Genomic DNA, 115,343 nt, shown 5'->3' with positions numbered 1-115,343 from the left:
GTGCTCCGGCAGCCCGAGCGCCGCCCGGACGCGCTCGGCGAGAGCCGTCCAGACCGGGTTGCCGGGGTGGTTGAGGGTACGCATCTGCGCGAACGACGGGGCCGCGAACACGTCGGAGACGACCACCGTGCCGTGCGCGGACTCCCGCATGCGTAACTGGTCGAGGGAGTGCTCGGCGATCGCCCGTACGGCCGGCACCGCCAGCGGCGAACGCAGGGGCACCTCGGCCGCCTCGGCCAGGACACGCAGGTCGTGGTACGCGACGACGGGCGGGACGAGACTCGGATCGGAGGGCGGGCGGACGATGGCGTGCGCCGGGTAAAGGCCGGCGAAGCGGATCACCGGCACCCGTACGGTCCGGGCGCCGGGGCCGAGCGGCTCGCGCAACTGGGCCGAGCCGAGCGGGAGGCCGCGGTAGTTGTCGCGGATCGGCTGCGTGATCAGCACCTGCGTACGGGCCAGCCACCGCGCCAGATGCGGCAGGTCGTCGGCGACGAGCTCGTGTACGGGCGGCAGCCGGACCGTACGCAGCCCTCCGCCGTCGAGCATGATGCGCAGCGACTCGGCCTGGCAGTTACCGACGACGAGCGCGACGGGTCCGTCGCCCACCGGCTCCTCGAGACCGTAGAAGACCCCGTAATGCCGGGTACGCGGGTCGGGTTGCGGTGCTGCCATGGCCTCCCCTGTACCCGCCGGGACCGCTCCCAAAGATGTTGAACACCTCTCAGTGATCTTGGGATTCATTGCCGCACGGCAAGGGAATAGGGGCTCCTGACCCGCTCGACACGACTCCCGAGTTTCGCGTTGGTCGCACCTGCCCGACCCGACGCTCGAGGAGCCCCGATGACGCTCACCGCCCCCGCCGTATCCGTTGTCACGGTGGCCTCGATCCCGGCCGGCCACCCGTACGTCCGGAACGTCCTGGCCGGCGCCGATGTCGACCTGTTGCCCGATCCGGTGCCGCCGGGCGCCACCGACGGCCGTTGGTGGCCGCCCGTCATGTGCGACGCCGCCTGGGTCGCCGCCCACGCGGACCGCTTCGACGTCATGCACCTGCATTTCGGCACCGAGTCGTACTCCACCCGGCACCTCGGCGAGCTCATCGGCGCGCTGCGGGCGAACCGCCGTCCGCTCGTCTACACGGTGCACGACCTGGAGAACCCCCAGCTGACCGACCAGACCGCGCATCGTGAACACCTCGACCTCCTGGTTCCGGCGGCCGACGAGTTGGTCACCCTGACCGCGGGCGCCGCCGCGGCGATCGAGCGCCGCTGGGGCCGTACGGCCGTGGTCATCCCGCATCCGCACGTGCTGCCCCTGGACGCGCCGATCCCCGCCGGCACCCCTTCCGATCCGTACGTCATCGGGGTGCACCTGCGCGACATCCGCCCCGGCACCGACGCCGTCCGGGCCGTCGCGACCCTGCTCGACGCCGTCGACCGCCTGACCGCGCAAGGCGTCGCGGCGATCGCCCGGGTGCACGTCAACGAGCGGGTCCGCGACGAGGCCGCCCGCGATGAGGTGGCCGCCCTGATGGTCACGCACCCCGGGGCGGAGCTCCGCCGGACCGGGCGGCTCGACGACGACGCCCTCGCGCGCTCCATCGCCGACCTCGACGTCGCGGTTCTGCCCTACCGCGCCGGCACCCACTCCGGCTGGGCCGAGCTGTGCTGGGACCTCGGCGTGCCCGTCGCCGGCCCGCCCGTCGGGTACGCGAGCGAACAGCATCCGGAGGACTTCGCCGTCTTCGAGACCGGCGACGGGGCCGCGCTGGCCCAAGCCGTACGGCAGTTGCTGGCCGGGGCGCCCCGTCCCGGTTCGGCCGCTCGTGTCCTGCGTACCGCCGACCGGCGCCGGCAGCGCGCCGCCGCGACCGAGGCCGTCGCCACCGCCCACGCCGCGCTTTACGAGCGGGTCCTGAGCCGTACGGAAACCGCCGCGTGACCGCCCGGCCACGCACCATCGCCGTCATCGCCCCGCTGCGCCACCCCATCCGCGAACCGCACGCCGGCGGTCTCGAGGCCATGGTGTGGGACCGCGTGCGGATGCTGCGCGCCCGTGGTCACCGCGTGCTGCTCTGCGCGGTGGAGGGCTCGCAGTTCCAGGAGGACGGGCCGGCCGAGTTCCGGCTGCCGGCCGTCGTGTGGCCCGACGAGCGCGACGCCACCGACTCCACCTTCCCGCCCGGGCATCTCGAGCGGGCCGTCCCGGCCCTGGAGGCGGCGCTGGACTACATCCGGCGCCACGCCGACGCGATCGACCTGGTCGACAACCACAGCCTGCACCCGCAGCCGCTCACCTGGGCCGAACGGCTCGGCGTGCCCATGGTGACCACGCTGCACACGCCGCCGCTGCCCCGGCTCGTCGCGGCGGCCCGCGCCGCCGAGCATCACGGGCGCCTGCTCGCCGTCAGCGCCCACACCGCCGCCGAGTGGCGCGAGCACGGCGTCGAGGCGCTCGTCATGCCCAACGCCGTGGACGCCGGCCGCTGGCGTCTCGGTCCCGGCGGCCCCGACCTCGTCTGGTTCGGGCGCATCGTCCCGGAGAAGGGCGTCCATGTCGCCGTGCAGGCGGCGCGGCTCACCGGCCGGACGCTGCGCATCGCGGGCCGCGTCGGCGACGTCCCCTATTTCGAGGAGCACATCCGCCCGTTCCTGGGCGACGGCGTCGACTACCTCGGTCCCCTCGGGCAACCGGCGCTCGCGGACCTGGTCGGCGGCAGCGCCTGCGCCCTGGTCACGCCGCTCTGGGCGGAGCCGTTCGGCCTCGTCGTGGCGGAGGCGCTCGCGACGGGCACCCCGGTCGCCGCTTTCGACACCGGTGGCATCAGCGAGGTCGCGGGATCCGCCCCGTCGGTCGGTCTCGTGCCGATGGGTGACGCCGCCGCCCTGGCCGAGGTGGCCGAATGTCTCGCAAGCTCACGCGGCCGCGACCAGAGCCGGCGACGGGAGGCGCGAACCGCCGCCCTCGCCCGGTTCTCCCTGGACCACCGGGCCCGCGAGCTCGAGACCGTTTTCGACCGGGCGGGAGCCGAGGCATGGGTCTGACCGGCTGGTACATCCATCACCACGGCGCGGGGCATCTGACCCGCTTCCGGGCCGTACGCCCGTATCTGCCCGGCGACGTGGTCGCGTTCAGCTCGATGCCGGAGCCGGACGACCTCCCGCCCGCGACGACGTGGGTCCCCCTCGACCGCGACGACGACCGGCCGCCGGGCGCCCCGGACCCGGCCACCGCCGACCCGACCGCGGGCGGCCTGCTGCACTGGGCGCCGCTCGGCCACGCCGGGCACGCACGCCGGTTCGCGGCCATCGCCGGCGCGCTGGCGGACCGGCGCTTCGACCGGTTCGTCGTCGACGTGTCGGCCGAGGTGGCGCTTCTCGTACGGCTCCTCGGCGTCCCCACCGTCGTGGTCACCCAGCCCGGCGACCGCAACGACACCCCGCACCGGCTCGCCTACGCCTCGGCCACGCGGGTGCTGGCCCCGTGGCCGGCGGGTCTGCACGGCTCCCCCGCCACCCCGGCGGTGGTCGAGGTGGGTGGCATCTCGCGCTTCGACGGCCGTACGCGGGAAGTGGAACCCGAGCCCGGCACCGTCCTGGTCCTGGGCGGCGGCGTGGCCGACCGCGACCTGGCCGAGGCCGCCTCGGCCACCCCGGGCACCCGCTGGCAGCACGCGGGCGGCTCGACGGCGACCTGGATCGCCGATCCGTGGGAGGCGCTGCAACGGGCCGAGGTCGTCGTCGCCGCCGCGGGCCAGAACAGCGTGGCCGACCTCGCCGCCGCCGGCGCGCGGGCGGTCGTCGTCCCCCAGCCGCGCCCGTTCGACGAGCAGGTGGCCACCGGCCGCATCCTCGCCGACCGCAAGCTCGCCGTCGTCGAGCCGGCCTGGCCCGGCCCCGACGCCTGGCCCTCGGTGCTCGACCGGGCCCGCTCACTGCAGCCTGATTGGGCACAGTGGAGGGTCAGCGGCGCCGCCCGCCGCGCGGCCGACGCGATCGCGCAGGTGCGCGCATGACCGCGGTCATCACGCTCTGCTCCGCCGCCCGCCTCGACCACGTGCGCCGCCAGCAGCGCCTGCTGGCCTCCGAGCCCGTACGCCGCGTCGTCGTCTGGCTCGACGCCGACCCACCGCCACCCTTCCCCGGCGCCGAGGTCGTGCACGTCCCGCCCGGCGAGCACGGCATGCGGCTCGCCGCCGGGCGCAACCGCGGCGCCCAGGCCGCCGCCGACGCCGGCCTGCTCGTCTTCCTCGACGCGGATTGCCTGCCCGGCCCGGGCCTGCTCGACCGCTATCGCGCCGCAGCCGCCGCCCACCCGGGCGCCCTGCTGTGCGGCCCCGTCACCTACCTGCCGGACGGGGTCAAGCCGGAGAACGCGGACGCGCTGCCCGCCCTGACCGCGCCGCACGCGGCCCGCCCCGCCCCACCCGACGGCGAGAACGTCGTCGCCGGCCCGGACGACCACCGGCTGTTCTGGTCCCTGTCGTTCGCGGTCACGGCGGCCACCTGGACCACGATCGGCGGCTTCGACGAGCAGTACGAGGGTTACGGCGGCGAGGACACCGACCTGGCCTACACCGCGCGGAAAGCCGGCGTCCCCCTGGTCTGGGTCGGCGGCGCCCACGCCTACCACCAGTACCACCCCACCTCGTCCCCGCCCTGGCAGCACCTGGACGACATCCTGCGCAACGGCCGGCTCTTCGCCGCCCGCTGGGGCTTCTGGCCCATGCAGGGCTGGCTGGACGCTTTCGCCGCAGCCGGCGCGATCGAGCACACCCCGACCGGCTGGCGCCGCTCTGCGACGGGCGGGAGTAACGCCGAATCGCTGTGACAGTCACCATGACGGCGATGGCGGCGGGCGCTGCGAACGTGAGGTGGTCCGGCCCGAGACCCCAGCGGTCCACGATCCGGCCGCCCACCGCGGACCCCGCCGCCGGCGACAGCCGCGTCGTGGAGACGAACAGCGCGAGACCGCCCTCGGCCGCCCGCCCGCCCATCATGTAGGTCTGCACGACCAGCGGGATTCCGCCCCAGCTCACGCCCCACAGCACCACGAGGATGGCCACGCCCAGGGGGATTTGAGCCGCCACGGTCAGCAGGATCAATGCCGAGCCCAGCACGACCGCCAGGACTCCCAGCGTGAGCGGCAGGGCGCGCCCGACTCCGGCCCCCGCGGCGAAGTTCCCGACCAGGCCGGCCGCGCCGAAACCCAGCAGGAGCGCGCTCACCGCCGACGGCGTGAAATGCGCCTCGGCGGCCAGATAGGGCGTTGCGCCACACACTTCCGGCGGGAAGGCTCACCACCGTCGCCGCCGAGATACCCGCGGTGATCAGCGCGGTCGCCGCCGTCACCCGTTCCGGCCGCACCAGCCGCGGTCCCACCGCCACGCCGATGGTCCAGAAGGCGCCGACCGCGACGCCCAGCAACCCACGGGCGAACAGCAGAACAGCGAAGGTGGGCGCCAGCCCGGCGAGAACGTTCGACACGGCCAGCAGGACGGTCAGGCCGCAGAGCAGCGTACGGCGATCCAGCCGGCCGGCGAACAGCACACTGCAACCGCGATGAATTCCGACAGGACGAGCGTGAATGAAGCGGCCGCGACCGGAGCCACTGCCGCCTCATTTTTCACGTGGACCGACATGCGCCGAACAATACGCGGTCAAATCAATTGCTTATCAGTCACGCGACTGAGAAATGACTTACGGGGCGTCGTCGAGCCACGGACTCGTCATGTCGGGCGCGAGCTCCGAGCCGTGCGTCTCGGCCGTGTAGAGACGAAGTCGGGTCCCGTCGGGATCGGGCACCACCAGCAACCACGCCTGCATCGCCGTCAGGATCGGAGAGTGCTCGATGCCCTCCCGGTCCAGGTGAGCCGCCCATTCCCGCAGCGCGGCCCGGTCCTCGACCAGGATCGTCATCGGATCGAACCCACTGTGCGCCCGGGCCCGATCCGGGTTCAACCGCAACTCCAGCAGCGTGCCCAGATTCTCGACCCGGACGATGTAGGCGAACAACGAACCGTCCGGCCGCACATGGTCCGCCTCGGGAATCCGCCGCGCCCCCAGCGCCCGCTCATAGAAATCCAGCGAGACATCCAGATTACTGACCGGCACCTTCACATGATGGATGCCTTCAATGCGTGGCGTCACAATTCCCCCCTAGCGATTTATTTCCCGATTACCCCCCAATGCCGGTCGTCACCGCAATGGTCGATGCGAAAGGGGCGACCCTCGCCACAGTCATCGAGGCTCCGGCGGGACGGCGCTCATGACACCGGCGCCAAGCGGATGGTGAGCGAGGCGATCTGGGCGCCGACGATCTGCGGGCCGTCGCCCCGGTGGAGGTCAGCAGGTCGCTGCGGGGTCCAGCGATCGGACGGAGGCGAGCGGGATCGTACGGATGGTGCCGTCCCGGCCGCTCACCGTGATGGTGGCCGCGCCGTCGCCCTTACCGAGTTTGCCGCAGTAGACCGCGTTGCCGGTGTCGACGCGGGCCATGGGGCCGCTCACGCTTGAGGCGGCGAGGAACGTGATGCCGGCCGTCGCTATCAGGAGCGTCATGCCGGTGAGGGCGCCGGTTCGGGCCCGGGCGAGAGCCTGGGCCGCGGTCTGGGCCTGCTGGGACTCCCAGGTGCGCAGACGTTCGCCGGTCATGGTGGTGGCGGCGTCCGGGTGGCCGAAGGCGGCCCGCATCGCTTGCCAGGTGCCGAAGAGCAGGGCGAGCAGACCGGCGAGGACGAGGAGGCCGATGGCGGTCCGCCAGGCGCCGGTCACCCGGTCGGCGAGCCCGGGGGCCGCGATGATCGAGGTGACCGACAGCAGCGCGGTCAGCGCGGCCATGCCGGTGCGCCATTGTTCGGCTGTCCGGCGGACCAGCTCGAGTTCCTGGTACTGCAGAGCGTTGGCGCGTTGTGCCCAGCGTTTGTCGTCGATCGCCAAACCACGCGGGCTCACAGGTCGCCCTCGTACGACCAGTACGCGCCGCAGCTGTTGTCCCCGTCCGGGTGATCCTTGTGCGGGTGTCCGCACTGGCAGTACATCGTGAACTCCTCCGCACCGCGCACGGTTCCGGAGCCCGGGATGACCTTGGGCACATCGAACACCGTGGGGTGCTGGCAGCGCGGACAGGTCCCGGTGAAGCGGACGGTCAGCCCGACGATGCTGCGCTCGAAGGTGGGCTTCCACTTGCTGTCAGTCACTTCGGCCCATGCGTTCTCGGTGTCCGCCACACCCACCAGGTATCAGACGCCTCCCGGTTCGTGCAACATGGGGTGATGCTGCGGCTTGCTCTCACCGATGTCGTGAGCGCGTCGGTCTGGACCTGGGTGCTGCACGACGAGACCGGTACGGAGCTGGCCCGGCAGGCGGTCACGATCGAGCCGGATGATCCGACGCTGGCGATCGTGGACGACCTGTACCGGAATCTGTGGCGGATCAGCTCCGGGCCGCAGCAGCCGTTCCTCGACCGGATGGGTGAGTTCGTTCGCGAGCGGCTCCTCGGTGAGGTGGGCCGCGCCCTGGCCGGACGAGCGCCGGTCACCGTCGGGGTGGAGCTGGGGCCGGCGACGTCGCTGCTCAGGCTTCCCTTCGAACTGGCCGGCCTGGACCGGGTGACCTTCTGCTACCACCCCGGCGGCCGCGTGACCCGGCCGCCGGAACGCCGAGGGCGGCCTCGGGTGCTGGGCGTCTTCGCGTTGCCGGGCGAGTCCTCGGCGCTGGCGTTGAGCCGGGAGCGCCGGGCCATGGAGGCCCGGTTCGCCGCCTACGGCGACGCCGTCGAGTTGCGGACGTTGCAGTACGGGGTCACCCGGCAGACCCTGCGGGAGGCGCTGGCCGATCCGGCCGGCTGGGACATCCTGCACGTCGCCGGTCATGGCCGGGCCGGCCGGCTGTTCCTCGAGAAGGACGACGACACCCGCGATCCGGTCACCGCGGCCGAGTTCACGGCCATGCTGACCGAGAGCCCGCGGCCGCCGGGGCTCGTGGTGTTGTCGACATGCGAGTCCGGAGCGGTCCGGGTCCTGCGCCGCCTGCGGCAGAAGGGAGTCCCGGCGGCGGATCTGGCCCGGCAGGCCGGCCGCGACACCGTCGACGGAACCGAGAATCTCGGCTACCAGGTCGCCGAACGACTGGGTTGCGCGGTCGTGGCGATGCGGTATCCGGTCGACGATGACTTCTCGGTCGCGTTCGATCAGCGCCTCTACGACGGCTTGCTGATGGACGCGCGGCCGATCGATCACGTCATGGGAACCGCGGTGACCGCCGCCGCCGACGGCAAGGCCGCGCTGTCGGCGGCGACTCCGATGTTGTTCGGTGATCCGTCGTTTCGGCTGCTGCCCCAGCGGCCGGTCACGCTCGCCGGCCATCAGCCGGCGCCAGGTGTGCAGCAACCGGAGCGGTTCGTGGGCCGCAGCGCCGTGATGACACGGCTGGTGAACGCTGAGGCGCGCGCAGTGCTGCTGACGGGCATGCCCGGGATCGGCAAGAGCGCGTGCCTGGCCGAGGCGGCCGCCTGGTATCGTCGCCGGGGCCGTGAAGTCATTCGATACCGGGTGAGCGCCGGCGAGACCGCCGGCAGTCTTCTGACCGGGCTGGGCGCCGGGGTGCGTGACCGGGACGTTGTCGTGGTGCTGGACGACCTCGACGCCGCGCCGCAGGTCGCGGAGGTCGTCGCCAGTCTGTGTGCGCCCGGCGGCCGGGCCACCATGCTCATGGCAGCCCGCCGCCCGATGGCCGGCCTGGCCGCGTTCTCGGTGGTCGTGCCGCTGCTGACCCGCAGCGAGTCGGAACTGCTGGCCCGCGAGGTGAACGAGCAGGCCCTGATCGACGGCGGCGGCACGGAGGCGTCGAACGCGTGGCCGTGGCTGGTCGGCCGCGGTCATCCCGCACTCATCGACGGCCGCGCCACCGGCCCGTACGAGGCCCGCTGCTGGGAGGTGTTCACGCCGGTCCCGGCCGGACGCCCCACGCTGCGTGCGGATCACCCCGGCCGGTTGATCGAACTCTGGGCGGCCGGTGCGGCGGACGCGCTGAGCCCGGCGGCCCGGCTGCTGTGGGGGTTCTTGTCGGCGCTGGAGGGCCCCGACCGGCACGAGAAGTTGGTGACGATGCTGTGGCGGCTGGTCGGCGCCGAACGGCAGGTCGCCGTCACGGACCTGGACTCGGCGTACGGCGAACTCGTCCGCCTGGGTATGGCCCAGCACTGGGACCACGGCCGCTATCTGCTGCACCCGGCGGTGGCCCGGGCCGGCCGTGACAGCGACCCCGGCACCGAACAGCTCACGGCCGGGATGCTGGCGGCGTTGTGGGAGAACCGGTACGAGACCTGGTCGCAGGCCGAGACGATCGACGAGGACAACCTGGGCCATGCCGCCGCTTCCAGCGTGCCCTACCTGATGAGGCTGGGCCGCTGGTTGCACGCCTCGACCCGGGCCGAGGAGGCCATCAATCATGACCGGTCGCCGTCCATGGCGGCCCGGCTCGTGCCCTTCCTCAACGAGATCGTCGACGCCCAGGCCGACCCTCGGCTGCGCCGGGCCAGCCGATTCGTGCGTGCCACCGTGCTCGCCGATCTGCATCCGCAGCGCGCCCGCGAGGAACTCGAGGCGGTGTTCACCGATGCCACGGACGCCGGTGACCGGCGCACACAGGTGGCGGCCGCGGTCGGGATCGCCACCATCCTCACCCAGCAGAACCCCGTCGAGGCAGCCGACTGGCTGCAACGCGCCGGTGACGTCCATGAGGGCGACCTGTCCACCGTGCCGCTGATCCGGGTGAAATACGCGAAGATCGCCTACGAGCTCGGCGATCACGCGGCAGCGCTGCAGCAGGCCGAGGCGGTCCTGGCCGACCTCGGCCCGGAAGCCGGCGAGGACGCTCCTCGCGTCAACGTCAACAGCGTACGGCTGGAAGTCCTCGAACTGGCCGCGGCGGCCGCCCACAACCTCGGCGACCGGGAAACCGAGATCCGGCTGCGGGACGAGGTCGACCACGAGCTGGACCGGCAAGGCGCCGGTACCCGAGCCCGGAGCATCTCCCAGTTCAACCGGCTCACCAGCACCGGCGAGGCCGGCCGCGGGCTGCTGGTGGCGGCCCGCTCGGAGTTCGGCCACCCGGCCGACCAGCGAGAGTCCGCGCTGGTCACCATGCGGCTGGCCGCCCTGGACCGCGATCGCCACAACGACCGCGAGGCGATCGACCTGGCCCACACCGCGCTGCACTCGGCGTACGCCGGTGGCGACCTGTGGACGGCCGCCGACATCCACGAGGACCTCGCCGAGCTGCACGCCCGGCGGCCGGAACCGGACCGCCCGGCGATCGCCGCCCATCTGCTCGCCTCCGCGGTCATCGGCCTCCGCGCCGCCGGCATGATGCTCGCCCTGTCCCGGCCGGAACAACTGGAGCGGGCGCTGATGATGCTGACCTTCCTCCTCGCCCGCCGCCCGGACGATCTCCCACGGTCGTTGCCCCGGCTGGCCGCGACAATCAGCGAGACCGCCGGCGTGGACCTGCGGAAGCTTCTCGCCGGCGTCGAGCGCGTCGCCGTCGGCGTGGACCCGGACGGCGGCGGCCCCGTACTGAGGTCGAAAGCCGAAGACGGCGACAGCGTCACGGACGCCTTGACCTTCGCCACGCACTGGCCGCCGCCGGCCGACCTGATCGATCCCCTCGCCCATCCCGAACACTGGCAGCCGATGAAGGCCGTGTTCATCGACCCCGCGGCTCCCCCGGATCAGGTGGCCACGACGCTCGACCGGCTCCGGGCCACCGGGTGGGTGTCGCTGGCGTCCGCGTTGGAGCAGTTACGGCAAGGCACGGAACCAGACGCCGACGCGCTGGACGCCATCGATCGAGCGGTGCTGAACCTGATCCGGGACCGCTGCTGAAAGCGCGCCGCGCTACTACGCTCAGCCGCGTGACCACCTTACTTCCTCGATCGCAGGTGCCGCTGGACCGGCTGAAGGCGGTCCTCGGGAAGGCGCTCGGCGAGCGGATGCTCGACGCCGAGCCCATCGAGGACCGGGGCAGATTCAACGACGCTGTCAGCCTGCTCGGCCAGAGCGGCCGGCGATGGGTGGCGAGAGTCGCTCCTGACCCTCGGCATCTGCCCTACCTGCGGCTGGAGCACGGCATGCTCCAGCGGGAGGCGGCCATCGCCGACCAGATCGCGGATCGGAGGCTCATCCCGCCGACCGTCTATTTTGATCCGGGCGATGAACTCAACGGACGGGCGGTCCTGGTCAGAGCTTTCTACGAGGGCATCAACGGACAGCGACTCGTGGCGAACGAGCCGACGGCCGTCGAGCCGCTGTGGCGCCGGTTGGCGGAGTTCGATGCTGGGCTGGCCGGCATGACGCAAATGACCGTCGGTTTCCCGGGGGTGGGCTCTGACAAGAGGTGGTCCGACTTCGTCTACAGAGTGGCCGAGTCTCTCATCGCTGATCTCACGGATTTCGGTGTGGACACCACCGAAGCAGCCCTGCTGTTGCCGGAGATCGAGCGGTTCGCCTCTGTGCTGGATGCGCGCCCGACGCGCCTGTGCCACGGCGACCTCTGGCCCAAGAATGTTCTCGTCCGAACTCCCCGGACTTCAATGAACCTCACCGTGCTCGACTGGGAGCGGGCCTTCGTCGGAGACCCTCGCTCGCAATGGTTGAGGTATGGACGCGACGGGCTGACCATGTTCTCGGTGGACCGGGACCCGGGCCGGCACGTGACAGCCAACGGCCGAGTGACAGCGGAGGAATCCTTAGTCGACTCGATTTATCTGAGCATCATCGCGCTGCAATCCCTGGCCGAGTCGATCCGGATCCCCCTGGACCAGCGAAAGGCCGCAGAGATGCTTCGCCACTCTTTGGACGCTATCAGATTGAAGTCAGCTGAATGAAAATCGTCAAGCGGGATGAAGCGGTCACGGTCGTGAAAGATGACGGCACACGCGTCGTCTACCACATGTTCGGCGAGTACGAGGTGCACTTCAACGAGCTTCCTCCGGGTAGCGTGCAGGAGTGGCACAGCCACGCCGTGCTCGAGGAGACCATATGTGTCACGGCCGGCGAACTGACCATCCTCTGGACCGATGAAGCCGACCAGCAGTCGACAGACATTCTGCATCCCGGTGACACCGCCCGGGTGGGCACGAGCTTTCACACCTTGCGGAACGACTCGGATTCAACCGTGATTTTCATCGCCCTGCGCCTCGTTCTCTCCGGCGAGGACCATACGCGCACCTTCAAGACGGACAAGTGCATTGACGAGTAACCGGGAGAGTGCAGTTTGAAGTTCATCAAGGCCCTGTTTCGCCTTCCGAACTGGGTAACCTTGCTCACCATCGCGCTGGGCGTGGTGGCTTCGGCCGGTCTGACCGAGAAGTACTACCCCAACGAAAAGGTTCTCCTGGCCCTGGTGACGCTCATCGCGGCTCAGCTTCTGGTCGATCGCCTCGGAGTTCTCTCCTCCATCAGCAATGCCGTCAACAGGAGGTCGGAAGACTACAGCGTCGAGTTGCTCCCCCGCACTTCGCCGCAGTTCGAACGCTTCTCGGACTTCGTCCGCGACAGTTCCGAGGTGCTTGTCGTCGGGGTCGACCTGGGATTCATGGCCACGGCCGACGCATGGTTCATCAAAGAGGCCGTCAACAACGGGCTCAACCTGAAGCTCCTGATCAGCGACCCGAACACGACGGGTGAACTGGCCGACCGGCTGAACATGCAGGACGAGCGGAATGTCCGGGGCGAACCCTTGGCGCACGACCATCCGGCCACCGCCGGCGCAACGCTGCGGACCCTGAAATCGCTGGTACCCGCGACGGCGCGTGGCCGCCTGGAAATCAGGGCGAGAGCCGACATTCCCAGCCCGAGCCTGACCATGGTCGACCCGACCAAGCGGGACGGCAAGATCCGGGTCGAGATCAAGCTCTACAAGAGGAATCAGGGCGAGGTCCCCTACTTCACGCTGACCCGGTCGAGCGTTTGGTACCAAATGTTCTTCGAACACTACTACTCCCTGCTGTGGGAGGACTCCGAGGTCCTCTACACGTCGAAGCCCTGAGGCGTCCCCACCTCGGTCGTGGCCGAGCTCCGGATCGTCTCGCCGGCGAACGGCGCGGCCACCTGCGGAAAACATGAGACGCCGACGCGATGAATGCGATGTGACTTAGGAAGTCGGATCATCGACATAGTGCTGGATACGGTGTGCACAGCCTGGATACCGTGTCGTCGGATGATTTGCCGATCTTCAGCAGCGGCCGGCCCCGTCGTCGGATCGCGATAATTCTCGCGCCATTCCTCGTACGTTTCTTTCTGCCCGGAGGTTTCCGTTGTCCGGTCCCAGCGTCATTTCGGAAGTCACCGCGGAGCTGCGCCGGCGGCTCTTCGAGGCTTTCCGGGCGCTGCCCGACGACGAGCTCGGCGTCAGCTCGCTGGAGGACATCGCGCTCGGGCCGCCGAAAGACCTGGGTCAGAGCGTGGTGGCCAGCCTTTACCTCTATCTCGTCGACATCGACGAGCACCTGCGCAACCAACCGCCCCGGCCCGACCGGGACGACCAGGGCCTGGTGCGCCGGCCGCCGCTACCGGTCCGGCTGCACTATCTCTTCACGCCGGTGAGCCGGGAGGAGGAGACCAACCACATCCTCCTCGGCCGGTTCCTGCAACACTTCCATGACTTCCCCACCTTCAGCACGCTCGACGGCACGCCGATCGGCGACAGCTTCGGCGGGGCGCCCTCCGCGCTGCGGGCGACACCCGAGCCGCTCACCATCGAGCAGCTGTCGCATCTGTGGACCGGCTTCACCGCCCCGCTGCGGGTCGCGGTGCCGCTACGGGTCGAGAGCGTGGCCGTCGACAGCGGTGAGCCGCCGCGGCGGTCGCCGCGGGCCGGGCAGGTCCTCACCGCGGTCGGCTGGAGCGGGTAGGCCGCGATGCTCCGGCTGGCCGACTCCGGACTGTCCCCCGCGCAGGCGTTGCTCTGCGGCCGGGTCTCCGACAGTGTGTCCGGAGCCGGTCTCGACCGCTTCGACGCCACCCTGACGTACGAGCACCCGGCCGGTGGCGGCATGCCGGCGGCCGCGCGTTCCCTTCCGGTCCGGCTGGGCCGGCGTGCGGGCGGCTGGTTCGTGCTGGCACTGCCCGACGTGCGGCGCATGCCGGCCGTACCGGCTCCGGTCGCGGTCAAGCTGACCGTACGGGTGACGGCCCCCGGCCGCGCGCCGGTCGAGCGGAGCCGGACCGTCGACGGGAACCGGCTCGCCGTCGTCACCACCACGATGACGATCGGCGGCCGGCCGGTGGCCGTTCCCGGCATCACCGAGGCGCCGTGGACCGTGGACGTGCCGGTCGATCCGCGGCCGGTGGCGCTCGACGGCATCGTCCTGCGCGGGCACGACCCGGCCGATCCGGTCGCCGGGGCCACGGTGACCGCGGGCCCGGCGGGCCCGGTGACGACCGACGCGGCCGGGCGGTTCCGCGTCCCGGCCCTACCGCTGCTGGCCATCGTGCCGCTGACCGTCCAGAAAGGCGCCGGGCCGGTCGTGAAGACCGGATTCGTCCCCGACTACGACCGTCCGGTCAACACCGTCGTCCTGTCCCTGCCCGTCTGAGCACGACTTCGGAGATGCACCATGCCCGAGTACCTGGCGCCAGGCGTCTACGTCGAGGAGATCCCGTCCGGCAACCGGCCGATCCAGGCGGCGAGCACGTCCACCGCGGGCATGGTCGGCATGACCGCGCGCGGCCCGGTGAACCGTCCCACCCTGGTCACCAGCCGCGGCTCGTACGCCCGGACCTTCGGCGGCCTGCTCGACCCGCGCGTGTTCACCGAGGACCGGGACGTTCTGCCGTACGCCGCCGAGGGTTTCTTCGCCAACGGCGGCGCGCGCCTCTACGTGGTCCGGGTGGTCGGCGGCGCCCACAAGCACTCGTCCACGTCTCTGGTCGTCGAGGACCCGAACGGCGGCGGCACCAAGCGCCTCGCCTTCGCGGCCAACACCGGTGACACCACCGTGCTGACCGAGCCCGGCGGCACCGATCCGCCGGAAGGCACCACGCTGCTGGTCGACACGGGCGTGACGGCCGAGCCGGTCAAGGTCGCGGCCGGCCCGCCCGCGACCCGGCCGATCGTCGGCGGCGGGCTGGCGCACGGCTTCGGCGCCGGCGCGCAGGTGACGGTCCAGACCCTCGGCCCCGCGCGCACGCCGGACGCCGCGCTGGGGCCGCAGACGCCGGCCGTGGTCCTCGACAGCATCACCGGCATCACGACCGGCGACGTGCTGCTCATCCAGGACCCGTCGGACGATCCGGGCGCCGACGAGCTCGTCGTGGTGACCGCGGTGACGCCGTCGACGAAGACGGTCACGTTCCAGGAGCCTCCGCGACGGGACCACCCGGCCAGCTCGAAGCTGGTCAAGCTGACCGACAGCGCGGAGACGACGACGCTGGGCGCCGCCGTCACGGCCGGCCCGGCCCCCGTCGTCCTGCGGGTCGCGGCGATCGGCACCATCAAGGCCGGATCGATAGTCCGGCTGACGGAGGGCGCGACCTCGGAACCGGCGATCGTCACGAGGCTGGCCACCGAGACCAAGCTGGCTTCTCCGCTGGTCGACCCGCACGCCGTCGGTGTCACGGTGGTTCCGGTCAGCACGCACATGACCGTGCGCGCCCAGTGGCCCGGGGTGTGGGGCGATGCCCTGCGGGTGACGGTGACGGCGGCCTCGATCGGCGCGACCACCCTCGACGGCCCGGCCGGCGCGACCGACACCGTGATCAAGCTGGCCTCGGCGGTGGGCTTCCATCCGGGTTCGGTGGTCGTTCTCGGGGCCGACACCCGGGCCGTGGCCGCGGCGGTGAATCCGGTGACCCGGGTGGTCACCCTCGCTGCTCCGCTGGGCGTCTCGGTCGGCTCGGGTGCGGCCGTACGGACTCAGGAGTTCACCCTGACCGTCGAGCGCGTCGAGAACGGGCGGGTGGCCGAGAGCGAGCGCTTCGACCGGCTGTCGGTCGGCGCGGCCCACCCCCGGTACGCGCCCCGCATCGTCGGCAGCTGGGCCGGCGGCCGCCCGTCCGAGTCCGGCGGCTCGCTGCTGGTCCGGCTCTCCGACGACGCCCCGGACGCGGCCAAGCTGCGGCCGTTCGTCGACCGGCTGACCCTTTACCTGAGCGGCGGGCAGGACGACGTGGCGGGCGTGGACGACGACGCGTACATCGGGCAGGAGTCGGAGGACCCGGACGACCGCACCGGCATCCAGGCGCTGCAGAACGAGCCCGCGATCAGCATCGTCGGCGTGCCCGGCCGTACCGCCCTGGAGGTGCAGCAGGCGCTGGTGACGCACTGCGAGATCATGCGGTACCGGTTCGCCGTGCTCGACGTGCCGCCCGGCAGCAAGCTGGGCGACGCCCGCAAGCACCGGCAGAACTTCGACACCACCCGGGCCGCGCTCTACTACCCGGACGTCATGGTGGCCGACCCGTTCGGCGCGCCGGGCGACCGCCGGGCCGTGGCGCCGTCGGGGCATGTCATGGGCGTCTACGCGCGCACCGACATGACGCGCGGGGTGCACAAGGCGCCGGCCAACGAGGTGGTCGGCGGTGTGCTCGCCCTGCGCACCGCGCTGACCAAGGGCGAGCAGGACATCCTGAACCCGCTGAACTTGAACTGCCTGCGCGACTTCCGCTCGGAGAACCGCGGGATCCGGGTGTACGGCGGCCGGGTGGCCACCTCAGACCAGGAATGGACGTACGTCAACGTCCGCCGGCTCCTGCTGTTCATCGAGCAGTCGCTCGACACAGGCCTGCAGTGGGCCGTCTTCGAGGTCAACGAGAAGCCGCTGTGGGACGCCGTCCGGCAGTCCATCACCGGGTTCCTCGACACCGTCTGGCGTTCGGGCGCGCTGCAGGGCACCAAGCAGGAGGAGGCGTTCTTCGTGAACGTCGGTTACGACGTGACCATGAGCCAGGCCGACATCGACGGCGGCCGGCTCATCGTCGAGGTGGGCGTGGCCCCGGTCAAACCGGCCGAGTTCGTCGTCGTCCGCATCTCCCAGAAGACCCGCGAAGCCGTCGCCTGAGCAGGTGAGGAGCAGCCGTGCGCAACGACCCGTACCTCAAGTTCAACTTCCTCGTCGAGATCGACGATCTCGCCGTCGGCGGCTTCAGCGAGATGACCGGCTTGAACGTGGAGGCGACCCCGATCGAGTACCGCGAGGGCGGCGACCCGGCCCGGATGCGCAAGCTGCCGGGCCTGGCCAAGTTCAACAACATCACGCTCAAGCGCGGCATCACCACGAACCCCGTCTTGTGGGAGTGGCACAAGACCACCCTGGACGGGGCGACGCAGCGGCACAACGGCGCCATCATCCTGCTCGACGAGGCCCGCGTGCCCGCCCTGCGGTGGGAGTTCTTCGAGGCGTGGGTGGCCAAGTACGAGGGCCCGCCGCTCAACGCGAGCACCAACGAGGCCGCGATCGAGTCCATCGACCTGGCGGTCGAGTCCGTCCGGCTGGCCGGCTGAGGCGCCCGATGACCCGCCCGCTCACCCCCGGCGTGTACCGCCGGCCGCTCGAGCCGATCCGCACGGGTGGGCGGCTGACCCGCGGCGACATCCCGGCCCTGCTCGGGTACGCCGCCCGGGGCCCGGTCGGTGAGCCCGTCCGCGTCTGGTCGGTACGCCAGTACGAGGAGGTCTTCGGGCCGGCCCGGGCCACCGGCTTCCTCTGGCACGCGGTCAAGGGCTTCTTCGAGACCGGCGGCCGCGCCGCGTACATCATCCGCGTCGCCACGACGGCCGCCCGCCCGGCCACGGTGGATCTGCGGCCCGGGGCGCCGTTCACCTGGCGGGCCGAGGCGTCGTTCCCCTGGCTGATGATCGACCCGCGCCGGCTCAGCGGCGCCGAGCTGGCCGAGGCCCAGGGCTGGGTCCAGGTCTTCGAGCGCGGCCTGCTCGCACACGGTCCGCGCAGCCTCGACCCGGGTGGCTGGGGCAACGGGCTGGCCGTCCGGATCGCCCGCGGCTCCCGGGTGCGCACCGAGGTGCGCGAGGTGCTCGGCGACGGCACCGCCGTACGGCTGGACTCGCTGGCCGGGCTGGCGAGCACCTCGGTGCTGGAGCTGACCCAGGACGGCGCCGGCGACCCGGAGTTCCGCCTGCCCACTGTGGTCGACCCGGTCCGCCGCGTCGTGCACTGGGACCGGCCGCCGGAGCGGCTGCGGCTCGACCGGCCGATCCGCGTGTCCAGCGTCGAGTTCGACGTCACGGTCGAGGCCGGCGGCCGTCCCGAGCAGACCTTCCTCGCGCGGGCCCCGCACCCGGACCACCCGTTCGCCCTGGTCGCCACGCTGGCGGCCGAGTGCCGGTCGCTGACCCTGCGGCCGGTCGCCCGTGACGAGGTCATCGACTGGGCGGATCCGGCGACGTGGCCGCCCGAGGGCTCGTTCGCGCTGACCGGCGGCGCCGACGGCCTCGAGGACATGGACCGGGCCACCTGGCTCGGCGTGCTCTCCGGGGTGGCCGGCCTCGACGACGCCGCCATGGTCGCCGCCCCGGACCTCGTGCTGCCGGACAGCATGCCCGCCCCGGCGCCCACCTCGCCGCCGGCCCCGGTCGACTGCTCTGACCTCACGCCTCGGCCGGTCGGCGTCCTGGCCGGGGTGGTCACCGGCGCCGCCGACCGGCCGCTGCCGGGTGTGGCGGTCGACGTGGCCGGGCCCGGCGGCGTCGCGACGACCGGCTCCGACGGGCGGTTCACCGTCACCGGCGTGGAGGTCGGCCTGGTGACTCTGCGGCTGCGCAAGGACGGCTACGAACCGGTCGAGCTGCTCGTCCAGACGTCCCTGCTCGCCTCGGCCGAGCCGGTCCGGCTGGCCATGGTCCGCATCGTCACGCCCCGGGCCCTGACCAGCGGCGAGGTCCTCGTGGTCCAGACGGCGATGGCCGATCCGTCCTTCGTCGGCCCGTACAAGGTGGCGTTCCTGGACCCGCCGGCCGCCGGCAGCCGGCTCGACGAGATCGCCACCTGGCGGTCCCGGCTCGGTGACACCGCCCGCATCGGTTTCTTCGCGCCGTGGCTGACGCTCCCGGCCGGCGAGGGACGCCTCGCCTGCCCGCCGAGCGGCCACGTGTGCGGCGCGTTCGCCGCCGGCGAGCTGGCCGCCGGGGTCCATCGCACCGGCGCCAACCTCCCGCTGCGGTACGTCGACGGGACCACGCTGGCCGTCGGCGACGAGGAGCAGGCCGGACTCAACGCGGCCGGGATCAACGCGATCCGGGCGTTCCCCGGGCGCGGCATCCGGGTCTTCGGCTCCCGCACGCTCTCCTCGGATCCACGGTGGCGATTCCTCACCTCGCGCCGAGTCGTCGACGCGCTCGAGCGCACGTTGGAGCGGGCGCTGCAGTGGATGGTCTTCGAGCCGAACAACCTGATCACCCGGCAGGCGGTGACCACGACCGCGACCACGCTGCTCGGCATGGTGCACCGCGACGGCGTCCTGGCCGGCGCCACCGCCGGCGAGGCGTTCGCGGTCCGCTGCGACGACGAGAACAACCCGGAGGCGGTCCAGGACGCCGGGCAGCTCGTCGTCGACATCGCGGTCGCGCCGGCCGACCCGTACGAGTTCGTCGTCTTCCGGCTCGGGCGCACGTACGACGCCCTCGACGTCACGGAGAGGGTGCCATGACCACGCCGCTGCCCGCCTTCAACTTCTACGTCGCCCTGACCGAGACCGGTGGGCAGTCGCCGGTCTCGGCCGTGGCCGAGCTGGCCGCCTTCGTGCTGGGCGGGTTCAGCGAGGTGCAGGGGCTGGAGAGCGAGATCCGGGTCGAGGAGCGCCGGGCCGGCGGCCAGAACGACCGGGTCTTCCGCTTCCCGTCGGTGGCGGCCTACCCCAATATCGTTCTCAGCCGCGGGGTCGGCTTCTCCGAGGACCTCTACCTGTGGCACGAGGGCTTCCTCAGGGGCGAGGGCCGGCGCCGTAACGGCCTGATCTTCCTGGCCGGCGAGAACCGGGTGCCGATCAAGGCATGGAGCTTCGAGAACGGCATCCCGGTCAAGTGGAGCGGCCCCGCGCTCAACGCGTCCACCGGCGCGCTCGCGATCGAGAAGCTCGAGATCGCCCACGAGCGGCTCACCCTGACCCTCAGCCCCGGCCGGGCCGCCGCGTCGGCCGCCGGCGCCGCCTCGCGTGCGCTGGGGATCTGAGATGGCCGTCGACCTGCACATCGGCGCCGTCGACACGACCCTGTCGGCGGTCGACCCGGCCGCGCTGCGGTCGCCCGAGCTCATCGCCGCGGTGGTGGCCGCGGTCAAGGCCGAGCTCGAACGCGACCGGCTGACGGAACAACGCCGTACGGCCGACCGCGATCCCCGCGTCGCCTGGGAGCTGTGATGGCCCAGCTCACGTTCCAGCGCATCGCCGTCGACGGCTCGAAGGTCGACGGGCCGATGGTGGTGGCCTACGCGCCGGCCGAGCTGGCCTTCACCAAGGCGTCCACCTACGCCGAGGTGGCCGTCCCGGGGCTCGAACAGCCGCTGCTCCAATTCGTCAAGGGCGAGGCCGAGACGCTGTCGGTGGAGCTGTTCTTCGACTCGACCGACCGGGGCACGGGCGCCGGCGCGGTGGCCGTCACCGACGAGGTGGAACGGTTCCACAAACTGGTCTCGGTCCGGTCCGCCTTCCATGCGCCCACCCTCGTCCGCGTCACCTGGGGCCCGGACTTCCCCGGCGTGGCCATGGGCGAGAGCGAGACCGGCGGCCGCTCGTTCACCGCCGTGGTGCTGTCGGTCGGGCGGCGTTTCACCCTCTTCAACCCGGACGGCAAGCCGTTGCGGGCCCTGGTGACGGTGGCCCTGAAGCATTACGTGACGCTGGCCGGCCAGCTGGCCGCGATCAACCTGCAGTCGGCCGATCACACCCGGACGCACGTGGTCGCCGACGGCGAGACCCTGCCGCTCATCGCGCACGACGCCTACGCCGACGCCGGGCTGTGGCGGGTCATCGCCGACCACAACAACCTGACCGAGGTCCGCGACCTGGTGCCGGGCACCCGCCTCGAGATCCCGCCCTTGGGTACGCCGTGACCGGGCCCGCGTTCGCCGAGGGGCGCAGCTTCCACGTCCCGTCCTTCCGGATCGAGCTGGAGGGCCGCGACCTCTCCCGCACGGTGGTGGCCGACGTCCTCGAGGTCACCTTCACCGACAGCCTCGACGCCATCCACAGCTTCGAGCTCAACCTGTACGACTGGGACCCGGTCGGGCTGCGTCCGCGCTACTCCAGCCCGTGGGACGCCGACGGCCGGCCGCTGCGGGTGCAGGGGGCCGCGGTGCCCGACTTCGAGCCGGGCGCGCGGGTGGCGCTCTGCTTCGGCTACCTCGACGACGGCGAGCTCCCGCTCGTGATGAAGGGCGAGGTGGTCTCGATCTCACCATCGTTCCCGGCCACCGGCTCGCCGACCTGCCGCGTCCGGGCGCTCGACGGCCTGCTCCGCCGCATGCAGCGAACCCGGGTCACCGACAACGGCGGCGGTACGGACAAGCAGATCGTCGACCGGCTCTGCCAGGGCCATGTGACCGTGCGCTGGGAAGGGCCGGAGAGCGAGGGCGACGCCCGCAAGAACGTCGAGATCGACGGCATGCTCTACGACGAGGTCTTCAAGCGGGCGCAGGGATACGGGCTGTCGATGACGACCGAGCCGGACGGCTCGGCCCTGACCCTGGGGCGCCCGGCCGCGGCGAGGACCGCCCCGGTGGCCACCCTCGAATGGGGGCGGACCCTGCTCTCGTTCACGCCCGCCCTCTCCACCGCCGGCCAGTATTCCGAGGTCGTGGTGCGCGCCGCCGACCCCGACGCGCAGGCCGGCCGGCGGCAGATCGAGGTCACCCGGACCTGGAAGGACGTGGGCCTGAAGCCGTCGGCCCTCGGGCCCGCCGGCGCGGCCGGCCTCGACGCCGCCGTCCGCGGCGTCCCGCTGGTCATCAAGCCCGCCGACGTGCGCACCCGGGCCGACGCCGAGAAGGCCGGCGACAAGAAGCTGCAGGAGCTGGCCGCCGATCTGATCAAGGGCTCGGGCAGCTCGCTCGGGCTGCCCGAGCTGCGGGCGGGCCGGATCGTGACGATGGCCGGCCTCGGCGCGCGGTTCGACGGCGAGTACCGGCTGACCCGCACCACCCACAGCTTCGGAGCGTCGGGCTACACGACGACCTTCGACGCTCGCAAGGAGGTGCTCGACTGATGACCGATTCCCTGGCGCCGTCCCTGGTCCTCGGCCACGTCGTCGAAGCGCAGTCGACAGTGGACGGCCTCAAGGTCCGGCTGCAGCGCCTCGACCGCCCGGCCGGGGTCGAGACCGACTGGCTGCGCATCGTCTCCCCGATGGCCGGGGACGCGGCCGGCTTCTGCTTCATGCCCGAGGAGGGCGACCTGGCCGTCGCCGCCTTCCACGGCCGCCAGGCGATGGTCCTCGGCTTCATCTACGGCGGCGGGGTGGCGACGCCGGCCGGCGACCCGCACGAGCGGACCATCCAGTCACGCGACGGCAACGCGATGGTGCTCGTCGACGGCGACCGGAGCGGGATCATCCTGCGCGACAAGCACGGCAACGAGATCCGGATGGACAAGGACGGCATCACCCTGAAGTCGGCCAAGGACATCACCGTCGAGGCCAAGGGCACGGCGACCGTCAAGGGCACGACCGTGGAGCTGAACCCATGATCGTCACCCTGCCCCCGGGCGCCACCCACCTGGCCGCCGTCCACCTCACCGGCGAGGTCGGGAACGTGCTGACTGACGTCGTGGTGCTCAAGGGCAGCTTCACCCTGCCGCCGCTGACGCCGGCGGGTGCGGCCGCCGGCATCGTCTTCGCCGACTCCGGGTCCCCCTCGGGCGGCGGCTACGACCTGACGTACGAGGCGGACATCGCGCTGACCAAGGCGCACGTCGACATCGTCGTCGAGGGGTGGCCGAGCACCACCGGCGGTTGTGTGCGCGTCGGCGGGGTCCCCTGGTCGTCCCGGCCGGCCGGGGCTCTCACGGTCGACCCGGACGCCGGCCGGAACCTGTTCGGCTGGCTTTCGCGCACCAGCGCGCCGCGCCGCGCCGACACCACCGGCGCGGCGTTCGGGAACTTCTCCCGCCGCGGCGACGGATTCACCGCGGCGGCCGGGCAGACCGCGCTACCGCCCGGCGCTCTGGTGCGCATCGAGCGGACGAGTTGTTCCGCGGGTGGGACCGGCCTCGAATTCCGGCTGCCCGGCACGTCCTACACGGCCCGGTTGCGGGCATACTGCGGTCACGGACCGGACAAGGCCCGGCGATGGCGCGTCGTCGGCGAGAAGCCGCTCGTGGCGGACACCCTCATCGTCCGGCCCGCTGACTCCACGGCCACCGTGCTGTGGCGTGGCTCCTGGCCGCACGATCTGACGCCCGACGCGTTCTGGCGCGCGGCCGAGATCCGGGGAGGCGGCTGACATGGCCCGGCCCATCGCGCGCAAGGACGGCATCTGCTTCGCCTTCCCCGATCTCCGCAAGACGCCGATACCACCCGGCGGCACGCCGCCGATGCCGTACCCGAACGTGGCCCAGCTGGCCGACGCCGTCGGCGCCTCGGCCGACGTCCGGGCCGGCGGCAAACCCGTGATCCTCGAGGACAGCTCGATCGGCTCCTCCTCCGGCGGCGAGCCGGGGTCGGCCGGCCCGGTCAGCCAGCCCAACTCCGAGGACTGCATTTTCACCACCGCGTCGGGCACGGTGCTGGTCAACGGCAAGGGCGTGGTCCGCCAGGGCGACCAGACCGAGCAGGACAAGGGCAACGCCAAGGGCTCGGTCATGGTGGGCTTCCCGAGCGTGCTGGTGGGTGACTGACGATGACCGACTTCCTGGGTCGCGGCTGGAAGTTCCCGGTACGGGTCAACGCCCGCGGCGGCATCGACTGGTCCGCGGGCGACGTGTCGATCACCGAGGCGGTCTGGGTCATCCTGGCCACGCCGCGCCGGTCCCGCATCATGCGCCCCGACTTCGGCTGCGGCATCCACGACTACGTCTTCGCACCCGACAACGCGGCCACCCGGGCCGTGCTGGAGACCGAGGTCCGCGACGCGCTGGTGCGCTGGGAGCCGCGCATCGACGTCCTGCGGGTGACCGTCACGGCGCATGCCGACGCGCCGAACACGCTCATGCTCGAGGTCGACTACCGGATCCGCTCCAACAACGCCGTGCTCAACCTCGTCTACCCGTTCTATCTCAACGAGGGCTCGACCCGGGGGAGCGTGTCATGAGCCTGCCGGCACCGGAGATCGACAACCGGACGTTCGAGGATCTCGTCGCCGAGGCGCGGGCGCGGATCCCCCGGTACACGCCGGAGTGGACCGACCTCAACGACAGCGACCCCGGCATGACCCTGGTGCAGCTGCACGCGTGGCTGACCGAGACGATCCTGCACCAGCTCAACCGGGTCCCCGACCTCAACTACGTCAAGTTCCTCGACCTGCTGGGCATCACGCCCATGCCCGCCCGGGCGGCGCGGACCGAGCTCACCTTCACGCTCGACAAGCTCGACCAGCCGGGCGACCCGCTCGTCGTCGACGTTCCCATCCGGACGAAGGTGGCAGTCGACGATCCCGAGCTCACGACCGAGGTGGTCTTCGAGACCGACCGGACGCTGCGGGGGCTCAACGCGCACGTCGGCGCGGTCGTCGCGCAGACGCTGGTCACCGGCTACGACGCCGGCCCGGTGTGGCTGCACAGCTTCCCGCCGTTCGACCCGGCCGCCGCGCTGCCCCCGCCGCTCTACCTGGGTCTGCTCCTACGGCCGTTCGCGAGCCGGGACCTGCCCCTCTACGCCGAGGACCGGCTGCCCGCCGGGCCGCTCGACCTGTACGTGGAGACCGCCCCGGAAAGCGTGCCGCTCGCCTGCGCCGACCTCGGGCCGGCCCCGCCGCGCCGGATCGCCTGGCAGGTCTACACCGGTGGCCTGGAAGGCGCCGGCGGCTTCGCGCAGACCGGGCCGGGCGACGGCTGGACCACGCTGGCCCTCTCGCACGACGACACGCTCGGCCTGACCCGCTCCGGTCACCTGGTGCTCGAGCTGCCCGCCTCGGCGACGCCGCTCGACCCGGCGCTGCTGCCCGAGGCGTGGTGGGAGGCGGCCGGGCATCCGCGCCCGCCGCGTACCCAAGAAGAGCTGGTCGCCACCCTGCAGGACCCGGACGCCCCCGAGGTGCTGCCCGGGCTGGCGGAGTTCTGGCCGAAGATGGGCGTCCCCGAGGACGACGCCGAGGCCTTCGCGGCCTGCGGCGAGTCGGTCGAGCAGACCATCGCGAAGATCAACTCGTTACCCGCGGACCGGCGGCTGCGCCCGGCGAATCTCACCTTCGCCGACTGGATCGAGGTCTCCGGGGAGTTCGCCGTCGCGCTGCCGCAGAAGGAGGGCGCCTTGCGCCCGCTCTACTGGCTGCGGGCCCGGGTGACGACGGCTTACCCGGCCGGGGAACCGCGGCCGGCCACGCTGCGCGGCTTCCACCTGAACACGGTGCCGGCCACCCAGGCGGCCACCCGGCTCGACGACGGGCTCGGCCGGTCCAGCGGCCGCCCGGCCCAGACCTTCACCCTGCCCCGGGTGCCCGTGCTGGTCGACCCGGCCACCGGCGAGCCCGACCTCGACCTGGCGATCGGCGACGAGACGTGGGCCCGGCGCGCGGACTTCTTCCGTTCCGGCCCCGACGACCCGCACTACCGGCTCGACCCGGCCACCGGCACGATCGCCCTGGGCGACGGCGAGCGCGGCCGGGTGCCGGTGGCCGGGCTGCCGGTCGCCGGTGTGCGCTACCGCACCGGCGGGGGCGCCGTCGGCAACGTGCCGGCCGGCACCATCAGCAAGATCAAAGGCCGCTTGCGGGACGTCAAGGCGGTGACCAACCTGCGGGCGGCCCACGACGGGTCGGACGCCGAACCGCTCGACCGGGTCAAGCTGCGCGCGCCGCACGACCTGCGGGTGCGCGACCGGGCCGTCACCGCCGAGGACTTCGCCGATCTCGCCCGGCAGACGCCCGGGGCCGCGCTGCACAAGGCGTACGCGGTCGCGCGCCGGGCCCCGCGGCCGCCGGACCGGGAGCTGGTCGAGCGGGACGGCGCGGTCACCGTCGTGGTGCTGCCCACCGGCGACGACCCGGCGCCCCAGCCGACCGAGGAGCAGTTGCGCGCCGTCTGCCGCTGGCTGGAGCCGCGGCGCCTGATCACCACCGAACTGCACGTGGTCGGACCCCGTTACCTCGACGTCGATCGGGTCGCGGCCCGAATCGCCGTCGACGGCCGGCACGACCTGGCCGCCGTGGCCGAGGCGGCCTACGCCGCGCTGCTCACCTGGTTCCATCCGATCCGCGGCGGCGCGGATGGCGCCGGCTGGCCGTTCGGAGAGGACATCGCCCACGGCGACGTCTACGAGGTGCTGCTCGGCGTCGACGGGGTGCGCCGGGTGACCGGGCTGGCCGTCACGGTCGCCGGGCCGACGAGCGACCCGGCCGACCTGACCCCGGTCCCGGACGGACATCTGCCGCGGCTCACCCGCGCGAGCATCGACCTGGTGACCGGCTATGAGTAGGCCGGCCGGTCCCCCGTTCCTGCGCCTCGGCCCGCGTACCGGATGGCACGCGGCCGGCGCCGGGCTGGGCGCCGGGATCGCCGCCGAGAGCGACGGCACGCTCGTGCTCGGCGTTCCCGGCCGGCCGGCGATCCCGGTGGCCGAGCCGTTCGGCACCTTCGGCGGCCGCACGATGCCCCGCGGCCTGGCCGTCGACGGTGACGACGGCCGGATGTTCCTGGCCGATCCGGACGGGCACGCGGTTCTCGTCTGGCCGATCGGCCCGCCGGGCGGGTTCACGCCGCTGTGGCCGGCGCGGCCGTCGCCCTCCGCCGATCCGTACGCCCTGGCCGAGCCGTCCGATGTGGCCCTCTCGCCGGCCGGCGACCTGGTGATCGCGGATCCCGGCGCGGGCCGCGTGCTCGTCCTCGCCTACCCGACCGCCCAGCTACGTCACGTCATCGAGCTCCCGCGCTGGAGGCCCACCGCCCTCGCCTTCGACCACGCGGACCGCGCCTACGTGGCCGACCCGGGCCTCGGCACCGTCCACCGGTTCTCCCGCGGCTGGCGTCGTGACCCCGCGTTCCCGCACCGCTCGGCCGTCTTCGCCGCGCCCGGCCACGTCGCCGCGGTCCGGCATCCGGCCGGGCGCGAGGCGCCGGTGGTCGTCGTCCTCGACGGCGCCGAGGTCACCGGGCTCAACCGACGTGGCCTGCGGGTCGCGGTGCCGGAGGTGCCGGAGCTCGAACCGGCACCGCTGCGCCGGGCCGAGGACGGCGCCCTGCTCTTCGACGACGACGCGCGGCCATGGGCCGACCCGCTCGTGATCGACGGGCTGGACCTGCTGCGCGACGGCCGCCACGCCGCGACCGGGCGACCCCTGCTGGCCGTGCCCCGCCGCGCGCCACGGCCGCAGGCGGGCGTCTTCACCACCGCCGAACTCGACGGCGAACGACCCGGCTTCGCCTGGGACCGCGTGGTGCTGCGGGCCGGCGTGCCGGCCGGTACGCGGCTGGTCGTCAGCACCCGCACCGACGACAGCCGGCTCGAACCCGAGCGGCTCGACGGTCCGGGCTGGTCCGTGCCGCTCACGATCGGCCCGGCGGAGACGCCGGAGGTGCTCGTGCAGAGCCCGCCCGGCCGCTATCTGTGGCTGCGGGTGGAGCTGTTCGGCGACGGCCGGGCCACGCCGCGCGTCGAGCGCATCGACGTCTCCGGCCCGCGCGCCGGCTCCGTACGGCACCTGCCCCTGCCGTATCACCAGGACCCGGACAGCCGGCACTTCCTCGACCGGTTCCTGGCCTACTTCGACACCGTCTTCGCCGAAATCACCACCGAGCACCGCGAGATCGCCGCGCTGCTCGACCCGTACGCGGCCCCGGCCGGACCGGCCCTGGACTGGCTCGGCGGCTGGTTCGGCCTCGACTTCCTGGCCGAATGGCCGCCCGCGCTGCGGCGCCGCATGATCACCGAGGCCATGGCGTACGCCCGTGAGCGCGGCACCGTACGGGGACTGCGCCGGGTCCTGCAGTGGCACACCGGCCTGGCCGACCCGCTGCCCCGCGTCATCGAGCACTTCCGGGTGCCGCCGGGTCCCGTTCTCCCGTACATCGGTGGCGAGCCGCTGGACGCCACGCCGAGGGCACACGGCTGCACCGTTGTCCTGCCCGACCGGGTCGCGCCGGACACGGCCGCCCGGGCCCGGCTCGAACGGCTCATCGCCGCCCACATGCCCGGCCATGTGCGCTGGCGGCTGCGCCTGGTGCCGGCCGGTGTGGTGGTCGGCCGGCAGTCGAGCGTCGGCGTCGACACGCTCGTCGGATCGCCCACCTCGGGCGCGCTGGGCGAGGCGGCGCTGGGCCGCGATCTGACCACCGGACGCGGGCCCCGGGCCGCCGTCGTCCCCGGACGTTCGCTCTCCACCGGACGGAGACTGCCATGACGAGCGAGACCATCGCCTCCTGCCTGCCGTGCGGGCTGCACGAGCCGCGGCGCACCAGGTACTTCGACGGCCGGATGCTGCTCGACCGCGACTTCGTGGCCGAGCAGGACTACCAGCGGGGTCAGCGGCACCTGCACAACGCGACGTTGCACGGGACCGGCACCGCCTGCGGGCTCAAGGTCGTGCAGCACCCGTCGCCGGACTGCCGCCGCGATTTCGTCGTGGTCGAGCCCGGCACGGCCGTCGACTGCTGCGGCCAGGAGATCGTCGTGCCGGAGCGCTCGCTGGTACGGGTCCGCGAGCTGATCGGGGCCGACCCGGACCTGCGGGCGGCCCTCGACGGCACCCGGCACCTGCTGATCGCGGTCCGGCGATGCGACCACGGCGTCGAACAGGTGCCGGCGATCCTGGCCGGCTGCGCCGGCGACGACGAGCCCGAGGAGTACGGGCGTATCGCCGAAAGCTTTGAATTCGTGCTGCTCGCCCGCGCACCGGCCGAGCTGGAACCGGTCGTGGCCCACATCCGGCCGCGGCTGACCTGGGAGCACACCATCACGCTGGGCGGGCAGGCGCCCCGGCGCGTCCACCTCAACGGCGACGAGGACCTCGTCCAGCTCGCGGCCGACGCCGACGCGGGCGGCTCACATCTGGACGTGCACCGGGACGCCAACTCCGATCTCGTGTCCCGGCTCGAGGGCCCGCAGCACCTGACCGACACCGCGTCGATGCGGGAGGCCCGCCTGCTGCTGGCCGCCGGCGAGGGCTTCGATCCGGCCGCGAACGGCATCGCCTTCTGGCGGCGCGAGGCCATCACGACCTCGGCCGAGTCGGCCGCCGTGCTGCCGATCGACGGCCGGACCATCCGGCTGGCCGTGTCCCCCGTCTCCGGCACGGTCTTCGCGCTCTTCGAGGCCCCCGACGGGACCGCGCGCCTCAGCTCGTACGCCGCCACGGCGATCGTCACCTGGCTCGGCGACACCGCCCAGCCCCCGCCGGCGCCGATCCAGACGCTGGAGCTCGCCCACGGCCTGGGCGGCGCCGGCGGGCCGGCGCAGCGCGGCGCGGCCATGCTGCGGATGTCGCACGACGGCCGCTTCCTGGCCCTCACCGGCGGCGGCCGGGTGTACATCGTGGAGGTGGCCGCCTTCCACGCCGGCGGCATGACCCCCGACCAGGCGGCCGCGCCGGGCATCCCGGCCGGCACGGACGCGGTCGCCGTGAGCTGGAGCCTCGACGACCAGATGCTCTACGTGCTCTCCCACGAGCACCCGGCGGCCGACCGGGCGGTCCTGCACCGCTACGCGATGCGCGGCGACCGCAACACCGTGGAGCGGCGCGGGCGCGGCGTGTTCCTCGACGGCACGCCCCGGGACCTGGCCGTCGCGCCGACCGAGCTCCGGGCGTACGTCCTGCTCCGCGACCCCGCGGGGATCAGCCGGCTGTCGACGGTGGACATGGCCCGGGTCCAGGCCGTGACGTCGGACGAGCCGGAGCACGTCGAGCTGTCGGCCGACGCGATCCGGATCGACGGCGACGCGCGCTCGCTCGCCTTGGCCGGCAACGGCGGCCGGCTCTACGTGGCCGCCGCCGACGCCGAGCCGCAGGGTCTACCCGACCGCGGCCTCGTGGCGGTCGTCGACATCCAGGAGGAGGACTGCTCGGTCCACCTCGACCGGCAGATCGAGGGCTGTCCCGGCTGTGGCGGCGAGACGGCCGGCTGCGGCTGCGGCCGTACGCCCGTGAGCGACACCGGGCATGCGGTCGTCCTGGCCCACCTGCCGCTCTACAAGGCCCCCACGGGCACTGCCGAGGGACCGCGGATGGTCGACGCCGCCGAGGCCGGCACGGACGACGTGGCGATCGACAACCTCGCCTACCGCCCGCTGCTGCCCTCGGTGTCCGCCCTGCGCGACGTCGTGCTGTGCATGCTGGCCCGCGGCATCGACGAGGGACCGCCAGGGCCGCGCGGCGACCCGGGCCGCAACGGCACGGACGGGCTCAGCATCACCGACGTCCGCGTCGTCCTGGGACTGCCGGGGTCGGCCGCGAGCGCGACGGTGGCGGCCAACCCCACCGGGCTCACCCTGACCCTCAACCTGCCCGGAGCGGCGAAGGGCGACCCCGGCCCGGGTATAGACGACGCGCGCATCACCTACGCGGACGTGCCCGCGCCCAAGGTCGCCGTCGTGGTGGAGAACGGGCGGCGGATCCTCGACATCGTGCTCCCCCAGCCCGCCGGTGCGACCGTGCCGGTCAACTCCATCGTCGGGCTCAGCTGGCCCCACGCCGGGAACTACCCGGCCGCCAAGTCCTTCGGGAAGGCGCTGCAGGACGAGGGCATCGCGGTGGCGTTCGCCCACCCGGTCACCTGGCCGCCGTTCACCGGATCGACCCGGTTCGGCCCGACGATGCTGGTCGAGCTGCAGCAGCGGCTCCCGATGCCGGTGTGGCGCAACGGCTGGGCGGATCCCAAGGAGTCGGCCACTTTCGTGTGGGCCACCATCGGCCCGCTGCACGTCTATCCGATCACCGACTACAAGCTGGACGACCATCTCCTGACCGACTGGACCCGGGCCGACCAGGCCGACGAGGCGCTCGGTTTCGTGCTCCGGGCGACCGGCGACGACCTGGTCAAACGGCTCGGGCTGAGCAAGGGCGAGACCCTCCGGCTCGTCTTCTACACCGACTTCACCGTCGGCGGGAAGAACGGCGGCGACGGATGGCCGCCGCTGTCCGGCGGGCACATCGGCGGCCGGCTGCCGACCGGCGCGGGCGGACCGGGTGACACGTTCCGCTCGTGGTTCACCATCGTCGAGGTGTGAGGGGGTTCCGATGACCGCCGAGATCGCCCGGGCCCACAACGGCATCGCCACGCCGCTCTACTTCGACCGGCAGGTCGTACGGGCCGACGACCTCACGCTGGACCGGTCCAGCCACGACGCCGAGCTGGCCCGCATCCGCGGCTTCCTGCACGGCTGGGGCGTCGTCTCCGGGCTGGTGCCGGCGGTGACCACGGCCGGCGTCCCGCGGCTCACGGTCAGCCCGGGCTACGGCGTGACGCCGCCCGGCGAGGAGGTCTATCTGGCCGAGCCGGTGGTCGTCGACGGCGACATCGCCGCGCTCGTCCGGAAGCACTGCGGGCCCGGCGCGCCCGGCTGCGAGCTGACCCCCGCCGGGGCCGGCCGCGAGATCGAGGACGCCGACGTCATCGCCTGGCTCGTCGCCCGTCCGGTGCGGACCCCGTCCGCGCCGCGGGCCGGGGTGCCCGCCGGTTGCGCCCACCCGGCGTCGGCCCTGTCGCCGACCCGTGCCTGCCACGGGGTCTCCCTGGAACTGCACTGCACGGCGCCGCTCCCCCAGGACGACTGCCTGGTCCTCGCCCGCCTGGTGGCCGGCCCGGCCGCCGTCACGGTGGACCTGGCCGCCCGCCACCCGCTGTGGCCGGTGTCGGTGCTGCAGGACTGGGTCGTGGCCCACGCGCCCCGTTTCATCCCCGACGTGGTGCCCTCGGCCAGCTGGGCCGGGCAGTTCACCGGCGGCCCGAACCGGGAGCTGCTCGCCTGGACCGCGGCCGACCAGGACTACCTGCTCGGGCAGATCGCAGGCGAACGGCTCTCGTTCGCCTACGCGGGCAACACGAGTCCCTTCGGTGGCGGGGAGCGGGTCTCGCCGACGTGGACCGGCAACTTCACCGGCTCGCGACGGACCGAGCTCCTCTTCTGGCACCCGCCGGACGGCAACTTCTGGCTCGGCCGCTTCACCGGCACCCACCTGCACTACAGCCTGGCCGGCAACGTCAGCGCGGCGGCGTCCGCGGTGGCCCGGTGGACCGGCGCCTTCACCGGCGCCGGGCGGACCGAGCTGCTCAGCTGGTCTCCGGGCAACCAGAACTTCTCCCTCGGCCGCTTCACCGGCAACCAGCTCGGCTGGACGAAGGCCGGGAACCTGGGCGGCATCGACAACGCGGACCGCATCTGGACCGGGAACTTCACCGGCTCGGCCGCCACCGAGCTCCTGCTCTGGGGGGCCAACGACCGCAACTACTGGCTGCTCCGGTTCCCCGGGGGCCAGCTCGCCTGGGCGCCGGCCGGCAACACCGACCGTTTCGCCGGCGCCGAACGGGTCTCGCCGAGCTGGACCGGCGCCTTCACCGGCGCCGGGGGAACCGAACTGCTCTTCTGGTATCCGGGCGACCACAACTACTGGCTCGGCCGGTTCCACGCCGGGCAGATCGATTACACCTTCGCCGGCAACACCGACGGTTTCGGTGGCGCCGAAGCGGTCTCGCCGGTCTGGGCCGGGAACTTCACCGGCGCCGGGAAGACCGAGCTGCTCTTCTGGTACCCCGGCGACCAGAACTACTGGCTCGGCCGCTTCACCGGCGACCAGCTGGGCTGGACCCACGCCGGCAACACGTCCACCCTCGGCCGCGCGGAGGACAGCGGCCTGTTCTGGGTCGGCGACTTCGGCGGGACCGGCCGCGACCAGCTCTTGTTCTACGCCCCGGCCGAGCGGACCTGGCGGTTGGGCGATTTCGCCGGCGGCCGCCTGACCTACACCGTCGTGGGTGAGGCCGGATGACCGGGCACCGGGTGCGGATCGGCGCGCTGCGCACGGAGATCGGCCTCGTGGCCGCCCCGGCGGCTGTGGCCCCGCTGCGCGCGAGCCTGGACCGCACGCTCACCGAGGACCTGCCGCCGCTGCTGGCCGAGGCGACCGGTCCGGTGCTCGACGGCCGCGACGGCGTGGTCCGGATCCGGCGGCTGCGCGTGACGGTCGGCGCGGGCCTGCTCGACCCGGCCGCGCTGGCCCGGCTGCTCGCCGCCCGCATCGCCGGAGCGCTCGGCGAGGCGCTGTCCGGCCCGGCCACCGAGGTGCGGGTGTGGGCGAGCCACGAGGCCTATCTGACGTCCTACGTAGAGGCCGTGCTCGGGCTCGAACCGCAACCGCTGTGGCCCTTCGCCGACCTGGCGGCGCTGCGCCTGCTGGCCCCGACCGAGGCTGCCGTCGAGGTGCTGCGCGCCCGGCCCGGCCTGCTCGTCCGGCTCGCCGAAGCGGGCGCACGGGTGGGCGATCCGGCCCGCCTGCTCGCGGTCTTCGACGACGCCGGCTGCGCCGCGCTGCTCGACGCCCTCCTCGGCCCGGACCCGGCCTCGTTCACCCCGGAGGACGTCGCGGCGCTGCTTCCGGACCTGCCCGCCGCGCCGCTCGCCCCAGGCTCGGTGCCTCGGGCCACGCTCGTCGCGTTGTTGCGTACGCTCGCCCGCCGCCCGGTGACCGACGTGGCGGGCCCGGTCCATGCGGCCGTCGCCGCCGCCGTGCTCGTCGCGCTGCCGCCGTCGTCGCGGGCCGCGCTGGTCGTCCCCGGCGTGCCCCCGGAGCCGGCCGCCGTCCTCGCCGCCGAATGGCCCGGCCTGCCGGAACGGTTGCGGCGCACAGTGCTCGACGCCGTCACGATGCCGCCGGTCCGCGCCGCGCTGGCCGACCTGCTGCACCAAGCCCAGGTCGTGCCGCGCGCGCCGGCTCCGGCCAATACCGTCCCGCCGGAGAAGCGAGACCGGTCGTCTCCGGCGCGCCCGCTGTCCTCCCCCGTCGCCGGGGCCGTGCTGCTGTTGCCCGGCGCCGCCCGGCTCGCCCGGTCGCTGACCGCCGGCCAACTCCGGGCCGCCGTCCTGTCCGCCTTGGACGCGGGCGACGACACTGCGACCGACCCGCTGCTCGCCATCCTGCTCCCCGTCGAACCGCATGAGTCGCTCGGTGAGGTGCCGGCCGTTCCACGGTCGGTGCTCGATGGCCTGCGGCCCGAATCGCGGCCACTGGTCGGCCACGTCCAGGGCGCCGAACGCTGGGGGCAGGCGCTCCTGGCCGACTTCGCGGGGCGCCTGCCCGGCCTCGCCCACAGCTCACCGGCCTACTTGCGGCGCCAGTTCCTGCACATCCCGGGCCGGCTCGACGCCACCGGCGACGAGCTGACCGTCACCCTGGACGGGCCGCCGCTCGCCGTCGTGCTGGCCATGGCCGGCTACAGCGGCGACCAGGGCCCGATGCCCCGCCTCGGCGACCGCCGGCTCGCCATCGTCCTGACCGGCCTACGGCCATGATCACCACCGCCATGACCGGGATACGGCCATGACCACCACCGCCATGACCGGGATAACGGCCATGACCACCATCGCCATGACCGGATTGCGACCATGATCACCGGAGCGGGCGTGCGGCTCGATTCGGCGGCCTGGATGGGCCGGGCCCTGGCTGTGCTCGCCCTGCGCCTGCGCCACGAAGTGGCGCTGGTGCGCGCGCTGCGCGGCCCGGACCGGCCGGAGAGCTTCCTCGGGCTGTTCGTCTCCGACGACGAGGCCGAGGCCATCCTGGCCGAGGCCTCCGGACGGCTGCGCGTCTCCGGCACCGCGGCCACGGTGGCCGAGCTGGCCGCGCTCGAGGCCCGCCTGGCCGACGAGCGCCGCGCCGACCCGGACGGCATCTGGTGCCGCCTCGCCGGCCGCCTCGGCCTCGGCGAGGCCGAGCTCGACCTGCTGCTCCTGGCGGCCGCCCCGGCGCTGGATCCGCGCATCGGCCGGGTCTACGGCTACCTCAACGACGACGTCGCCCGCCGCTACCTCACTCCGGCCCTCGCCGTCCGGCTTCTCGACCGGCACCAGCTCGGCGTGGCCGAGACCCGGCGGCTGCTCGCGGCCGAGGCGCCCCTGCGGCGTACGGGCGTGGTGGTCCTGGGTCCGGAACGTCCCGCCGTCGAGGCGCCGCTGCGCGTGCCCGAGGACGTTCTCGACCGCCTCCTCGGCGCCGCCGGGCCGCCCCGGCACGGCGAGCTGCTCCGGCTGCCACCCGCCCCGCCCTCGGTGACCGTCGCCCCGCCGGGCAACCCGGTCCAGGCCGTCGAAGCGGGCGTCTGGCTGCTCGGCGGGGCCGGCGGCGACCCGGCGGACGCCGCGCTCGGGCTGGCCGCCGGCCTCGGCCTGGACCTGCTGCTCATCGAGGGCGAGCGCCTCGCCGGGCCGGGCCTTCTCAACGGCGAGCACCGCGCCGGGCCGGGCCTTCTCAACGGCGAGCACCGCGCCGGGCCAGGCCTCCCCAACGGCGAGGACCTCGCCGGGCCGGACCTCGTCGTCGCCGCGCTCCGCGAGGCCCGGCTCGCCGGGGTGCTCCCCGTGCTGCGCGGCTTCGACGCGATGAGCGCGGCCGACCGGCACGCGGTGGCCGCCGTGCTGACCGCGCCGGCCGCCGTGGTCACCCACGACCCTCCGGCGTGGACGGACGCCGGGGTCGTCGCCGCCGCGCCGCCCGCGGACGATGCCGGCCGGGCCGACCGGATCGGCGCGCTGCTCGACGGGCATCCCGCCGACTCCCCCGGCCTGCGGGCCTGGCTCGGGCGGCTCGGCCGTCTCGACCTGCTCACGCTGGCCCGGCTGCTCGGCCGGCACCGTGACGCGGCCTCGCTGCGGTCCGCCGTCCGGGCCCGGACCGGCCGGGGCCTCACCGGCCTGGCCCACCTGGTCACCGCCGTCCACCGCCTCGACGACGTGGTGGTGCCGGCCCGCACCCGCGCCGCCCTGCGCACCCTGGTCGCTTGGCAGGACACGACGGCCACGGTCCGCGACCGCTGGGGCCTGGCCGCCGTCTTCGGCAAGAGCCCGAGCACCATCGCGCTGTTCCGCGGGCCCTCGGGCACCGGCAAGACGATGGCCGCCGGCGCGATCGCGGCCGAGCTCGACCTGCCGCTGTTCCGGGTCAACCTGGCCGGCCTGGTCTCCAAGTACATCGGCGAGACCGAGAAGAACCTGGACCTGCTCTTCGACGCGGCCGAGGAGGCCGACGTGGTGCTCTTCTTCGACGAGGCCGACGCCGTCTTCGGCCGCCGTTCGGAGGTGCACGACGCCCACGACCGGTACGCCAACCTGGAGACCGCGTACCTGCTGCAGCGGCTGGAGGACTACGGCGGCGTCGCCATCCTCGCCTCGAACCTGCACCAGAACATCGACGACGCGTTCGTGCGCCGCTTCGACCTCGTGGTCGACTTCCCGGCGCCGGACGCGCCGGGCCGGCAGGCCATCTGGGAGCGCCTGCGCGCCGGGTCGGCGCCCATCGACCCGGCGGTGGATCTGGGGCTGCTGGCCGAGCGCTTCGAGCTCACCGGCGGCGAGATCCGCAACTGCTGCCTGGCTGCCGCCCACGCGGCCGCCGCGGCGCAGCGGCCGATCGGCATGGCCGACCTGATGCGGGCCGTCGGCCGGGAGCTGGCGAAGTCCGGCCGGCCGGTGCGCCGGGCCGCCTTCGGCGAGCACTACGCCGCGCTGCGAGAGCCGGGACCATGACGACCCCGCCCGTACCCGACCTGTTGCCCCCGGACGCGCCGTCCCGCGCCGCACCGGACCGCTCCCGGTCCGATCTGCTCCCCGGGCCGGATTTGTCGCGGACGGGCGGGATGGTCCCGGCTACGCCGGCTCCCACGGCGCCGCCGGCGACCGACACCGGCACACCCGCGTCGGCGTTCGGCGGGATGGCCGCGGCGGGCCTGCGCGTGGCCCTCGGCTCGGGCCTGTCGCTGAAGGCCGAGCAACTCGCCGCCCAGGGCGTCGACCTGTCCACCGGCCCGCAGCCGCTCCCCGGCGTCGTCCTGCGCCGGGCCGCCTACGCCGACCGGAAGCTGCGGATCAGCGGCGACGTCACGATCCCGGCCGTGGCCGCGGGCGAGGTCGTCATCACCGTCGACCGGGACGGGAAGCCGCGCCTCACCGGCGGCCTCCGCCGGACGCTCGCCATCCCGGCGCTGGGCAACCCGACGGTCTCCCTGACCCTCGACGAGGCGGGCGCCGTGGCCGGCGCCGTCGAGAACATCAGGCTCGTCCCGCCCACGCTGGGCCGGCTGCGGAGCACGGTCACGGCCGACCTGCGCATCGCCGCCGGGCGGCTCTCCGGCCGCGGCACCGCCGACCTGCAGTACCCCGGCCTCGGCACGGCGGCGATGGCGTTCCGCTTCTCCGAGGCCGGGCTGTTCAGCGGCGAGGGCCGCCTGCTGCTCACCCCGCCGTTCCTGCCACCGGTGCAGGCCGACATCGCGGTCGACGAGGCGCTCAACCTCACCGCGCAGGCCACCGTGAACCTGGCCGGGCTGGGCTCGTCGATCCCCGGGCTGGTGATCTCGTCCGGCACGCTGGTCCTCGCCTACCGCAACGGCGAGCCCTCGGGCGCCGTCACCGGCCTCGTCGCCGCGTACCGGAACCTGGCCGGCGTCGAGATCGCCCGGCTGGTGGCCGACCGGGCCACCGGCTTCACCGGCGAGGGCTCGTTCACCCTCGCCGTTCCGATGATCGAGCCGGTGCGCGGGGTCGTCCGCGTACGTCCGGAGGGGGTCTCGGGGTCACTGACCATCGCCGAGCGCAGCTTCCCGAAGGGCCTGCCGGTCCGCTCCGGGAAGATCGTGGTGAGCCTGGCCGAGGACGGGACGGTCGGCTTCCGCGGCACCGTCGGCGTCGACCTGGGCCCGGCCGGCCGGGGCAGCCTCACCGCCGCGTACGACCAAGGGACCTTCGCCCTCGGCGCCGACATGAACCTCACCATCCCCGGGTTGCGGCCGGTCCACGTCACCGTCGCCTACGCGGACGGGCAGATCAGCGGCCGGGCCGACATCCCGGTCGACGCCGAGCGGCTCCTCGGGCTCACCGGAAACGTCACCGTCCAGTACGAGCAGGGGCTGTGGTCGGGTGCGTCCGCCCTCACCTTCAGCGCCGACAACGGCAAGCTCTCCGGCACCGTGAACGTCACCGTCGCGCAGACCGAGAAGGGCGACCTGCAAGTAGGTGGCTCCGGCACGGTCACGGCCCAGCTGATGCCTAAGATAGCCGGCACGCTGACGGCGACCATCCTGCCCGGGGGCGGTGTGGACGTCTCCGGCACGATCACGGTCACCGATCCGGTCGAGCTCTTCCCCGAGACCCGTACGGAAAAGGAACTGCTCTCCCTCTCGCGCAACATCCCCCTGTGGGCCATCCTCGTCGCGGTCATCCGGCTCAAGGCGGGCATCCGCGCCGGCATCGGCCCCGGCGTCTTCCGGAACATCAGCGTCACCGGCTCGTACACGATCGGGGCGACCGACGCCGACCCGAGCTTCTCGGTCACCGGCGAGCTGTACATCCCGGCCTTCGTGGAGGGGTGGGTCTCCTTCGGCGCCGGGCTGGGTCTCGACGTGCTGCTGGGCTCGCTGACCGGCGGCATCGAGGGTGTCGGGACGGCCGGGCTCTACGGCGCCATCTCGATCGTCCCCGAACTGTCCTACCAGGACGGCGACTGGGCCATCGAGGGTGACGCCACGCTGGCCGCCGGCGCCCGGCTCAAGCTCGGCCTGAACGCGTGGGCCGAGGTCGAAGCGCTGCTGGTGACGGTCTGGGAGAAAGAGTGGAAGTTGGCCGAGGTCGTCATGCCGGTCGGGCCGGACCTCGCCCTGCGGGCCCACATGGCGTACCGGTTCGGCCATCCCGAGCCGCCGACGCTGGACTTCACCACCTCCGACATCGACGCCGACGCCCTCATCCAGGGCGCGATGCCCAAGGACGGGCCGCCGCCGTCCGGCGCCCGCGAGGCGCTGGAGAACAAGGCCGAATGGAAGGGCCAGCTGCGCGAGCTGCGGACCACACCGGTGCCGCCGAAGCTGGCCGCCGAGGCGGGCCAGGAGGCGAAACCGCCCGAGCCGCCGGCCAAACCGCCGGCCACGGAACCACCGAGGCCGAAGCCGCCGGAGACCGGGCCGCCGGCCGGCTCGCCCGACCCGACGAGGAACCCGTCGCCCGGAAACCAGGCGGCGCGCTCGGCCGCCGTCGACCGGGCGGCCGAACCCGATGACAAGATCCCCCCGGCCGTGCCGTCGGCGCAGCTTCCGGCCCCGGACAAACCCCGCTACCCCGGCCCGATCACCATCGCCACCCTGGACGAGCCACCGGTCACCCTGCCCCGCACCCGCGAGCAGGAGACCGAGGACGTGAACGCCGCCAAACGCGCAATCCAGGCCGTCGCCGCGAGCACCACCGACACCGACGCCCTCGACAACTACTTCCCGCGGATCAAGAGCCGCTTCGGTCTGAGCTCGATCGGCTACCGCGGCGACTTCGCCACCGGGTTCGTGGTCGCCATCGAGATCAATCCGAGCGCCTCCGAGCAACCGGCCGAGAAGCTGAGCGGCACCGGCCTGCCCAGCCTGCTCCCGGCGCGCAAGACCAAGGTGGACTATCGGAGCCGGACACTGAGCCGCCCGGGCTTCGGCCCGTTCCCGGTGGGAACCAGGATGGTCGCCGCGCCGCTCGGGCCCGACCACCCCCTGGGCACGAAGCCGGCCGCGCAGGAGGACCTCATGGCGCTGCTGCCGGAGGACGAGTACATCCGCGGCCACCTGCTCAACATGAACCTCGGTGGCCCGGGCGAGATGCAGAACCTCTTCCCGATCACCCGCAGCGCCAACGCCACCCACGAGTCCCAGATCGAGCGGTGGGTCAAGAAATGGGTGAACGAGGACCAGTACTGGGTGGAGTACTCCGTCGAGGTCGTCGGTGGGGAGAAGCTCGAACCGCTGCCGGGTGGCAGGTCGTTCGTCCGGTCGGAGCTGAAGGTCGAAGCGGCGATCATCAAGTCCGACCTGTCCAAGGCCGACCCGGTGAGCACCGTCATCACCTCCCACTACCAGGTCAAGTCCGAGTCGGAGACACCCATCGAGGCCGAGGCGATCGCCAAGCTCGAAGCCGGCCTGCCGCCCGGCCTCAAACCCGACAGGAAGGTCGCGGTCCAGGTGGCGGAGTCCGGCGTCACGCATCCGGTCTTCCCGGCCGAGGTGGAGAAGGACATCACCGGCTTGTTCTCCGCCCTGCACACCGAGACGAGAGTCTCCGAGCGGCTGCAGACCTACCGTGAGATCGGACCCGAGCGCGCCCGGGTCCTTCTCCTGGCGTACCGGGAGATGCAGGCCCGCCCGGACAAGGGCGACCGCCGCATCCTCGGCCTGGAGCCGGACGAGAAGGCCGGTCTCACGCTGGCCTGCGCCATCTGGATGAGCGGCCCGACAAAGAAGTGACCACCCGCCGCTCATACCGGCGATCGGACGAGCCTTTTCGCGTCGGCCGCTTTCGTCAGACCGGTGAAACCGGCCAGCACGACCCAGAGAAACGCGGCGAACGCCAAGCCGCCGACGAACAGCTTCCATCCGGGCAGCCGCCCCAGCCGGACGTCCGCGCCGATCTTGTGCACCACGCCGGCGGTGTACGCACTCCCGTCGTACGCCCAGGCTCGCACCGCATCCGGCTTCTTCTGCACGGCCTCGTCATCCGCCCAGGCGACCGTCACCGTGCCGGTCTGCTCCACACCGCCCTCGGTCCAGCGCGAGTCGCCGCAGGAGATGTTGGTCAAGCCGCTCTTGCGCCGGAGCTTCCACGTGCACCCGTCGGTGTTGACACTGGCGGTCACCTCGGTGCCGTACTGACGCGCGTACTGCGGGGTCTGCCGCTCGAACATCCCGGCCAGCGAGAGAGCCGACGCCAGCACGCCCCCGAACGCCAGCAGCACCACCGGCCAGGTCACCAGATGACGCAAGGGCGTCGAGGGGCGGGGATCGACGATGCCGAAGAGGACCCAGGTGACGGCGGCCGCGATGACGATGGCGATGAAGCCGAAGCCGTACACCCGGGTGTCGGCGTAGTACAAAGCCACCCCGGTCGCGATCAGCGCGACGAACCCCAAGAACCGCATCATGCTCCCTCACGACAGTGGCGATGACCGCAGTCCTCATCGCAGCACCGCCGGCCGCCGTACGGCCATCGACCGGACACGTCCGTACTGTCCGGAACAGATCCGAACGTGCCGGACGGGCGATCAGGGCGGGGTCTCCTGTGGTTCGGTCAGGCCGAGCAGGCGGGCCGCGTTGTTCTTGAGGATCTTCGGGCGTACGGCCGGTTTGATGTCGAGCTCGCCGAAGTCGGCGAGCCAGCGGTCCGGGGTGATGACCGGGTAGTCGGAGCCGAAGAGCACCTTGTCCTGAAGCAGGGAGTTGGCGTAGCGGACTAGCTGCGGCGGGAAGTACTTCGGCGACCAGCCGGACAGGTCGATGTGGACGTGCTCCTTGTGCGTGGCCACGGCCAAGGCCTCGTCCTGCCAGGGGAACGACGGGTGGGCCAGGATGATGCGCAGGTCGGGGAAGTCGACGGCGACGTCGTCCACGAGCATCGGGTCGGAGTACTTGAGCCGGATGCCACCGCCGCCGCGTACGCCCGCTCCGATGCCGGTCTGGCCGGTGTGGAACAGGGCCGGCACGCCAAGCTCCTCGATGGCTTCGTAGAGCGGGTAGGCGAGACGGCCGGACGGGTCGAAGCCCTGCAGGCTCGGGTGGAACTTGAAGCCGCGTACGCCGTGGTCGGCGACCAGCCGCCGGGCCTCGCGCACCCCGGCCCGGCCCTTGTGCGGGTCGATGCTCGCGAACGGGATGAGCACGTCCGGGTGGGCGGCGCACCCGGCGGCCACCTCCTCGTTCCGGATGCGCGGGTGCCCGGTCAGGTGCTCGGCGTCGACGGTGAAGACCACGGCGGCCATGCGGCGCTCCCGGTAGTACGCGGCCATCTCGTCGATGCTCGGATGGCGGCGTCCCTGCGCCTTGAAGTAGGCCGCGGAGGCGCCGAGCAGCTCCGGGCCGAGCGACAGGTGCCCGCCGGGCCCGACCTCGGCGTGGGTGTGCACGTCGATGGCGGTGAGGGCGTCGAGGTTCATCTCAGGCCCTCGGGCGCCTTCGGGGCCGGAATGCCGTACGTCTCCAGCTCGCCGAAGTCGTGGGCGGCGATCGCCTCGGCGCTCCATCCGCCGTCGGCGAACGCGACCGTCTTCTCCTGCGGGTGGGCCCACAGCGCCAGCCGGTCACCGCCGACGCCGATCGCCTGCCCGGTGATGGTCTTCGAGGCGTCCGAGGCCAGGAAGGTGATGAGGCCGGTGACGTCGCCGACCGAGCCGAGGCCTTCGTCGCGGCGCAGCCAGGCGGGGTACGGCTCGCCCTTCTCGAGTACGGGGGCGAAGGCCGGGATGGTCTTGGTCATCTCGGTCGCGGCGACCGGCACGACGGCGTTGACGGTGATGCCCGCCCGGGCCAGCTCCAGCGCCCAGGTGCGCGCCATGGCGGCGATGCCCGCCTTGGCCGCCGCGTAGTTCGTCTGCCCGAAGTTGCCCCGCTGCCCGGCCGGCGAGGAGATCAGGATCAACCGGCCACCCTCGCCCTGCTCACGCAGGCGCACCGCGGCCGCGCGGGCGCAGGTGAAGGTCCCGCGCAGGTGTACGCGGACGACCGCGTCGAAATCCTCGTCGGTCATCTTCCACAACACCTTGTCCCGCAGGATCCCGGCGTTGGTGACCAGCACGTCGAGCCGGCCGAACTCGCGCACCGCCGTCTCGACCAGCGCCTCCGCGGTCGCGGTGTCACCCACCGGCGCGCAGACACCCGTCGCCCGGCCACCGGCCGCCACTGTCGCGGCGACTGCGACGTCCACCGTTTCCTGGTCCACGTCGTTGACGACGACCGCGGCCCCCGCGGCGGACAGCGCGCGGGCGTATCCCAGCCCCAGACCCCGGCCACTGCCGGTGACGATCGCGACCTTGCCCGACAGATCCACGTTCCACCTCCTGGAACCAACAGGATTCCTGTCGATTGCAGTGTGACCGATGATCAGGTTTCCTGTCAATGCGCTACGGTGATCGAATGACCGCCCACCCGTCGCTGCTCTACCTCGTCAAGCAACTCGAGCTCGCGGTGCGCGCCCGCCTGGACGAGGTCGTCCGCGAGGACGGGATCACGGCCCTGCAGTACACCGCGCTGACCGTGCTGGAGCGGCACGACGGGCTGTCGGCCGCCCAGCTCGCCCGCGACTCGTTCGTCACCGCGCAGACGATGGCCGACATGGTCCGCAACCTGGAGACCCGCGGCCTCATCGACCGCGAGCGCAACGCCGCCAACCGCCGGGAACTGCTCATCCACCTGACCCCGGCCGGCCGGGCCCTGCTGGACCGGTTCGCTCAACCCGTACGGGCCCTGGAGAAACGCATGACCGCCCAGCTCGACCCCCGGCAGGAGGCCGACCTCCGGGCAGCCCTGGTCACCACGTGGCAGTCCCTGACGTCAACCACCCGGCCCTAAGTGGCCGGTCTCGCTCCACGCGCGCAGGTGGCCTCGCCGGACCCCACCGGCGCAGGAATCGCCGACGCGCGAGGCTCGCGGCAACCGGCGCCGGTCGACCCGTGTTCACCGCCGGCGCGACCGGCGATCACACCCTTTGCAGCACTCGGCGCTTCGGTCACCGGAACCTTGTCCGTCGCAGGCGACGGCACGATCAACGGATCGTCGTTCGCGGCACAACCGGTGTCCCGGCGAACAACGTCATGCGTACCGGAGATGGCGGCGCTCGTACCACGGCCCAGACATCGGGCCTGCCCGGTGTGACATTCGCCAACCCCCTTAATCGGAACACCACCGACGCCGCCGAGGTCAACCGGACGCTCGCCTGCGGCGACGCGCCCAGCATCTCTGGCAAGAGCTGCGATGAATATCCGCTCAAGTCGACCTACCAGGGCCTCGCCTACGGCGGCAGCCGACGGACGTTCGCCGGATGCAACGTCAGCGCCCCCACCGGCGTCACCGGCCCGACCGGCACGAGCGCATGCGTGATCACAGCCTCCGAGAACAACGCTCAGGGCGGAATCAGGGCGAAGTTCAACTACGACAACAGGGTCCTCAACGGCGACCCATTCCTGGTCAACATCAGCAGCTGAACTGAATAGCATTCCAGGAGCTGTACGTGATGACGGCACCGAACTTTCGTGTGAGGTGCCGCCATCAGCACCTCGCGGCCTGGGACGACGTCGCCGAGGTGAGCCTTTACTGTCCGCGCGGCGCGCTCACCGTCGAGCGGCTCGAATACGGTCCCTTCGACCCACGCCCGGACCTTCCCGTGCTCAGCACACAGGGTCCCGGCCACTACCGCCTGCGCGTCTTCGCCAGCGGCCGGGACCGCGACTTCGACAAGGTCGTTGACGACTCGGCCGAACGCTTCCATGTCGTCGCCTGGCCCGCACCCGCGGCCCCCGCGCTCATCGTCAAGGCAACCAGTCGATGCGGATACGGATTCCGCTTGTCCGCGGCAACCTCGCCGCCTTCCCCCCAACAGCCATTCCCCGAGACGCAGGAGGCCACCAGCCACCAGGCGATGCTCGACCGCGCCCTCCGCGGCGAGTAGCCAACAACATGGCCGCCGCTTGGGCGGACAGCGGCGGGGACAGCGCCGACAGGCAGAGCTCCGGCCGGCTCGCCGCAGTCAGCCCCACCGTGGAGAACAGACCAAGGTCGGCCCCGCCGACGCCCTGTATCGCCCACCCGTGATCGGCGATCAAACCTTGATCCGGACCAGATGTGCCTGTACGGCTTCGACATCGTTCACCCGACAAAGATGGACCAGCCGGGGCTTGCACCCTCGAGTCATCCACAGTTGCCGCCACCGAAGAAGCCCCCTGTGGAAAACTACGCTGATCAATTGCAAACTGGCGGGTCTTGTGCCCGAGCATCGAAAAGCGCCATCATCACGCCCATGCTCGACCGCTCGCCGACCGTTTCCGCGCCGCGTTTCGTCGGCCGGGATCGGGAGACAGCGGCTCTGCGGGACGCGCTGGCCCGGCCGCCGGCGATCGTGCTGGTGGAGGGGGAGGCGGGGATCGGTAAGAGCCGGTTGCTGCGCGAGTGGCTGGCCGCGCCGGGCGAGCGTACCGCCCTGGTGTCGGTGTGCCCGCCGCTGCGGGAGTCGCTGACGCTGGGGCCGATCGTCGACGCGTTCCTCGGCATCGAGGGCCCGTTGCCGCAGCTCACCGAGCTTGCGGGGGCGTTGCGGCCCCTGTTCCCGGAATGGTTCTCCAGCCTGCCGCCCGCGTTGCCGCCCTTGGACGATGCCAAGGCGGCCCGGCATCGCCTCTTCCGCGCTCTGGATGAGTTGCTGCGGGCCTTGAAGGTCGATGTTCTCGTGCTCGAGGACGCGCACTGGGCCGACGAGGTGACCCTGGAGTTCCTGCTGTTCGTCCTCTCCCGGCAGCAGTCAGGCGGGATCAGCCTCGTGATCTCCTACCGGCCGGAGGAGGTGGACGACGGATCGCTGTTGCTGCGGCTGACGTCCCGGTTGCCGGCCGGCGTGACCCAGCTGCGGATCGCCCTGGCGCCCATGCCACCCGGCGACACGGCGGCGCTGGTCTCGTCGATGCTGGACGGCAAACCGATCTCGCAGGAGTTCACCACGTTCATGCACGACCGGACCGGCGGTGTCCCGCTGGCCGTGGAGGAGTCGGTCCGCCTCATGTGCGACCGGGCCGACCTCGTCTTCCGCGACGGGCAGTGGGTCCGGCTGAAGCTGCGCGAGCTCCAGGTCCCGCCGACGGTGCGCGACTCCACCCGGGAGCGGGTCAGCCGCCTGTCGCCGGCGGCGCAGCAGGTGTTGCGCGCGGCGGCCACGTTGGCCGAGCCGTCCTCGGTGGACACCATCGCGATGACCGCCGACCTGTCAGCGGCCGGGAGCCGATCCGCCATCGCGGAGGCGGCTGCCGCCGGTGTCCTGGACGGGGACGACCGCGGCCGGTGGCGGTTCCGGCACGTGCTGGCCGCCACTGCGGTCTACGAGGCGATCCCGTTGACCGACCGCCGGCCCTTCCACCTGCTGGCCGGCCGGGCCTTGGAGCACCTTCAACCCCCGCCGGTGGCGCGCCTCGCGCATCACTTCCGCGAGGCCCGTGAGACGGGCTCCTGGGCGCGGTACGCCGAGCAGGGCGCCGAGCTGGCCATGGCGTCGGGTGACCACACCAAGGCGGTCGGCCTGCTGGTCGATCTGCTGTCGTGGGCCGTGCTGCCGCCGGGGGACCGGGCGCGGATCGCGCGGATCGCCGGCGTGGCCGCGCTGGGCCGCCGGGAACCGGTCGACGAGGTCTACCACCGCGTGATCCGTACCCTTCGGTCGGTGCTGGACACCCCGGGCCTCTCCGCCCGCCAGCAGGCCGAGATCCGCAACCCCCTGGGCCGTCTCCTGATCACCGGGGGCGAGGCGCAGGCCGCGCTCAGCGAGCTGGAGCAGGCGGTGGGCAACCTCGACCACGACCCGTTCGAGGCGGCCCGGGCGATGACCTATCTCGGCTGGGCGTACGCGGGCCCGTGGCCGGCCGCGACCCATCGGCGCTGGCTGGACCGCGCCGCCGAGCTGACGGCCCGGATCGACTCCCCCGCGCAACGGCTGAACCTGGCCGGGAACCGCGCCGCGGCGTTGCTCATGCTCGGCGAACAGGAGGCCTGGGACGTCGTGGCCGGCCTGCCCGTCGACGGCGCGACGGCGGCGGAGCGTCTCGACGTGGCCCGCATCCACGTCAATGTCGGCACCGGGGCGCTGATCTGGGGCCGGTACGCCGACGCCGAGGAGCACCTGGCCGTGGCCATGCGCCTGGCCGAGGCCGAGCAGGCGTCCCGGTTGCAGCACAACGTCCGGCTCGAGCAGGCCAACCTGGCGTGGAACACCGGCCGGTGGGACGGCCTGGCGGAGACGAGCGCGGCCCTGGCCGACGCCGACCGGGACCGGCCGGCGCACTACCTCGGCAGCATCCGTCTGGCGGCCCGGCTGGCGGCCGCGGCCGGGCGGCGGCGGGCCGCGGAGGAGCAGTTCCGGCTGGTCCTCGAGGAGTCGACCCGGCTCGGCGCGGTCGACGACACGATGGAGGCGGCCGCCGCGCTGGCCCGGTTGTGGCTGACGGACGGGAACAGCCGCCAGGCGCTGCGGATCACCGACGAGCCGTTGGACACGGTACGGCGTAAGGGGATCTGGATCTGGGCCACGGACCTCGTTCCGGCCCGGATCGAGGCGCTCCTCGCTTCCGGTGACCCGACGGCCGCGACCCGTCTGGTCGACCAGTTCGCCCGGGGACTGCGCGGTCGTACGGCACCGGCCCCTCGCGCCGCGCTCGCCACGGGCCGGGCCCTGCTGCTGGCCGCGAGCGGCGACCACGCTCGGGCGGCCACGGCCTTCGACCGGGCGGCGCGGGCTTGGAGTGCGCTGCCACGGCCGTACGACGCCATGCGCGCCCGCGAGCTCCAGGCCGAAGCGCTCATGTCCCAGGATCCTGAAAGGGGCCGCGAACTCCTGGCGGCGCAGTACGAGCAGCTGTTCCGGCTGGGCGCCCGCGGCGACGCGGACCGGATCGCCCAGCGGCTCCGTGAGCACGGCGCCGAGGTTCCGCGGTTGTGGCGCGGCGGCCGGCGCGGCTACGGCGACCAGCTCTCCCCTCGCGAGCTCGACGTGGTCCAGCTGATCGTCGCGGGCAAGACGAACCGGGAGATCAGCCGGATCCTGGCCAAGTCACCGGCCACGGTGGACCAGCAGCTGCGCGCGGCGATGCGCAAGCTGAAGGTGAGCTCCCGCACCGCGCTGGCGGTCAAGGCGGTCGAGGCCGGCGTGTTCGCCGATGAAGATTGACGTATCTGCTTAATAGCTAAGGTCCCTCGGTCCCGCCGAGCATGTCTCCATGATTCATAGCCCGTGGCCGATGCGTGTCTGAGTGGCCGGTCGTCGACGACGACGAGCAGCCGCCACCTCTCGAGCCGTTGCCGGAGCCGCACGACGACGCCGACGACCCCTACGAACCCGTGTAGGCGGAAGGGACCCCCATGAGATTCAAAACCCTTGCGGCCACGCTCGCCGCAGCGGTCGGCCTGAGCATGCTCCAACAACTACCGGCGTCTGCGGCGGAGCCCGACCCCACCCCGTCCGCCAAGCTCGCACCGAGCCTCAAGGACCGCTTCCGCGCGCAGCCGTCCTCCGACTTCTGGATCACCTTCGAGAGCAAGGCCGACCTCGGGCCGGCGAAGAAGATCGCCGACTGGACCGCTCGGGGCCGGTACGTCTACGACGCCCTGACCGCGGCCGCGAAGCACTCCCTGGCCGTCGTCTCCCCCGAGCTCGACCGGGCCGGCGTCAAGTACACCTCCTACCCGATCGCCAACGCCGTGCTCGTCAAGGGCGGCACCGAGAAGCTCGCCCTCGACGTGGCCGCGCGGGTGCAGGTGGCCGCGATCCACGCGACGCCTCAGGTCGCGCTCGTCGACCCGGTGAAGGAGAAGACGCCCGACGCCGCCCGTGCCGAGGACGACACCGTCACGTGGGGCCTGGAGGCCATCCACGCGCCGCAGGCGTGGGCCATGGGCGCCACCGGCGCCGGCATCACGGTGTCCAACCTCGACTCCGGCGTGCAGTTCGACCACCCGGCCCTGGTGAAGCAGTACCGCGGCACGAAGCCCGACGGCACCGTCGACCACAACTACAACTGGATGGCCAGCCGGGGCTCGTGCACGGGCGCGCCGTGCGACGACAACGGTCACGGCACGCACACCATGGGCACCATGGTCGGCGTCGACGGCGCCGACCACGTCGGCGTCGCCCCGGACGCGCAGTGGATCGCCACGAACGGCTGCTGCGACAACACCGGCGTCGAGTCGCTGCTGCGCTCCGGCTGGTGGCTGCTCGCACCGACCGACCTCCAGGGGAACAACCCCGACCCGTCCAAGCGCCCCCACGTCATCAACAACTCGTGGGGTCAGAACGTCGAACACGACTTCGACGACTTCTTCCAGGCCGTCGACGAGGCCTGGACCGCCGCGGGCATCTTCAGCACCTGGTCGTCCGGCAACAGCTCGCCGTACGCGGCCTGCGACACCGTCTCCTCGCCGGGCGCCGCCCAAAGCGCGTACTCCGTCGGCGCTCTCTCGCCGGACGGCACGCTCGCGTCGTTCTCCCGCAAGGGCGAGGGCGAAGGCGGCCGGATCAAGCCCGAGATCACCGCCCCGGGTGACGGCGTCCGCTCGTCCTTTCCGGGCAACGGCTACGTCGAGATGTCCGGCACGTCGATGGCGGCCCCGCACGTCGCCGGGGCCGTCGCCGACCTCTGGAGCTACGATCCGACCCTGATCGGCCAGGTCGACGAGACCCGCCGCCTGCTCGGTGAGTCGGCCACCGACGTCGACGACACCGAGTGCGGCGGCACCGCCGAGGTCAACAACATGTACGGCGAGGGCAAGCTCGACCTCGTACGGCTGCTGGAGCTCGCGCCCCGCAAGGGCGGCACCCTCACCGGTGTCGTCACCGCCGCCGGCAAGCCGGTGCCGGCCGCGGACGTGACGATCAGCGGGCCGTTCAGCCGGTCGATCGGCACCGACGAGGACGGCCGGTTCACGACGAACCTGCCGGCCGGCGACTACAAGCTCAGCACCAAGGTCTTCGGCTACCTGACCGCGACCGCCGACGTCACGATCACCCTGGGCCAGGACACCTCCGTCACGCTGCCGCTCACCGCCGCCGCGAAGCACGACATCAGCGGCCGGGTCGTCGACGACAAGAAACGGCCCGTCGCCAACGCCGACGTCTCCATTGCGGACACTCCGCTCAAGCCGGTCCGCACGGATTCCAGCGGGGCGTTCACGATCGCCGCGGTGCCCGAGGGCGCGTACGGCCTGGCCGTCAAGCCCAACGCCTGCTTCTCGCCCACCACGGTCCCGCTGACCGTCGGCGCGCGGAACCGGCCGCTCGAGATCCCGGTCGGGCTCGTCGTCGACAAGGGCGGCTACAGCTGCGCCGTCACCGAGGGCGAATACCTGCGCGGCACCGATCCGGTCACCTTCGGCAGCAGTGTGTGGGCCACGGTGAAGCTGCCGTTCCCGGTCGCGCTCTACAACGGCAGCCACGACACCCTCGGCATCGGCCTGCGCGGCGTCATCGCGCCGGACGGCGCCACCGGGCCCGGCTACGGCGGCGCGGGCGCCTTCCCGTTCTACGTCGAGAGCCCTGTCGAGTTCGCCCCCGGCGGTGGCGTCTTCACGGCCGCCACCAAGGTCAACGGCGAGGACGCGTTCGTCGTCGAGTACCGCAACGCCAAGCTGTGGGCCTATCCGACCCGGTCCGAGTACACGGAGCCGGTCAACTTCTCGGCCACGTTCACCCGCTCGGGCACGGTCATCTACGGGTACGGCGACGGCGTCGGCACCGACGACCCGGTGACCGCCGGCGCGCACGCCGTCACGGGCATCCAGGGCTGGGCCGGCGTCGACGGCATCCGGTTCTCCGACCACGCCCCGGTGTTGCGTGACGGCACGATCGTCACCTACGACCTGCCCGACTTCGGCTACCTCGACGCGACGGTCGCCGACCAGAACGACGGGCTGCCGGTCGCGGGCGCGAAGGTCTCGTTCAGCACCAAGGACGGGCTCGTCGAGGCCGTCACCACCAACGGGACGGGCCTGGTGCACCGCCAGCTTCCGGTCGGCGACTACACCATGACGGTCGAGGCGCCGAACTACACGACCGCGGCCTACCCCTTCGTGCTGGACAAGCTCTACGCGAAGGCCACGGTCGACGCCCGCCTGACCACGGGTACCGCCGGCCTCAAGGCCGACGGCCTCGACGCTCTGCTGGGTGCGGACCAGAACGGCCGGGGCTCACTCACGCTGACCAACAACGGATCGGCCCCGCTCACGTACAGCCTGGGCGAAGCCGCGCGGCACCCCGAGCTCGACGCCGCCGGCGCCACCGCGCGCACCGCCACGGGCGCGGCCAGCAAGATCGACCTGGCCGCGTGGAAGGCCGGCGCGAAAGGCATGAAGCAGTCGAGCCTCGCGGCCGCAGCGGTCGGCGCGACCTCAGGCGGCGACGTCATCACCCGGATTCCCATCCCCGGCACGATCGCGGAGAAAGAGCCCTCCGGCATCGGGTACGACGGCGACGTCTGGGTCCACGACTACAACAAGCGCACCAACACCGCCTACACGGTGACGGGCAAGAAGACCGGGAAGGTCTTCGACGCGTCCTGGAACCCCGACTACCGGGCGTTCGACATGGCCCTGGACACCAAGACCGGGGACATGTGCCAGATGGAGGACAGCCCGGCCAGCTACATCCACTGCTTCAACCGGGACACCGGCCAACAGACCCGGCAGATCAAGGGTGACTGGTCGACGTTGCAGCTGACCGGACTCGCCTACAACCCGGCCCAGGACGTCTTCTACGTCGGCGGCCGCGCGAACGGCATGATCGGCACCGTCGCCGGCACCTCGCACGACAACCCGGGCGCGCTCCTGTCCTTCTGCGCCCCGCCGCTGCCCGAGGTGATGGGCCTGGCCTACAACCAGGCGTCGGACACCATCTGGTACACCGACCTCACCTCGAACCGGCCGACCCGCCTGCTGCAGGTCGACCCGGACGACTGCTCGCTGGTCAACGCGTGGTGGTTCCCCGGGCAGAAGGCGGGCCAGGGCGGCGGCCTCGAGACCGACGCCACCGGCGCGCTGTGGGCGGCCGACCAGATCGCCGACGACGTCGTGCTCGTCGACGTCGAGGACGACCTGCTCACCGACCTGCCGTGGCTGTCGCTCTCCTCGACCGGCGGCACCCTCGCCCCCGGCCAGTCGACGACGGTCAAGGTCTCGCTCTCCTCGAAGGGCGTCAAGCCCGGCGTCCAGGGCGCGAACATCGTGGTCCGGTCGGACTCCGGGCGGCAATCCAAGACGTACGTCCCGGTGACCCTCACGACCACGAAGTACCAGGTGGGCGTCAACGCCGGCGGGGCCAAGCTCACCGACGGCTCCGGCTACACCTGGTCGGCCGACCAGGCCGCCGGCAAGAAGTCGTGGGGCTACGAGGGCAAGACGAAGGTCGTCTCCACGAGGGCCCCGATCGGCCCCCTCTTCCAGTCGCAGCGCACCACGGCCGACAAGAGCCTGTTCTACCGGTTCCCGGAGGCACCCCAGGGCACCTACGCCATCGATCTCGGGTTCGCCGAGATCGAGAAGGCAGGCAAGGGGAAGCGGGTGTTCGACGTCCTCGTGGACGGGGCGCTGACCGACTACGCGTACGAACCGCCGAACGCCGCCGACTGGCGTAAGGCTGTGGTGCAGCACAAGGGCGGTCCGCTGACCGTGGAGCTGCGCGGCTCGAAGGGCCTGAAGGCTCCGAGCATCGCCGCGCTGCGGGTGACGCTCGACCCGCGCGCCGACGCTGCTCCGCCGGCGGAGCAGCCCGAGCAACCGGACCCGGGCCCCGTGCCGGTGGCCCCGGCCGGTCGCTCGTACACGATGAAGGTGACCGACGGGCTCTACCGGCCGGGCACGCAGGAATCCGGCTGGCACGGTGACGACCTCTGCGGTCCGCTGTTCTTCGACGCCGGCTACCTGCAGCCGTTCTACGACACGGCCTGGGACGGCGTGTGCGTGACGACGAACGGCACGCTGGTCTTCGACCGGGCCAGCACGTCGGGGAGCAACACGGCCCTGCCGTCCTCGAACCCGATCGACGCGGTCTACCCGTTCTGGGACGACCTTCTCGTCGACGACGAGGCGGGCATCTACTTCGGCACGACCGAGGTGGACGGGGTGGCGGCGCAGGTCGTCGAGTGGCGCAACGTCACGTTCTACAGTGACCAGACCGCCCGCGTCAGCTTCTCGGTCACCCTGATCGCCGACGGCCGCATCCAGATCGGCTACGGCGACGGCGTCGGCGGCGACAACCCGCTCACCCAGGGCTCGTCGGCCACGGTCGGTGTGGAGAGCCTGAACCGCAACCCCGCGGCCCAGTACTCCTTCGACCAGCCTGTCCTGAGGGCCGGCCTGGGCCTGGAATACAGCATCCCAGCCGCCGGCACGATCGAGGGCACGGTCACCGACTCCAATGACGGCAAGCCGATCGAGGGCGCGATAGTCATGCTGGGAGAGAGGGTCATCACGACCGACGTGAAGGGCCGCTGGAAGGCCCAGGCGCTGGTCGGCGACAACGCCGTACGGATCGAGGCGCCGAACTACGTCGCCGTCACCCACCAGGTGACCATCGCCAAGAAGGACCAGGCGGAGGTACGCAACACAGCGCTGACCACGGGCATCGCCACCGTCACCGGCACGGACCTCGACTGGCTGCTCGACAAGGGCCGGAAGGCTACCGGCCAGGTGACCGTCACCAACAGCGGCTCGGCCCCGCTCCAGGTGCGGCTGAGCGAGGCCGCGGACCTTCCGTGGCTGACCCTCACGGGCGCGGCCGCCACCGGCACGGTCACCCTCGCGAGGGGGAAGTCCACCACGGTGACGGTGACGGCCGACAACAACGGCCTCAAGCCCGGCGTGCTCACCGGCAACGTGCTCGTGACGTCGAACGCCGGCAAGGGCGAAACCCAGCTCAAGCCGGTCCGCCTGGCCACGTCGGCCTACTGGAAGGCCGTCGACGCCGGCGGCTCGGGCTACGGCTCGTCGTGGTCGCCGGACCAGGCGCTCGGCTCACGGTCCTGGGGCTACGTCGGCGGCAAGGTGAGCACGACGAGGGCCGCCATCGCCGGTACCGAGGACGATGCGCTGTTCCGCACCCAGCGGACCGGCGAGACGTTCAGCTACGTGTTCAAGAACGCCCCCGCCGGCACGTACCGCATCGGCCTCGACTTCGCCGAGCTCGAGAAGGTCAAGCCCGGCCGGCGCGCCTTCGACGTCCTGGCCGACGGCAAGGTCGTGCTCTACGACCACGACGTACAGGCCAAGGTGGGCGCACTGACCGCCGACACGAACACAGCCACCGTCAACCACACCGGCGGCGACCTGAAGATCGTCTTCACCCGCGAGAAGGGCGAGGCCGACCCGATCCTCAACGCCCTGAAGGTTGAGGAGGATCCGCGCCTCTGAGTTGACCGGCCGTCAGTCGGAGCCTCCCCGCCGAAGAAGCCGGGGAGGCTCCGAGTCAGTCCCGAGCCAGGCGTGGGGTGGCCGACCCGGGGTCGGATGCCGCGGCTTGACTCCCGGCGATCCGGCTCCGGCGGCGGGCCCGGCCGCCAGTTCCGGAACCGGCGCCGACCAGCGATTCCGTAGTTCCTGTGAATCGTGACCTTGCCGACCGACGGGTCGGCCATTAGGTTCACCGCGGCTTTCACATCGTCGGGTGTAAATAGAACCCGGCTTCGGCCGAATCGCCATTCCGGCACGGAGCCCATTTCATCAGGAGCAGACGTGAACGACGGGGACGACAACCAGCGGATCTGCCTGGCCCTGCCGACCAATCGGGAGTGCGCCGCGACGCTGGCCGAGGTCGTCGCCGAGGCGGACCACGCGGCCCGCATCGGCGCCGACGTGCGATTGCTGGTGCTGGACTCGTCGGACGAGTTCGAGGCGCACGCCGGCGTCCTGGCCGGCCGGGCCGGCGTCCACCACCTGGACGAGAATCGCCAGCGGGACTTCCTCCAGCGGGTCATCGCGACGGCCGGCGTCGCGAAGCCCGATCTGATGCTCGACCTTCTGCTGCCGGGCGGGCTCTCGTACGGCGCCTGCACCAACCGTGCGTTCCTCGTCGCGGCCGCCCTGGGCTGCACCTCGGTGCATCGGCGCGACTCCGACCTGTATTTTCAGACCCAGGCCGGACGCAAGCTGTTCCCCGTCGAGGTGGAGCTGGCCGCGCTGGGCCGGGCCGCTCGCGACGTCGTGACCACCGAGGACCAGCTCGACCCGGCCCGCCGGGACCGGACAGTCCAGATGGTCGGGGCGTCGTTCGTCGGCGACATGTCGGTCGACATCGAGGACATCCGGGGCCATGAGGCCTACTACGATCTGGTCAGCCTCTGGGCCGCGGTGGGCAGCACCGAGCCCGAGAAGCGCGCCCTGGTCGAGGAGTCGTTCACCGGCAGTGCGCCGTTCGACGTCGACCGCTCGACCTTGGCCGTGGTCGATCCGATGCGGGTCGACATGCACAACATCGCCTTCCACACACTGCACGAAAAGGTGCCGTTACCACCGGCCACGGACACGATCGGCAGTGACTATTTTCTCATCCACGTGGCCGCCCGGGCCGGGCTGCCCGGTGTTCTGCACAATCGCCACATCGTCAATTTCCACACCGCCGAGCGGAAAAGTGACGAGGGGTTCCTGGCTTACCAGATGCGGTTCGCCAAGTTCATTCTCTCGATGTACTACTTCCATTACATCTATGAGCGGATGACCACCGACGACCCGGCCGACATCGCCGCCATCGTCCGGGCGAGCACCTGGCAGCCGCGCGAGCCGAACGAGGCGAAGGCCGACCGGATGGAGAAGGCGTACCGGCGCCTCGGCGGGCGGTTCACCGCCGTGGCCGACCGGATCCGCGAGCAGCGCGACGCCCTGCTCATCGAGGCTCGCCGCGACATCGACGACTACGCGCTGCTCATCGACGCGTGGGCCGACCTGATCGCGGCGGCCAAGGTGACCCGGGTCAGCGATGTCTGACCCGGCGCATCTGCGGGCGGCGCTGGCCGCGGCCGACGGCGACCGGATCGTCTACGACCTGACCGGCATCGAGACGCAGTACCAGCGGCTGCGCGAGGAACTGCCCGGCGTCCGGGTCCGGTTCGCGATGAAGGCGTGCCCGGTCGACGACGTGCTGGCCGCCCTGGCCGGCCTCGGATCGGGCTTCGACGCCGCCGGCCCCGGCGAGATCGGGCAGGCGCTGCGGACCGGCGTCGATCCGCGGCACGTGCACTACGGCAACACCGTCAAGTCCGACGAGGACATCCGCGCGGCGCTGCGGATGGGCGTGACGACCTACGCCACCGACTGCGCCGAGGACGTCCGGGCCATCGCCCGGCACGCCCCGGGCAGCCGGGTCTTCTGCCGCGTCTCCACCACCGGGGACGGTGCGGTGTGGGGACTCGCCGGCAAGTGCGGCAGCGACGACCCGGTCGCCGTGCTGGCCGAGGCCCGCGCGCTCGGGCTCGTACCGGTCGGCCTGTCGTTGCATGTCGGCTCGCAGCAGATGACCGCCCGGGCCTGGGAGATCGCGCTCGGCTCGCTGGTGCCGGTCATCCACGACCTGGCCGGGCGCGGCATCCGACTCGAGCACGTCAACCTCGGCGGCGGGCTGCCCGCGCTCGGCCATCCCGGCCTGGAGCCGCCCGTCGCGGACATCTTCGCGGCGATCCGCGCCGGCATGGACCGGCTGCGGGCGGCGGCCGGCGGCGACCTGGGCTTCGTCATCGAGCCGGGCCGGCACCTGGTCGCCGACCACGGCGTCATCCGGGCCCGGGTCGTGCGCCTGACCGTACGCCGGCAGGCGTGGCTCTATCTGAGCTGCGGGCGGTTCAACGGGCTCTACGAGGGCGATCTGCTGCGATACCGCCTCGAGTTCCCGACCCGCACCGGCGGCCCGCTGGTGCCGGCGGTGATCGCCGGCCCCAGCTGCGACAGCGACGACGTGCTGGCCGGTGCCGAGCCGGTTCCGGTGCCGGCCGACCTTGTCTCCGGCGATCCGGTGTGGATCCACGCGGCCGGCGCCTACGCCGTCAGTTACGCCACGGCCGGCTTCAACGGCTTCGCCCCGCTGGCCGCCCAGGCCGTACGGGCCGAGCGGGTACGCCCGGTCGAGCCCCGCGACTGGACCGCGATCAGCTCGCTGGAGGCCGGCGCGTACGCGCGGGCGGGCCTGTCGGAGAGCCCGGAGGCGCTGCGGTCCCGGGCCCAGCCGGCCACGTCGTTCGTTCTCGAGGCGGGCGACCGGATCGGCGGCTACCTGCTCGCCCTGCCGTACCCGCGGTTCCGCTTCCCCGATCTGTCGCGCCCCGAGAACGGCCCGTTCCCGTCGGCGAACCTGCACCTGCACGACATGGTGATCGGCGCCGAGTACCGCGGCCGCGGCTGGGGCAAGCGCCTGCTGCGCCACCTGGCCGACACCGCCCGCGCCGCCGGCTACAAGCGGATCTCGCTGGTCTCGGTGGACGGGACGGCCGGATTCTGGTCGTCGCGCGGGTTCCGCCCGCATCCGGAGGTCGCGCTGCCCGGGTCGTACGGATCGGATGCCGTCTACATGTCCCACGACCTCGATGGATAGGACCCCCATGTCGTTCCGCCGCTCCCAGTTGTCGATCGCCGCGCTGTTCGCCGCGCTCGGCTTCCAGTACTCGACCTGGGCCGCCCGCATCCCGGCCCTCACCGACCGGCTGCATCTCTCCCCCGGCGAGGTGGGCGTGTTGCTGCTGGCCGCCGGGGTGGGCGCGGTGGTGTCCTTCCCGATCGTCCCCCGGCTCATGGCCGCCCTCGGCTCCCGCCGGCTGGCCGTGGCGGCGGTCCTGGTGCTGGTGGCCGCGCTGGCCGGCCTGGCCGCCGCCCCGACCTATCCGGCGGCGCTGCTGGTGCTGCTGGCCGACGGCGTGGCGGTCGGCTGTCTGAACGTGGCGATGAACGCCCAGGGCGCCGAGCTGGAGAGCACCTCCGGCCGGACCACGATGGCCAAGCTGCACGCGACGTTCAGCGGCGGCATCCTCGGCGCGGCCCTGCTCGCCTCCGTGGTCACCTCGCTGACCGGCTCGGTGCTCGTGCATTTCACCGCGGCCGGCGCGGTGCTGGTCGCTCTGGTGCTCCTCGCCCGCCCGGCCCTGCTCCCCCACGACCTGCAGGCCCCGCCGAAGCCTACCGGTGACCGGCGGATCCGGACGCCCGCGGTGCTCTGGCTGGGCCTGGCGATGTTGCTGGCCACCGTCACCGAAGGGGCCATGACCGACTGGTCGGCGCTCTACCTCAAGGATGTGGCCCACGCCGCGGACCACCTGCTGCCACTGGGGATCGCGGTCACCTCGGGCATGATGCTCGTCGCCCGGCTGTTCGCCGACGGGTGGCGAGACCGCTGGGGCGACAGGCGGGTGGTCCTGGCCGGCGGCACGCTCGCCGGCGCCGGCCTCGCGCTGGGCCTGCTGGCCGGCGGGGCCTATCCGGCGCTGGCCGGCTTCGCCTGCGTGGGACTGGGCATGGCCGCGGTGAGCCCGTGCCTCTACGTGGCCGCCGCCCAGCACGGCCCGGCGGCACTGACCACAGCCGCCGCGATGAGCACGACGGGCCTGCTGGCCGGCCCGCCGGCGATCGGCTTCATCGCCGAGGGCACCAGCCTGGCCTGGGGCCTGGGGGCCGTCGTGCTGACCGCTTGGCTGACCGCGCTGATCGTCCTCCCGCTGCGCTGGCCGTCGAGGACGCCGACGCCCGCGGCGGCCTGAGCTCCGTCAAGCCCGGCCGGCCGCCGAAGGCCGGCCGGGCCACCGGGGAGAGATCCAGGCGCCCTTCAGCCGGGCCCCGGCCGCCTCACGGGCGCCTTGGTCAGGCCGGCGCCGCCTCGATGACGCCGGAGGGCGGAGGCAGCGCGGTCAGGCCGCTGAAGCGCCAGCCGGTCTCGGTCAGCCAGGCGGTCACCTCGTCCACCTGGTAGAGGTCGCCGCCGCTGATCACGAGGAACTCGCCGGCGCCGTAGCGGGCCGACGGATGCGGCGCCGGACCGGTGCGCCACCAGTCGACCAGCAGCAGGGTGGCGCCGGGCGCCGCGGCCGCGCGTAAGCGGCGGAAGAGCTCGGTTATCCGGTCGGGGGGAAGCAGATGCACGAGGTTGGCCACCAGGATCACGTCGTGCCCTGGCGGCAGGGGCGCTTCGAAGATGTCGGCGCCCACCGCGGTCAACCGCGGAACCGCTTGGCCGGCCACCACCGAGGCCACCTCGGGCAGGTCGATCAGGGTGGCGGTGAGGTTCTCGTACGCCGCCAGGATCGGCCGGGCGAACGTGCCGTAACCGCCGCCCACGTCGAGCAGCCGCCGGTGCCGGCCGAAATCGTACGTGCGGGCCAGGTCGGCCGCGGTCTCGGCGGTGACCAGCGCGACCGCCGACTCGTAGGCCTCGGTCTGGGCCTTGTCGAGCTCGGGGCGCACGCCCTGCCGGGTGCGGAACGCGCGGGTCGCGTCGGTCCAGGCCGGATAGCTGACCGTCTCCCAGTAGCGGGCGAGCGGCCGCAGGTCGACCGGCCCGCGCCCGCTGAGGAAGGCTTCGGCGTCGGGGGCGTTGCGGAAGCCGTCGCCCTCGCGCACCAGCAGTCCGGCCTCGGCCAGCAGGTCGGTCATGGCCCGGGCGCTGCGGTGCGGGATGCCGCAGCGGCCGGCCAGCTCGGCCGGGGTGACGGGCTCCGAGCCGGCCTCGGCGAAGAGGCCGACGTCGAGAGCCGCGAACACCGTCTTGGAGATCATGAATCCGCCGAGCAGGTCGATGACCCGCGCCGGACCGGGCGGCCCGTCCGGCGACTCGAACACCCGGGACATGGCACCTCCTCACAACGTCGTCAGCTTGCCGTGCAGGTGGCCCCGTTGACCAGGAAGGTGGCCGGTCTCGGGTTGCTCCCGCTGTACGAGGCGTTGAAGCCGAGGCTGACCGTCGCGCCGGGGGCCACCGAGCCGTTCCAGGACTGGTTGGTCACGGTGACGCGGGCGCCGGTCTGACTCCATTGACCGGACCAGCCCTGGGTGACCTTCTGGTTCCCGGGGAAGTCGAAGGCAAGGGTCCAGGCCGGCCACGCCGTCGCGCCGGTGTTGGTGATGGCCACCGCGCCGCTGAAGCCGGCGCCCCAGTCGTCGGTGCTGTACGCCACCCGGCAACCGGCGCCCGGCGTAACGGTCGGAGTCGGGGTGGGCGTCGGGGTGGGCGTCGGGGTGGGCGTCGGGGTGGGCGTCGGTGACGGCGTGGAGGGCGATGGCGTCGGAGTGGTCGTACCGTCGGGTTCCTGGCCCCAGATCCGCGTGCCCGCCTCGTACAGCGGAACCTTCGGATTCACCGCGGTCCCCGGCAGATAGGACGGATCGTTGGCCGGATCCCAGGTTCCCCCCTCGGCCACGCCGATCTTGAACTGCACCTCCATGCGGTACGCCGACTGGCCCGCCGGCGCGATCGTGTACCCGCCGCAGTTCACCTCGACGAACCAGATGTCGCCGGAGTACTGCTGCGCGGTGGCCGGCGCCGGGCAGCCCTGCGTGTAGCCCGGTGTGACCTGAAGCGTCCCGGTGCCTTCACGGCGGAAGTAGTACCGGTACGAGGATTTGGTGAGCGCCCGCGCCGGGAACGCCGACTTGTTGTAGATCATGACCTTGAGGGCGGTGGCGCGGGTCTCGTTCTGCATGACCGTGGTCTCCACGGTGATCTCGTCCAGGTCCGGCTGCTCGGGCGCCGGGAAGCCGGCCGCGGGCGCGCCGCCGTACTCGCCGTAGAGCCGGGCCAAAGCCGAGGTGAAGCCGGCGTTGTAGTCGACGGCCACCTCGTTCATCACGTAGTCGGTGCGGACGTCCTGGTAGGCGTCGTTGGGCGAGGACGGCCCGCCGACCAGGGCCCCGTACAGCACGTGCCTGGTGTTCGCCGGTGTGCTGCTGTTGTCCCACCAGGAGCCGTGGGCCGTACGGTGGTGGGGGTTCTGCGGGGAGTTGGCGCCGAAGCCGACCACGTAGCTGGACCCGCGCGGGTTGTCGCCGAGCGCGTAGTTGATCTGCCGGACCGCGAAGTCGTGGTAGCGCGCCTTGCGGACTGGGTCGGTGAGATGGTCGCTGTAGACCAGCGCGGCGAACGCGGTGTTGGCCGCGTACCGCAGCGATCCCCAACTGTCGAGCACCGCCTCACCGCCCGGCGAGTACCGCACCTTCTCGCCGTTGACCCCGACGGTCCACCAGTCGAGCCAGCGGTTGGCGTCGTCGGCGTACTTCTGCTTGCCGGTCAGGTTGGCCAGCAGCACGTACGCCCCGAACTGCTTGTTGTCCCAGGCCAAGGTCCACTTGTACGAGCGGGTCGTGCTCTGCGGCTCGGTGCCGAGCGCGTCGTACTCACTCTCGGCCTTGGCCAGGTACGCGGGGTCACCGGTCGCCCGGTACAGCCAGATGGCCCCCCACACCAGTTCGTCCTGATAGCCGCTCCAGGACTTGTAGAAGGCGGCGGCATCGGTGATGCAGTCGCTGTACGCCTTCCGGACCGTGTCGGCGAAGGTGTAGAGCTGCCGGGCGTGGGTGAGCAGCTTGTCGGCGTACGCCGCGTCGGTGGGCCGGAACACCATCGAGCTCGCCGCCATCGCGGCCGCCGTCTCACCGGCGAGGTCCGAGCCACCACAGCTGGCATCGATCTTGTACGCCGGGCGCGCCATCGGCATCACCTCGGCCGGCCCCCACCATTTGTGGTCGTCGTCGCCCTTGCCCACCTGCCCGTAGAGCACGTTGGCCGAGGGATGCGCCTTGATGAAGTAGTCGTTGGGCACCCGCAGGTTGTTGAGGAACGTGCCGAGCTGCCCCGACGCCGCGTACGCGTCCCGGTTCTCAACCGCGCCCCAGGCCAGCATCGTGGTCGTGAACGCCATCGGGAAACCGAACTTGACGTGGTCGCCGGCGTCGAACCAGCCACCGGTGAGGTCGAGCCCCACATCGGAGCCGTCCGTCATGGCCGCGTCGCCCCGCCACGACACCTGGCTCCAGGCGGGCTTCTTGCCGGCGATCTGGGCCTGATAGAAGAACATCGACTTCTGCAGCGCCTCGCCGTAGCTGAACGCCGGCGCCGCCACAGCCGGGCGCCCGCCGGGCCCGACGACGAACGCCGCCGCCGTGAGCACGACAGCCAGGGCCGCCACCGCGGCGCGACGGTACCAGGGATTCGACCGCATGAGGCCCGCCTTCGCCAATCGACACTCACCTATGGGAGCGCTCCCACCGTAACCGTGAATGCGGCCCCCTGTAAAGACGCCGCGCAAGTCAGGGCTGAGCCGGAGGGCGGCCTACTCCTCGTTGCCGGGGCACAGGCGGTCGTGGGCCGGGAGGTCACCGTCGGTCAGGAATGCTGTAGCGACGGCGTTCGCGCAGGTGTTGTCGCCCAGCAGATAGACACCGTGTCCGCCCTGGTCGACGGTGACGAGCGCCGCCCGCCGGCCCAGCGAGTCGCGCATGCCCCGCCCGGAGGTCCAGGGTGTGACCGGATCCCGGCGGTTCTGGAGCACCAGCACGCCCCGCGGGCCCGAGCCGGTGACGGTCACCGGTGGTTCCACCGGCCGGTTGGGCCAGAACGCGCACGGCCCCACGTTGGCCGGCATGCCCGCGGTCGCCGGGAACAACCGGCGGCTGAGCGCGGTGTTGCGGGCGTAGACGCCGACGTCGCGCGGCCACGACACGTCGCCGCACACCACGGCGTACTCGGCAGCGGTCGCGTTGTCGGCCGGCACCGCGGCCGCGATCCGGGTGGACGGCGGCGATGACGGGGTGGCCAACGCCTGCCAGGTCTGGGCCAGCGCCGGGAACGTCGAGTCGCTGTAGAGCGCCGTCCGCGTCATCTCCCGCAGCGTGTTTCCGTTGACCACCAGTCCGCCGGGCAGCGTGACCGGGGTCCGGTCCAGCCGGCCGGCGAGCGTCCGGTAGGTGGCGGCGACGTCGGCCGGCGTCGGTCCCAAGTGGTACGTGGTGTCTCGCGCGGCGGCCCACTCGGTGAAGTCGGGCAGCCGTTGCGCCACGGCCGGGGCCCAGGTACGGAACACGTCGTACCACACGAGCCGCGGGTCGATCGCACTGTCCAGGATGACGCGGCCGGTGTGCCGCGGGAACAACGTGGCATACACAGCGCCGAGGTAAGTGCCATAGGAATAGCCGAGATAGGACAGGGCCGGCTCGGCCAGCGCCTGCCTGATCCGGTCCAGGTCGCGGGCCCGGTTGGCGGTGGTGATGAACGGGAGCAGGTGACCCGACTGCTCCGCGCAGCCGCGGGCGGTCTCCCGGGCGTACTCCACGTTGCGGTCGATCGAGCCGTCCGGCGCCGGGTAGGGCCGGATCAGGTCGCGCGCGGTGCCCGCGGGGATGGCGCAGGTGACCGGCGAGCTGTGACCGGCGCCGCGCGGGTCGAACCCGATCAGGTCGAACCGCTCGCGGACCTCGGCCGGCAGGAGCGGGCCGAGCTGGCTCGGCAGCTCGAGGCCGGCGCCGCCCGGGCCGCCGGAGTTGAGCAGCAGGACCCCCTGGCGCGGGGCCGGGCCGGTGGCCGGGATGCGGGAGATCGCGACACTGATCTGCGGGCCGTCCGGCCGGCGGTAGTCCAGTGGGACGGGCACGGTCGCGCATTGCGTACGGGGGTCGCGGGGAACCGGAGTCGAGGGGCAGTCACCCCAGACGGCGACCGGCGCCGCCGCGTGGGCCGCCGATGGCAGAGCGGGCACCGCGAGGACGGCGGTGAGCACGGTCAACCAGATTCCGATACGCATCCTCAGCTCCCCCGTGGTGTTCTTGATGTCGCGTCAAACGGCCAGGGGCGGCGACGGCCAGCGGCGGATGCGGTACGGCGCCAGCCAGACGTGGTCACCGACCCGCAGGGCCAGCCCGGAGCCCCGAAGCCAGTCACGGACCGGTGGATCCAACCGGTCGATCCGCGGGCCGCCGGCGAGCAGCGGCAGAGCGGCCAGCACGCCGGCGTCGTCGATCACCAGCCGCTGGTGGCGCGCGGTCCGCCGGTCACGCACCTCGACGAACTCGTGGCCCTGCCGCCAGAAGCACTTGGCGAACGTGAACTTGCGCCGCCAGACGTCGGCGATCTCGTCCCCCTGGGCCGGGCCGAGCACCTGCACCGGCGGGAACAGGTGGCCGAGGAACAGGGGCAGGGCCATGCCGTCGGGCAGGCGCACCGTCCAGCTGACCACGATGCCCCACGCGGTGAGGTCGCGCACCAGCCCGAGCGCGCCGGCGACGCCGGCGCCGCCGTCCGGTGGCGGCCCGGCCAGGTCGACGATGCCGTCCAGCGCGGCGTGCCGGGCGCCGGAGCGGAACAGGGCGGCCACGTCGGGCCGTCGATCACCGTCGAGGGCGAGCGTGCTCAGCTCCATGCCGGGAAGATCCCGGACGACCGGCGAGTAGTCGCGGCGCAGGGTGAGCGTGGCCGGCGCGGTCACGGCGCCTGGTCCCGCGAGCGCAGCGGGATGTGCCCGCGGCGGGTCAGCTCCCGGTTGGTGGCCTCCGGCACGATGTGCACGTACTGACCGGCGTCGTCGAACACCAGGCCGTCGGCCTGCCATCGGGCGAGCAGCTCGGCGGTGGTCGCGGCCGGGACCGCCCGGCCGGTCTGCTCGCTCAGCTTCCGGGCCAGGGACTCGCTGGTGCGTGGTTGCTCGAGCAGGCGGAAGGCGGCCACCTCGACGGGGTCCTGAAGCACCCGCAGACTCCAGTCGAAGTCCGGCCGGGCACTGGTCAGCACGATCCGGTCGCCGAGGTCGCACTGGGTGAGCCGGCTGTCGTGGTGTGCCTCGCCCCACGCGGTCAGGGCGGCCGACAACCGCTCGGCCAGGTGGTCCGGGATGCCGCGGTCGGGAGCATCGAAGAGGTACGCGAGGTCGTTCAGCTCGGTGTCCGGCAGGTCGTAGATCACCGCGTACTGGGAGGCCGGGTGAATCGGGTCGAAGCCGAGCTCGCGCCGCTCGAAATACGGGCTGAACCGTTCGATGCCGATGCGTGAGCAGCCGGACGGCGGCGGCAGGTGGTACAGCGCGGGAAGCTGCTCGATGACCGCGGTGTAGTCGGTCTCCCGTTCGCCCGGGAACCCGTACAGATAGTTCCAGCTCACCGCCAGGCCGACCGTCTCGGCGTCGCGCAGCAGCCGCACGTTCTGACAGCCGGTGACACCCTTGTCCATGATCTTGAGAACGCGGCTGCTCAGGCTCTCGATGCCCGGCTGGACCAGCACGATGCCCGCGTCGTACAGGGCCTGGACCTGCGGCCGGCGCAGATTGGCCTTGATCTCGTAGTGGATGCGCAGGTCGAGGGCGCGCTCCTGCAGGCTGGGCAGGAACGAGTTCAGATACGCCATCTCGAGGATGTTGTCCACCACGATGACGTCGAGCACCCGGTGCCGGGCGGTCACCGCGGTGATCTCGTCGAGGAACACGTCCGGCCGCTTGCCGCGGAACTGCATGAAGCTGCCGTTGAGACCGCAGAACGTGCAGTGGTGCTTCTCGCCCCACCAGCATCCCCGGGAGCTCTCCAGCGTGATCTTGGGATCCGCCCAGTTCCGTACGATCGAGCGGTCGAACTGGTCGAAGTAGGCGGTGTAGTCCGGCGCCGCGATGCGGCCCGGCGGCAGGGGCCCGGCCGGCATGTCGTTCACCACCGACGTGCCGTCCGGCGCCCGGTGGCAGAGTCCGGCCACGTCGTCCAACGGCGAGCCGGTGACCAGCGCGTCTAGCAGAGCCGGGAAGGCCACCTCCCCTTCGCCCCGGACGACGTGGTCGACGAACGGGAAGTTGCGGTGGATCGCGCGGCCGATCGCCCCGTCGCAGTTGGCCCCGCCGAACACCGTGGTCACCGCCGGCGCGAGCTCCTTGAGCCGGCGCGCCGCCGCCAGCGACGCGGTGTTCTGCTGAAAGGTCGAGGTGAACCCGACCAGGTCGGGGTTGAGCTGCAGGATCCTGCCGGTCAGGTGCTCGATCGCGTCCGGGGCGAGCTCGTGCAGCCGGCGGGCCACCTCCCGCCGGTCGGCCGGCAGGCGGCCGGCGATCACCCGGTCGAACTCGTCGTTGCGCCAGCACCGGTCGCCGTACAGCGCCGAGGAGAACACCCAGTCGCCACAACCGGTGAAGTACGAGTCCTCGGCGAAGAACGAGTACTCGGCGCCGTCCAGGCCGATCTTCTCGCTGGCCCAGTCGACGAAGTCGAGGTTGGCGTACACCGTCTCGGTGACCGCGTCCGGCATCGTCTCGGCGATCCGGGTGCTGAGGATGCCGAGCGCCAGGGACGGCACGTCGACGGTGGCCCACGGCATGCTGACGAGGACTATGCGCATCGCGTCGCCGGTCCGGCGAAGAGGTCGGCCATGGCCAGGAACGTAACCGGCCCGCTGTCCCGAACTGGTGAGCCGGCGGTCCCGGTTGTGACCCGGGAGCCGACGTCAGCGCCGAGGCCGGCGCTCCACCAGGCCGGACTCATAGGCGATCATGACGAGCTGGGCCCGGCTCCGCACGTCCAGCTTGGTCAGCAGGTGCCCGACGTGTGTCTTGACCGTGGTCTGGCCGACGTTGAGGCGCTCGCCGACCTCGGCGTTGGACAGGCCGCGGGCGACCAGCGCGAGAACCTCACGCTCCCGGGCGGTCAGCGTGGACAGTTCGGCCGCCGGCGCCGGATCGGCCGGCACCCGGGCGAACTCGTCGATCAGCCGCCGGGTGACACCGGGAGACAGCAGGGCCTCCCCGGCCGCCACCAGCTCGACGGCCCGCAGCATCTCCGGCGGGGCGGTGTCCTTGAGCAGGAAACCGCTGGCCCCGGCGCGCAGCGCGGCGAAGACGTACGTGTCGAGATCGAACATGGTGAGGATCAGGATGCGGGTGCCCGCGGTGCTCGGCGACCGGCAGATCCGGCGGGTCGCCTCGATGCCGTCCATGTCGGGCATGCGCACGTCCATCAGGACCACGTCCGGCCGCTCGCGCTCGGTCAGGTCGACGGCCTCGGCCCCGGTGCAGGCCTCGCCGACCACGTCGATCCCCGCCGTCTCCAGCAACACCCGGAAACTGCCGCGCAACAGGGCCTGATCGTCGGCCACCAGGACCCGGATCGGCGCGCTCACGCCGGCTTCCCGTCGTACGGGATCAGCGCCGTGACCAGGAAGCCGCCCTCCGGCCGGGCGCCCGCGGTGAACGAGCCGCCGTAGGCGGCGATCCGCTCCCGCATGCCGATCAGGCCGTGCCCGCCACCCGGTCCCGCTCCGGGCGGCGCCGCCGCCCCGGCCGGCCGGCCGTCGTCGCGGACCTCGACCCGCAGCTGCGCCTGCTCGGCGGCGACCGTCACCCGGCAGCGGGTCGGCCCGGCGTGCTTCACCACGTTGGTCAGCGCCTCCTGCACGATGCGGAAAACCGGCAGTTCGAGGTCGGCCGGCAGGCGCCCCGTCTCCGGCAGGGACATCTCGACGGCCACGCCGGCCGCGGTGATCCGGCGGGTCAGCGCGGGCAGCGCGGCCATCCCGGGCGGGGCGGTCTCGGCGTCGTCGCCGGTGTCGGCGCGCAGCACACCGAGCAGGTGCCGCATCTCGGCCAGCGCCCCTTTGCTGGTCGTCTCGATCGCCCGGAGCGCGTCCTGCACCTCCTCGGGCCGCTGACGGGCGACGTGGGCGGCGACGGCCGCCTTGATCGCGATGACGCCCATGCTGTGCGCGACGCTGTCGTGCAGCTCGCGGGCGATCCGCAGACGTTCGTCGGCGACGGCCCGCGCGGCCGCCTGCTCCGCGACCCGGGCCGCGAGCGCCCGCCGGTCGCGCACGATCTGGCCGACCGTCCAGGCGCAGGCCAGCACGGCCGTCAGCAGGGCGAGCAGTTGCGGGCGGCCGGACCACCAACCGGGCGCGCCGCGGGGTGAGCCGGCCACCGTGAGCAAGGCCAGAGCGCCGGCGCTGATCAGCCCGGCGATGACCGTCCGGACCGATCGGGGCCGTGGGGTGGCGACCGAGAGCTGGAACATCACGTAGGCCGCGGCCACCAGCGGCGCGCGCACCAGATCGAGCACGGCCCACACCAGCGACGCGGCCAGCACCACGGCGAAGGCCGCGCGGGGCCACCGCCGGGCGGCCGCGACCGGCAGCCCGGCGGCCACGGCCAGCAGGCACCGGACCCCGGCCGCCGCGCCGTCGTGCCCGGACAGTGCGATCACGACGAACACGACGGTGGCGATCGCCGCGGCCACCAGGTCCAGCGGGGCCAGGCGGTCCGGGCGCAACCGGAGGCCGTTGTCCACCCGCTCACCGTAGCCGCTGCCCGGGTGCCGGCGCGTCCGCCCGGAGGACGTCCTACCCAGGTAGGAGAACAGGGCCCCGGCGCCACCGTCGTCCTCCTCAGGTCGGAGTGGAGCTTTCCGCCCGTACGTCGATGTGCCCGGCCGGTTGCCACGGAACCCTGGAGCCCATGATTGAAGTCCGCGAGGTATCCAAGCAGTACGGCAGTGTGCGGGCGGTGGACGAGCTGACGTTCACCGTGCGGGCGGGGCAGGTGACCGGGTTTCTCGGGCCGAACGGCGCCGGCAAGTCCACCACTATGCGCCTGATGCTCGGCCTGGACCGTCCCACCCGCGGGGACGTCCTCATCGACGGCCAGCCGTACCACCGGTTGCGTGACCCGTTGACGCACGTGGGCGCGCTGCTCGAGGCCACCGCCGTGCATCGCGGCCGGACGGCGTACCACCATCTGCTGTGGCTCGCCCAGAGCAACCGGCTCGGCGCGGCCCGGGTCCGGCAGGTCCTGGAGATCGTCGGGCTCGACACCGTGGCCCGGCGCCGCGCCAAAGGCTTCTCCCTCGGCATGAACCAGCGGCTGGGCCTGGCCGCGGCGCTGCTCGGCGACCCGCCGGTGCTGCTGCTGGACGAGCCGGTCAACGGCCTCGACCCCGAGGGCGTGCGGTGGCTGCGCGACTTCCTCAAGTCGCTGGCCGCGCAAGGCCGCACGGTGTTCGTCTCCAGCCACATGATGAGCGAGATGGCGCTGACCGCCGATCATCTGATCGTCATCGGCCGGGGCCGGCTGCTGGCCGACACCCCGCTCGCCGACTTCGTGTACGACGGCACGTCGCTGGAGGACGCCTATCTGCGCCTCACCGCGACGGCCGGTGAGCACCGGACCGGAATGTCCGGCGACCAGTTCGGGAGGGCCTGATGAGCAGCAACGCGGTTCCCGCGGTCCTGCGGTCGGAGTGGACGAAGCTGCGCACCATCCGGTCCACCGTCTGGATGCTGGCGCTCACCTTCGTGATCAGTGTCGGATTGGCCGTGACCAGCGGCTTCTCGGTGCGCAACGCCTACGAGAGCGGCAACGCGGCGATGGTCCGGCAGGACTTCGACCCCGTCTACTCGGGGTTCGTCGGGCTGCTCTACGGCCAGCTCGCCCTGATCGCGTTCGGCGCGCTGCTGGTCACCACGGAGTACGGCAGCGGCACCATCCGGGCGACCATCGCCGCCGTGCCGCGCCGTGGCCTGGCCTACGCCGGAAAGCTTCTGGTCGGTTGCGGCGTGGCCCTGGTCGTGGCCGTGCCCACCGCCTTCGTCTCCTGGCCGGCCAATCAGGCCGGGCTCGGGTCCTACGGCGTCTCGATCAGCACGCCGGGCGTGCTGCGCGCGGTGACCGGCGCGGCCGCGTACCTCGTGCTCATCTGCGCCTTCTCCGCCGGGGTGGCCGCCGTTCTGCGCAACTCGGCGCTGGCCCTGGGCATCCTGATCCCGCTGTTCTTCATCATCGGCCCGATCCTGAGCCGGATCCCCGGCATCGACGAGGCGGCCCGGTTCCTGCCCGACCAGGCCGGCGTGCAGATCATGGCAGTCGGCCCGCAGGACGACGGCGCGCTCTCACCGCTGATCGGCCTGCTGGTGGTGATCGCCTGGACGGTGGCCGCGGTCGCCGCCGGCTATCTGCAGTTGCGCCGCCGTGACGTGTGACCCCGCCGGGACGCCGACGGGACCGCGGACCCATCCGCTCAGGCCGGCGCGTCCCTAGGGTGGGCCTGCTGACCGGGGCGCCCGTCCGGGCGTACCCGCGGATCTGGTGGAGGGAAGTTCCGATGCCCATTGCCCTTCCCCGCGACGTCACCGCCACCGAGAGCGCGGACGGCCTGGTGCTGCTGGACCAGCGCAACGGCATGTACTGGCTTCTCAACGGCACCGGGGCGACGACGCTGCGGCTCATTCTCGACGGATACTCCCCCGCGGCGACCGCCGCCCGGCTGGCCCGGGACTTCCCGGACGCGTCCGAGCGGATCACGGCCGACGTGCAGTCCCTGCTGGCCGCGCTGCGGGAAGCCGGTCTTCTGGAGGACGCCTGACCGCCGGGCCGGAAGCGGGACAGTGCCGTGGCCCCGAGCCCACGTGCCCGGGACGGTCCCCGGCCTACGGTGAGTCCGACCTGAGGCGGAGCGCAGCCGGCGCGTCAGCCGCCTCGTCGCGACTCACGAAAGGTTCACGTCGATGAACAAGACCTACCAGCCACCCACACTCACCGCTGTCGGCGACTTCCGCGAACTCACCCGCGCCTTCGGCAGCGGAATCTGTGAGGACTTCGCGGGCTGGGGCTACGCCGTCGTCTGCATCTGGTAACACGTCACGTCCGCCAGTCGGGGCCGGCGTCCGCCGGCCCCGATTGGTCTGCCCCGGCCCGAGATTCGCCACGCCCGGCCCGCTTGGAGCGACGATGGACCTGTTGATCCTGCCCGACCGGCCGCTGCACCCGGCCTGGCAGCAGGCCCTCGACGAGTACGGCGCCCACGTCGTCGAGCACGCGTCGGGCCGGCCCTGGCTGGCCACCCGCACGCCGGCCCGCGACCTGTCGGTGATCGAGGCGGGGCGGCGACGGCTCGCCGTGCTCGGGAACGCAGTGGTCGACCCGGACGCCGCCCGGCACGCGCTCGACCATGCCCACGGCACCGCCGGCCTGGACCGGCTGGCCTCCCGGATGCCCGGCGGCTACCACCTCATCGCCTCGATGGACGGACGGACCAGCGCCCGGGGCACGCTCTCCACGACCCGCCAGATCTTTCACCGGACGATCGGCGGGGTCACCGCGGCGGCGACCGGGCCCGCCCCGCTCCTCGTCCCGCCGGGAGCCGATCTCGACGAGGAAGCACTCGCCCTGCGGCTGCTCACCCCCGCGCCGCCGTGGCCGCTGGCCCTGCGTACGCTCTGGACCGGTCTGCGGCAGACCACTCCCGGCGCCTGGCTCGACCTGCCGGCCGAAGGCGGCCCCCGCGAGATCCCGTGGTGGACGACGCCGCCGGCGCAGACGCCGCTGTCCGAGGCGGCTGCCACCATCCGGGACGCCCTGACGGCGGCGATCGACGCGCGGGTACGGGGCCGGGACACCGTGAGTGCCGACCTCTCCGGCGGACTCGACTCGACCTGCCTGAGTTTTCTGGCCGGCGCGGCCACGACCGGCACCCTGCTGACCTACCACTGGTCTCCGCAGGACCGGGCCAACGACGACTCCGCCTGGGCCGATCGGGCCGCCGCGCTGCTGCCGGCCGCCCGGCACCGGCGGGTCTCCGCCGCCGCCCGCCCGGAGTTCGCCGACCGTTTCGGCACCGGCGGGTCCCTCGGCGACCTGGAGGGCCCGCCGCCCTGGAACGGCGGCCGGTCGCACCACGCCGCGTTGTCCGAGGCGGTCGCGGCTCAGGGATCCCGGCTCCATCTGGTCGGCATCGGCGGGGACGAGCTGTTCGGCGCGGTGCCCTCGTACCTGTGGTCGCTGTCGCGCCGCCGTCCGCTGCGCAGTCTGCCGACGCTGCGCCGCAGCCGGTTGATGAACCGCTGGCGGCTCGGCCAGTTCCTGCGCGAGCTGACCGATCAGCGGTCGTTCGCGACCTGGCTGGGCGCGCAGGCCGACGGGCTATCCCGGCCCGCGCCCGGGATCAGTGACATGTCTTTCGGCTGGGCCCCCGAGCCGCGGCTGCCCGCCTGGGCCGGCCCGGACGCGATCGCCACCGTACGCCGGCTGCTCCGGGCCGCCGCCGGCGAACGACCCGACCCGCAGGCCCCCGACCGCTACCGGCACCAGGTGATCGACTGCGCCCAGGTCAGCGGCCGCGCCCTGCGCCAGCTCAACCAGGGACTGGCCGGGTACGGGGTGGACTGGGCGGCCCCGTTCCTCGACGACGCCGTGATCCGGGCGGCGCTGTCGGTGCGGATCGAGGACCGCATGGCGCGCAGCCGGTACAAGCCCGTGCTGACGGCGGCCATGCGTGGTGTGGTGCCGGACGAGATCCTGGCCCGCCGGAGCAAGGGCGAGTTCAGCGCCGAGGCGTTCGACGGGCTGCGCCGGAACCGGAACGCCCTGATCGACCAGTGCGACGACCTGCGCCTGGCCCGGATCGGTCTGGTCGACGCCGGCCGGCTGCGCGCGGCTCTTCTGGCCCAGGGGCCGGAGACCCGCCATCTGATCCCGTTCGAGAGCACGTTGAGCACGGAGACGTGGCTGCGCGCGCGCAGTGCCACGCACGACCCGTACGTGACTGGAGGTTGACCATGATTCCGGATTCCCTCGACCGGCGGCCGGTGGGTGCGCCATGACCGTCCCGGTCGTCTCCGAGGCGCGGGCGCAGCTGCCCTGGCGCCGGCGCGCCGGCGCGATCGTGGCGGCCGGGACCGCTCGATGGCTGGTTCTGCTGCCACCACGCCGGCTCCGTCAAATCCTGCGGCTGGCCAGTGTGGGCGCCCGGCCGGCCACCGAGCAGCAGGCCGCACAGGCCCGGACCGCGGTGGTGACGGTGAGCGTGCGCTGCGCCGGGCAGGGCTGCCTGCAGCGGTCGGTGGCGACCGTGCTGCTGTGCCGGCTCAGCGGCCGGTGGCCGGACTGGTGCACGGGAATCCGGACCCAGCCGTTCTCGGGGCACGCCTGGGTCGAGGTGGCCGGCCGCCCGATCGGCGAGCCGCCCGGGTTGAGCGAGTTCGCCACCGTGGTCGCGGTGCGCTGCCCGGCGGGGAGCCGGTCGTGACCGACATCGCCGTCGCCGTCGAGGGGCTCGGCAAGATGTACGGCGACCGTCCCGCCGTTCTCGATCTCGACCTGACCGTGCCGGGCGGCGAGGTCTTCGGCTTCCTCGGGCCCAACGGCGCCGGGAAGACGACGACCATCGGCATGCTCTGCACGTTGGTCCGGCCGACCGCCGGGCGGGCCGTGGTGAGCGGGTACGACGTGGTGACCCACCCGGCCGAGGTGCGCCGGCGGATCGGCCTGGTGTTTCAGGAGTCCTCATTGGACGGTGACCTGACCGCCGCCGAGAACCTGCGATTCCAGGCGGCGCTGTTCGGCACGGCCCGGCGGCGCATCGGCGCCACCGTCGGCGCCATGCTCGACCTGGTCGGGCTGGCCGAACGGGCCGACTCGCCGGTGCGGACGTTCTCGGGCGGGATGCGCCGACGGCTGGAGATCGCCCGGGGCCTGCTGCACACCCCGCGCGTGCTGTTCCTCGACGAACCGACCACCGGGCTCGATCCGCAGACCCGGACCGCCATCTGGGCCCACCTGCACGAGCTGCGCCGCCGCCAGGGCGTCACGGTCTTCCTCACCACGCACCACCTGGAGGAGGCGGCGAACTGCGACAGCATCGCCATCGTCGACCGGGGTGAGCTGGTGGCCCGGGGAACGCCGGACGAGCTGCGCGCGGTGGTCGGCTCCGACCTGCTCCAGTTGCGTACCGCCGACGACGCGGCGGCGGCGGCGGCCCTGCGCGCGCGGTTCGGCCTGACCGCCGAGACGGGCCCGGACGGCCTACGTGTCCGCGTGACCGACGGCTCGTCGTTGCTGCCACGGCTGTGCGCGGAGCTCGCCGTGCCGATCTCGGCGGCCACCATCACGCCGCCGACCCTGGACGACGTGTTCCTGCACTACACCGGGCGCACCATGCGCGACGGCCCGTCGCCGGCGCCCGCCACCGCGCTGAGGGTCGGGAGGTAACCGGTGACGACCGAGGATGTCCGCGTGCTCGGCACCGTGCCGGTTCCGGAGGCGACGATCCGGCCGGCCGGCCGCCTGCGGGCCGACCTGCGCGCGGTCGAGGTGCTCTGGAAGCGCGAGATGCTGCGGCTGCGGCGTAATCCGATGCGGCTGGCGATGGGGCTTCTCACGCCGCTGTTGTTCCTGATCGTGCTGGGTACCGGCATCACCGCGGCCGGTGGTTCCGGCGACGGCTTCCGGCAGTTCCGGACGTTCCTGTTCCCCGGCGTGCTGCTGATGGCCCTGCAGGCGCCGACCGTGGCGGTCGGCGTGGCGATCGTGTGGGACCGGCAGGCCGGGTTCCTGCGCCAGATGCTGGTCGCCCCGGTGCGGCGGGGCGCGGTGCTCGCCGGGATCATCCTGGGCGGGGCCACGACCGGCGCCGTCTACGGCGGCCTGGTGCTGACCGTGGCCGGGGTGGCGGGGATCCCGTACCGGCCGTCGCTGCTGCTCGTGCTGGCCGAGCTGGCCCTGATCAGCGCCGCCTTCACCGCCCTGGGCGTGCTGGCCGCGGTGTCCTTCCGCCGGATCGAGACGTTCCAGATGGTGGTCAGTCTGTGCATGATGCCGCTGGTCTTCCTGTCCGGCGCGATCTTCCCGGCCAACGGGTTGCCCGGCTGGCTCGGCATCGCGGTGCGAATCAACCCGCTGACCTACGTGGTGGATCTGCTCCGGCGCACGCTGCCCGGCCCCGACGTCACGCTCGGCGGCCGTCCCTCGAGCCCGCAGTGGTGGGGCTGGGTGCCCCCGGTCGGCATCGAGGCACTGGGCATCACCCTCATCGCGGTCGTCGCGCTCGCGCTGGCCGCCCGCAGGTTCGCCCGCTCGGACTGAACCCGCCCCCGAAAGAAAGGCCGCCCCGGAGACTCCGGGGCGGCCTTTCGTATCGATCAGGGCTCAGCTGACGCCGGGCGGGTAGGGGAACGACTCGAACTGCCGGTCCAGCTGTTCGAGGTTGCGCGGCAGCCAGGCCCGCTCGAGCCGGCGGATCTGGCGGGCCGGCAGGCCCGGGTTCACGTGCTCCTGGCTCGGCTTGCAGATGGACTGGATCTCCCACGCCAGGCCGTTGAGCGGCGCGATCAGGCGCCAGCGCAGCGGCTCGATGCCGTGCAGGATCATGCTGCGGATGAAGATGTGCCACACGTGGTAGCCGACCGGCGGGAGGCTGCCCATGGTGTGCACCGGCGGGGTGTGCCGCGGGTCGAAGAGCACGCCCTGACCGAAGAGCACGAAGGCCTTGACGAGCCGGGGGTCACCGGGCCGGAAGTACTTGTCGAACACTCCGGCCTCGGCGTGCGACAGCGCACGCAGCGGCTCCTTGATCGGCTTGGTGAACTCGTACAGGTTGCGCGGGTAGTCCGGGGATTGACGCATCTCCTGCCAGATCTGGACCAGTGACCGCGGCGGCGGCGGAACCGTGGCCAGGTACTGCTCGATCGCCACGAAGGCCGCCGTCACCTCCGCCGACTGCTCGAAAAGGGTGACGTTGTCGAACTCGTACCAGAACTCGTTGCTGTAACGGTCGCCCAGCATTCCCGGCACCGGCGGCAGGTGGCCGACACCGGGCTTTGCCGTCCCCGCCGCCGCGGCCGGCGACGCCGGCCCGGCCAGCAGACCGGCTCCGCCCAGCCCGGCCACGGTCGCGGCCGCCACCGACGTCCGCAGCAGCTGTCGTCGATCGATCCCTTGCGTCATGAAGTTCCTCCCCGTCTGGGTTAAGCAGCACGGTGACGGTAGGACGCTCGCGGTCCTGTAGTCGTGGGAACGAAGTCCCAGGGCCGTCCCGGCCCACCGGGTCAGATGCCCAGACCGGCGTCGCGAGCGCGGACAGCCGCCTCGGCCCGTTTGCTCACCTGAAGCTTCATGAACACTTTGGACACGTGGTTGCGGACCGTCTTCTCGGAGAGCACCAGCGCGCGGGCGATCCGGCGGTTGTCGTGCCCACGGGCGAGCAGGTCGAGGATCTCCCGCTCGCGGTCGGTGAGCGCCGGGAACGCCATCCGGCTGGGCAGATCGTGCACCGCCGAGAAGTAGGTGCGCAGCCGGTCGGCGACCATCGGGCTGAAGACCGCGCCACCGGCGGCGACCGTGTCGATCGCCCGCAGCAGCTCGTCGCGGTCCATCCAGCGCACCAGGTATCCGTACGCTCCGGCGCGCAGTGCGGCCACCACGGCCTCGTCGTCCTCGTTCGACGAGATCACCAGCACCCGGGAGCCCGGGTACCCCGGCTCGGTCACCGCGCTCAGCCGGCGAGCGACGTCGATCCCGGAGCGGTCGGGTGGTTGCAACCCGACCAGGACGACGTCGGCGGCCGGCTCGAGCCGGCCCAGTTCGCGGAAGGCGTCCTCGCCGGTGCCCGCTTCACCGACGAAATCAAGCGAGGTGATCGATTCCAAGGTCGATCTTATGCCGGCGCGAAAGAGAGGATATTTATCGACCACGAAGACGCGTGGGACCCTGGTCATAAGCGGTCAGGCAGTCGACGGGTGCTCATGATGACGTCAGCCTCCCCCGAGGGCGTACACGAGTCCTTGACATCTCCACTGTAGACAAGATCCGCGAAGAATGTTGCCCGGTCCCGCCATCATGAAAAACATTGACGCTTAAAGATACATAAGGACTCATGCCTGCATGCCCGGTGCAAGATTAATAGCGCTACAATTCTGCCTCCACGAGTTCATGGCCGATGTCGTGCCGCTGCACCCAGGACACGTCGTCGACCATCGCCGACATCGCCCCGGACGGATGCTCGCGGGCCCCCGCCGCGGCCGGGGAAGCCGCCATGGCCGCGGCCCGCAGCCGGAGCGTGCCACTTTCCCTCGAACCCAGCTGCACCTGCGCGGTGTGCGGGCGCCGAAGCTCCTCGTACCGCCGCAGAGCGCGCACCCAGTCGCCGCCGAGGGCGAGGAAGTGCGCCAGCGCCTCGGCGTCCTCGAGGGCCTGGCTGACACCCTGACCGTGGTGCGGGAGCATCGGGTGGGCCGCGTCGCCGAGCAAGGTGTACCGGCCCCCGCCCCACCGGTCGAGCGGCTCCCGGTCGTACAGCGCCCAGCGACGGGTTTCCGACACGGCCGCGAGGATCGCGGTGACCTCACCGGTCCAGCCGGCGAACGCGGCGCGCAACTCGTCCGGGTCGCCCGGAGTGGTCCAGGACTCCGTCTGCCACCGGCGGTCGGGCACGATCCCCACGAACGTGAAGAATCGGCCGGACGCGACCGGGTAGCACAGCAAACGCTTGTCGCCGCCGGTCCACACGTACATCTCGCCGGGCGAGAGACCGGGGACCGCGGCGGTGGGCACCAGGCCGCGGAACGCGGACTTGCCGGAGAAGACCGCCCGCTCGTGACCGGCCACCTCGCGGCGTACCCGCGAATGCGCTCCGTCGGCGGCGACGAGAACGGCCGCCTCCACGGTGCCGCCGTCCGCGAAGGTCAGGGTGACGCGGTCCGGCCGATTCCGGAAGCCGGCCAGCCGACGGCACAGATGCAGCCGGCCGGGCGGCAGCTGAGCGGCCAGGACCCGGTGCAGATCGGACCGGTTGACGGTGTAGTACGGCGCGCCGAGATCGGCGGCCCACGCCGCACCCATCGGCTGGCGGACCAGCACCCGCCCGTCGAGAGCGTCGCGCACCTCGAGCGCCTCCGGCCGCACCGCGACCGCGCCGACCGGCTGGCCGAGCCCCCACCGCTGCAGAATCCGGCTGCCGTTGGCCGCCAGGTGCACCCCCACCCCCAACTCGCGCAGGTCGGGCGCCTGCTCGTACACCTCGGCGGCGACGCCCCGGCGGGCCAGCGCGACGGCCGCCGCCAGGCCTCCGATACCCGCCCCCACGATTGCCACGTGCTTCCGTGCTCGCGTCATCTGTCCGAAGGTATGAGGGCGCTCGTCCCGCGTTCGCGGGAGCACCGTCCCGCGCCTGTCCTGGCCCTCAGCGGGTACCGGGGGCGCCCGTCCGGTCGGCCAGCAACGCCGACATCGTGGTCACCTCGGCCTGCTGGGCCGACATGATGGAGACCGCCAGGCGCCGCTCCTCGACGGGCAACGGGCCGGCCAGCGCGGCTTCGGCCATGTGGATCCCGCCCAGATGGTGCCGGATCATCAGGCGCAGGAAGCGGATGTCGGCCTCGCGCCCCGAGGACCGGCGAAGGCCGGCCAGTTCCGCCCGGTCGGCCATACCGGGCATACGGATGCCCCGCCCGAGGTCGGTGACGTTCGGCGGCGGCATGCCCATCCACGCCATCGGCGGCCGGTCGCCCGACGGGCTCCGCCCCCAGGCCGCCAGCCAGCCCAGCAGCATGCCTTGCTGAACGGCCTGACTCCCGGCGATGTCGTAGGCCAGCGTGGCGACCTCGGGCGAGGGGTCGCGGCCGAGAACCGTCAGCGACATGTCCACGGCCTGCTGGTGATGGGCCGCCATGTCACGGGCGAAGCCCACCGCTACGGAGTCGTCCGCCGGCGGTGGCGCCGGCCGGACACCCAGCAGGTAGGCGCCGGTGGCCACCAGGAGCAACACCAGGCCGTACGCGACCTTGCGCAGCCCGGCGGCCGGGACGGTCACGGCGTCGCCCGGCCGCCGGTGACCGGACCACCCGGTTCAGGCGCCTGCGGTCCCTGGGTGTAGGCCCGGAGGAACTCGTCCAGGCGGGCGTCGGTGGCACTGGTCAGCCGCAGCTGGTGACCCCAGGCGGTCACGATGATCGGCGCCGGCTGCCCCGGACGGGGGCTCATCATCCGGTAGGGGATCCCGGTCACCTTGGCGCCCAGCCGCGCGACGTCGGCCGCGCTCAGCCCCGGCCGATAGGTGAGCCAGACCGCCCCGTGCTCCAGCGAGTGCACTGCGTGCTCGGTCCGCAGGGGAACGTCGTAGACGACACCGTCGGCGTTCTGCCACACCGGATCGTGCGGGCCCCCCACCGGCGGGTTCGGGTCAGCCGGGTAGCTGACATCGGCCGTCACGTGGTCCGACTTCAGGTCGCGGTAGACCGTCTCGCCCGCGACGTTCGCCTTCGCCGGGTCGGCCTGCGAGGCATCGCCGGTCTTCCGCCCGGTCGAGGCCGGACCACTGGCCACGGCCGCGAGCGCCAACAAAGCCACCACGGCGACGCCCAGGCCGATGAGCACCAGCCGCCACCGGCGGCGCCGCCGCCCGTGGTCGAGCTCGGCATCCCGGAGCCGGGCAACCCGCACGTCCCGGTCATCCGGCCGCGGCTCCACAGAATTCTCCGACGGCATGGGAAACCTTCCGGTCGGTATCTCGCGGAGGATCAGAATAGGGAAGCCCGAGTCCCAGGCACATGGGATAAGCGCCCCGTCCGACTCCCACCCATCGGCATTGTGCGTACGACCGAAATGCCATTGCGGGCAGCATTTACGACGCCCCGACACCGCGGGCCGACACAAGCGCCGTTTTAGCACCCGAGCAGAAAGGCCGGACACGCGAAAAGGATCCTCGGCGCCTCGGCTTCCAGGAGGCGACGGCGACCGCCCACCAGGACGCCACGGTGGCCGGATGTCGGCTACTGCTCAAAGGCGGCCAGGTCGGCCCGATCGGCGCGCCGTGGCCGGTGTGATGACCCCGAGGAGGGGGATCCGTGGCCGATGGACGATTCTTCTCCGCAGGACCGGCTTCGTAGCGAGATCGAGCGCACCCAGCAGACCCTCCGTCGTCTGGCCGAGACGGAGGATCGGGTAGTGGAGGTCGAGGAGCGGGTCGCGGCGACCAACGATCATCTCGCGGCCACCCGCGGGGACGTCAGATACCACGATCGAGCAGACCATGCCCGTCGGCAGGCTCAACAGGCGCGCAAGGTGGCGTCAGCGATCCGGCAGGGCGACGCACCGGATCAGCGGGACCCCGGCGACTACTGACGGTCGTCGTAACCTTCGCCGGCGGCGCGTTCGATGACGGCTTGCTGGCGGGCCGCGTCGGTGGCGGCGCGGTCGGATGCTGCGGCGACCCGGTCGGCCTCAGCGGCGGTCCGGTCACCATCGGCGGCGGCCCGATCAGCGGCCGCGGCCGCGAGCTGACCGCGGACCTGCCGGATATGGTCGCGCAACCGCTCGCGGTCGGCGGCGGCCAGATCACGGTCGGCGGCTGCGGCGTCGCGGTCGGACGCTGCTTGCTCCCACAAGATGAGCAGCTGTTCGCGGTCCGTCGGCCGTTCAGCGGCCGCGTGTTCACGTAACCGGGCCGCTTCCGCCCGGTCGGCCGCCTCGCGGTCGCGCAGCTCGGCCGCCCATTGCCGGTCCTGTTCCTCGCGTTGCGACGCGTACACGGCGTCGTCCCGGTCGGCGGCCGACCGGTCACGAGCCCGGCCGTCATGATCGCGGCCGCGCGCCTCCTCGTCACGCTCGTCGGCCGCATCGTCCCGGGCTTGACCGGCCCGGTCACGATCGTCCGGGCTGCTCACTCCGTATCGATCAGCCACTCCCCCATTGTCACCCCCGCGTCCTCCCCGATCACAAAACACCATGCGAATACGTTGGACGATGCCGGGACCATGATCACCGGCTGGCCGTGCCGTCGATGATTCGTCCTTGGCGGTGCATGTGATCTTCTAGGGCGCGGTGGTACTCCGCGGCGAAGCGCGTCAACGCGTCGATGTCCCGTACCACGCCGGCCCGGTCCGTGGCCAGGCGGGCCGCGGCTTCGTTCTGGTGGTCGTGGGATCTCCGGTGGACTGCAGCTGCGGTGTCCCGGGCATCGCGGAGCGTGCGGTCGGCCCGCCCGCGCGCGTCGGTGAGCAGCATCCGGGATTCGCCCTGGGCCTCGCGCACATATTTGTCGGCGGTGCGCTGGGCCATCAGCAGGACCCGTTCCGGCGACGCCTCGCCGCGGACGGTGGCCGCGGCGGTGGCCCGGTGCGCCTCGTCGAGCTGCTGTCGCACGTGCCGGGCGTCCCGCTCGGCCCGGCCGCACGCCCGACGGGCGCGATCCAGGGCGGCGGTCGCCGCGGACAACTCGGCCTGAGCAGCCTGACGGCGACCGTCCTGATCACCGGCCTCGAGCCGGCAGCGCAGCGCGTCGTTCTCCTCCAGCAGCCTGATCATCTCCCCGGTGGCCTCGTCGAGGAGCACGTCGACGTCGTTCTCGTCGTACCCCCGGCGGCTGAGGGACGCCTTCGCGAACTCCGTGTTGTGGATGTCGGCTGGTGTCAGGGCCACAGGGCTCCTCGGGTCGCGGTGCGGTGGGGCGACGCTGACCGTCGCGGAAAAGCGAGCTCTGGAGCACCTTCACTGTACGCGGATGATCGGGCGGCCGCCGAAGAGCGCCGCTGATCAGGCATCGAAGTATCTGAGCACCGCCCGGACCCGCCGGCCCCGGCCCACCTGCACGAGGCGGAGCACCGCTGTGAGCGCCCGCTGACACAGTCACGTCACGGCGGCCCACACCACCTTGCCGTCCGGCGCCGGCACCGCGCAGCAGGCGGCGGCCGTCGCCTGCACCAACTGCAGGCCTCGTCCTCGTTCGGCGAGCGGGGACGGCCGGCCGGCGCCCTTCAGGTCGTTCGCAACCGGGAACTCGCTGACGCAGTCGTGGACCGCCACATACAGTCGTGCGTCGCGGTGCCACATGGTAACGATGAAGTCGGTGCGGGCGTGTTCCACCGCGTTGGCGGCCAGCTCGGAGGCGATCAGCGACATGTCCGGCAGCAACTTGGACCGGTTCCAGTCATGGCACGCCCGCGTGACCAGCGAGCGTGCGTCCTTGACCGAGGACGGCCGGGGTGCCAGCCAGACCTGCCGGCTTTCGGCCCGGGCCCTCCGGGCGGCGGCGGCGCGGGCCTCGCGCACGGTGGCGTGGACGCGGGGTTGCGGTCCTGGCCGGAACCGCAGGCGCCGGCCCAGCGCGGTGGTTTCGGCGATGCTGAACGTCACCGGCACCGGTACGGGCTCGAACCGGGCCGCCCGCCACCACCACCGCCAGAACGGGAGGCTCGCCCCGCCGGGATCGGTCAGCTCGTGCAGCGCGACGACGATGGTGGTCGCCGGACTGGCCAAGCACATGCACAGGGCGGCGGAGACCTGGTCGGCCAGATCCGGCGTCCATCGGCCGTGCACCGATATCTCGACCATCGTCATACTGGCGTCACAGACCACGGCCACGCCCGGGTGGCGACCCGGGGCGGCCGTGGTGAGCAGATAGGGCGGCTCGATCGGCGGCTTCCACGCCCCGCCCTCCGTGGCTGTCACCGTGCGGCAGTGACTCGGACGGCCGGTTGCTTCAGCGAAGACGTTCTCGAAGGACAGTCGACGATCACCACAGCTACTCCCTGGCTTCAGTGCCGCACTCGGTGCGCCACCGGGGGCTGGGGTAGCGGGCCAGGACAAATCTCCCAGCCCAACAACGTTAGCGCAGATGTCCGGCGTCCAACGCTTCCCGAAAGCGTGAAGGCCGCTTTTGTCTCCGACGCGTCCGGGCCTCCGAACGGTTCACGTCAGCGTGGCCCATACCACCTTGCCAACCCGGGTCGGCATGGCTCCCCAGGCGGCAGCGATCCGGTCCACCATCATCAGGCCGCGACCGCCCGGGTTCGCGGCCGGCCCGGGTGGATCCGGCCGGCGCAGATGCGGAAAATGCGGGACGCCGTCCTGCACCGCCACGTGCAGCCGGCGGGCCTGGCGGGACACCGTGACGACGAAGTCGGTCCGGGCGTGCTCGACCGCGTTGGTGGCCAGCTCGGACACTGTCAGCACGGCGTCGTCCACCAGATGCGGCAGGTCCCACGTGTGGCAGGCCCGCCGCATCAGGTCCCGGGCGGCGCTTATGCAATGCGGCCGGGGCGCCAGCCGGGCTTGGAGCCGGTCGGCCTGGGACACCAGCGCGGCGACGGCGGCACGGGCCGGCGCCGGGCCGGCGCCGGGCCGGCGAACAGTTGCGGCCCCTCGGCGGCACGCAGCCGCCGGCCCAGCGCGCTTGCGGCGGGCACACAGAGCACGAGGTCGACGGGCGAGGTGTCGAACCGGGCGCGGCGCCACGCCGCCATCCAGAACGGCATGCTCAGCCCCAGCGGATCCTCGAGATCATGCAGGTCGATGATGGCGGTGACCGACGGACCGGCCAGACAGAGCCGCAGGCAGGTGGCGATCTGGTCGCCGAAGCGCGCGGACCACCCGCCGTGCACAGCCATCTCGACCACCGCGGTGGTGGCATCGCCGGTGACGGCCACCGCCACCCCACGACCATCGGTCAGGGTGGTGAGCAGATAGGGCTTCGCCAACGGAGCAGCGCGGGCGCCGTCGCTCGTGATGACCGCAGCCAACCGGCGCGGAAGCGGATGGTTGTCTCCAGACACGGCTGCTCCCGACGTGTTGTCAGCGTGGGTGCACTGCCGAGGACTGGAGCAGCAGACGAAGAAGGCATGCCTCGCTTCCGCCCAACATATCTCAACCGGCCGGCGATGGACGATCAGCACCGGGTCGGCTTTCGGACCGACCGCCGCTCCGATGCCCGGCGCGGTCGCCGATCAGTCCCCGGGACCGCCCGGCGTGCTGGCCGAAGACGACCAAGTCATCCAACTTGCGGACCCGCCACCGAGGCCGGACCCGGGTAGCGTCACCGCATGGCAACTATCGTGCTGCGCGTACGGCTCGTCGGCGGCGATCGCATGGACATCACCTACGACGATCCTGCAATCTCCGATGAGGGTGAGCTGCTGGATCACATCATCGCGACCCTCGCCCAGGATGCCGGGGCGTTGCGGACGAGACACGGCGAAAGGCTCGTCGTGCTCTATGGGCGAGGCGTCGCCGCGATCGAGGTCGCGCCGCGCGGTGCTGTCGTCTGAGACGACCTTGCCGGCCGCTCGTGCTCAGCGTGAACGCGCGACGCCGCCGGCGGGCGCGAGCTCCTGCCAACCGGGCTCCGACCCACGCCACGCACCGGCGACGATCATGGCTGAGCTGCCGCTCGGGCACTCCTGCACGCGGTAACGTCCCGCCGTCCCGCCGATCTGCACCAGCACGTCCCATTGGTGCCCATCGCTGCGAATGTAGACGTCACGACGAGAGCGCGCCGTCTTGCTGCCGTTCCACCAGTGCCGTTGAACCATCACGGGGGTCACCGTACGCGCCGACCCACAGTGGCCACCATCCAAGGAGGACACCACGGTTCACCGGCGGGTCGGCCGGTCCGGAAGCAACCGCTCCTCATGATCCAGCTCACGTTCCAGGACACGCAGACTCTCGTCGGGCAACCACCCGGCGTCGCGCCAGCGCAGGAACTCGTCTCGCTGGGCGTCGAGGGTCACCCGCCGCACGTGCAACGCCGCCTCGTACGGCGGCGAGACCGGCGGAGCACTCGAGTCGTCGTTCTCGCTCAACATCGTGATCCGGTCACGGTAGCGGTTCAGACGGGCTCGTAGCTGCTGGCGCATCGTTTCGATCACCGGGGCGCTGATGTCGTCGTACTCCTGCTTCTCCAGGTCGTCGAGCGCGGTGAGGGCCGCTTCGACTGAGGCCGACCGGGCCTCGTTGCGCAGGCGAGCCTGGTCGTTGGCGTCAGCGCGCAGTCCGAGCCACCGGACGATGGGGGCGAACGTCAGGCCCTGACCGACCAGGGTGATGAGCACGACGACAAATGCGCAGAAGACAAGCAGGTTCCGAGCCGGAAACGGGGTCCCGGTCTCCGTGACCGACGGCAGCGTGAAGATCGCGGCGAGGCTGATCACGCCGCGCGTTCCGGCCCAGGAGAGCACGACGACATCCCGTCCGGTCCACCGTGCCGGCTGCCCCTCGGTCATGCCGGCGCGGTTCCGGCGGGAACGCGGCATGCTGGGCCATACCAGGGTCAACACCAGCCACAACGGCCTCAGTAAGAGGACGACGCCCACCGAGATCGACACCGCGACGACAACGGTGCCGGTGCCGTACGCCGTGAGCCCCCGCAGAACCGCCGGTAGCTGTTGACCGATCAGCAGGAACACGAGGCCCTCGAGCAGGAAGTCGATCAGCCGCCAGACCGCGCTGGTCTGCAGCCGTCCCGCGCCCGAGGCGGATCGTGGCGTGTGGTGCCCGACGATCAGCCCGGCGACGACCACCGCCAGCACGCCGGAGACATGGAGACGCTCGCCCAGAAGGTACGCACCGAACGGTGTGGCCAGTGAGACGGCGTTCGCCAGCATCGGGTCCCCGCTGAGGGGACGCGACAGCAGGCGTACGGCGAAGGCGACCACCACCCCCACGGCGGCTCCGCCCGCGGCGGCGAGCAGGAACTGCGCGAACGCGGCCGGCGCGGAGAACCCGTCACCGGTTGCCGCGGCCACCGCGACGCTGAGGATGGTGAGAGCGGTGGCGTCATTGAGCAGCCCCTCCCCCTGGATCAGTGTGATGATCCGCGGCGGCAACCCGGCCCGGCGCCCGACTGCCAGCGCCGCCACCGGATCCGGCGGCGCGACCGCCGCGCCGACGGCGATCCCGGCGGCCAGCGTGGCTCCGGTGACGAACCAGGCGAAGCCCACGCCGATCAGCAGTGCGGTGAGAAGCACCAGAACCACCGAGAGGCTCACCACCGTCCGCAGGTTGCGGCGGATCGCGAGCATCGATGAGTCCAGGGCGGCGCTGTACAGCAGCGGCGGCAGGACGAAGGTCAGGATGAGGTGTGGATCGAGGGTGACGTTGGGGCCGGGCAACAGCGCGTACCCGATACCGATGATCGGCAGCAACGCGGCGGCGGGCAGCCCCGTACGGCTCGCCACCCACCGCACGACGGCGACCACGACGACAGCAGCGAGAGCAAAGATCAAAACCGACTCGGCATCCACCGGCTCATCCTTGCCGACTGCCCGGCCCGCGCCGCGACACAGCCGGACTTCCCGGCGTAGTGTGTAACCGCGGTCGAACTATCGGACATGCTGCTGCCCTGGCCCTCGGCGGTTCCCCGAGTCAGGGAGAGGTGCGTCCATGACTAGCCCCCCAGGTTTCCGCCAACCGTCCAGTGGCTCACGTGGATGAGCGCATCCTCCGGGTGGCTCGCCTGATCGCGGACGAGCCGTCGCGGCCCGGTGACCGCCACGGCCTCGCGGGGAACCTGCGCCGGTTGTGCAGCGCCGCCGGGCGAGCCCTGTCCGCCTCCGGCGCCGGGCTCAGTGTGGTGGTCGGAGACCGGATGCGCGGCGTCGCCGCGGTGTCCGAGCCGGCCTACGAGCCGGTCGAGGAGTTGCAGTTCTCGCTGGGTGAGGGCCCGTGCCTGGACGCGTTCGCCAGTCGGCAGCCCGTGCTCGTCCCTGACCTCTCGGCCGCGGCGATGTGGCGATGGCCGGGCTACGCGGCCGCACTGCACGGCAGAGGCCTCCGGGCGGTGTTCGCGTTCCCCTTGCAGATCGGCGCGGCCCGGCTGGGAGCCCTCGACGTCTTCCGCGACGAGGTGGGGGCCCTGACCGCCGACGAATTCCGGGATGCCCTGACCTTCGCCGACGTGGCGGTGACGACGCTGCTCGCCGGTCAGGCCCGGGCCGCGCCCGGTGCGGCCGCCGACGGGCTGGACGACGAGGTGGTCGGGCAGCGGGCGGAGCTGTTCCAGGCTCAGGGAATGGTGGCGGTCCAGCTGGGTATCTCCCTCGCGGACGCGCTGGCCCGGCTGCGGGCGTACGCGTTCGCCGAGAACCGGGCCCTGGGAGACGTGGCCCGCGACGTGGTGGCGCGTAGGGTTTCCTTCGATAGCGGCCTGTCGTGACTACCGTCCGGCCACATACGGAGAAGGGCGGTGGATCACGGTGAGCACCGTTTCCGCTGAGCGGCTCGCGACGCTGTTCGTCGACGTCGCCGACACGCTCGTCGATGATTTCGACGTGGTCGAGTTCCTGCAGATGCTCACTCAGCGGGTGGCCGCCCTGTTCGACACCGGTGAGGTCGGGCTCATGCTCGCCGACCACCGCGACCGGTTGACCTTCATGGCCGCCTCCGACGAGAGCGCCCGCCTCATGGAGTTGTTCCAGCTGCAGTACGGCGACGGCCCGTGCCTCGACGCTTTCCGCACGGCCCGTCCGGTGACAAATGTGAACCTGGCCGCGGCAACGGGGAAGTGGCCCGAGTTCGCGCCGCGGGCCACCCGGGCCGGCTTCGAGTCGGTGCACGCCTTCCCGCTGCGCCTGCGCAACGAAGTGATCGGCGCGATGGGTGTCTTCGGCAGCGCGGACGAGCTGGACAAGGCCGACGAGAGCATCGTGCAGGCCCTGGCCGACGTCGCTGTGATCGGCCTTCTGCAGGAACGTGCCATCCGCCGCGGCGAGGTGCTCACCGGCCAGTTGCAGGGTGCTCTGAACAGTCGCGTCATCATCGAACAGGCCAAAGGCATCGTCGCCCAGGCCCGCACCGTCAGCCCGGACGACGCGTTCACCCTGATCCGTGACTTCGCCCGCCGGAACAACCGCCGCCTCAGCGAGGTGGCCGGGACCATCGTCTCCGGTCTGCCCGGCCTGCCCGACCTGGGCGCGACTCCCGCAGCGGAGCCCCGACGGCATGCAGATGACGCAAGGCCTGGCGATACGACATGATCAGGCCGGTCTCTTCGTAGGAGACACCCGCCTGGACGCAGTACGCCCGGACGATGGGCTGCGCCTTGGGCAGGTTCGGGGTGGGCATCGCCGGGAACAGGTGATGCTCGATCTGATAGTTGAGCCCGCCGAGGGCGATGTCGGTGAGCCGGCCGCCCTTGACGTTGCGGGAGGTCAGCACCTGCTTACGCAGATAGTCCTCGTCACCGGTGGGATGCGGCATGCCCTTGTGATTGGGTGCGAAGGTCATCCCCAGATACACCCCGAACACCGCATGGTGCATCAGGAAGAACACCAGCGCCTGCCACGGGGAGAGCACCAGCAGCAGCACCGCCCCGTAGGCAGCCAGGTGCAGGCCCATGAGGCTTGCTTCCAGGCCGCGGCGTCTCATGCCGGGGCGCCGCAGCGCCTTGATGCTGGAGATGCGCAGGTCGATGCTGAGCAGCGTCAGCAGCGGAAAGAACAACCCGGCCTGGTGCCGGTTGACGAAGCCCTTGATGCCGCGCCGGCCCCAGGCTGACTCGGTGGCCCAGATCAGCAGCTCGGGCTGCACGTCCGGGTCGAGGTCGTCATGGTTCGGGTTGTTGTGGTGGCGGGTGTGCTTGTCCACCCACCAGCCGTAGCTCATTCCGACGGCGACGTTGGCCACGATCCGGCCCGCGGTCTCGCTCGGCTTCTTCGTGCGGAAGACCTGCCGGTGGGCCACGTCGTGAGCCAGCAGAGCGGCTTGCGAGAACATGACGCCGAGGACCGCCGCCACGGCGATGGTCCACCAGGACGGCCCGATCAGGAAGAAGGCGGCCCATGTGCCGGCCATCAAGGCGGTCACTGCGCTCGCCCGTACGGCATAATAGGCGGGCCGTCGTTCGAGCAGGCCCGCGTTGACGATCTGGCGGTTCAGCCCGGCGAAATCACTTCCGGCGGCCCGGCCGCATGTGGTGACAGATGCGCTCATGGCGCGACTCCTAGAAACTTGCCGGTCTCGTGTGGGAACACGCAGGGACCGGCGTGGCTGGATGATGGCCGCGGAGTCTGGACGGCCGCCGTTCACCGCCGAAGCGGATTACGCTCCTGAGTTCATACCCCGCAGACGGGCAGTGAACCGGCGGAGCTTGACCTCGTCGTCCTCAACCCGCACCTCGGTTCCGGCCGGGGTATAGTCGCCGTGAACGGCCGAGATGTTGCGCCTCGGTCGTTCAGTCGCCCCAGGCCCCGGCGTCACGTGTCCATCGCACGTCACCCGGGAGCATCATGTCGCCAGCCACCGCCCCGATTCGATCCGTTCTCGACGGCCGCGGGGCCGAACGGCGGCTGTCATGACCGACCTGTCCACCGGTCAACTGTCGAGGATCCTCGTCGCAGCGGCCGACACCCTCACCGACGACTTCGACATGGGTGATTTCCTGCGCATGGTCACGGTCCAGGCGGCGGACCTGATCGGTGCCACCGCGGCCGGGATGCTGCTCGCCGACGACCACAACGAGCTGCAGTTCATGGCCGCCTCGCAGGACAACGCCAAGTGGCTCGAACTGTTCCAGCTGCAGAGCCACGACGGACCGTGCCTGGAGGCGTTCCGCACCGGTCGTCCGGTGGCCGACGCCGATCTGTCCGCGGCGAGCGGCCGCTGGCCGCTGTTCGCTCCCCGGGCCGTGGCGGCGGGATTCCGGTCGGTGCACGCTTTCCCGCTACGGGTACGCCACGAGGTCATCGGAGCACTGAACGTCTTCGGTACGGAGGCGGGCGCCGGCTTCGACGCCGCCGGCGTACCGGTCGTGCAGGCCGTGGCCGACGTCGCCACGATCGGACTGCTGCACCAACGCGCCCTGCGGCGGGAGCAGACGCTGACCGAACAGCTCCAGCACGCCCTCGACAGCAGGATCATCATCGAACAGGCCAAAGGCGTCATCATGCACGCGTTCGACGTCAATGCCGACGAGGCGTTCCGCTTGATCCGCGGTTACTCCCGGCGCCGGAACATCCGCATCGCCGACCTGGCCGCCACCATAGTGACCGACCCGGCCGACATTCCGGACCTCACGTCGTGGCCCTGATGATCAGCTGCCCCCGGCGCGATCACCCCCGGCACCTCGCGGCGTAGAGGGACAGGCACGAGCCCGGCGCGCGCCGGGACGACCCGATGGCCGGAGGCTGCCCGGCGACGCTCCGATCGGGCCACAACTCATGCGGCTCTTGAATCACCAGACCAGCGCGGTCGACTCCCCGCTGGACAGATCACGCCTCATGGTCGAGTTCCACGAGGATGCCGGGCCTCATTCCTCCCGGTTCGCGGGGCGAGGGCTCCGGTGTCGTGGTGACCCAGTCGGATCATCAGGTACAGGTGGCCGAATTCGGGTAGGGCTCGGCGCACTATGTCACGGGCCTGGTCGTTCCCAATGGGTGCGCTGAACGGCAACACCGACACTCCGAGTTCGGCCGCGACCAGTGAACCGGCCGACAGGGCCTCGCCGGCGTGCAGCCAGTCGAGGCTGTCGTCGCGCGGCCCGTGCAGCATCGCGAAGGTTGCGGCCCGGTCGTGTTCACCGTGCGCGATGGGTAACCGCGGATCGTCGACCGCGCCGACTATCCGGTCCGCGCCGGCCCACAAGGCCAGCTCCGCCCTCCACTGCGCCCCGGCTGAATCGCTGTCGGGCAGGCCGCTGGACGCCACCGTCAGGCCGAGTATCTGGTCAGGACGCAGCACCCCGAGACTGACGTGCTGCGCCTCGAACGCCGCGACGATGCCGTGCAGATCCTCTGGCTCGATCGGAGCGCCGGTCACCGCACGCGTATCGGTCCGCCGTTGGTCGATGGCCCGGGCCAGCTCAACGGTGTCCGGGCTCACCGGGGCCGGACCGTCGATGCGCAGCCGAGCCAGATGAGTGGGATCTGCGGTGTCGGGCTGGCGCGTCACCGTGACGCGCCAGCCGCGCGCGGCGAGAGCCAGGCGGGCGTGGTGCAGGGCGGCGCCGCAGCTGATCGTCGTCAACCGGTCGATCGCGCCGGCTGTCACCGGTGTCTCGTCGTGGTCGGCGAACAGGTCCAGTGCGCCGTGGGTGACCCGCCAGCGCCACGGCTGCGCGTTGAAGGCCGAGGGTGCCCGGCCGGCCGCTACGACGGCGCGATAGAGGGCCTCGTTGGCTATCCGGTGGCTGACCGGACGCGCTGCGCCGGCCGGTGCCGGGGTCATCGGACGGGCCGGTCGCTCAGCGGGCCGAAACCGCCGGCCGTGGTCCGCCACGCATCTTCGTCCCAGCCGCACGCTGTCCCCTTCGAAAGGTCGGGGGCCGGGCCGGGCGGAGCCACGCGCAGGGTGAAAGTCCCGCCGTCGGCGCACAGAACGGTCATGATCACAGGCGATTGGCCGGCCAGATAGGCGACGGCGACCGTGCGGCCCGCCGCGACGATGGTGTGCGGCCGGGCAGTCCAGCCCACAGCACTTACCAGCACCTTTGCGATCCGCCCGCGGACCTGGTCGAGGATCGGTACGAGAACGCGCAGCTCCGATTCCAGATCGTTCGTGCTCGGCCACCAGCACCCGTCGAGCAAGGCATTCCGGAATCGGACTGGTTCGAGCCGCACCCAGGGCGGCTCGGGCGTAGCGGGCGACTCAACGTGATGGACTACTGACGCCATGGGGTTTCCCGTCGTTCGGGACCAACGCAGGCGCGGGCCCAACCCGATGACGGGGGCGAGGACGAGGTCCACCGAGGTCGATGAGATGTACGGCCGTTCGGCCGAGCGGCCGGCCGAGGCCGGCGCCGATGACGAAGCCATCAACTGTCGCCAACGGTACTCCGTCCACCTGAGCGGAACGTCGGCATGCCGACGTCGGCGCCGAGCCGCCGGCCGCGTCGCGTCGCCCGCAGCGGTGCTCCGACCGCGTGCAGATACCGCAGCGCCTGCCGATACGACTCGATCAGGCTCGTCTCCTCGTAGGAGACGCCGATCCGGTTGCAGTACGCCCGGACGATGGGCTGCGCCTTGGGCAGGTTCGGGGTGGGCATCGCCGGGAACAGGTGGTGCTCGATCTGGTAGTTCAGCCCGCCCAGGGCCACGTCGGTGAGCCGGGCGCCCTTGACGTTGCGGGAGGTCAGTACCTGCTTACGCAGGTAGTCTTCCTCGCCGGTCGGGTGTGGCATGCCCTTGTGGTTGGGTGCGAAGGTCATCCCCAGATACACCCCGAACACGGCGTGATGCACGAGGAAGAACACCAGGGCCTGCAGCGGGGACAGCACCAGCAGCAGCGCGGCCACGTAAGCGACCAGATGCAGACCCATCAGGCTTGCTTCCAGGCCGCGGCGCTTCATGTCCGGGCGCCGCAGCGCCTTGATGCTGGAGATGCGCAGATCGATGCTGAGCAACGTCAGCAGCGGAAAGAACAACCCGGCCTGGTGCCGGCTGACGAAGCCCTTGATCCCGCGCCGGCCCCAGGCTGACTCGGTGGCCCAGATCAGCACCTCGGGTTGCACGTCCGGGTCGAGGTCGTCGTGGTTGGGATTGTTGTGATGGCGGGTGTGCTTCTCCATCCACCAGCCGTAACTCATTCCGACGGCGATGTTCGCCGCGATCCGGCCCGCCAGGGCGCTGGGGGCCTTCGTCCGGAACACCTGCCGGTGCGCGATGTCGTGGGCCAGCAGAGCCGTCTGCGAGAACACCACGCCCAGCAGCCCGGCCACCGCGATGTTCCACCAGGACGAGCCGATCAGCGCGAAGGCAGTCCATACGCCGGCAAGCATCACTGTGACGACGCTCATGCGTACGGCATAGTAGGCGGGCCGGCGTTCAAGCAGTCCAGACTCGACGATCTGACGGTTCAACACGGCGAAATCGCTGCCGCCGGTTTTAGGACGCGGCATTGCCGGTGCACCCATGAAACGACTCCTCACGAACATCTCTTACCGAGTAGGCCGATGGCAAGAACCCGGCGAACGAAGAACTGACACGGCCGCGGAGTCTGGACGTCCGCCTGACCGCCTTGGGTACCCGTCCTGCGAGCCGTCAAACAGGCGGCGCGGCGCTGCTCGACCGAGACGAGCACCTACCGAGCACCGGGTGACGGTCTGCGGACGCGGTCCGCGTATCCGGGAGAAAGCGCGTACGGTGGAAGGACACCCGGCTTCTGGACGTCTCCTCCGACGAGCGCACCGCGCCCGCCCTTCGATGGCGCGGACGTCGCCGACAGGAAGGCAGCCCGATGAAGATCGCAAAGACCAGCACTCCCCAAGCCCCGGACAGCGCGGTACGCCTGCGGATGGATCCGGTGCCGTCGCGCACCACCGTCCTCGACGGCGCCTGGTGGCCGCGTTCCACCGACGCCGTCGCGGAGCTTCCCGCGCTCGTCGAAGCCTTGGCCGGTCTCCGCGGCCAGATAACGCACGTCATGATGAACGCCGGCGAGTGGGATCTACCGCATCCGCGTCGGACCACTGTCGGCGGCCGGGCGGTGCGGCTGGGCTGGTTCACCTCCCAGCCGGCCGGGCTGATCACCATCGTAGGCGACTTCGGGCAGGACCGTTTCGACCTGCTGGTGGTCCCGCCGGGCGCCAGCCGCGCCTCGGCCGAGATCGCACTGGCCGTCGCGGCTGACGCAACCGACAACCGCCACACGCCCGAGCTCCTCGCCGAGGTCAAGGCCGTCCGCTGACCACCAGCATCCCGCTGTCGTCGGCAGCCCCGCTCGACATCAACGCCAGGCCGGTCCTTGCCGCAGAAGCCATCCGCCTGAGCGAGACGCCACCGGCATCGACGGCCTGATCGTGCACAGCGAGGAAAGACTGCCCTGGATCGCGAGCTGACCGTCACGTCGGCGCCTACGTCGAAAAGCAAGGCCGATGAGCGTCGAACTGAGCCCCCGCACCCTGCGCCACTGGGGGCGACGCTCGGACACAATCACCGTGCCGCAAGTGGTTCGCCCAGCAGCCCCTGTCCACCGCGACCAGGTGCTCCCGCCTGCTCTCCGTGCGCGCGTCAGCGTCGACGCCGGCATCGGCCAGGGCTGGCGCGACATCGTCGGAGACGCCGGCCGCATCGTCAGTCTCGAGCATTACGGCGCCTCAGCCGATTACCAGCGGCTCTACCAGGAATTCGGGATCACTGCCGAAGCCGTCGCCCGAGCCGCCCGGGACAGCATCCGGGCCTCGTCCGGTCCCATCCGGCCCGGCGGTGAGCAGCAGACCGCCGCGCCGACCGTGGGCGGCACCGGCGACCGATCCGCGTGACGTAGGCCCAACCCGGCCGGATCGGCGGGAGATGGGCGGCAGCGTTACCGCCGGACGTCTTGAAGCGTGCCGGGCTGATCGGGCCGAGTACCGGCCGTGGGGACCGCTGAACCAGTCGGCCCCCACGGCCGGAGCAAAGTGGAAACAGCCGAAGGGCCTGCTCTTCCAACGACCGTTGTGCACCACGTTTACAGTGACGGCCGGCTGCGGGGAGATCGCGTAACAATCACGGACCATCAACCCTGATCAGCCGGCCGCCGCTCCACCCGAGGGCTTCTGGCGAAGCACTCGGGCAGCATCAGAAGGCGGGAAATTCCCGCCTAATAATCCTTGGCGTCCTCCTCGAGACGCACCTTGCGTTGCCTCGCCCTGAGGAAAACGAAAACCGGAACGCAGTCAGCCTAGCACGGCAACTGACCACGACGAATTTTGCACGTCGCGCCAAAAAACGAGGTCCGAAATAGTTCGACGACACCCGTGGCGGGCACTGCAAGCTGGGAATTCAGGGGACCAGCCCGACGCTGCGACGTGCCAAAAAAGCCACTCTCCACCAGTCCATATAGTGAGCTCTCGCCAAGTGAAGATGTCGATCCGAAGTTGGCATCCGCGATTCGTCACCGGCGGGCCGGAGCAGGGAGCTGATTTTGGATTATTTCAAAAGGATTTGTCATCGGTGTTCTCCGGCAGCGCCACCAGCATGCCCGGGCAAGTTCACAGAGCGAGAACCGGCCGGGCGAAGCCGAACCGGCGTGGGTCGGGTCGGGCCGTCTGAGTCCGAGCCCTACAGCGCGGATCTTTGTCGGGCGTCGGTCTGGGGCGCGAGTTGTACAGTCCATGTCCGGGCCGTCCCGACGACCGCTATAGCCCGGCAGAGCAGATCACAGCCCAGTTGAGGGTTGCCCTCCGCGAATCCCCGGTTGATGATGTTGACCGCCCGCGGGTGATCTCCTGCCTCGAGAGCGACGTCAAGACTCGTGACCAAGGCCCCGGCAAGCGCGGCGTGGAAACTGTCCGCGCCTCTTTCGCGAAGCGTCTTGGCCGGCTCACGCAACGGTGACGAGGTGGACGCGGAACCTGAAATCATGTCGTTCTCCTCGAATGTCGGTATGGGGATGGCGTGACCGCCACGGAATCGTCCTTGATCGATGATCCCGGGCAGGTCGGTGAGACATAGGGGGCGATAAACGCATGGTCGCCGCGCGGGACGACGGGACGAGGGCCCGCCTGGCGGTCGTGAACTGGAGACTGCGTCCCACCGTACGCGCTGCCGGCCGTGCCGGCGTCGGCTGAGCAGGCCAGGGGTTGCCCGTTCACTCGGGGCAGATCGGCGGCGAGGTAACGCCCGACCAACTGCCCCACCGCGTAGGGTGACGCTTATCAGTCGAACCTCGGACATGCTGCTGCCCTAGCCCTCGGCGGTTCCCCGACTCAGGGAGAGGCGCAGCCATGACAGCCCACTTACGTTCAGCCGCGCGCGTGCACCGCGGCCGACCACTTCGTGCTCATCATGGATGAGCGCATCGTCCGAGTGCTCGGCCTGGTCGCGAACGAGCCGGCGCGGCCCGATGACGGCGATGGTGTCGCGGGGATGCTGCGCCGGTTGTGCAGCGCCGCCGGACGGGCCCTGTCCGCCTCCGGCACCGGGGTCAGCGTGCTGGCCGGAGGCGGGATGCGGGGCGTGGCCGCGGTGTCCGAGCCGGAATACCAGCCGGTCGAGGAGTTGCAGTTCACGCTGGGTGAGGGCCCGTGCCTGGACGCGTTCGCCAGCCGTCAGCCGGTGCTGGTTCCCCACCTCTCGGACGGGGCGATGGGCCGGTGGCCGGGGTACGCTCCCGCGCTGCACGACAGGGGTGTGCGGGCGGTGTTCGCGTTCCCTCTGCAGATCGGCGCGGCACGTCTGGGAGCCCTCGACGTCTTCCGGTACGAGGCAGGCTTGTTGACCGCCGGGGAATTCCGGGACGCCATGACCTTCGCCGACGTGGCAGTGACGACGCTGCTCGACGGTCAGGCCCGGGCGGCGCCCGGTGCGGCCGCCGACGGCTTGGACGACGAAGTGGTGGGGCAGCGGGCGGAGTTGTTCCAGGCTCAAGGGATGGTGGCGGTGCAGTTGGGTATCTCGTTGGCGGACGCGTTGGCCCGGCTCCGCGCTTACGCGTATGCCGAGGACAAGGCGCTGGGGGACGTCGCGCGCGACGTGGTGACGCGTACGCATTCGTTCGACAGCGGCCAGTCCTGACCGCCGTCGGTCCGGTATTCGGAGAAGGGCGGTGAACCGCTGTGACCACCGTTTCCGCCGAACGGCTGGCGACGTTGTTCGTCGACGTGGCTGACACCCTCGTCGACGAGTTCGACGTGGTGGAGTTCTTGCAGATGCTCACCCGACGGGTGGCCGGCCTGTTCGACACCGGTGAGGTCGGGTTGATGCTTGCCGATCATCGCGACCGGCTCACTTTCATGGCCGCCTCCGACGAGAGCGCCCGGCTCATGGAGTTGTTCCAGCTGCAGCACGACGAAGGCCCGTGCCTCGACGCCTTCCGCACAGCCCAGCCGGTGACCAACGTGAACCTGGCCGCGGCAACGGGGAAGTGGCCCGGGTTCGCCCCCCGCGCCGCCGGGGCCGGCTTCGAGTCGGTGCACGCCTTCCCGCTGCGCCTCCGCAAAGAAGTGATCGGCGCGATGGGCGTGTTCGGCAGCACCACCGAACTGGACGAGGCGGACGCCCACATCGTGCAGTCCCTGGCCGATGTCGCCGTCCTCGGCCTCTTGCAGGAACGGGCCATCCGCCGCGGCGAGGTGCTCACCGGTCAGCTGCAGGGCGCTCTGAACAGTCGCGTCGTCATCGAACAAGCGAAAGGCATCGTCGCCCAATCCCGCGGCGTGAGCCCGGACGACGCGTTCACCCTGATCCGTGATTTCGCCCGCCGTGACAACCGCCGCCTCAGCGAGGTGGCCGACAACATCGTCGTCGGTCTCCCGAACCTTCCCGAGCTGGGAGGCCGGTAACCGCGCGGACGGCGGGTTGTCGCCGCCGCATGGCCGGTGCAGTCAGGACGCGACGTTCTCCGGCCCCCGGCGGGAGGCGTGCCGGTCACACCTGGCCTGCTCGAGATCTCTCAACGGATCAGAAGGGCGGCGTGTTCTCGCCCATGAGCACCAACGTGGCGCCTCCTTTGCCGTTCTTGACCTTCTGCACCACCACCTGGCCGGTACTGCCGTCGGGGAGTTCCAACTGAAAGGTCTTACCGGCAACGTCCTTCAGGTCGATGCCGGTTCCGTTCGCGGGCCTGAAGTCGCCGGCCCAGGGTGGTGTTCCGCCGTTGCGGGCAGGTTCGGCGAACAGTGCCGCCGTCCCGGGAGTCCGGGTGCCGTCCGGGGACAGAAGCGTTGAGGCGCTGCGATAGGTAGCCATATGCCTTGACGCGTTCCCGCACGGCGCGCGTTCAATCGTGAAAAGCGTGCCGAATCAGTGCGGGATATGCGGCGCCACATTTCGAGCGCTCGTTGATCGTCGTGTGTGCAGAAAGAAGCGTAGGGTCGGGGTGCTGCATGACTTCGCGTACGCCCCGTGGCTTGTCCGCCACGACCAGGCGACGTGCACACCGACCCGTTCAGGGGGTTCGATCATGTCCAAGGACTCGACGGCCAAAGCGAACGTCAAGAAAAAGGGCAAGACAATCAAGGAGAAGCAGGCGGCGAAGCGTGAGAAACGTGCGGAGCAGCACGGCCACTCGTCGAACATTCCGCCCACCGGCCACTGAGCGTCAGGAGGCATCCTTTACCGCGAGCAGCACATCGTTGAGAGCAACTTCGACCTTAACGACGATCAAACCCCGGCCACCCACCGGAGCCACCGGATGAGGCCCGGCGCCGGCACAGGCGTACGCTGGGGGTTGTCGCTCCAGAATCCGGCGGCCCCCTTCACGCCGCAGGCAATTTCAGGAAGCAGACAATGACCATATCCAAGGCACTTGTCGTCGCCGTTCTTCGTGAGCGTGGTCAGCACAACCGGGCCGACTTCGTCGACCGGGAGCTACCCGATCTCATCGACCCCTCCCGGCATGGCGGGTTGCTGGCCACGCTCCACCTGGATCAGGCCACATTGGCCGAGGGTGCCAAATCCGAGTCTGCGTGAGGTTGGCGCGGAACGGTCGCGCGCCGCGGGTACCACCGTGCACGAAGCCAGTCACCGCCACCGTACGCCCGGTCGCCGTGACAGGCCCGTGACCGTCAAGACGACGACCGTCGCGCCGGGACCAGACCGCGACGTGCCCTCACCCACCTTCGCGCACCTGGCGCGTCTCACCGACGACACCGGCCTCTTCGAGCATGCCCGCCACGCCACCGCTCGCCGCGAGCACGGCTACTGCACCGATGACGTCGCTCGCGGCCTCGTCGTCACCAGCCGCGAGGCCGCCCCGTCGGCTGAGGTGCTCCGGCTCGCGGAGTGCTATCTGGCCTTCCTCAGCCACGCGCAGGACGCCCACGGCGCGTTTCGCAACCGGCTCGGATTCGACCGCAGATGGAGCGACCAGCCCGGCCTCGGGGATTGTTGGGGACGCGCCCTCTGGGGGCTCGGCACCGCCGCTGCCCGCTGCCCGGTTTCCTGGATCCGCCAGGAAGCCCTCCTCGCGTTCGCCCGAGGCGCCTCGTGCCGGGCCTCCGCCCCGCGGGCCATGGCGTTCGCCGCGCTCGGCGCGGCCGAACTGCTCCGCGCCGATCCCGGCCACGAACCGGCCGCGGACCTCCTGGCCGACGCCGCCGACGTCATCGGCCGTCCGGGTCCCGACCCACGCTGGCCGTGGCCGGAACAGCGGCTCAGCTACGCCAACGCTGCCCTCGCCGAGGCCCTCATCGCCGTCGGCGACCTTCTTGACGACCCCCCAGTGCTGGACACCGGCCTGCGAATGCTGGCCTGGCTGCGGAACATTCAGACCAGCGACGGCCACCTCTCGGTGCTCCCGTCGTCAGGCTGGCAATCCGGCGGCCCCCGACTTCGGCACGACCAGCAACCGATCGAAGTGGCGGCGCTGGCCGACGCCTGCGCCACTGCCGCCGCCATCACCGGCGACACAACCTGGCACACCGGGGTGCGCCAGTCCATCGACTGGTTCCTCGGCGCCAACGACATCGGCCGTGTCATGTGGGATCCGGCCACCGGCGGCGGCTACGACGGGCTGACCCTGCACGGGCCCAACCTGAACCAGGGTGCCGAATCGACCCTCGCTCTCATCTCCACCCTGCAGCACAGAAGCGGCCCGGCAGCACACCGATGATCATGGCTGGCGCGTGCCGTACGCCTCAGCACCGAGGATGCGGCCGCACGATCGGCTCCGGCCGGGATCCGCAGCGGCCGAGTCGTCCACAACCCTGTATCGCCCCGCCCTCGACGAGGACGAGGCGATACAGGATGCCGAAGCCGGCTGTCGTTCCTTACCGGCCGGGTGCTTCTTGCACTGTTACTCCGAACATCACGTGGAAATCCTCCGCGAGCTCGGCTCCAGCCATCCGCGGAACTCCGCGCTCCCACCACGCTGCGGCAGAATCGCGGATCTCCACACCCTCCTGCAGGAGAGCCCGAAACCTTGCGTCGATCTCAGCCACTCGAGCAGCGAAACCGGCGAATTCCGGGAAACCGGCCAGCTCCTCGTCGGTCAACAAACGCTCGATCATCGATCGGACCGACAGATCATTTTCGTACTCGTAGATGCTCATGTCATAGCCCTGCGAGCACTGGGCGACGAACGACGACCATGCGTCGACCATGACGTCGGCGGTCCGCAGTCTCGACCAGCCGTTGTCGTCCGCCCTGCGGGCGACCGCCGCATCGAAGGAGTTCGTCATGCTCGCCTTCATGAGAAGTTTCGGGGAACCAGGCCGGGCGTGCCCCGGAAGTATCCTTCGCCGCCGTCGGGGCGGAAGAAGGTTCTGATTATGTCATCGGCTGACTTGACGCCGAAGGCCCCCGAATTGGTGTCGTAGCGCAACAGGTCGGTCCCTCGCGTGCCTTCCAGAACCCCGTTCCCGGCAGGGCCGTCGAGCAGGTCACGCGCACCGCTCACATAATCGCTCTTGTCCAGGAACTCGGGCATGTCCGCGCCCCCGGGCTTGGAGCTGCCGTTCGGCATCTTTCCGAGAACGTGCTTGTCGTAGTGGCTCTGAGCCTTGCCGGGGGCGAAGTTCGATCCGCAGTTGTGGACGAGGACCGGCTTCGTGCCGGCGAGCACGTAGTAGGTGTGGATGCCGTCGACCGTGAGGTTGTAGACCCGCTGCACCTTCTGATAGGCGTGCGTGGCAACGACCGCCAGGTGCTTGCCGGCCGGGGTCGTGACCGTGTCGCCCGGCTGCAGGTCACCGGCGTCGATCCAATCGCCTCGCTCGTCGACCCAGAACGGGTGGCCGGCTGTCGCGGTCACCGTTGCGGTGGCGTCTCCCTTGTCTCCGTCCGTGTCGATGGTGACGTCGACCAGGTGCTTGGTGCCGTTGCCGGTGATCCGGCGGATGACGGGACGGCCCTCCGTGTCGCCGTTCTCCGGGTCGCTGGCCAGCACCTTGTCGCCCAGCGTGACGTTCTCGATGGCCTTCTGGCTGCCGTCGGCCAGCAGGACCGCGGTGCCCGGCAGGAAGCTGTTGCCGACACAGTCCTTGCCGACCGACGCGGTCAACCGGCTCCCGGCGCTGTCCGCGGCACCGCCGGCCCGGGCAGCGTCGCCCGCCTTGCCGGCCTTGCCGGCGGCGCCGGCCGTCTTGCCCGCGGCACCGGCCTTGGCCGCTCCGCCGCCACCACCTCCGGCGGCGATGCTGAACGCGTCGAACAGCAGGTGACCGGCCGCGGCGCCCGGGTGACCGGACTTCACGTCCGCGGTGAGGCGATCGGACCAGTCCTGCACGGCCTGGCCGGGGTTGCTCAGGGTCTTCTTCAGGCCCTCGCCGCGCTCCTTCGCGCGTCCCTTGGCGGCGTCACTGGTCTCCTTGCTGACCAGGGGATTACCGCCGACCGCGGTGTCATAGGCCACCTGCGCGATGCCGGTGGCCGCGTCCTTGCCGTCGGAGCCGATCGCGCCGGCCGCGTCCTTGACGAAGTTGCCGACCTTGTCGGCCGCGTCGCTGAGCCAGTTGTGGCCGTCGAGCTCGACGTTGGAGATCGGGTTGCCGCCGGCGAACGCGTACCGGTTGCCGGTGTACGGGTCGGCCGCCAGGCCCAGGTCGTCGAGCGCCCCGTTGTACGAGTCCCGGGACAGGAACTGGTTGATGCCCGGGTCGTAGTCGCGGAAGCCCATGTCGTAGTCGCCGGTCGACTGGTCGAACCGCTTGCCGTTGAAGCGGTACGAGTTGTACGGCGTACGGTCCGGGTCGGGCTTGTCGCTCGCGTCGGCCTTGTCGGCGCCGGTGAACTGACCGGCGTCGTTCTTGCCGTAGGCCGTGTAGCCGTAGGTGGCCCGCCCGTCGCCCTTGTCGTCGGTGATCTGCTCGACGTCGCTGTGGCCGTCGTAGCCGGTGTAGGAGTCCTCCGTGGTGTTGTCGCTGTTGTTCTTGACCTGGGACAGCAGCTCACCGCCGGCGCCGTGCTGGTAGGACTTGACGACCTTGGTGCCCTCGAGCTCGGCCGAGAGCTCCTCGGTCAGCCCGAGATAGACCATGTCGGTGGTCTTGCCGCCGTGGGTGCGCTGCACCTGCCGGTCCAGTGGGTCGTACTTGTAGGTGGTGACGTCGCCACCGGGGTTGGTGGTGTGCTTGGTGGTGCGGTCGAAGCCGTCGTACTCGTAGCTCTCCAGCTGGATGCCCTGCGCGGTGACGGTCTTCAGCCGGCCGTACGGGTCGTAGTCGTAGCTGGAGCTGACACCGAGCGCGGAGGCCGAGGTGAGGCGGTTCTTCGAGTATTTGAAGGTGGTGGTGGTGCCACCGACGGTCTGCTCGATGACGTTGCTGTTCGCGTCGTGCACGTACGACTCGGTGCCGGCGCCGGAGCCCGTCTTGGTGGACTTGCGGATCCGGTCCTGCGGGTCGTACTCGTAGGTCTTCGTCGTGTCGAGGTACGCGCTCTTGTTGTCGGCGTTCTGCTTGTGCGCCGTGTCCTTCGACTTCTGGCCGTTCGCCGCGTATTCGTACGTGTGCTGGTTGACCACCGTGCCGTCGGACTTTTTCTCGACGTCGCTCGCGACCGAGCCGTCGAGGTTGTAGTCCTTGGTGACGACGTTCTTGTTGCCCTTGGTCTCGGTCTTGACCTCGCCCCGGGACGTGTACGTGTAACTGGTGTCCTTGGGCTTGCCGTCGTCCGGGTTGGTGGAGTTGCGGATCCGGGTGGCCAGGTCGCGTTCCGGCTCGTACGTGTACTCGGTGATCTGCTTGTCGTGGGTGCGCCGCTTGAGCAGGTCGTTCTGCTCGTACGCGTACGTCGTGGTGTTCTTGACCGTGGTCCCGAGCTTCTCCTCGACGCTGGCCACCCGGTTGAGCCCGTCGTACGAGACCGCATAGTTGTCGATCTTGGCGTCGGTGCTCTGGTCGAGCATCTTGACCAGGTTCGCGTTCGGGTCGTACTCGTAGCGGAAGTCCTTGCGCGGCGACGCCGAACCGGCGCCGTTGTCCGCCTGCGACTTCTTCTTGCCGTCCGGGTAGTAGGTCCAGTTCATCTCGCGTGCGGTGGCCCCGGGTGAGGTCACCTTCCGGGAGGTCTGGGCGCCGTTGTCGTCGTAGTCGTAGGTGGAGACGATGTTCCACGCCACGTCGGTGCTGGTCTTGACCCAGCCGTTGTCGAAGAAGGCGCTCACCGTGTCGTTGCGGGCGGTCTCACCCTCCGACGGCGGGGCCGAGATGCGCTCGAGGTTGCCGACGTCGTCGTACTTGTAGGTGGTGACGGCGGGCGTGGTGAACTTGACGTCGGTCTTCGAGTACGGCTGCTGCACTTCTTTCTTGCGGTTCAGCTCGTCGTACAGCGTGACCGTGGCGAAGTCGTCCGGGTCGGCGGTCGCGACGCCGCGCGGGCTGATCACCCGGGTCTGGTTGCCGACCTCGTCGTACTCGTACTGGGTGGTCCGGTAGGTCACCGTGCCCCCGGACGACTTGTGCGGGACCTTCCGCTCCTTGAGCGCCGACCGCTCGTCGAACACGGTCGTCGTCTTGTTGCCGTCCTGGTCCTCGTCGACGGTCTTGTTGCCGTCCTTGTCGTACTCGCTCTTGGTGGTGAAGCCCTTGGCGTCGATCGCCGTCTTCTGCCGGTGGTTGAGGTCGAACGTGTATTTGACGTTGAAGTCGTTGGCGTCGGCCGTGGCGTTCTTGCGCTGGTCGGCCGCGATCACCAGGTTGCCGACGTTGTCGTAACCGGCGGTGGCCCGGCCACCGGCGGCGTCGGTGATCTGGACGACCCGGTTGAGCTCGTCGTAGACGTACGACGTGGTGAAGTCGGTCGTGTCGGCCGCGGTGAGCGTGCCCTTGGGCTCGGTCTTCTTCACCACGTTGCCGACCTGGTCGTAGTCGTACTTGGTGACGCGGTCGGGGTCGGAGTCGTTGTCCTTGGGCTCGGTCGTCGTGCTGGTCTGATCAGCGGCGTCGTAGGACGCCTTGGTGACCGCGCCGGTCGGCGACGTCTGCTCGGTGACGTTGTCGTTCTTGTCGTACACCGGCGCCGGCGTGGTGATGTATCTGCCGGCCGCCGAGTCCTTCGGAACCTTGGTGGTCAGCGGGCGCCCGAAGGTGTCGTAGGTGTACTCCGACTTGTGGTTCAGCGCGTCGGTCTGCGACAGGACACTGCCGATCGAGCTGTACGAGTACGTGGTGACCTTGTTCAGCGGGTCGGTGATGGTGGTCGGGTAGCCGACGACGTCGTAACCGCCGTACTTGGTGACGTGCTCGTTGGCGTCGGTCTCGGTCTGCATCTGGCCGAAGCCGTCATAGGTGTAGCTGGTGGTGTAGTCGCCGGCGGTCGCGGTCGAGGTGCCCTTCGGGTCGGTGACCGATGTCAGGTTGCCGAGGTCGTCGTACCCGAAGTCCCAGCGCCGGCCCTCCGGCGTGACCTTCATGGTCACCTCGGCGGTGTGACCGCTGAGCCCGTATCGGTAATCGAGCCGGGTCGGCGCGGTGTTGTTCTGGTTCGCCTCCGGGTCCTTGATCTCCAGCGGGTACCCGGTCTGCTGGTCGAAGCGCCACGTGGTGACCGCGTGGTTGGCCTCCTCCAGCCGGTTGACGTTGTTGTCGGCGTCCCAGGTGAGGTTGGTGACCTCGTCCTTGGCGTTGGTGATCCGGGTGACCCGGCCGAACCCGTCGATCACGTTCTCGGTGGCGCGGCCCTTGGCGTCGGTGACCGTGGTGATCACCCCGGCGCTGGCCGAGCCGTCCGGGTCGGCGTACTCGACGTTGGTGATCTTGTTGAGCCGGTCGGTCAGCGTGCTGACCTTGCCCTCGGTGAACGCGTCGTCGCCCTCGAAGTAGTCGATCTTCGTCTTGTTCTTGCGCGGGTCGTCGACCCGGATCAGGCGGTCGGTGGCGTCGTCGTAGGCGAAGCCCAGCACCTTGGCCACGGCGGTGCCGGCGCCGTCGGTGATCTCCCGCAGCAGGCCGTCGTCGCTGTAGACCAGCTGGATCTGGCGGCCGCTGACGTCGGTCATCGACTTGAGCCGGCCGACCACCCGGGGGTAGCCGAGGCTGGTCACCGTGGTCCGGGTGCCGGCGACATAGACGTCACACGGGTCCCCGGCCTCGTAGTAGTCGAGGGTCAGGGTCTGCCGGTTGGCCGGGTCGGTGAGGTAGCGCAGCACCTTCACGGTGCGGTTGTTCTGCCGCACCCACTCGTACGTGAATTCCAGCTCGTTGCCGTTGCGGTCACGAACCAGCTGCTGGTAGCCGTCGTCGTCGAAGACGAACTGGCTGCGGTCCGGCCGGGTCATCGTCCAGGCCCGGGTCGGGTCGCCGTCGTTGGTCTTCTGCAGGAACATGTGCACGCCGGCGGGCTGCAGATAACGCCAGTCGGCCGGGTTGCCGCTGTCGTGCTTGTCCAGCTTGAAGGTGTGCGTGGTGCCGTCGCCGTCGGTCATCGCGACCTGCTCGGGCCAGGTGTAGTCGCCGCGGAACTCCAGCGGCGAGCCCATCCGGACGGTGCTCGAGGTGGACAGCGACCAGCCGAGACCCAGACCGGAGTCGGACGTGTCCTGGCTGTTGTAGGTGAGCCGGGCGAACGTCGACACGCCCCGGCTCGGGTTCTCCAGCGGGTTGTAGCCGACCACCGCGTTACCGGAGAACTGGTTGACCATCACGGTCGAGCCGGACCCGGTCGAACCGCCGGTGTACTGGTAGAACTTCTCCAGGCCGAGCTGGTCGGAGGTCGGGTTCTCGACCGCGACGCTCTGGTCCAGCGGATCGATCTTGGCGCTCTGCGACAGCCACTGCCCGGTCGTCTTGTTGCGCACGTCCCACTTGAGGACGTAATCCTCGCGCCGGTCGCCGTCGCCGCTGTTGGCCGGGGCCTTGACGGTGGCGTTGACGGTCACCACCCCGCCCGGCGCCTGGGCCGACGGCAGCGGGGTGTGCTTCTGGTTGTCGGCGTTGCTGACGTCGGTGCCGTCCGCGCGCTCCCAGCGGTACGAGAGCTCGTAGTCCGACGGCGACCACACGTTGTCGGTGGTGTTGGTGATGGTGACCGGCACCAGCGACTCGTCACCCGGGACCATCCGGCCCGGCGTGGTCGGCGCGTCGTAGGTGCTCTTGGTGTCCGGTGCGGTGTAGACGATCCGCAGGCGTGGCCGCAGCGACGGCTCGGCCGCCTCCGACGACAGGAACAGCACCCGCTGGGTGGGCGTGGACTCGTTCTCCAGCCGCACCAGGACGCCCTTGTTGGTGGACGCGTCGTTGACCCAGTTCTGCACGAGCGGGCCGGCCTTGAACGACGTCCAGCCCGGGTCCCCGGTGACCGGCGAGACGGTGCTGCGGACGGTGGACTCGGCGTCGCCGCCGGGCGTGGTCCAGCTGACGCCGCTGCTGGCCGAGTTCCACGTCGACTGGGTCTCGCTGAAGTCGCGGGTCAGGCCGCGCAGCTGGAACTTGCCGGTGCCGCCGCCCTCGGTGTACCAGCTCCACAGGCCGACCTCGGCGTCGACCACTTTGGTCTTGGCCGGCAGCCCGGTGACCGCGGGGAACTTGAGCACGACCCGGCTGGTGCCGTACAGCTCGCCGTTGTTGCCGACCTGCAGCTCACCACCGGCGTCGAGGACATCCCAGTTCTTTGTCGGCTGCTTGCTGGTCAGCGTGTTGTCGACCGCGCCGGCCTGGACGAACTTCACCACCTGGCCGGCCTTGGGCAGGCGCACCATCTCGGTCTGGGCCGGGACGACCGTGCCGTCGCGGGTCTTCACCGCGATCATGTAGAAGAACTGATCGCCGTACGGCTCGGACGAGTTGGCCGGCGTCGGCGTCGCGTGCGTGTCGTTGTAGGTGGTCTTGCCCGGCCGCACCGGCGCCACCAAGGTGGCCGCGGACGGCATGAAGTTCTGGGTCTTGGACGCGTGCACCTGGTACTCGACGATGTCGTCGTCCGGTGACGAGGACGGGTCGGTGTAGGCGCCCCAGGACAGGTCGGCGCCCGAGGCCCGGATCGTGGTGACCGGGTTCAGCGCGACACCGGGCTTGCCCCAGGTGAGCAGCAGCTTGGGGCCGTGGTCGTCCTCACCGCCGTACGAGAAGTCGCCGGCCTCGTAGCGCGGCCCGCCCGTACGGTTGGCCTCGTCCTTGCCTTTGATCATGAAGCCGTAGTTGGGTTGCGTGCCGTTGAGCCAGCTCTGCACGATCGACCGGACGCTGAACGTGTGCCAGGCGTTGGTCTGGTGCAGCTGTTTGGTGGCCTCGGCCCGCTTGACCAGCCGCACCCCGTCGGCGACGACGATCTTGCCGGCCACGTCGCCGAGCACCACCTTGTGCGTGGTGCCGGCGTTGAACTGGAAACTGCCCAGGCTGACCCAGGCGCCGTTGCCGGAACCGGTGGTCTGATTGACGATCTTGGTGGTGCTGCCACCGGCGTGGTAGACGGTGTACGGCGCGTTCGTCGCCCGGTTGCTGCCCGGGACGTAGTGCACCTGCACCTCGTAGCCGCCGGCCTCGGTCACCCGCGGCACCCAGGTGAAGTTGTCACCGGTCTTGGAGTCGCTGTTGTAGAGGTAATCGCCGGCGATGGCCTGGCTCTTGTCGGTCGCCGTGGCGCCGAGCCAGGACCCGACCCGGGACGTACGCGACGTCTGCGCCTGGTCGATCTGGTCGCTGTTCTCGCCCACCTCGCCGAACTTGGTGTTCATGGTGGACCAGTTCGCGGTGGTCTCGGACCAGTTCGCGGTGACCCGCCGTGCCTCGATCACCTGGGTGGCCTCGTCGGCGGCGTCCCCGCCGTGCACCTGATCGAAGTACATCTGCAGCTGGGCCGAGTCGAGCGTCGTGTTGCGCGGCACGTTGCCGAGGTCGAACCGGGTCAGCGAGCGGAACGTCGCGATGTCGGAGCTGCCCGCGGAGAGCCGCCAGATGTTGTCGTAGTTCACCGTCGGCTCGTACGAGTTGATCATGACATCCTGGGCCGCACCGAGGGTCGGCTGGATCTTGATCGTCGGGTCGACGGTGACCGGGTACTTGCGGTCCTTGCTCGCCAGCCAGGCCGGGTCGGCGGTGACGGTCAGGATCGTCCGGCCGTTCTCGACGCTGATCTTCTGCGTGACCGCAGAGCTCCAACCCTGGCCGTTCGGCGACTTCGGGTCGGAAGCGCTGTCCCACATGAACGGCTTGGGCAGCACGAACAGCGGCGCACCCTCACCCTCGGCGGCGTGCAGGGCGATCGAGCCGTCGGCCTGCGGCACCGCCCGGACGCGGTCCAGGCCGAGCACGAAACGCCAGGTCGGCGCCCCGGACGGCGGCGCCGACAGGACGATGCTCTCCTTGACCGCCGACGCGGTCACCTCGTATTTGAGGTCGGCGCCACCGGCCGCCGCCGGGTAGGTGACCTCGTCGCCGGCCGCGGCCGGGCGCACGGCGCGGGCCGGTGCGTCCAGGCCCATGGTGAGCCCGCGGCCGTCACGGTCGACCGCGACGAGCCGGTCGGATCGGTCGCCGAAGCGGCTGGCGAAGACGTTACGGCTCACCGCGTACGGGAAGCCGGGCGTGGTGGCGGCCGCGACCTTGGTGTCGATGTCCTGCCACTTGCCGGCCTTGTCGCGGTAGTGCACCTGGTCGGGGCTCACCTCGGCCTGCACCCGGCCGTCGGCCAGGGCGAAGAACTTGGTGGTGGCGGTGCGCCGGCCGGTCAGCTCGCGGGTGCGCTTGGCCGCCGGGATCGGAGCCGCCTTGACCTTGGACTCGGCGAACGGCAGCACCTCGCCCGGCCCGGGCGGGGTGCCCGGCACGTCGCGGCCGGTCACCGCCGGTGGCCGGAGCACGCCGGCGGGCGGGGTGGGTTGCGGTTCTCGTGGATGGGCGGCGGCCGGACCGGCCACGCCGGCCAGTATCAGCGAGAATCCGGCCACAGTGGACAGAATGCGAGAGCTTCGCCGTAGCATGCGAGACCTTTCGGGCACGGCTGATGAAGCGGTGCCGCCCAGGTTGCGACAGCACACGCCGACAACGGATCTGCCGCCGGAAAGGACATGAAGGGATCAGATGCCCGCGCTGACGACAGCCTCGTAGATGGCATATCGGCGCCCCCCGTGGGTGCCGCGCTGACCGTACCGCGTACGAAGCCGCGCAACAATTGCCCAAGGGCAATAGATCTTCAGGAATTTCAAAGGTAGACAGTCATCGAAGTCTGCCGGCGCGCGGACGGGGCCGCATACGCGTCATCGAATCGCCTTATCTCGATGCCGTGGCTTCTCCCCGGACCGCCCCCGGCCTGCGCCGACGCGTCGCGGGAGGTGCGGCCAACGGCCTCGGTGGGCCCAACACCGACGCCGAGCCGAAGATCGGCACCTACCGTGAGCCCCACCACAACAGGGATGCCCTGGCAACCACGACGTCCGCCCAGTCCCGAAAGCTCGTCGCCGGATCAGCTATCCGGCTGACGGATCGCGGCGCCCGGATCGGTGCTCTGCTCAAGGGCCGCCCACCACTCCTCCAGCTCATCGACCCGGCCCTGGAGGGCGGCGTTCGCCGCCCGGGCCGCCGCCAGTTCCTCGGTCAGCGCACCGATCGGCCCGGAGGCGGTGAGGGCGTCGAGCCAGCCCGCGACCAGCCGATCCTCAGCAGCGACCCGGCGCAGCGCGGCGGCGACCACCTCCGGTGACAACTCGGCCACGAACTCTCTCGGGAGCGTGAGCAGGCGAGCGACCTCGCCGAGGCTCCGCGCGGCGCTCATCTGGCGCCGAAGGCGCTCGGCGGACGGCACCGCCGGTTCGGCCGGCGTCGCAGCCGCCGCGACCGCCTTGGCCGGAGAAGGAGCGGGCTTCGACGCAGGCGCAGGCGCAGGCGTAGGTGCCGGCTCCGGTTCAGGCTCGGCCTCCGACGGGAGCTCGGGAAGGTCGTCCCCCACCCAGGCGTAGGCCAGAGTGTCGCCCTTCTGCCGTCGGGCGACATTGGGCCACTTGGGCAGAACCGCCAGCGCGCGGGGCCCGTACCGGGCCCAGGTCTCGTTCCGGAGACCGAGCTCGGCCAGACGCTCCCGGATCTCTCGCACCTTCAGCGGGACCGACGACTCGGCCAGCAGGTGGAGAACCACCGCGAGGGGCTCTTGGGCGAAGACGGCGTGAAACAGCCGCGAGTCGGACAGGGCCAGAAAACGCAGCGAACCCCTCGTCGCGACATGAACGCCGGCGCCCCGCGGGACAAGCTCCTCCTCACCCGTGTCATCCCACTTGACCTGATAGTTCGTCCCGTCATCCGCGAGGATCGATCCGGCTCGAGTACGGCGGACGCCGAACGAATCGGACACCCGGACAAGACCCTGCTCTGTGCTCACGAATGCGACTGTAATCGTTGTCGTCCCCGGCCGGAGCCAGCCCATCCTGCCCAGGCTCATCGACCAGGCCTCGGCCCGCCCGGACGGCCGGCGAAGGTCAGCGTGCCGAAGATCACCGCGCGCATGGCTTACACACGGACGCGCCGGAGACCCCCGTGGTGCGAGGGCCTCCGGCGAGGCGGTGCCGTGCGGTGGATCAGGATCCGCGAAGGATCAGGTCGCCGTTATTCGCGGCCTTATCCCGCTGGCGTTTCATTCAAGCCCAAACCACGCAGGATGTTATCGGCGTTCGCGTTTCCACGCAGCGCGGTCAAGGATTTCAAGCGGCCCAGCAAAGTCGTGGAAGAAGCGGGGCACTTCAAGTCTTGAATCGCCGACAAGGTCTTCTCAAACCGTTGAATGCGGCTTTCAAGATCCGTTCCACCCGGCAGGTTCCCATTCTTGAGCGCTACCTGCGCGTTCACCTGAGCTTGAGTGGGCGGGCAACGACCAGGAACATTCACCCCGGTAGGGCCAACGCGATCGGCCGTCGCGTTCGGATCACCCGGACCGAAACCCAGCGCCGGCACCAAAGCATTGATGTCACCGGAGCCAGCTCCGGTGTTGTCCGCTGGCGCGTTCGGCGGCGCCGCATTCCCCGCGCCTCTATCCGCTGGCGTCTCGTTCAAACCCAAACCACGCAGGATGTTATCGGCGTTCGCGTCTCCGCGCAGCGCGGTCAAGGATTTCAAGCGGCCCAGCAAAGTCGTGGAAGAAGCGGGGCACTTCAAGTCTTGAATCGCCGACAAGGTCTTCTCAAACCGTTGAATGCGGCTTCCAAGATCCGTTCCACCCGGAAGGTTCCCATTCTTGAGCGCTACCTGCGCGTTCACCTGAGCTTGAGTGGGCGGGCAACGACCAGGAACATTCACCCCGGTAGGGCCAACGCGATCGGCCGTCGCGTTCGGATCGCCCGGGCTGAAACCCAGCGCCGGCACCAACGCGTTGATGCTACTGGAGCCGCCTCCAGCGTTGCCCTGTTCGGCGGCCTGGCTCATCCCCGTGCCAACCGCGAGCGCCGAGCCGAGCAGCGCTGCAGCGGCACCTCCAATCACCAGCTTGCGCGTCCGGCTGCTGACTCGGCGTCGATAGCTGCTGACTCCGCGTCGATACATGCACGGCTCCTCTTCGTCTCGGTCCTGCTTGTGCCGAGATATACGAGCAATGACGTGGAAGCAGTTCATGACGCTGAGCAAGCCTTCCTTAAAGTTTCTTTAACGTGACCCGCGGGGCCGTCCAGCCGCCTTCCGGCTGACGAGCTGTCGGTCAAGCTGTTGGTCGAGCGCGGCGACATTGACGCACTCCGCGTCTACGCCGATGGTGATGAGTCTTGGGCCGTGCACACGCCGGTCGACGTGTTAGCCGAGCACGGTGACTTCGAGGCACTGCGCGCCCGCGCTGATGCCTGCGACTCTCACGCCGCCGGTCGAGTCGCCGAGCGCGGTGACTTCGACGCACTGAGTCGACCTGTTCGCCGGCCTCGGCGGGCTCGCCTACCGGCCGCCACCGTCCACGTCGGCTGGATCAAGGTCAGCGCGTAAGCGCAGGTGCCCTAAGGGATGGCGGAAGCGCCCCCGTCGTACGCCTAGTCGACCACGGTCTCGCGACCAGCCACGGCTCGACTCGGACGTAGGCTGCAATCTCCACACAGGTTCACGCAGCGGAAAAGTACGGGCTACGCGAGCACCAACTTGCCCGAGGCTCAGCTCGGTACTCGGACTGGGCCGCCACGTCGACGGGCTGAGGGGTCTACAAGCAGCGTGCTCGATCCCGGTGACGTCGTCAGACACGAAAAAGGGGCTCTCGCAAGTCTTTGACCTACGAAAACCCCTTCGCTGTCGGGCTGACAGGATTTGAACCTGCGACCCCTTGACCCCCAGTCAAGTGCGCTACCAAGCTGCGCTACAGCCCGCCGCCGCCCGGCCTACACCGCGCGGCAACTCCGAAAGCTTAGCAAGCCCTACCCATGAGCCTTACCCCGACCCCCGGGCCCCGTCTTCTTGCGGGGCTTGACGGAGATCTCGATCGGCGACCCCTCATACCCGAACTCCTCGCGCAGCTTGCGCTCCACGAACCGGATGTACCCGGCGTCCAGCGGCCCCGTCGTGAACAGCACGAACCGAGGCGGCGCCACCCCAGCCTGGGTGGCGAACAAGATTCGGGGCGCGCGCCCGCCTCGCACAGGGTGAGGCGTGGCCTGTGTCAAAGCAGTCAACCACTGGTTCAAAGCACCAGTAGGCACCCGCTGCTCCCAAGAAGCCAGCGCCCGCCGCAGAGCCGGCGCCAGCTTGTCCACAGCACGACCGGTCTTGGCGGAGATGTTGACGCGAATCGCCCAAGGGATCCGCTTCAGCTCCCGGTCAATCTCCTTGTCCAGGAAGATCCGGCGGTCAGCGTCGACAAGGTCCCACTTGTTGAAGGCGATCACCAAAGCCCGCCCAGCCTCGACCACCTGCGTCAGCACCCGCTGATCCTGCTCGCTGATCACTTCGGCCGCGTCCAGCAGCACGACAGCCACCTCGGCCGCTTCCACGGCGCCGGCAGTGCGCAGAGACGCGTAATACTCAGTGCCGGAAGCCTGATTCACCCGTTTGCGCAGCCCAGCAGTGTCAACGAACTGCCAGACCTCGCCGTCCATCTCGACAAGGCTGTCGACTGGGTCGACCGTGGTGCCCGCGACGGAGTCGACTACGGCCCGCTCCTCCTTGGACACCTTGTTCAGCAGCGAGGACTTGCCGACGTTGGGGCGGCCGACCAGGGCGACCCGGCGCGGGCCGCGCGGGCCGTCCTCGACGATCGGGGGCGGGTCGGGCAGCGCCGACAAGATGTCGTCCAGCAGGTCGCCTGAGCCGCGGCCGTGCAGGGCGGAGATGGGGTGCGGCTCGCCCAGGCCCAGGGACCAGAGCGACACCGCCTCCAGCTCGAGGTTCTGGTTGTCGGCCTTGTTGGCGACCAGGATGACCGGCTTGTGGGAGCGGCGCAGCATCTTGACCGCGGCCTCGTCGACGTCCGTGGCGCCGACGGAAACGTCGACGACAAACACGACGACATCGGCGGTCTGCACGGCCAGCTCGGCCTGGCGCGCAATGGCCAGGGCACGGTCGCGCGCGTCGGGCTCCCAGCCGCCGGTGTCGACGACGGTGAAGCGGCGGCCGTTCCACTGCGCGTCATAAGGCACGCGGTCGCGGGTTACGCCGGGGACGTCCTCGACGACCGCTTGGCGGCGGCCGATGATGCGGTTCACCAGGGTTGATTTGCCCACGTTGGGGCGGCCGACCACGGCTACGACCGGGACGGGGCCTTCGGGCTTGAGGTCAGAATCCACGGAGAGGAGCTCTCCGGGCAGGTCAGTCACGACTTCACCTTGCTGTTCAAAAGATTCAGGAGGTACGCGACGACCTCGTCGATGCCCATCTCGGAGGTGTCGACCTCGATGGCGTCGGACGCCTGCTTCAGCGGGTCCGCCGCGCGGGAAGAGTCAAGCTTGTCACGCCGCAGCAGCGAGGCCTCGGTCGCGGCCACGTCGGAGGTGGCGTCCTCGGCACTGCGGCGCTGCGCACGAGCCGCCGACGAGGCAGTCAGGTAGACCTTGAGGTCAGCGGAAGGGGCGACGACGGACGCGATGTCGCGGCCCTCGACGATGATTCGCGGGTGGCCGGCGATGATCGCCTGCTGCAGGGCCACGAGCTGCTTGCGGACAGCCGGGACGGCCGCGACCGCGGACACGGCCTGCGTCACCTCGGCGCCACGGATGGGCGCGTCGACATTCACCCCATTGGCCGCGAAGCTGGGGGCCGACGGATCGGTGCCGATCGACAGCTCGGTCTCGAGCGCGATCTTCGCGATGGCGTCGGGGTCGGCCAGGTCGGCCCCGCCCTGCAGAACGGCCCAGGTCACGGCCCGGTACATCGCGCCCGTGTCCAGGTAGACGCCGTCGATCGCCGCCGCCAGCCTCCGGGAAACGGTGGACTTGCCGGATCCGGAGGGGCCGTCGACAGCGACAACACACTTTTCCGGCCGTACTTCTTCCGCCACCGTTCCTCCAGGGTTTGCCCGCCCGACCAACCCTCCCATTGTGCCCGCTCCACCGGCCGCCGACGAACGTGGGGGTAACGGCCCTAGATGTACGGATTGTCGAAAAGCACCCGCTCCGTCAAGCCCGGCTTTCTGCCGTCCCGGCCCCTCTGCCGCGGCTGCCGGGCTGTCCTGCAACGAGAGCTGGGAGTAAGTTACCCAGCAGTAGCCACGAGGGGAGCCCGCGATGCCCACGCTCGAACGCCAGGATTCCGTCTACATCCTCGACCTGGGTGACACCGAGAACCGCTTCCACCCCGACTGGCTCACCGAGGTCGACGCCCTGCTCGACGAGGTGGCCAAGGGCGACGAACCGCGCGCTCTCGTCACCGCGGCCACCGGCAAGTTCTGGTCCAATGGGCTCGACCTCGAGTGGCTCTTCGAGCACCCGGAGGAGTTCACCGCGTACGGCATCAAGGTCCAAGCCCTGCTGGCCCGCGTCCTCAGCTTCCCCTTCGTGACCGTCGCCGCCCTGCAGGGCCACACGTTCGCCGCCGGCGCCATGCTCTCCCTGGCCCACGACTTCCGGATCATGCGCGCCGACCGCGGCTTCTGGTGCCTTCCCGAAGCCGACATCAACATCCCGTTCACGCCCGGCATGTCGGCCCTGATCCAGGCCCGCCTCACCCCGCAGACGGCCCACGAGGCCATGGTCACCGCCCGCCGCTTCGGCGGCCAGGAGGCGTACGCCCACCAGATCGTCGATGCCGCCGCCGCCGAACCCGAAGTCCGCAGCACCGCGATCGCCCTGGCCGAAACCCATGCCGCCAAGGCCGGGCCCACCCTCGAGACCATCAAGACCAGGATGTACGCCCCCGTCCTGGCCGCCCTGCGCGAGTTTTAGGGCGACCCGGCCCCCATCACGCCGCTGGCCGATAGCGCGCACGACCAACGCCAGCCAGCCGGCGTGCCCTAAATGTCCACCGACCCCAACATCTCCAGCAGGTCGTCGGTGTTGTCGACTGCGGCCTGCAGCACCTTGCGCGCCTCCCGCAGCCTTCCGGCCTGAGCCGCCAGCCGAGCCACATCCCCCGCCGCCACCGCTCCCTGCGTGGCCGCACTGACCGACAACAGCAGCTCCAGGCCCTCCGCCGCCTGCCCCGCCGCCAGCGGAATCGGATCGGTCCGGCTCTCATGCGCCATGGCCGGCAGCGGCAGACAGGCCCGCTGCACCTGCCACCGGATCCGATCAGCCCGCGCCGCCGGATCTTCCACACCGTCGAGCTGGCGCTGCCACAACGCGTACCGCGCCTCCCGGCTCATCAGCAGCCGATCCGCCGCCATCGCCTCAGCCTGCGCCGCCGCCAGCAGCGCCCCCGCCAACCAGGCCCGCCGCGCATTGGTGTCAGTGAGATCGTCATCAGCCGGCCGCGCCCCCAAAGCATCGAGCGCCGCCAGCAGCCTCTCCTCCACCCCCATCCGGGCAACCTATCGATGGAAACCCACAAATGCCCGGAGGCGCGCCCACTCAGCTCGGTGGCTCAGGGCGCGGGATAGGGCAGCGCCTGGGCCCCCTCCGGTCGCAGGCCGTCGAAGATGATGCCGAGGTAGCGGCGCCACAAGTCCGGTGAGGGGTTGGGCACGAAGCTGACCACGTGGTTGGGCGCGCACATCAGCAAGATGACGTCCATGCCGGAGATGTCCGTGCGGATGGCGCCGGCCTCCTGGGCGCGCGTGACCAGCGCGATGATCTCCGTGAACAAGTGCTCGCGGGCGGTGGCGAGGCGGGCGTTGATCTCGCCGGACTCGCGGAGGAAGGACAGGTCGAGCTGCTGCTGACGA

General features: G+C 71.3%; 96 protein-coding genes, 1 tRNA gene and 2 pseudogenes (2 of these 99 running past the window's edge). 57 read left to right on the top strand and 42 right to left on the bottom strand.

Annotation, left to right across the window (positions count from 1 at the left end; all coding sequences use genetic code 11):
* On the bottom strand, nucleotides 1-675 hold the 5' portion of the coding sequence (locus AB0J66_RS12130) for a WcbI family polysaccharide biosynthesis putative acetyltransferase (protein ID WP_364658992.1). It extends 237 nt beyond the left edge of the window; the window shows 675 of its 912 coding nt (coding positions 1-675); its start codon is at nucleotides 673-675; its stop codon lies beyond the left edge, outside the window.
* Between the two features lie 168 nt (nucleotides 676-843).
* On the opposite strand from AB0J66_RS12130, the gene AB0J66_RS12125 reads away from it, so the two are divergent.
* From AB0J66_RS12125 to AB0J66_RS12110, 4 genes are read left to right on the top strand one after another with little or no spacing between them, the layout of a single operon-like run.
* Entirely contained in the window at nucleotides 844-1,944 is a 1,101-nt protein-coding gene (locus AB0J66_RS12125) for a glycosyltransferase family 1 protein (RefSeq protein WP_364658990.1), read from the top strand.
* Nucleotides 1,941-3,047 carry a glycosyltransferase gene (locus tag AB0J66_RS12120; protein WP_364658988.1) on the top strand — a complete coding sequence of 369 codons (1,107 nt, stop codon included), beginning with the start codon at nucleotides 1,941-1,943 and terminating at the stop codon, nucleotides 3,045-3,047. Before AB0J66_RS12125 ends, AB0J66_RS12120 begins: the two co-directional genes overlap by 4 nt.
* Complete coding sequence (locus AB0J66_RS12115; RefSeq protein ID WP_364658986.1) at nucleotides 3,038-4,018, top strand: glycosyltransferase; 981 nt, start codon at nucleotides 3,038-3,040, stop codon at nucleotides 4,016-4,018. Before AB0J66_RS12120 ends, AB0J66_RS12115 begins: the two co-directional genes overlap by 10 nt.
* Nucleotides 4,015-4,833 (top strand): glycosyltransferase, encoded by an 819-nt coding sequence (locus tag AB0J66_RS12110; protein ID WP_364658984.1) that lies wholly within the window; start codon nucleotides 4,015-4,017, stop codon nucleotides 4,831-4,833. The genes AB0J66_RS12115 and AB0J66_RS12110 overlap by 4 nt, the downstream gene beginning before the upstream one ends.
* 467 nt (nucleotides 4,834-5,300) lie before the next feature.
* Here the strand turns inward: AB0J66_RS12110 and AB0J66_RS12105 are convergent.
* The 5 genes and pseudogenes from AB0J66_RS12105 to AB0J66_RS12085 all read right to left on the bottom strand — a co-directional run.
* Nucleotides 5,301-5,489: pseudogene (locus AB0J66_RS12105) on the bottom strand (MFS transporter); the annotation flags it as partial.
* 14 nt (nucleotides 5,490-5,503) lie between these two features.
* Complete coding sequence (locus AB0J66_RS12100; RefSeq protein ID WP_364659482.1) at nucleotides 5,504-5,644, bottom strand: hypothetical protein; 141 nt, start codon at nucleotides 5,642-5,644, stop codon at nucleotides 5,504-5,506.
* Between the two features lie 58 nt (nucleotides 5,645-5,702).
* On the bottom strand, nucleotides 5,703-6,152 hold the full coding sequence (locus AB0J66_RS12095) for a VOC family protein (protein ID WP_364658982.1): 450 nt from the start codon (nucleotides 6,150-6,152) through the stop codon (nucleotides 5,703-5,705).
* A gap of 195 nt (nucleotides 6,153-6,347) precedes the next feature.
* Nucleotides 6,348-6,956 carry a hypothetical protein gene (locus tag AB0J66_RS12090; protein ID WP_364658980.1) on the bottom strand — a complete coding sequence of 203 codons (609 nt, stop codon included), beginning with the start codon at nucleotides 6,954-6,956 and terminating at the stop codon, nucleotides 6,348-6,350.
* On the bottom strand, nucleotides 6,953-7,201 hold the full coding sequence (locus AB0J66_RS12085) for a hypothetical protein (RefSeq protein ID WP_364658978.1): 249 nt from the start codon (nucleotides 7,199-7,201) through the stop codon (nucleotides 6,953-6,955). Before AB0J66_RS12085 ends, AB0J66_RS12090 begins: the two co-directional genes overlap by 4 nt.
* A 75-nt stretch (nucleotides 7,202-7,276) precedes the next feature.
* Here AB0J66_RS12085 and AB0J66_RS12080 point away from each other — a divergent pair, with 75 nt between their 5' ends.
* The 24 genes from AB0J66_RS12080 (at nucleotide 7,277) to AB0J66_RS11965 (ending at nucleotide 40,576) form a co-directional block, all read left to right on the top strand.
* Entirely contained in the window at nucleotides 7,277-10,888 is a 3,612-nt protein-coding gene (locus tag AB0J66_RS12080) for a CHAT domain-containing protein (protein WP_364658976.1), read from the top strand.
* A 29-nt stretch (nucleotides 10,889-10,917) separates the two neighbouring features.
* The gene (locus AB0J66_RS12075; RefSeq protein ID WP_364658974.1) at nucleotides 10,918-11,889 is read left to right on the top strand and encodes an aminoglycoside phosphotransferase family protein; all 972 of its coding nucleotides are present in this window, start codon (nucleotides 10,918-10,920) and stop codon (nucleotides 11,887-11,889) included.
* On the top strand, nucleotides 11,886-12,263 hold the full coding sequence (locus tag AB0J66_RS12070; RefSeq protein WP_364658972.1) for a cupin domain-containing protein: 378 nt from the start codon (nucleotides 11,886-11,888) through the stop codon (nucleotides 12,261-12,263). The genes AB0J66_RS12075 and AB0J66_RS12070 overlap by 4 nt, the downstream gene beginning before the upstream one ends.
* Nucleotides 12,264-12,278: 15 nt before the next feature.
* Nucleotides 12,279-13,052: a hypothetical protein gene (locus AB0J66_RS12065; RefSeq protein WP_364658970.1), complete on the top strand. Its 774-nt coding sequence runs from the start codon at nucleotides 12,279-12,281 to the stop codon at nucleotides 13,050-13,052.
* Nucleotides 13,053-13,320: 268 nt separating this feature from the next.
* Nucleotides 13,321-13,917, top strand: a complete 597-nt coding sequence (locus tag AB0J66_RS12060; protein WP_364658968.1) for a DUF4255 domain-containing protein — start codon at nucleotides 13,321-13,323, stop codon at nucleotides 13,915-13,917.
* A gap of 6 nt (nucleotides 13,918-13,923) precedes the next feature.
* Nucleotides 13,924-14,601 carry a hypothetical protein gene (locus AB0J66_RS12055; protein WP_364658966.1) on the top strand — a complete coding sequence of 226 codons (678 nt, stop codon included), beginning with the start codon at nucleotides 13,924-13,926 and terminating at the stop codon, nucleotides 14,599-14,601.
* A gap of 21 nt (nucleotides 14,602-14,622) precedes the next feature.
* Complete coding sequence (locus tag AB0J66_RS12050) at nucleotides 14,623-17,064, top strand: phage tail sheath subtilisin-like domain-containing protein (RefSeq protein WP_364658964.1); 2,442 nt, start codon at nucleotides 14,623-14,625, stop codon at nucleotides 17,062-17,064.
* A gap of 17 nt (nucleotides 17,065-17,081) precedes the next feature.
* Complete coding sequence (locus tag AB0J66_RS12045) at nucleotides 17,082-17,507, top strand: phage tail protein (RefSeq protein ID WP_364658962.1); 426 nt, start codon at nucleotides 17,082-17,084, stop codon at nucleotides 17,505-17,507.
* 8 nt (nucleotides 17,508-17,515) lie between these two features.
* Nucleotides 17,516-19,669 (top strand): phage tail sheath C-terminal domain-containing protein, encoded by a 2,154-nt coding sequence (locus tag AB0J66_RS12040; protein ID WP_364658960.1) that lies wholly within the window; start codon nucleotides 17,516-17,518, stop codon nucleotides 19,667-19,669.
* A complete protein-coding gene (locus AB0J66_RS12035) occupies nucleotides 19,666-20,190 on the top strand; it encodes a phage tail protein (RefSeq protein ID WP_364658958.1) in 525 nt (174 codons plus the stop codon). The genes AB0J66_RS12040 and AB0J66_RS12035 overlap by 4 nt, the downstream gene beginning before the upstream one ends.
* 1 nt (nucleotide 20,191) lies before the next feature.
* A complete protein-coding gene (locus AB0J66_RS12030; protein WP_364658956.1) occupies nucleotides 20,192-20,377 on the top strand; it encodes a hypothetical protein in 186 nt (61 codons plus the stop codon).
* Nucleotides 20,377-21,069, top strand: coding sequence for a peptidoglycan-binding protein (locus AB0J66_RS12025; RefSeq protein ID WP_364658954.1), 693 nt, complete (start codon nucleotides 20,377-20,379; stop codon nucleotides 21,067-21,069). The genes AB0J66_RS12030 and AB0J66_RS12025 overlap by 1 nt, the downstream gene beginning before the upstream one ends.
* Nucleotides 21,066-22,220: a hypothetical protein gene (locus AB0J66_RS12020; protein WP_364658952.1), complete on the top strand. Its 1,155-nt coding sequence runs from the start codon at nucleotides 21,066-21,068 to the stop codon at nucleotides 22,218-22,220. The genes AB0J66_RS12025 and AB0J66_RS12020 overlap by 4 nt, the downstream gene beginning before the upstream one ends.
* Nucleotides 22,220-22,699, top strand: coding sequence for a phage baseplate assembly protein V (locus AB0J66_RS12015; RefSeq protein ID WP_364658950.1), 480 nt, complete (start codon nucleotides 22,220-22,222; stop codon nucleotides 22,697-22,699). Before AB0J66_RS12020 ends, AB0J66_RS12015 begins: the two co-directional genes overlap by 1 nt.
* Nucleotides 22,696-23,454, top strand: a complete 759-nt coding sequence (locus AB0J66_RS12010; protein ID WP_364658948.1) for a hypothetical protein — start codon at nucleotides 22,696-22,698, stop codon at nucleotides 23,452-23,454. The genes AB0J66_RS12015 and AB0J66_RS12010 overlap by 4 nt, the downstream gene beginning before the upstream one ends.
* Nucleotide 23,455: 1 nt before the next feature.
* The gene (locus tag AB0J66_RS12005) at nucleotides 23,456-23,848 is read left to right on the top strand and encodes a PAAR-like domain-containing protein (protein WP_364658946.1); all 393 of its coding nucleotides are present in this window, start codon (nucleotides 23,456-23,458) and stop codon (nucleotides 23,846-23,848) included.
* A 2-nt stretch (nucleotides 23,849-23,850) separates the two neighbouring features.
* Entirely contained in the window at nucleotides 23,851-24,261 is a 411-nt protein-coding gene (locus tag AB0J66_RS12000) for a GPW/gp25 family protein (protein ID WP_364658944.1), read from the top strand.
* Entirely contained in the window at nucleotides 24,258-26,582 is a 2,325-nt protein-coding gene (locus tag AB0J66_RS11995; RefSeq protein WP_364658942.1) for a putative baseplate assembly protein, read from the top strand. The genes AB0J66_RS12000 and AB0J66_RS11995 overlap by 4 nt, the downstream gene beginning before the upstream one ends.
* Entirely contained in the window at nucleotides 26,575-28,503 is a 1,929-nt protein-coding gene (locus AB0J66_RS11990; RefSeq protein WP_364658940.1) for a phage tail protein, read from the top strand. The genes AB0J66_RS11995 and AB0J66_RS11990 overlap by 8 nt, the downstream gene beginning before the upstream one ends.
* The gene (locus AB0J66_RS11985; protein WP_364658938.1) at nucleotides 28,500-31,325 is read left to right on the top strand and encodes a hypothetical protein; all 2,826 of its coding nucleotides are present in this window, start codon (nucleotides 28,500-28,502) and stop codon (nucleotides 31,323-31,325) included. Before AB0J66_RS11990 ends, AB0J66_RS11985 begins: the two co-directional genes overlap by 4 nt.
* A 10-nt stretch (nucleotides 31,326-31,335) precedes the next feature.
* Nucleotides 31,336-33,084, top strand: a complete 1,749-nt coding sequence (locus AB0J66_RS11980; RefSeq protein WP_364658936.1) for a hypothetical protein — start codon at nucleotides 31,336-31,338, stop codon at nucleotides 33,082-33,084.
* The gene (locus AB0J66_RS11975) at nucleotides 33,081-34,604 is read left to right on the top strand and encodes a hypothetical protein (RefSeq protein ID WP_364658934.1); all 1,524 of its coding nucleotides are present in this window, start codon (nucleotides 33,081-33,083) and stop codon (nucleotides 34,602-34,604) included. The genes AB0J66_RS11980 and AB0J66_RS11975 overlap by 4 nt, the downstream gene beginning before the upstream one ends.
* Before the next feature lie 93 nt (nucleotides 34,605-34,697).
* On the top strand, nucleotides 34,698-36,833 hold the full coding sequence (locus AB0J66_RS11970) for an ATP-binding protein (RefSeq protein WP_364658932.1): 2,136 nt from the start codon (nucleotides 34,698-34,700) through the stop codon (nucleotides 36,831-36,833).
* Complete coding sequence (locus AB0J66_RS11965; protein ID WP_364658930.1) at nucleotides 36,830-40,576, top strand: hypothetical protein; 3,747 nt, start codon at nucleotides 36,830-36,832, stop codon at nucleotides 40,574-40,576. Before AB0J66_RS11970 ends, AB0J66_RS11965 begins: the two co-directional genes overlap by 4 nt.
* An 11-nt stretch (nucleotides 40,577-40,587) precedes the next feature.
* Here the strand turns inward: AB0J66_RS11965 and AB0J66_RS11960 are convergent, their stop codons facing one another.
* The 3 genes from AB0J66_RS11960 to AB0J66_RS11950 all read right to left on the bottom strand — a co-directional run bounded on the left by AB0J66_RS11960 (nucleotide 40,588) and on the right by AB0J66_RS11950 (nucleotide 43,148).
* Nucleotides 40,588-41,250: a hypothetical protein gene (locus AB0J66_RS11960; protein ID WP_364658928.1), complete on the bottom strand. Its 663-nt coding sequence runs from the start codon at nucleotides 41,248-41,250 to the stop codon at nucleotides 40,588-40,590.
* A gap of 120 nt (nucleotides 41,251-41,370) precedes the next feature.
* Nucleotides 41,371-42,258: an amidohydrolase family protein gene (locus AB0J66_RS11955; RefSeq protein WP_364658926.1), complete on the bottom strand. Its 888-nt coding sequence runs from the start codon at nucleotides 42,256-42,258 to the stop codon at nucleotides 41,371-41,373.
* The gene (locus tag AB0J66_RS11950; protein WP_364658924.1) at nucleotides 42,255-43,148 is read right to left on the bottom strand and encodes an SDR family oxidoreductase; all 894 of its coding nucleotides are present in this window, start codon (nucleotides 43,146-43,148) and stop codon (nucleotides 42,255-42,257) included. The genes AB0J66_RS11955 and AB0J66_RS11950 overlap by 4 nt, the downstream gene beginning before the upstream one ends.
* Nucleotides 43,149-43,234: 86 nt before the next feature.
* On the opposite strand from AB0J66_RS11950, the gene AB0J66_RS11945 reads away from it, so the two are divergent.
* The 8 genes from AB0J66_RS11945 to AB0J66_RS11910 all read left to right on the top strand — a co-directional run bounded on the left by AB0J66_RS11945 (nucleotide 43,235) and on the right by AB0J66_RS11910 (nucleotide 58,569).
* Nucleotides 43,235-43,669 carry a MarR family transcriptional regulator gene (locus AB0J66_RS11945; RefSeq protein ID WP_364658922.1) on the top strand — a complete coding sequence of 145 codons (435 nt, stop codon included), beginning with the start codon at nucleotides 43,235-43,237 and terminating at the stop codon, nucleotides 43,667-43,669.
* Between the two features lie 101 nt (nucleotides 43,670-43,770).
* Nucleotides 43,771-44,301, top strand: a complete 531-nt coding sequence (locus AB0J66_RS11940) for a hypothetical protein (protein WP_364658920.1) — start codon at nucleotides 43,771-43,773, stop codon at nucleotides 44,299-44,301.
* Between the two features lie 26 nt (nucleotides 44,302-44,327).
* Nucleotides 44,328-44,765 carry a hypothetical protein gene (locus tag AB0J66_RS11935; protein WP_364658918.1) on the top strand — a complete coding sequence of 146 codons (438 nt, stop codon included), beginning with the start codon at nucleotides 44,328-44,330 and terminating at the stop codon, nucleotides 44,763-44,765.
* A 348-nt stretch (nucleotides 44,766-45,113) separates the two neighbouring features.
* The gene (locus tag AB0J66_RS11930) at nucleotides 45,114-48,020 is read left to right on the top strand and encodes an AAA family ATPase (protein ID WP_364658916.1); all 2,907 of its coding nucleotides are present in this window, start codon (nucleotides 45,114-45,116) and stop codon (nucleotides 48,018-48,020) included.
* 191 nt (nucleotides 48,021-48,211) lie between these two features.
* Nucleotides 48,212-54,247 carry a S8 family serine peptidase gene (locus AB0J66_RS11925; protein ID WP_364658914.1) on the top strand — a complete coding sequence of 2,012 codons (6,036 nt, stop codon included), beginning with the start codon at nucleotides 48,212-48,214 and terminating at the stop codon, nucleotides 54,245-54,247.
* Nucleotides 54,248-54,568: 321 nt separating this feature from the next.
* Entirely contained in the window at nucleotides 54,569-55,816 is a 1,248-nt protein-coding gene (locus AB0J66_RS11920) for a DUF6271 family protein (RefSeq protein WP_364658912.1), read from the top strand.
* A complete protein-coding gene (locus AB0J66_RS11915) occupies nucleotides 55,809-57,413 on the top strand; it encodes a GNAT family N-acetyltransferase (RefSeq protein ID WP_364658910.1) in 1,605 nt (534 codons plus the stop codon). The genes AB0J66_RS11920 and AB0J66_RS11915 overlap by 8 nt, the downstream gene beginning before the upstream one ends.
* Entirely contained in the window at nucleotides 57,406-58,569 is a 1,164-nt protein-coding gene (locus AB0J66_RS11910; protein WP_364658908.1) for an MFS transporter, read from the top strand. Before AB0J66_RS11915 ends, AB0J66_RS11910 begins: the two co-directional genes overlap by 8 nt.
* A 100-nt stretch (nucleotides 58,570-58,669) precedes the next feature.
* Here AB0J66_RS11910 and AB0J66_RS11905 read toward each other — a convergent pair whose 3' ends face one another.
* The 7 genes from AB0J66_RS11905 to AB0J66_RS11875 form a co-directional block, all read right to left on the bottom strand.
* Entirely contained in the window at nucleotides 58,670-59,653 is a 984-nt protein-coding gene (locus AB0J66_RS11905) for a methyltransferase (protein WP_364658906.1), read from the bottom strand.
* Nucleotides 59,654-59,673: 20 nt separating this feature from the next.
* Nucleotides 59,674-62,019: a glycoside hydrolase family 9 protein gene (locus tag AB0J66_RS11900; RefSeq protein WP_364658904.1), complete on the bottom strand. Its 2,346-nt coding sequence runs from the start codon at nucleotides 62,017-62,019 to the stop codon at nucleotides 59,674-59,676.
* Nucleotides 62,020-62,130: 111 nt separating this feature from the next.
* Nucleotides 62,131-63,597: an alpha/beta hydrolase gene (locus AB0J66_RS11895; protein ID WP_364658902.1), complete on the bottom strand. Its 1,467-nt coding sequence runs from the start codon at nucleotides 63,595-63,597 to the stop codon at nucleotides 62,131-62,133.
* Nucleotides 63,598-63,630: 33 nt separating this feature from the next.
* Entirely contained in the window at nucleotides 63,631-64,278 is a 648-nt protein-coding gene (locus AB0J66_RS11890; protein WP_364658900.1) for a DUF5825 family protein, read from the bottom strand.
* Nucleotides 64,275-66,161: a RiPP maturation radical SAM C-methyltransferase gene (locus AB0J66_RS11885; RefSeq protein WP_364658898.1), complete on the bottom strand. Its 1,887-nt coding sequence runs from the start codon at nucleotides 66,159-66,161 to the stop codon at nucleotides 64,275-64,277. Before AB0J66_RS11885 ends, AB0J66_RS11890 begins: the two co-directional genes overlap by 4 nt.
* 105 nt (nucleotides 66,162-66,266) lie before the next feature.
* Nucleotides 66,267-66,938, bottom strand: coding sequence for a response regulator transcription factor (locus tag AB0J66_RS11880; protein ID WP_364658896.1), 672 nt, complete (start codon nucleotides 66,936-66,938; stop codon nucleotides 66,267-66,269).
* The gene (locus AB0J66_RS11875; RefSeq protein ID WP_364658894.1) at nucleotides 66,935-68,098 is read right to left on the bottom strand and encodes a histidine kinase; all 1,164 of its coding nucleotides are present in this window, start codon (nucleotides 68,096-68,098) and stop codon (nucleotides 66,935-66,937) included. The genes AB0J66_RS11880 and AB0J66_RS11875 overlap by 4 nt, the downstream gene beginning before the upstream one ends.
* Before the next feature lie 167 nt (nucleotides 68,099-68,265).
* Between AB0J66_RS11875 and AB0J66_RS11870 the strand changes: the two are divergent.
* The 8 genes and pseudogenes from AB0J66_RS11870 to AB0J66_RS11835 all read left to right on the top strand — a co-directional run.
* A pseudogene (locus AB0J66_RS11870) lies at nucleotides 68,266-68,910 on the top strand (ATP-binding cassette domain-containing protein); the annotation flags it as partial.
* Between the two features lie 98 nt (nucleotides 68,911-69,008).
* Nucleotides 69,009-69,785 (top strand): ABC transporter permease subunit, encoded by a 777-nt coding sequence (locus AB0J66_RS11865; RefSeq protein ID WP_364658892.1) that lies wholly within the window; start codon nucleotides 69,009-69,011, stop codon nucleotides 69,783-69,785.
* 122 nt (nucleotides 69,786-69,907) lie between these two features.
* Nucleotides 69,908-70,168, top strand: coding sequence for a lasso peptide biosynthesis PqqD family chaperone (locus AB0J66_RS11860; RefSeq protein ID WP_364658890.1), 261 nt, complete (start codon nucleotides 69,908-69,910; stop codon nucleotides 70,166-70,168).
* Between the two features lie 142 nt (nucleotides 70,169-70,310).
* Nucleotides 70,311-70,439, top strand: a complete 129-nt coding sequence (locus AB0J66_RS11855; protein ID WP_364658888.1) for a lasso RiPP family leader peptide-containing protein — start codon at nucleotides 70,311-70,313, stop codon at nucleotides 70,437-70,439.
* A 94-nt stretch (nucleotides 70,440-70,533) separates the two neighbouring features.
* On the top strand, nucleotides 70,534-72,357 hold the full coding sequence (locus AB0J66_RS11850) for an asparagine synthase-related protein (protein ID WP_364658886.1): 1,824 nt from the start codon (nucleotides 70,534-70,536) through the stop codon (nucleotides 72,355-72,357).
* 43 nt (nucleotides 72,358-72,400) lie between these two features.
* The gene (locus AB0J66_RS11845) at nucleotides 72,401-72,829 is read left to right on the top strand and encodes a lasso peptide biosynthesis B2 protein (protein WP_364658884.1); all 429 of its coding nucleotides are present in this window, start codon (nucleotides 72,401-72,403) and stop codon (nucleotides 72,827-72,829) included.
* Complete coding sequence (locus AB0J66_RS11840; protein WP_364658882.1) at nucleotides 72,826-73,791, top strand: ATP-binding cassette domain-containing protein; 966 nt, start codon at nucleotides 72,826-72,828, stop codon at nucleotides 73,789-73,791. Before AB0J66_RS11845 ends, AB0J66_RS11840 begins: the two co-directional genes overlap by 4 nt.
* A gap of 3 nt (nucleotides 73,792-73,794) precedes the next feature.
* Nucleotides 73,795-74,664, top strand: a complete 870-nt coding sequence (locus tag AB0J66_RS11835) for an ABC transporter permease (RefSeq protein ID WP_364658880.1) — start codon at nucleotides 73,795-73,797, stop codon at nucleotides 74,662-74,664.
* Between the two features lie 63 nt (nucleotides 74,665-74,727).
* On the opposite strand, the gene AB0J66_RS11830 is transcribed toward AB0J66_RS11835, so the two are convergent.
* The 5 genes from AB0J66_RS11830 to AB0J66_RS11810 all read right to left on the bottom strand — a co-directional run bounded on the left by AB0J66_RS11830 (nucleotide 74,728) and on the right by AB0J66_RS11810 (nucleotide 79,062).
* Complete coding sequence (locus AB0J66_RS11830; protein ID WP_364658878.1) at nucleotides 74,728-75,525, bottom strand: hypothetical protein; 798 nt, start codon at nucleotides 75,523-75,525, stop codon at nucleotides 74,728-74,730.
* A 101-nt stretch (nucleotides 75,526-75,626) separates the two neighbouring features.
* Nucleotides 75,627-76,295, bottom strand: coding sequence for a response regulator transcription factor (locus AB0J66_RS11825; RefSeq protein WP_364658876.1), 669 nt, complete (start codon nucleotides 76,293-76,295; stop codon nucleotides 75,627-75,629).
* A gap of 190 nt (nucleotides 76,296-76,485) precedes the next feature.
* Nucleotides 76,486-77,691 (bottom strand): FAD-dependent monooxygenase, encoded by a 1,206-nt coding sequence (locus AB0J66_RS11820; RefSeq protein WP_364658874.1) that lies wholly within the window; start codon nucleotides 77,689-77,691, stop codon nucleotides 76,486-76,488.
* Between the two features lie 67 nt (nucleotides 77,692-77,758).
* On the bottom strand, nucleotides 77,759-78,388 hold the full coding sequence (locus AB0J66_RS11815; RefSeq protein WP_364658872.1) for a DUF305 domain-containing protein: 630 nt from the start codon (nucleotides 78,386-78,388) through the stop codon (nucleotides 77,759-77,761).
* Nucleotides 78,385-79,062, bottom strand: a complete 678-nt coding sequence (locus tag AB0J66_RS11810) for a DUF3105 domain-containing protein (protein WP_364658870.1) — start codon at nucleotides 79,060-79,062, stop codon at nucleotides 78,385-78,387. Before AB0J66_RS11810 ends, AB0J66_RS11815 begins: the two co-directional genes overlap by 4 nt.
* Nucleotides 79,063-79,428: 366 nt before the next feature.
* Here AB0J66_RS11810 and AB0J66_RS11805 point away from each other — a divergent pair, with 366 nt between their 5' ends.
* Complete coding sequence (locus tag AB0J66_RS11805) at nucleotides 79,429-79,698, top strand: hypothetical protein (RefSeq protein ID WP_364658868.1); 270 nt, start codon at nucleotides 79,429-79,431, stop codon at nucleotides 79,696-79,698.
* Here the strand turns inward: AB0J66_RS11805 and AB0J66_RS11800 are convergent.
* The 5 genes from AB0J66_RS11800 to AB0J66_RS11780 form a co-directional block, all read right to left on the bottom strand.
* Nucleotides 79,692-80,258: a hypothetical protein gene (locus AB0J66_RS11800; RefSeq protein ID WP_364658866.1), complete on the bottom strand. Its 567-nt coding sequence runs from the start codon at nucleotides 80,256-80,258 to the stop codon at nucleotides 79,692-79,694. The genes AB0J66_RS11805 and AB0J66_RS11800 overlap by 7 nt on opposite strands.
* Before the next feature lie 76 nt (nucleotides 80,259-80,334).
* Nucleotides 80,335-80,994 (bottom strand): DivIVA domain-containing protein, encoded by a 660-nt coding sequence (locus tag AB0J66_RS11795; protein WP_364658864.1) that lies wholly within the window; start codon nucleotides 80,992-80,994, stop codon nucleotides 80,335-80,337.
* A 207-nt stretch (nucleotides 80,995-81,201) separates the two neighbouring features.
* Nucleotides 81,202-82,023 carry an ATP-binding protein gene (locus tag AB0J66_RS11790; protein WP_364658862.1) on the bottom strand — a complete coding sequence of 274 codons (822 nt, stop codon included), beginning with the start codon at nucleotides 82,021-82,023 and terminating at the stop codon, nucleotides 81,202-81,204.
* Between the two features lie 240 nt (nucleotides 82,024-82,263).
* Nucleotides 82,264-82,578 carry an ATP-binding protein gene (locus tag AB0J66_RS11785; RefSeq protein ID WP_364658860.1) on the bottom strand — a complete coding sequence of 105 codons (315 nt, stop codon included), beginning with the start codon at nucleotides 82,576-82,578 and terminating at the stop codon, nucleotides 82,264-82,266.
* A gap of 17 nt (nucleotides 82,579-82,595) precedes the next feature.
* Nucleotides 82,596-83,126, bottom strand: coding sequence for a hypothetical protein (locus AB0J66_RS11780; RefSeq protein ID WP_364658858.1), 531 nt, complete (start codon nucleotides 83,124-83,126; stop codon nucleotides 82,596-82,598).
* Nucleotides 83,127-83,393: 267 nt separating this feature from the next.
* Here AB0J66_RS11780 and AB0J66_RS11775 point away from each other — a divergent pair, with 267 nt between their 5' ends.
* The gene (locus tag AB0J66_RS11775; RefSeq protein WP_364658856.1) at nucleotides 83,394-83,618 is read left to right on the top strand and encodes a hypothetical protein; all 225 of its coding nucleotides are present in this window, start codon (nucleotides 83,394-83,396) and stop codon (nucleotides 83,616-83,618) included.
* 24 nt (nucleotides 83,619-83,642) lie between these two features.
* Here AB0J66_RS11775 and AB0J66_RS11770 read toward each other — a convergent pair whose 3' ends face one another.
* A complete protein-coding gene (locus AB0J66_RS11770; protein WP_364659472.1) occupies nucleotides 83,643-83,882 on the bottom strand; it encodes a hypothetical protein in 240 nt (79 codons plus the stop codon).
* Between the two features lie 60 nt (nucleotides 83,883-83,942).
* Complete coding sequence (locus tag AB0J66_RS11765) at nucleotides 83,943-85,592, bottom strand: Na+/H+ antiporter (protein WP_364658854.1); 1,650 nt, start codon at nucleotides 85,590-85,592, stop codon at nucleotides 83,943-83,945.
* A 182-nt stretch (nucleotides 85,593-85,774) separates the two neighbouring features.
* Between AB0J66_RS11765 and AB0J66_RS11760 the strand changes: the two genes are divergently transcribed.
* On the top strand, nucleotides 85,775-86,503 hold the full coding sequence (locus tag AB0J66_RS11760) for a GAF and ANTAR domain-containing protein (protein ID WP_364658852.1): 729 nt from the start codon (nucleotides 85,775-85,777) through the stop codon (nucleotides 86,501-86,503).
* A gap of 40 nt (nucleotides 86,504-86,543) precedes the next feature.
* Nucleotides 86,544-87,323 carry a GAF and ANTAR domain-containing protein gene (locus AB0J66_RS11755; protein ID WP_364658850.1) on the top strand — a complete coding sequence of 260 codons (780 nt, stop codon included), beginning with the start codon at nucleotides 86,544-86,546 and terminating at the stop codon, nucleotides 87,321-87,323.
* Here the strand turns inward: AB0J66_RS11755 and AB0J66_RS11750 are convergent.
* On the bottom strand, nucleotides 87,205-88,278 hold the full coding sequence (locus AB0J66_RS11750; protein WP_364658848.1) for an acyl-CoA desaturase: 1,074 nt from the start codon (nucleotides 88,276-88,278) through the stop codon (nucleotides 87,205-87,207). The genes AB0J66_RS11755 and AB0J66_RS11750 overlap by 119 nt on opposite strands.
* Before the next feature lie 361 nt (nucleotides 88,279-88,639).
* On the opposite strand from AB0J66_RS11750, the gene AB0J66_RS11745 reads away from it, so the two are divergent.
* Nucleotides 88,640-89,374: a GAF and ANTAR domain-containing protein gene (locus AB0J66_RS11745; RefSeq protein WP_364658846.1), complete on the top strand. Its 735-nt coding sequence runs from the start codon at nucleotides 88,640-88,642 to the stop codon at nucleotides 89,372-89,374.
* 188 nt (nucleotides 89,375-89,562) lie between these two features.
* On the opposite strand, the gene AB0J66_RS11740 is transcribed toward AB0J66_RS11745, so the two are convergent.
* The 3 genes from AB0J66_RS11740 to AB0J66_RS11730 all read right to left on the bottom strand — a co-directional run bounded on the left by AB0J66_RS11740 (nucleotide 89,563) and on the right by AB0J66_RS11730 (nucleotide 92,179).
* The gene (locus tag AB0J66_RS11740; RefSeq protein WP_364658844.1) at nucleotides 89,563-90,561 is read right to left on the bottom strand and encodes a nitroreductase; all 999 of its coding nucleotides are present in this window, start codon (nucleotides 90,559-90,561) and stop codon (nucleotides 89,563-89,565) included.
* Nucleotides 90,507-91,028: a DUF5994 family protein gene (locus AB0J66_RS11735; protein WP_364658842.1), complete on the bottom strand. Its 522-nt coding sequence runs from the start codon at nucleotides 91,026-91,028 to the stop codon at nucleotides 90,507-90,509. Before AB0J66_RS11735 ends, AB0J66_RS11740 begins: the two co-directional genes overlap by 55 nt.
* A 68-nt stretch (nucleotides 91,029-91,096) precedes the next feature.
* Nucleotides 91,097-92,179 carry an acyl-CoA desaturase gene (locus AB0J66_RS11730; RefSeq protein ID WP_364659470.1) on the bottom strand — a complete coding sequence of 361 codons (1,083 nt, stop codon included), beginning with the start codon at nucleotides 92,177-92,179 and terminating at the stop codon, nucleotides 91,097-91,099.
* A gap of 338 nt (nucleotides 92,180-92,517) precedes the next feature.
* On the opposite strand from AB0J66_RS11730, the gene AB0J66_RS11725 reads away from it, so the two are divergent.
* The 4 genes from AB0J66_RS11725 to AB0J66_RS11710 all read left to right on the top strand — a co-directional run bounded on the left by AB0J66_RS11725 (nucleotide 92,518) and on the right by AB0J66_RS11710 (nucleotide 96,544).
* Nucleotides 92,518-92,967 carry a DUF5994 family protein gene (locus tag AB0J66_RS11725; RefSeq protein ID WP_364658840.1) on the top strand — a complete coding sequence of 150 codons (450 nt, stop codon included), beginning with the start codon at nucleotides 92,518-92,520 and terminating at the stop codon, nucleotides 92,965-92,967.
* A 187-nt stretch (nucleotides 92,968-93,154) separates the two neighbouring features.
* Nucleotides 93,155-93,541, top strand: a complete 387-nt coding sequence (locus AB0J66_RS11720; protein WP_364658838.1) for a hypothetical protein — start codon at nucleotides 93,155-93,157, stop codon at nucleotides 93,539-93,541.
* A gap of 1,507 nt (nucleotides 93,542-95,048) precedes the next feature.
* On the top strand, nucleotides 95,049-95,777 hold the full coding sequence (locus tag AB0J66_RS11715; protein ID WP_364658836.1) for a GAF and ANTAR domain-containing protein: 729 nt from the start codon (nucleotides 95,049-95,051) through the stop codon (nucleotides 95,775-95,777).
* A gap of 41 nt (nucleotides 95,778-95,818) precedes the next feature.
* Entirely contained in the window at nucleotides 95,819-96,544 is a 726-nt protein-coding gene (locus AB0J66_RS11710; RefSeq protein WP_364658834.1) for a GAF and ANTAR domain-containing protein, read from the top strand.
* 118 nt (nucleotides 96,545-96,662) lie between these two features.
* On the opposite strand, the gene AB0J66_RS11705 is transcribed toward AB0J66_RS11710, so the two are convergent.
* Nucleotides 96,663-96,950: a hypothetical protein gene (locus tag AB0J66_RS11705; protein WP_364658832.1), complete on the bottom strand. Its 288-nt coding sequence runs from the start codon at nucleotides 96,948-96,950 to the stop codon at nucleotides 96,663-96,665.
* Nucleotides 96,951-97,164: 214 nt separating this feature from the next.
* Between AB0J66_RS11705 and AB0J66_RS11700 the strand changes: the two genes are divergently transcribed.
* From AB0J66_RS11700 to AB0J66_RS11690, 3 genes are all read left to right on the top strand, one after another.
* Nucleotides 97,165-97,299, top strand: a complete 135-nt coding sequence (locus tag AB0J66_RS11700) for a hypothetical protein (protein WP_364658830.1) — start codon at nucleotides 97,165-97,167, stop codon at nucleotides 97,297-97,299.
* Between the two features lie 191 nt (nucleotides 97,300-97,490).
* The gene (locus tag AB0J66_RS11695; protein ID WP_364658828.1) at nucleotides 97,491-97,673 is read left to right on the top strand and encodes a hypothetical protein; all 183 of its coding nucleotides are present in this window, start codon (nucleotides 97,491-97,493) and stop codon (nucleotides 97,671-97,673) included.
* A gap of 88 nt (nucleotides 97,674-97,761) precedes the next feature.
* Nucleotides 97,762-98,814 (top strand): glycosyltransferase, encoded by a 1,053-nt coding sequence (locus tag AB0J66_RS11690; RefSeq protein ID WP_364658826.1) that lies wholly within the window; start codon nucleotides 97,762-97,764, stop codon nucleotides 98,812-98,814.
* Between the two features lie 157 nt (nucleotides 98,815-98,971).
* Here the strand turns inward: AB0J66_RS11690 and AB0J66_RS11685 are convergent, their stop codons facing one another.
* The 7 genes from AB0J66_RS11685 to cmk all read right to left on the bottom strand — a co-directional run bounded on the left by AB0J66_RS11685 (nucleotide 98,972) and on the right by cmk (nucleotide 113,522).
* Nucleotides 98,972-99,382 (bottom strand): hypothetical protein, encoded by a 411-nt coding sequence (locus AB0J66_RS11685; protein ID WP_364658824.1) that lies wholly within the window; start codon nucleotides 99,380-99,382, stop codon nucleotides 98,972-98,974.
* 8 nt (nucleotides 99,383-99,390) lie between these two features.
* Nucleotides 99,391-108,024 carry a DNRLRE domain-containing protein gene (locus AB0J66_RS11680; RefSeq protein WP_364658822.1) on the bottom strand — a complete coding sequence of 2,878 codons (8,634 nt, stop codon included), beginning with the start codon at nucleotides 108,022-108,024 and terminating at the stop codon, nucleotides 99,391-99,393.
* Nucleotides 108,025-108,539: 515 nt separating this feature from the next.
* The gene (locus AB0J66_RS11675) at nucleotides 108,540-109,448 is read right to left on the bottom strand and encodes a hypothetical protein (protein WP_364658820.1); all 909 of its coding nucleotides are present in this window, start codon (nucleotides 109,446-109,448) and stop codon (nucleotides 108,540-108,542) included.
* A 236-nt stretch (nucleotides 109,449-109,684) separates the two neighbouring features.
* Nucleotides 109,685-110,602 (bottom strand): hypothetical protein, encoded by a 918-nt coding sequence (locus AB0J66_RS11670; RefSeq protein WP_364658818.1) that lies wholly within the window; start codon nucleotides 110,600-110,602, stop codon nucleotides 109,685-109,687.
* Between the two features lie 723 nt (nucleotides 110,603-111,325).
* Nucleotides 111,326-111,399 (bottom strand) — tRNA-Pro (locus tag AB0J66_RS11665).
* Between the two features lie 48 nt (nucleotides 111,400-111,447).
* Nucleotides 111,448-112,833: a ribosome biogenesis GTPase Der gene (gene der / locus AB0J66_RS11660; RefSeq protein ID WP_364659468.1), complete on the bottom strand. Its 1,386-nt coding sequence runs from the start codon at nucleotides 112,831-112,833 to the stop codon at nucleotides 111,448-111,450.
* A gap of 5 nt (nucleotides 112,834-112,838) precedes the next feature.
* On the bottom strand, nucleotides 112,839-113,522 hold the full coding sequence (gene cmk / locus AB0J66_RS11655; RefSeq protein WP_364658816.1) for a (d)CMP kinase: 684 nt from the start codon (nucleotides 113,520-113,522) through the stop codon (nucleotides 112,839-112,841).
* 226 nt (nucleotides 113,523-113,748) lie between these two features.
* Here cmk and AB0J66_RS11650 point away from each other — a divergent pair, with 226 nt between their 5' ends.
* Nucleotides 113,749-114,405 carry an enoyl-CoA hydratase-related protein gene (locus tag AB0J66_RS11650; protein ID WP_364658814.1) on the top strand — a complete coding sequence of 219 codons (657 nt, stop codon included), beginning with the start codon at nucleotides 113,749-113,751 and terminating at the stop codon, nucleotides 114,403-114,405.
* A 68-nt stretch (nucleotides 114,406-114,473) separates the two neighbouring features.
* On the opposite strand, the gene AB0J66_RS11645 is transcribed toward AB0J66_RS11650, so the two are convergent.
* The gene (locus AB0J66_RS11645) at nucleotides 114,474-114,980 is read right to left on the bottom strand and encodes a DUF6245 family protein (RefSeq protein ID WP_364658812.1); all 507 of its coding nucleotides are present in this window, start codon (nucleotides 114,978-114,980) and stop codon (nucleotides 114,474-114,476) included.
* Nucleotides 114,981-115,042: 62 nt separating this feature from the next.
* A protein-coding gene (locus AB0J66_RS11640; RefSeq protein ID WP_364658810.1) for a helix-turn-helix domain-containing protein crosses the window boundary here: on the bottom strand, nucleotides 115,043-115,343 show its 3' portion. 290 nt of this gene lie beyond the right edge of the window; 301 of the gene's 591 nt are visible here — the last part of the coding sequence; the start codon falls outside the window, past its right edge; its stop codon occupies nucleotides 115,043-115,045.

It is taken from the genome of Actinoplanes sp. NPDC049598, assembly GCF_040675435.1.
Classification (GTDB): Bacteria; Actinomycetota; Actinomycetes; order Mycobacteriales; family Micromonosporaceae; genus Actinoplanes.
Note: the sequence above shows the minus strand (reverse complement) of the source record. Positions and strands in the feature narration are given on the sequence as shown.

Excerpts from the sequence above, each read along its gene's own strand:
- AB0J66_RS12125 (WP_364658990.1), top strand. The coding sequence starts at position 844 with ATGACGCTCACCGCCCCCGCCGTATCCGTTGTCACGGTGGCCTCGATC.
- AB0J66_RS12115 (WP_364658986.1), top strand. The coding sequence starts at position 3,038 with ATGGGTCTGACCGGCTGGTACATCCATCACCACGGCGCGGGGCATCTG.
- AB0J66_RS12110 (WP_364658984.1), top strand. The coding sequence starts at position 4,015 with ATGACCGCGGTCATCACGCTCTGCTCCGCCGCCCGCCTCGACCACGTG.
- AB0J66_RS12100 (WP_364659482.1), bottom strand. The coding sequence starts at position 5,644 with ATGTCGGTCCACGTGAAAAATGAGGCGGCAGTGGCTCCGGTCGCGGCC.
- AB0J66_RS12080 (WP_364658976.1), top strand. The coding sequence starts at position 7,277 with ATGCTGCGGCTTGCTCTCACCGATGTCGTGAGCGCGTCGGTCTGGACC.
- AB0J66_RS12070 (WP_364658972.1), top strand. The coding sequence starts at position 11,886 with ATGAAAATCGTCAAGCGGGATGAAGCGGTCACGGTCGTGAAAGATGAC.
- AB0J66_RS12055 (WP_364658966.1), top strand. The coding sequence starts at position 13,924 with ATGCTCCGGCTGGCCGACTCCGGACTGTCCCCCGCGCAGGCGTTGCTC.
- AB0J66_RS12050 (WP_364658964.1), top strand. The coding sequence starts at position 14,623 with ATGCCCGAGTACCTGGCGCCAGGCGTCTACGTCGAGGAGATCCCGTCC.
- AB0J66_RS12040 (WP_364658960.1), top strand. The coding sequence starts at position 17,516 with ATGACCCGCCCGCTCACCCCCGGCGTGTACCGCCGGCCGCTCGAGCCG.
- AB0J66_RS12035 (WP_364658958.1), top strand. The coding sequence starts at position 19,666 with ATGACCACGCCGCTGCCCGCCTTCAACTTCTACGTCGCCCTGACCGAG.
- AB0J66_RS12030 (WP_364658956.1), top strand. The coding sequence starts at position 20,192 with ATGGCCGTCGACCTGCACATCGGCGCCGTCGACACGACCCTGTCGGCG.
- AB0J66_RS12025 (WP_364658954.1), top strand. The coding sequence starts at position 20,377 with ATGGCCCAGCTCACGTTCCAGCGCATCGCCGTCGACGGCTCGAAGGTC.
- AB0J66_RS12015 (WP_364658950.1), top strand. The coding sequence starts at position 22,220 with ATGACCGATTCCCTGGCGCCGTCCCTGGTCCTCGGCCACGTCGTCGAA.
- AB0J66_RS12010 (WP_364658948.1), top strand. The coding sequence starts at position 22,696 with ATGATCGTCACCCTGCCCCCGGGCGCCACCCACCTGGCCGCCGTCCAC.
- AB0J66_RS12005 (WP_364658946.1), top strand. The coding sequence starts at position 23,456 with ATGGCCCGGCCCATCGCGCGCAAGGACGGCATCTGCTTCGCCTTCCCC.
- AB0J66_RS12000 (WP_364658944.1), top strand. The coding sequence starts at position 23,851 with ATGACCGACTTCCTGGGTCGCGGCTGGAAGTTCCCGGTACGGGTCAAC.
- AB0J66_RS11995 (WP_364658942.1), top strand. The coding sequence starts at position 24,258 with ATGAGCCTGCCGGCACCGGAGATCGACAACCGGACGTTCGAGGATCTC.
- AB0J66_RS11990 (WP_364658940.1), top strand. The coding sequence starts at position 26,575 with ATGAGTAGGCCGGCCGGTCCCCCGTTCCTGCGCCTCGGCCCGCGTACC.
- AB0J66_RS11985 (WP_364658938.1), top strand. The coding sequence starts at position 28,500 with ATGACGAGCGAGACCATCGCCTCCTGCCTGCCGTGCGGGCTGCACGAG.
- AB0J66_RS11980 (WP_364658936.1), top strand. The coding sequence starts at position 31,336 with ATGACCGCCGAGATCGCCCGGGCCCACAACGGCATCGCCACGCCGCTC.
- AB0J66_RS11975 (WP_364658934.1), top strand. The coding sequence starts at position 33,081 with ATGACCGGGCACCGGGTGCGGATCGGCGCGCTGCGCACGGAGATCGGC.
- AB0J66_RS11970 (WP_364658932.1), top strand. The coding sequence starts at position 34,698 with ATGATCACCGGAGCGGGCGTGCGGCTCGATTCGGCGGCCTGGATGGGC.
- AB0J66_RS11965 (WP_364658930.1), top strand. The coding sequence starts at position 36,830 with ATGACGACCCCGCCCGTACCCGACCTGTTGCCCCCGGACGCGCCGTCC.
- AB0J66_RS11960 (WP_364658928.1), bottom strand. The coding sequence starts at position 41,250 with ATGATGCGGTTCTTGGGGTTCGTCGCGCTGATCGCGACCGGGGTGGCT.
- AB0J66_RS11955 (WP_364658926.1), bottom strand. The coding sequence starts at position 42,258 with ATGAACCTCGACGCCCTCACCGCCATCGACGTGCACACCCACGCCGAG.
- AB0J66_RS11945 (WP_364658922.1), top strand. The coding sequence starts at position 43,235 with ATGACCGCCCACCCGTCGCTGCTCTACCTCGTCAAGCAACTCGAGCTC.
- AB0J66_RS11930 (WP_364658916.1), top strand. The coding sequence starts at position 45,114 with ATGCTCGACCGCTCGCCGACCGTTTCCGCGCCGCGTTTCGTCGGCCGG.
- AB0J66_RS11925 (WP_364658914.1), top strand. The coding sequence starts at position 48,212 with ATGAGATTCAAAACCCTTGCGGCCACGCTCGCCGCAGCGGTCGGCCTG.
- AB0J66_RS11915 (WP_364658910.1), top strand. The coding sequence starts at position 55,809 with ATGTCTGACCCGGCGCATCTGCGGGCGGCGCTGGCCGCGGCCGACGGC.
- AB0J66_RS11910 (WP_364658908.1), top strand. The coding sequence starts at position 57,406 with ATGGATAGGACCCCCATGTCGTTCCGCCGCTCCCAGTTGTCGATCGCC.
- AB0J66_RS11905 (WP_364658906.1), bottom strand. The coding sequence starts at position 59,653 with ATGTCCCGGGTGTTCGAGTCGCCGGACGGGCCGCCCGGTCCGGCGCGG.
- AB0J66_RS11900 (WP_364658904.1), bottom strand. The coding sequence starts at position 62,019 with ATGCGGTCGAATCCCTGGTACCGTCGCGCCGCGGTGGCGGCCCTGGCT.
- AB0J66_RS11895 (WP_364658902.1), bottom strand. The coding sequence starts at position 63,597 with ATGCGTATCGGAATCTGGTTGACCGTGCTCACCGCCGTCCTCGCGGTG.
- AB0J66_RS11885 (WP_364658898.1), bottom strand. The coding sequence starts at position 66,161 with ATGCGCATAGTCCTCGTCAGCATGCCGTGGGCCACCGTCGACGTGCCG.
- AB0J66_RS11865 (WP_364658892.1), top strand. The coding sequence starts at position 69,009 with ATGAGCAGCAACGCGGTTCCCGCGGTCCTGCGGTCGGAGTGGACGAAG.
- AB0J66_RS11860 (WP_364658890.1), top strand. The coding sequence starts at position 69,908 with ATGCCCATTGCCCTTCCCCGCGACGTCACCGCCACCGAGAGCGCGGAC.
- AB0J66_RS11855 (WP_364658888.1), top strand. The coding sequence starts at position 70,311 with ATGAACAAGACCTACCAGCCACCCACACTCACCGCTGTCGGCGACTTC.
- AB0J66_RS11850 (WP_364658886.1), top strand. The coding sequence starts at position 70,534 with ATGGACCTGTTGATCCTGCCCGACCGGCCGCTGCACCCGGCCTGGCAG.
- AB0J66_RS11845 (WP_364658884.1), top strand. The coding sequence starts at position 72,401 with ATGACCGTCCCGGTCGTCTCCGAGGCGCGGGCGCAGCTGCCCTGGCGC.
- AB0J66_RS11830 (WP_364658878.1), bottom strand. The coding sequence starts at position 75,525 with ATGACGCAAGGGATCGATCGACGACAGCTGCTGCGGACGTCGGTGGCG.
- AB0J66_RS11825 (WP_364658876.1), bottom strand. The coding sequence starts at position 76,295 with ATGACCAGGGTCCCACGCGTCTTCGTGGTCGATAAATATCCTCTCTTT.
- AB0J66_RS11820 (WP_364658874.1), bottom strand. The coding sequence starts at position 77,691 with ATGACGCGAGCACGGAAGCACGTGGCAATCGTGGGGGCGGGTATCGGA.
- AB0J66_RS11810 (WP_364658870.1), bottom strand. The coding sequence starts at position 79,062 with ATGCCGTCGGAGAATTCTGTGGAGCCGCGGCCGGATGACCGGGACGTG.
- AB0J66_RS11805 (WP_364658868.1), top strand. The coding sequence starts at position 79,429 with ATGGACGATTCTTCTCCGCAGGACCGGCTTCGTAGCGAGATCGAGCGC.
- AB0J66_RS11785 (WP_364658860.1), bottom strand. The coding sequence starts at position 82,578 with ATGCGGCGGGCCTGCCACACGTGGGACCTGCCGCATCTGGTGGACGAC.
- AB0J66_RS11775 (WP_364658856.1), top strand. The coding sequence starts at position 83,394 with ATGGCAACTATCGTGCTGCGCGTACGGCTCGTCGGCGGCGATCGCATG.
- AB0J66_RS11770 (WP_364659472.1), bottom strand. The coding sequence starts at position 83,882 with ATGGTTCAACGGCACTGGTGGAACGGCAGCAAGACGGCGCGCTCTCGT.
- AB0J66_RS11750 (WP_364658848.1), bottom strand. The coding sequence starts at position 88,278 with ATGAGCGCATCTGTCACCACATGCGGCCGGGCCGCCGGAAGTGATTTC.
- AB0J66_RS11745 (WP_364658846.1), top strand. The coding sequence starts at position 88,640 with ATGACCGACCTGTCCACCGGTCAACTGTCGAGGATCCTCGTCGCAGCG.
- AB0J66_RS11730 (WP_364659470.1), bottom strand. The coding sequence starts at position 92,179 with ATGCCGCGTCCTAAAACCGGCGGCAGCGATTTCGCCGTGTTGAACCGT.
- AB0J66_RS11725 (WP_364658840.1), top strand. The coding sequence starts at position 92,518 with ATGAAGATCGCAAAGACCAGCACTCCCCAAGCCCCGGACAGCGCGGTA.
- AB0J66_RS11720 (WP_364658838.1), top strand. The coding sequence starts at position 93,155 with ATGAGCGTCGAACTGAGCCCCCGCACCCTGCGCCACTGGGGGCGACGC.
- AB0J66_RS11715 (WP_364658836.1), top strand. The coding sequence starts at position 95,049 with ATGGATGAGCGCATCGTCCGAGTGCTCGGCCTGGTCGCGAACGAGCCG.
- AB0J66_RS11705 (WP_364658832.1), bottom strand. The coding sequence starts at position 96,950 with ATGGCTACCTATCGCAGCGCCTCAACGCTTCTGTCCCCGGACGGCACC.
- AB0J66_RS11700 (WP_364658830.1), top strand. The coding sequence starts at position 97,165 with ATGTCCAAGGACTCGACGGCCAAAGCGAACGTCAAGAAAAAGGGCAAG.
- AB0J66_RS11695 (WP_364658828.1), top strand. The coding sequence starts at position 97,491 with ATGACCATATCCAAGGCACTTGTCGTCGCCGTTCTTCGTGAGCGTGGT.
- AB0J66_RS11685 (WP_364658824.1), bottom strand. The coding sequence starts at position 99,382 with ATGACGAACTCCTTCGATGCGGCGGTCGCCCGCAGGGCGGACGACAAC.
- AB0J66_RS11670 (WP_364658818.1), bottom strand. The coding sequence starts at position 110,602 with ATGTATCGACGCGGAGTCAGCAGCTATCGACGCCGAGTCAGCAGCCGG.
- AB0J66_RS11650 (WP_364658814.1), top strand. The coding sequence starts at position 113,749 with ATGCCCACGCTCGAACGCCAGGATTCCGTCTACATCCTCGACCTGGGT.
- AB0J66_RS11645 (WP_364658812.1), bottom strand. The coding sequence starts at position 114,980 with ATGGGGGTGGAGGAGAGGCTGCTGGCGGCGCTCGATGCTTTGGGGGCG.